Origin of the sequence: Mycobacterium sp. GA-0227b, assembly GCF_001499855.1 — a bacterium.
Classification (GTDB): Bacteria; Actinomycetota; Actinomycetes; order Mycobacteriales; family Mycobacteriaceae; genus Mycobacterium.
This window is the reverse complement of sequence record NZ_LQIK01000030.1, coordinates 115,344-230,686: the sequence shown is the minus strand read 5'-3', so window position 1 is coordinate 230,686 and position 115,343 is coordinate 115,344. Positions and strand designations below refer to the sequence as shown.

Annotated in this window: 94 protein-coding genes and 2 pseudogenes (2 of these 96 cut by a window edge); 49 read left to right on the top strand and 47 right to left on the bottom strand. The window is 67.6% G+C overall.

Annotated elements, in window-relative coordinates; all coding sequences use genetic code 11:
• Together AU185_RS18625 and AU185_RS25695 are read right to left on the bottom strand one after the other, a co-directional pair.
• Nucleotides 1–711, bottom strand: partial view of an ESX-1 system-associated protein gene (locus AU185_RS18625; protein ID WP_502687736.1) — the 5' portion only. The gene continues 192 nt to the left of window position 1, outside the view; 711 of the gene's 903 nt are visible here — the first part of the coding sequence; its start codon is at nt 709–711; the stop codon falls past the left edge of the window.
• Nucleotides 712–923: 212 nt separating this feature from the next.
• Entirely contained in the window at nt 924–1,637 is a 714-nt protein-coding gene (locus tag AU185_RS25695; RefSeq protein ID WP_231740295.1) for a type VII secretion target, read from the bottom strand.
• A 275-nt stretch (nt 1,638–1,912) separates the two neighbouring features.
• Here AU185_RS25695 and AU185_RS18615 point away from each other — a divergent pair, with 275 nt between their 5' ends.
• Together AU185_RS18615 and AU185_RS18610 are read left to right on the top strand one after the other, a co-directional pair.
• On the top strand, nt 1,913–2,578 hold the full coding sequence (locus tag AU185_RS18615) for an O-methyltransferase (protein WP_059099207.1): 666 nt from the start codon (nt 1,913–1,915) through the stop codon (nt 2,576–2,578).
• A 101-nt stretch (nt 2,579–2,679) separates the two neighbouring features.
• Entirely contained in the window at nt 2,680–3,201 is a 522-nt protein-coding gene (locus AU185_RS18610; protein WP_059099208.1) for an MBOE_33420 family protein, read from the top strand.
• A 4-nt stretch (nt 3,202–3,205) separates the two neighbouring features.
• Here the strand turns inward: AU185_RS18610 and ilvD are convergent, their stop codons facing one another.
• Nucleotides 3,206–4,936, bottom strand: coding sequence for a dihydroxy-acid dehydratase (gene ilvD / locus AU185_RS18605; RefSeq protein WP_059156999.1), 1,731 nt, complete (start codon nt 4,934–4,936; stop codon nt 3,206–3,208).
• A gap of 78 nt (nt 4,937–5,014) precedes the next feature.
• Between ilvD and AU185_RS18600 the strand changes: the two genes are divergently transcribed.
• Together AU185_RS18600 and ricR are read left to right on the top strand one after the other, a co-directional pair.
• Nucleotides 5,015–5,626 carry a DUF305 domain-containing protein gene (locus AU185_RS18600; protein ID WP_059100809.1) on the top strand — a complete coding sequence of 204 codons (612 nt, stop codon included), beginning with the start codon at nt 5,015–5,017 and terminating at the stop codon, nt 5,624–5,626.
• A 1-nt stretch (nt 5,627) separates the two neighbouring features.
• Nucleotides 5,628–5,918, top strand: a complete 291-nt coding sequence (gene ricR / locus AU185_RS18595) for a copper-sensing transcriptional repressor RicR (RefSeq protein ID WP_059100810.1) — start codon at nt 5,628–5,630, stop codon at nt 5,916–5,918.
• Here the strand turns inward: ricR and AU185_RS18590 are convergent.
• The gene (locus AU185_RS18590; RefSeq protein ID WP_059100811.1) at nt 5,915–6,208 is read right to left on the bottom strand and encodes an MTH1187 family thiamine-binding protein; all 294 of its coding nucleotides are present in this window, start codon (nt 6,206–6,208) and stop codon (nt 5,915–5,917) included. The two genes, ricR and AU185_RS18590, sit on opposite strands and share 4 nt — an antisense overlap.
• A gap of 164 nt (nt 6,209–6,372) precedes the next feature.
• Between AU185_RS18590 and AU185_RS18585 the strand changes: the two genes are divergently transcribed.
• Nucleotides 6,373–7,335, top strand: a complete 963-nt coding sequence (locus tag AU185_RS18585; RefSeq protein WP_059156998.1) for a L,D-transpeptidase — start codon at nt 6,373–6,375, stop codon at nt 7,333–7,335.
• 52 nt (nt 7,336–7,387) lie between these two features.
• Here the strand turns inward: AU185_RS18585 and AU185_RS18580 are convergent, their stop codons facing one another.
• The gene (locus AU185_RS18580) at nt 7,388–9,430 is read right to left on the bottom strand and encodes a M13 family metallopeptidase (protein WP_156425596.1); all 2,043 of its coding nucleotides are present in this window, start codon (nt 9,428–9,430) and stop codon (nt 7,388–7,390) included.
• On the opposite strand from AU185_RS18580, the gene AU185_RS18575 reads away from it, so the two are divergent.
• Together AU185_RS18575 and AU185_RS18570 are read left to right on the top strand one after the other, a co-directional pair.
• Nucleotides 9,429–10,019: an Rv1363c family protein gene (locus AU185_RS18575; RefSeq protein WP_059098817.1), complete on the top strand. Its 591-nt coding sequence runs from the start codon at nt 9,429–9,431 to the stop codon at nt 10,017–10,019. The genes AU185_RS18580 and AU185_RS18575 overlap by 2 nt on opposite strands.
• Complete coding sequence (locus tag AU185_RS18570; RefSeq protein WP_059098793.1) at nt 10,016–10,705, top strand: hypothetical protein; 690 nt, start codon at nt 10,016–10,018, stop codon at nt 10,703–10,705. The genes AU185_RS18575 and AU185_RS18570 overlap by 4 nt, the downstream gene beginning before the upstream one ends.
• Here the strand turns inward: AU185_RS18570 and AU185_RS18565 are convergent.
• The 3 genes from AU185_RS18565 to AU185_RS18555 are packed head-to-tail and all read right to left on the bottom strand — an operon-like array spanning nt 10,702 to nt 14,551.
• Nucleotides 10,702–11,097 (bottom strand): CoA-binding protein, encoded by a 396-nt coding sequence (locus tag AU185_RS18565; RefSeq protein ID WP_059098792.1) that lies wholly within the window; start codon nt 11,095–11,097, stop codon nt 10,702–10,704. The two genes, AU185_RS18570 and AU185_RS18565, sit on opposite strands and share 4 nt — an antisense overlap.
• Before the next feature lie 26 nt (nt 11,098–11,123).
• Nucleotides 11,124–11,648, bottom strand: a complete 525-nt coding sequence (locus AU185_RS18560) for a hypothetical protein (RefSeq protein WP_059098791.1) — start codon at nt 11,646–11,648, stop codon at nt 11,124–11,126.
• Nucleotides 11,645–14,551, bottom strand: a complete 2,907-nt coding sequence (locus tag AU185_RS18555; protein ID WP_059098790.1) for an MMPL family transporter — start codon at nt 14,549–14,551, stop codon at nt 11,645–11,647. The genes AU185_RS18560 and AU185_RS18555 overlap by 4 nt, the downstream gene beginning before the upstream one ends.
• A gap of 366 nt (nt 14,552–14,917) precedes the next feature.
• Here AU185_RS18555 and AU185_RS18550 point away from each other — a divergent pair, with 366 nt between their 5' ends.
• Nucleotides 14,918–15,490, top strand: coding sequence for a hemophore (locus AU185_RS18550; RefSeq protein ID WP_059098789.1), 573 nt, complete (start codon nt 14,918–14,920; stop codon nt 15,488–15,490).
• A 190-nt stretch (nt 15,491–15,680) separates the two neighbouring features.
• On the top strand, nt 15,681–16,061 hold the full coding sequence (locus AU185_RS18545; protein ID WP_059098788.1) for a heme-binding protein: 381 nt from the start codon (nt 15,681–15,683) through the stop codon (nt 16,059–16,061).
• A gap of 25 nt (nt 16,062–16,086) precedes the next feature.
• Here AU185_RS18545 and AU185_RS18540 read toward each other — a convergent pair whose 3' ends face one another.
• Nucleotides 16,087–16,464 (bottom strand): DUF3054 domain-containing protein, encoded by a 378-nt coding sequence (locus AU185_RS18540; RefSeq protein ID WP_059098787.1) that lies wholly within the window; start codon nt 16,462–16,464, stop codon nt 16,087–16,089.
• Between the two features lie 12 nt (nt 16,465–16,476).
• Complete coding sequence (locus tag AU185_RS18535; protein WP_059098786.1) at nt 16,477–17,532, bottom strand: lysylphosphatidylglycerol synthase transmembrane domain-containing protein; 1,056 nt, start codon at nt 17,530–17,532, stop codon at nt 16,477–16,479.
• Between the two features lie 75 nt (nt 17,533–17,607).
• Here AU185_RS18535 and AU185_RS18530 point away from each other — a divergent pair, with 75 nt between their 5' ends.
• Nucleotides 17,608–18,747: an AI-2E family transporter gene (locus tag AU185_RS18530; protein WP_059098785.1), complete on the top strand. Its 1,140-nt coding sequence runs from the start codon at nt 17,608–17,610 to the stop codon at nt 18,745–18,747.
• Nucleotides 18,748–18,760: 13 nt separating this feature from the next.
• Here the strand turns inward: AU185_RS18530 and AU185_RS18525 are convergent, their stop codons facing one another.
• From AU185_RS18525 to trmB, 3 genes are all read right to left on the bottom strand, one after another.
• Complete coding sequence (locus AU185_RS18525) at nt 18,761–22,129, bottom strand: MMPL family transporter (protein WP_059098784.1); 3,369 nt, start codon at nt 22,127–22,129, stop codon at nt 18,761–18,763.
• A 37-nt stretch (nt 22,130–22,166) separates the two neighbouring features.
• Entirely contained in the window at nt 22,167–22,793 is a 627-nt protein-coding gene (locus AU185_RS18520; RefSeq protein WP_231740271.1) for an NYN domain-containing protein, read from the bottom strand.
• A 74-nt stretch (nt 22,794–22,867) separates the two neighbouring features.
• Nucleotides 22,868–23,674, bottom strand: a complete 807-nt coding sequence (trmB, locus tag AU185_RS18515) for a tRNA (guanosine(46)-N7)-methyltransferase TrmB (RefSeq protein WP_059098782.1) — start codon at nt 23,672–23,674, stop codon at nt 22,868–22,870.
• Nucleotides 23,675–23,821: 147 nt separating this feature from the next.
• Here trmB and AU185_RS18510 point away from each other — a divergent pair, with 147 nt between their 5' ends.
• From AU185_RS18510 to AU185_RS18500, 3 genes are all read left to right on the top strand, one after another.
• The gene (locus tag AU185_RS18510; protein WP_231740268.1) at nt 23,822–24,823 is read left to right on the top strand and encodes a hypothetical protein; all 1,002 of its coding nucleotides are present in this window, start codon (nt 23,822–23,824) and stop codon (nt 24,821–24,823) included.
• On the top strand, nt 24,820–26,283 hold the full coding sequence (locus tag AU185_RS18505) for a hypothetical protein (protein ID WP_059098781.1): 1,464 nt from the start codon (nt 24,820–24,822) through the stop codon (nt 26,281–26,283). The genes AU185_RS18510 and AU185_RS18505 overlap by 4 nt, the downstream gene beginning before the upstream one ends.
• 141 nt (nt 26,284–26,424) lie before the next feature.
• Entirely contained in the window at nt 26,425–28,251 is a 1,827-nt protein-coding gene (locus AU185_RS18500) for a phosphoenolpyruvate carboxykinase (GTP) (RefSeq protein WP_059098780.1), read from the top strand.
• A gap of 204 nt (nt 28,252–28,455) precedes the next feature.
• Here AU185_RS18500 and AU185_RS25850 read toward each other — a convergent pair whose 3' ends face one another.
• From AU185_RS25850 to AU185_RS25840, 3 genes and pseudogenes are all read right to left on the bottom strand, one after another.
• Nucleotides 28,456–28,938, bottom strand: a complete 483-nt coding sequence (locus tag AU185_RS25850; protein ID WP_353647413.1) for a hypothetical protein — start codon at nt 28,936–28,938, stop codon at nt 28,456–28,458.
• Entirely contained in the window at nt 28,935–30,227 is a 1,293-nt protein-coding gene (locus AU185_RS25845) for an ATP-binding protein (RefSeq protein WP_353647414.1), read from the bottom strand. The genes AU185_RS25850 and AU185_RS25845 overlap by 4 nt, the downstream gene beginning before the upstream one ends.
• A gap of 48 nt (nt 30,228–30,275) precedes the next feature.
• Nucleotides 30,276–30,626 (bottom strand): annotated as a pseudogene (locus AU185_RS25840) (adenylate/guanylate cyclase domain-containing protein); the annotation flags it as partial.
• Between the two features lie 114 nt (nt 30,627–30,740).
• On the opposite strand from AU185_RS25840, the pseudogene fadD4 reads away from it, so the two are divergent.
• Together fadD4 and AU185_RS18485 are read left to right on the top strand one after the other, a co-directional pair.
• Nucleotides 30,741–32,290 (top strand): annotated as a pseudogene (fadD4, locus tag AU185_RS18490) (fatty-acid--CoA ligase FadD4).
• Nucleotides 32,287–33,168 (top strand): enoyl-CoA hydratase/isomerase family protein, encoded by an 882-nt coding sequence (locus tag AU185_RS18485; protein WP_059098779.1) that lies wholly within the window; start codon nt 32,287–32,289, stop codon nt 33,166–33,168. Before fadD4 ends, AU185_RS18485 begins: the two are co-directional and overlap by 4 nt.
• A gap of 103 nt (nt 33,169–33,271) precedes the next feature.
• Here the strand turns inward: AU185_RS18485 and AU185_RS18480 are convergent, their stop codons facing one another.
• A complete protein-coding gene (locus AU185_RS18480; RefSeq protein WP_156425595.1) occupies nt 33,272–34,432 on the bottom strand; it encodes an acyl-CoA dehydrogenase family protein in 1,161 nt (386 codons plus the stop codon).
• Nucleotides 34,433–34,564: 132 nt separating this feature from the next.
• Between AU185_RS18480 and AU185_RS18475 the strand changes: the two genes are divergently transcribed.
• Together AU185_RS18475 and AU185_RS18470 are read left to right on the top strand one after the other, a co-directional pair.
• Nucleotides 34,565–35,683, top strand: coding sequence for a CoA transferase (locus AU185_RS18475; protein WP_059098777.1), 1,119 nt, complete (start codon nt 34,565–34,567; stop codon nt 35,681–35,683).
• Nucleotides 35,677–36,981 carry an amidohydrolase family protein gene (locus tag AU185_RS18470; RefSeq protein WP_059098776.1) on the top strand — a complete coding sequence of 435 codons (1,305 nt, stop codon included), beginning with the start codon at nt 35,677–35,679 and terminating at the stop codon, nt 36,979–36,981. The genes AU185_RS18475 and AU185_RS18470 overlap by 7 nt, the downstream gene beginning before the upstream one ends.
• Nucleotide 36,982: 1 nt before the next feature.
• Here the strand turns inward: AU185_RS18470 and AU185_RS18465 are convergent, their stop codons facing one another.
• Nucleotides 36,983–37,885 carry an alpha/beta hydrolase gene (locus tag AU185_RS18465; RefSeq protein ID WP_059098775.1) on the bottom strand — a complete coding sequence of 301 codons (903 nt, stop codon included), beginning with the start codon at nt 37,883–37,885 and terminating at the stop codon, nt 36,983–36,985.
• Between the two features lie 122 nt (nt 37,886–38,007).
• Between AU185_RS18465 and AU185_RS18460 the strand changes: the two genes are divergently transcribed.
• From AU185_RS18460 to AU185_RS18450, 3 genes are all read left to right on the top strand, one after another.
• Nucleotides 38,008–38,199 (top strand): ferredoxin, encoded by a 192-nt coding sequence (locus AU185_RS18460; protein WP_059098774.1) that lies wholly within the window; start codon nt 38,008–38,010, stop codon nt 38,197–38,199.
• An 82-nt stretch (nt 38,200–38,281) separates the two neighbouring features.
• Nucleotides 38,282–38,929, top strand: coding sequence for a helix-turn-helix transcriptional regulator (locus tag AU185_RS18455; RefSeq protein ID WP_059098815.1), 648 nt, complete (start codon nt 38,282–38,284; stop codon nt 38,927–38,929).
• Nucleotides 38,926–39,366, top strand: a complete 441-nt coding sequence (locus AU185_RS18450; RefSeq protein WP_059098773.1) for a hypothetical protein — start codon at nt 38,926–38,928, stop codon at nt 39,364–39,366. Before AU185_RS18455 ends, AU185_RS18450 begins: the two co-directional genes overlap by 4 nt.
• On the opposite strand, the gene AU185_RS18445 is transcribed toward AU185_RS18450, so the two are convergent.
• Nucleotides 39,367–41,547, bottom strand: coding sequence for an acyl-CoA dehydrogenase family protein (locus AU185_RS18445; protein WP_059098772.1), 2,181 nt, complete (start codon nt 41,545–41,547; stop codon nt 39,367–39,369).
• A gap of 162 nt (nt 41,548–41,709) precedes the next feature.
• Between AU185_RS18445 and AU185_RS18440 the strand changes: the two genes are divergently transcribed.
• Together AU185_RS18440 and AU185_RS18435 are read left to right on the top strand one after the other, a co-directional pair.
• Nucleotides 41,710–42,933 carry an alpha/beta hydrolase gene (locus AU185_RS18440; RefSeq protein WP_059098771.1) on the top strand — a complete coding sequence of 408 codons (1,224 nt, stop codon included), beginning with the start codon at nt 41,710–41,712 and terminating at the stop codon, nt 42,931–42,933.
• Nucleotides 42,934–42,959: 26 nt separating this feature from the next.
• A complete protein-coding gene (locus AU185_RS18435) occupies nt 42,960–44,375 on the top strand; it encodes a WS/DGAT/MGAT family O-acyltransferase (protein WP_059098770.1) in 1,416 nt (471 codons plus the stop codon).
• Here the strand turns inward: AU185_RS18435 and AU185_RS18430 are convergent.
• Nucleotides 44,365–45,654 (bottom strand): alpha/beta hydrolase, encoded by a 1,290-nt coding sequence (locus AU185_RS18430; protein ID WP_059098769.1) that lies wholly within the window; start codon nt 45,652–45,654, stop codon nt 44,365–44,367. The two genes, AU185_RS18435 and AU185_RS18430, sit on opposite strands and share 11 nt — an antisense overlap.
• Nucleotides 45,655–45,706: 52 nt before the next feature.
• Nucleotides 45,707–46,516, bottom strand: a complete 810-nt coding sequence (locus AU185_RS18425; RefSeq protein ID WP_059098768.1) for a lysophospholipid acyltransferase family protein — start codon at nt 46,514–46,516, stop codon at nt 45,707–45,709.
• 111 nt (nt 46,517–46,627) lie between these two features.
• Between AU185_RS18425 and AU185_RS18420 the strand changes: the two genes are divergently transcribed.
• The 7 genes from AU185_RS18420 to AU185_RS18390 all read left to right on the top strand — a co-directional run bounded on the left by AU185_RS18420 (nt 46,628) and on the right by AU185_RS18390 (nt 51,798).
• A complete protein-coding gene (locus AU185_RS18420; protein WP_059156996.1) occupies nt 46,628–47,860 on the top strand; it encodes a protein kinase domain-containing protein in 1,233 nt (410 codons plus the stop codon).
• A gap of 118 nt (nt 47,861–47,978) precedes the next feature.
• Nucleotides 47,979–48,761 carry a crotonase/enoyl-CoA hydratase family protein gene (locus AU185_RS18415; protein ID WP_059098766.1) on the top strand — a complete coding sequence of 261 codons (783 nt, stop codon included), beginning with the start codon at nt 47,979–47,981 and terminating at the stop codon, nt 48,759–48,761.
• 39 nt (nt 48,762–48,800) lie between these two features.
• Entirely contained in the window at nt 48,801–49,007 is a 207-nt protein-coding gene (locus tag AU185_RS18410) for a hypothetical protein (protein WP_059098765.1), read from the top strand.
• 11 nt (nt 49,008–49,018) lie between these two features.
• Nucleotides 49,019–49,348, top strand: a complete 330-nt coding sequence (locus AU185_RS18405) for a DUF8129 domain-containing protein (RefSeq protein WP_059098764.1) — start codon at nt 49,019–49,021, stop codon at nt 49,346–49,348.
• 65 nt (nt 49,349–49,413) lie between these two features.
• On the top strand, nt 49,414–50,268 hold the full coding sequence (locus AU185_RS18400) for an arylamine N-acetyltransferase family protein (protein WP_156425579.1): 855 nt from the start codon (nt 49,414–49,416) through the stop codon (nt 50,266–50,268).
• A 68-nt stretch (nt 50,269–50,336) separates the two neighbouring features.
• Entirely contained in the window at nt 50,337–51,254 is a 918-nt protein-coding gene (locus AU185_RS18395) for a helix-turn-helix domain-containing protein (protein ID WP_059098813.1), read from the top strand.
• A 1-nt stretch (nt 51,255) separates the two neighbouring features.
• Nucleotides 51,256–51,798, top strand: a complete 543-nt coding sequence (locus AU185_RS18390) for a dihydrofolate reductase family protein (RefSeq protein WP_059098763.1) — start codon at nt 51,256–51,258, stop codon at nt 51,796–51,798.
• Here AU185_RS18390 and AU185_RS18385 read toward each other — a convergent pair.
• Both AU185_RS18385 and AU185_RS25380 read right to left on the bottom strand, forming a co-directional pair.
• Nucleotides 51,774–52,346, bottom strand: coding sequence for a TetR/AcrR family transcriptional regulator (locus tag AU185_RS18385; protein ID WP_059098812.1), 573 nt, complete (start codon nt 52,344–52,346; stop codon nt 51,774–51,776). The genes AU185_RS18390 and AU185_RS18385 overlap by 25 nt on opposite strands.
• 71 nt (nt 52,347–52,417) lie before the next feature.
• Entirely contained in the window at nt 52,418–52,555 is a 138-nt protein-coding gene (locus AU185_RS25380) for a hypothetical protein (RefSeq protein ID WP_172800164.1), read from the bottom strand.
• A 255-nt stretch (nt 52,556–52,810) separates the two neighbouring features.
• On the opposite strand from AU185_RS25380, the gene AU185_RS18380 reads away from it, so the two are divergent.
• Nucleotides 52,811–54,646 (top strand): acyl-CoA dehydrogenase, encoded by a 1,836-nt coding sequence (locus AU185_RS18380; protein ID WP_059098762.1) that lies wholly within the window; start codon nt 52,811–52,813, stop codon nt 54,644–54,646.
• A 54-nt stretch (nt 54,647–54,700) separates the two neighbouring features.
• On the opposite strand, the gene AU185_RS18375 is transcribed toward AU185_RS18380, so the two are convergent.
• Both AU185_RS18375 and AU185_RS18370 read right to left on the bottom strand, forming a co-directional pair.
• A complete protein-coding gene (locus tag AU185_RS18375) occupies nt 54,701–56,176 on the bottom strand; it encodes an aldehyde dehydrogenase (RefSeq protein WP_059098761.1) in 1,476 nt (491 codons plus the stop codon).
• Between the two features lie 14 nt (nt 56,177–56,190).
• The gene (locus AU185_RS18370) at nt 56,191–56,979 is read right to left on the bottom strand and encodes a class I SAM-dependent methyltransferase (RefSeq protein ID WP_059098760.1); all 789 of its coding nucleotides are present in this window, start codon (nt 56,977–56,979) and stop codon (nt 56,191–56,193) included.
• Between the two features lie 34 nt (nt 56,980–57,013).
• Between AU185_RS18370 and AU185_RS18365 the strand changes: the two genes are divergently transcribed.
• Nucleotides 57,014–58,174: a glycosyltransferase family 4 protein gene (locus tag AU185_RS18365; RefSeq protein WP_059098759.1), complete on the top strand. Its 1,161-nt coding sequence runs from the start codon at nt 57,014–57,016 to the stop codon at nt 58,172–58,174.
• On the opposite strand, the gene AU185_RS18360 is transcribed toward AU185_RS18365, so the two are convergent.
• The 4 genes from AU185_RS18360 to pgfA form a co-directional block, all read right to left on the bottom strand.
• Complete coding sequence (locus AU185_RS18360) at nt 58,158–58,577, bottom strand: type II toxin-antitoxin system VapC family toxin (protein WP_156425578.1); 420 nt, start codon at nt 58,575–58,577, stop codon at nt 58,158–58,160. The two genes, AU185_RS18365 and AU185_RS18360, sit on opposite strands and share 17 nt — an antisense overlap.
• Nucleotides 58,574–58,807 (bottom strand): FitA-like ribbon-helix-helix domain-containing protein, encoded by a 234-nt coding sequence (locus AU185_RS18355; protein WP_059098757.1) that lies wholly within the window; start codon nt 58,805–58,807, stop codon nt 58,574–58,576. The genes AU185_RS18360 and AU185_RS18355 overlap by 4 nt, the downstream gene beginning before the upstream one ends.
• Before the next feature lie 99 nt (nt 58,808–58,906).
• The gene (locus AU185_RS18350; RefSeq protein ID WP_502687735.1) at nt 58,907–60,583 is read right to left on the bottom strand and encodes an MmpA family trehalose lipid delivery protein; all 1,677 of its coding nucleotides are present in this window, start codon (nt 60,581–60,583) and stop codon (nt 58,907–58,909) included.
• 35 nt (nt 60,584–60,618) lie between these two features.
• On the bottom strand, nt 60,619–61,815 hold the full coding sequence (pgfA, locus tag AU185_RS18345; protein WP_059098756.1) for a cell envelope lipid trafficking protein PgfA: 1,197 nt from the start codon (nt 61,813–61,815) through the stop codon (nt 60,619–60,621).
• A 248-nt stretch (nt 61,816–62,063) separates the two neighbouring features.
• On the opposite strand from pgfA, the gene AU185_RS18340 reads away from it, so the two are divergent.
• Entirely contained in the window at nt 62,064–63,176 is a 1,113-nt protein-coding gene (locus tag AU185_RS18340; RefSeq protein ID WP_156425594.1) for an acyltransferase family protein, read from the top strand.
• Here AU185_RS18340 and AU185_RS18335 read toward each other — a convergent pair.
• Entirely contained in the window at nt 63,145–64,614 is a 1,470-nt protein-coding gene (locus tag AU185_RS18335; protein ID WP_059098755.1) for an AMP-binding protein, read from the bottom strand. The two genes, AU185_RS18340 and AU185_RS18335, sit on opposite strands and share 32 nt — an antisense overlap.
• A gap of 1 nt (nt 64,615) precedes the next feature.
• Nucleotides 64,616–65,587 (bottom strand): phosphotriesterase family protein, encoded by a 972-nt coding sequence (locus AU185_RS18330; protein WP_059098754.1) that lies wholly within the window; start codon nt 65,585–65,587, stop codon nt 64,616–64,618.
• 74 nt (nt 65,588–65,661) lie between these two features.
• On the opposite strand from AU185_RS18330, the gene AU185_RS18325 reads away from it, so the two are divergent.
• Nucleotides 65,662–67,257 (top strand): MFS transporter, encoded by a 1,596-nt coding sequence (locus AU185_RS18325; protein WP_059098753.1) that lies wholly within the window; start codon nt 65,662–65,664, stop codon nt 67,255–67,257.
• On the opposite strand, the gene AU185_RS18320 is transcribed toward AU185_RS18325, so the two are convergent.
• Both AU185_RS18320 and AU185_RS24825 read right to left on the bottom strand, forming a co-directional pair.
• Nucleotides 67,250–71,479: a DUF3367 domain-containing protein gene (locus tag AU185_RS18320; protein WP_216636419.1), complete on the bottom strand. Its 4,230-nt coding sequence runs from the start codon at nt 71,477–71,479 to the stop codon at nt 67,250–67,252. The two genes, AU185_RS18325 and AU185_RS18320, sit on opposite strands and share 8 nt — an antisense overlap.
• Before the next feature lie 19 nt (nt 71,480–71,498).
• Complete coding sequence (locus AU185_RS24825; RefSeq protein ID WP_082683956.1) at nt 71,499–71,672, bottom strand: DUF2613 domain-containing protein; 174 nt, start codon at nt 71,670–71,672, stop codon at nt 71,499–71,501.
• Nucleotides 71,673–71,792: 120 nt separating this feature from the next.
• On the opposite strand from AU185_RS24825, the gene AU185_RS18315 reads away from it, so the two are divergent.
• On the top strand, nt 71,793–73,001 hold the full coding sequence (locus AU185_RS18315) for a glycoside hydrolase family 3 N-terminal domain-containing protein (RefSeq protein ID WP_059098751.1): 1,209 nt from the start codon (nt 71,793–71,795) through the stop codon (nt 72,999–73,001).
• Nucleotides 73,002–73,035: 34 nt separating this feature from the next.
• Nucleotides 73,036–73,680, top strand: coding sequence for a TetR/AcrR family transcriptional regulator (locus tag AU185_RS18310; protein ID WP_059098750.1), 645 nt, complete (start codon nt 73,036–73,038; stop codon nt 73,678–73,680).
• Here AU185_RS18310 and AU185_RS18305 read toward each other — a convergent pair.
• The 3 genes from AU185_RS18305 to AU185_RS18295 form a co-directional block, all read right to left on the bottom strand.
• Nucleotides 73,677–74,252, bottom strand: coding sequence for a histidine phosphatase family protein (locus tag AU185_RS18305; RefSeq protein ID WP_059098749.1), 576 nt, complete (start codon nt 74,250–74,252; stop codon nt 73,677–73,679). The two genes, AU185_RS18310 and AU185_RS18305, sit on opposite strands and share 4 nt — an antisense overlap.
• A 103-nt stretch (nt 74,253–74,355) precedes the next feature.
• Complete coding sequence (locus AU185_RS18300; protein WP_172800403.1) at nt 74,356–75,198, bottom strand: MaoC/PaaZ C-terminal domain-containing protein; 843 nt, start codon at nt 75,196–75,198, stop codon at nt 74,356–74,358.
• A 1-nt stretch (nt 75,199) separates the two neighbouring features.
• A complete protein-coding gene (locus tag AU185_RS18295) occupies nt 75,200–76,552 on the bottom strand; it encodes a 3-oxoacyl-ACP reductase (protein WP_059098748.1) in 1,353 nt (450 codons plus the stop codon).
• Between the two features lie 38 nt (nt 76,553–76,590).
• Here AU185_RS18295 and AU185_RS18290 point away from each other — a divergent pair, with 38 nt between their 5' ends.
• The 4 genes from AU185_RS18290 to AU185_RS18275 all read left to right on the top strand — a co-directional run bounded on the left by AU185_RS18290 (nt 76,591) and on the right by AU185_RS18275 (nt 81,152).
• Nucleotides 76,591–77,898 carry an acetyl-CoA C-acetyltransferase gene (locus AU185_RS18290; protein WP_502687733.1) on the top strand — a complete coding sequence of 436 codons (1,308 nt, stop codon included), beginning with the start codon at nt 76,591–76,593 and terminating at the stop codon, nt 77,896–77,898.
• 150 nt (nt 77,899–78,048) lie between these two features.
• Nucleotides 78,049–78,990, top strand: a complete 942-nt coding sequence (locus AU185_RS18285; protein ID WP_059098747.1) for a TIGR03564 family F420-dependent LLM class oxidoreductase — start codon at nt 78,049–78,051, stop codon at nt 78,988–78,990.
• Nucleotides 78,991–79,233: 243 nt separating this feature from the next.
• The gene (locus AU185_RS18280) at nt 79,234–80,511 is read left to right on the top strand and encodes a sensor histidine kinase (RefSeq protein ID WP_231740266.1); all 1,278 of its coding nucleotides are present in this window, start codon (nt 79,234–79,236) and stop codon (nt 80,509–80,511) included.
• Complete coding sequence (locus tag AU185_RS18275; RefSeq protein ID WP_059098745.1) at nt 80,508–81,152, top strand: response regulator; 645 nt, start codon at nt 80,508–80,510, stop codon at nt 81,150–81,152. Before AU185_RS18280 ends, AU185_RS18275 begins: the two co-directional genes overlap by 4 nt.
• A 99-nt stretch (nt 81,153–81,251) precedes the next feature.
• On the opposite strand, the gene AU185_RS18270 is transcribed toward AU185_RS18275, so the two are convergent.
• Nucleotides 81,252–83,087: an acyl-CoA dehydrogenase gene (locus AU185_RS18270; RefSeq protein WP_059098744.1), complete on the bottom strand. Its 1,836-nt coding sequence runs from the start codon at nt 83,085–83,087 to the stop codon at nt 81,252–81,254.
• 239 nt (nt 83,088–83,326) lie between these two features.
• Between AU185_RS18270 and AU185_RS18265 the strand changes: the two genes are divergently transcribed.
• Nucleotides 83,327–84,415: an NAD(P)H-dependent amine dehydrogenase family protein gene (locus tag AU185_RS18265; protein ID WP_059098743.1), complete on the top strand. Its 1,089-nt coding sequence runs from the start codon at nt 83,327–83,329 to the stop codon at nt 84,413–84,415.
• A gap of 74 nt (nt 84,416–84,489) precedes the next feature.
• Here AU185_RS18265 and AU185_RS18260 read toward each other — a convergent pair whose 3' ends face one another.
• Nucleotides 84,490–95,538 carry a type I polyketide synthase gene (locus AU185_RS18260; protein WP_059098742.1) on the bottom strand — a complete coding sequence of 3,683 codons (11,049 nt, stop codon included), beginning with the start codon at nt 95,536–95,538 and terminating at the stop codon, nt 84,490–84,492.
• Nucleotides 95,539–95,774: 236 nt separating this feature from the next.
• Here AU185_RS18260 and AU185_RS18255 point away from each other — a divergent pair, with 236 nt between their 5' ends.
• Genes AU185_RS18255 through pe form a run of 4 tightly spaced genes read left to right on the top strand, consistent with a single transcriptional unit; the run spans nt 95,775 to nt 103,136 of the window.
• Nucleotides 95,775–97,196, top strand: a complete 1,422-nt coding sequence (locus tag AU185_RS18255; RefSeq protein WP_059098741.1) for a condensation domain-containing protein — start codon at nt 95,775–95,777, stop codon at nt 97,194–97,196.
• Nucleotides 97,197–97,222: 26 nt separating this feature from the next.
• The gene (locus AU185_RS18250) at nt 97,223–100,228 is read left to right on the top strand and encodes an MMPL/RND family transporter (RefSeq protein ID WP_059098740.1); all 3,006 of its coding nucleotides are present in this window, start codon (nt 97,223–97,225) and stop codon (nt 100,226–100,228) included.
• Nucleotides 100,225–101,961, top strand: coding sequence for an AMP-binding protein (locus AU185_RS18245; protein WP_059098807.1), 1,737 nt, complete (start codon nt 100,225–100,227; stop codon nt 101,959–101,961). The genes AU185_RS18250 and AU185_RS18245 overlap by 4 nt, the downstream gene beginning before the upstream one ends.
• A 35-nt stretch (nt 101,962–101,996) precedes the next feature.
• Entirely contained in the window at nt 101,997–103,136 is a 1,140-nt protein-coding gene (gene pe / locus AU185_RS18240; RefSeq protein WP_059098739.1) for an acyltransferase PE, read from the top strand.
• A 4-nt stretch (nt 103,137–103,140) separates the two neighbouring features.
• Here the strand turns inward: pe and AU185_RS18235 are convergent, their stop codons facing one another.
• A complete protein-coding gene (locus AU185_RS18235; protein ID WP_059098738.1) occupies nt 103,141–103,815 on the bottom strand; it encodes a GAP family protein in 675 nt (224 codons plus the stop codon).
• Between the two features lie 83 nt (nt 103,816–103,898).
• Between AU185_RS18235 and AU185_RS18230 the strand changes: the two genes are divergently transcribed.
• The gene (locus AU185_RS18230) at nt 103,899–104,387 is read left to right on the top strand and encodes a flavin reductase family protein (RefSeq protein ID WP_059098737.1); all 489 of its coding nucleotides are present in this window, start codon (nt 103,899–103,901) and stop codon (nt 104,385–104,387) included.
• A gap of 3 nt (nt 104,388–104,390) precedes the next feature.
• Here AU185_RS18230 and AU185_RS25205 read toward each other — a convergent pair whose 3' ends face one another.
• The 5 genes from AU185_RS25205 to AU185_RS18210 form a co-directional block, all read right to left on the bottom strand.
• On the bottom strand, nt 104,391–104,564 hold the full coding sequence (locus AU185_RS25205; protein ID WP_156425577.1) for a hypothetical protein: 174 nt from the start codon (nt 104,562–104,564) through the stop codon (nt 104,391–104,393).
• 96 nt (nt 104,565–104,660) lie between these two features.
• Nucleotides 104,661–105,413 (bottom strand): succinate dehydrogenase/fumarate reductase iron-sulfur subunit, encoded by a 753-nt coding sequence (locus AU185_RS18225; protein WP_059098736.1) that lies wholly within the window; start codon nt 105,411–105,413, stop codon nt 104,661–104,663.
• Nucleotides 105,413–107,377, bottom strand: coding sequence for a fumarate reductase/succinate dehydrogenase flavoprotein subunit (locus tag AU185_RS18220; protein WP_059098735.1), 1,965 nt, complete (start codon nt 107,375–107,377; stop codon nt 105,413–105,415). Before AU185_RS18220 ends, AU185_RS18225 begins: the two co-directional genes overlap by 1 nt.
• 33 nt (nt 107,378–107,410) lie before the next feature.
• The gene (gene sdhC, locus AU185_RS18215; RefSeq protein WP_059098734.1) at nt 107,411–108,250 is read right to left on the bottom strand and encodes a succinate dehydrogenase subunit SdhC; all 840 of its coding nucleotides are present in this window, start codon (nt 108,248–108,250) and stop codon (nt 107,411–107,413) included.
• Between the two features lie 48 nt (nt 108,251–108,298).
• On the bottom strand, nt 108,299–108,592 hold the full coding sequence (locus AU185_RS18210) for an Rv0250c family protein (RefSeq protein WP_059098733.1): 294 nt from the start codon (nt 108,590–108,592) through the stop codon (nt 108,299–108,301).
• A 111-nt stretch (nt 108,593–108,703) separates the two neighbouring features.
• Between AU185_RS18210 and AU185_RS18205 the strand changes: the two genes are divergently transcribed.
• From AU185_RS18205 to nirD, 4 genes are all read left to right on the top strand, one after another.
• Nucleotides 108,704–109,462 (top strand): isocitrate lyase/PEP mutase family protein, encoded by a 759-nt coding sequence (locus tag AU185_RS18205; RefSeq protein ID WP_059098732.1) that lies wholly within the window; start codon nt 108,704–108,706, stop codon nt 109,460–109,462.
• A 9-nt stretch (nt 109,463–109,471) separates the two neighbouring features.
• Nucleotides 109,472–109,855 (top strand): hypothetical protein, encoded by a 384-nt coding sequence (locus AU185_RS18200; protein WP_059098731.1) that lies wholly within the window; start codon nt 109,472–109,474, stop codon nt 109,853–109,855.
• A 175-nt stretch (nt 109,856–110,030) separates the two neighbouring features.
• The gene (gene nirB, locus AU185_RS18195; RefSeq protein WP_059098806.1) at nt 110,031–112,592 is read left to right on the top strand and encodes a nitrite reductase large subunit NirB; all 2,562 of its coding nucleotides are present in this window, start codon (nt 110,031–110,033) and stop codon (nt 112,590–112,592) included.
• Nucleotides 112,589–112,936, top strand: a complete 348-nt coding sequence (nirD, locus tag AU185_RS18190; protein WP_059098730.1) for a nitrite reductase small subunit NirD — start codon at nt 112,589–112,591, stop codon at nt 112,934–112,936. The genes nirB and nirD overlap by 4 nt, the downstream gene beginning before the upstream one ends.
• 77 nt (nt 112,937–113,013) lie before the next feature.
• Here nirD and AU185_RS18185 read toward each other — a convergent pair whose 3' ends face one another.
• From AU185_RS18185 to AU185_RS18175, 3 genes are all read right to left on the bottom strand, one after another.
• On the bottom strand, nt 113,014–113,694 hold the full coding sequence (locus tag AU185_RS18185; RefSeq protein ID WP_059098729.1) for a sirohydrochlorin chelatase: 681 nt from the start codon (nt 113,692–113,694) through the stop codon (nt 113,014–113,016).
• Nucleotides 113,691–114,839: a uroporphyrinogen-III synthase gene (locus AU185_RS18180; RefSeq protein WP_059098728.1), complete on the bottom strand. Its 1,149-nt coding sequence runs from the start codon at nt 114,837–114,839 to the stop codon at nt 113,691–113,693. The genes AU185_RS18185 and AU185_RS18180 overlap by 4 nt, the downstream gene beginning before the upstream one ends.
• Nucleotides 114,840–114,953: 114 nt before the next feature.
• A protein-coding gene (locus tag AU185_RS18175; RefSeq protein ID WP_082683955.1) for a GNAT family N-acetyltransferase crosses the window boundary here: on the bottom strand, nt 114,954–115,343 show its 3' portion. Its footprint extends 192 nt past the window's final position; 390 of the gene's 582 nt are visible here — the last part of the coding sequence; the start codon falls outside the window, past its right edge; its stop codon occupies nt 114,954–114,956.

Genomic DNA, 115,343 nt, shown 5'->3' with positions numbered 1-115,343 from the left:
GGCGGATCGGTGCATCACTGGTATGACAGCTTCGACAACTGCTCGCTGCTCGGCCGTCCAGTCGGTTGCTGGGATATCGGGGTCGATCGACTGCCAGGCTTTAGTCTGATCATTGAATCCGTTGAGGATCCGATCCCACTCGTCACAGGTGGTGTCTGCGCGCGCAAAGAGCGGTGCGGCCGCATCAGGATCGGCCAGTTTCGGCACCTCGGACGGGCTCGGGGGTGCATCTATCAGCGGGGCTCGCGCCTTCGCTGATCCGTAGTGGATGGCTGAGCACACGAAAACCACCACATTGGTCGTGGTTATAGACGCAAGAGCGAGGTGATTGTCTTCCTCTGTATACGTCGGAATTGCATCAGTGAAAGCGCGTCCGTATGCGATAAATTGTTCGTAGAGCTCTCGCATGACTCGGTGTGGTGTCTGCTTCGCTAACCGCACAGTTTGATCTGTCGCCAGCTTCAATGCGTCACCGACTTCTTCGTATTGCACTCGCAAGTCGGGCGTCCAATTTCCTTCTGGGATCGTTGCGTCGCGCCTGCTCCAACCGCGTTTTAGGACCGCGCCCAGGGCTCTATTGATAGGCATCCATGCCGCGCACGTAGGGTCCTCAGTGATGATGGTCGCTGGGCCCCTGTCGTCAGCGCTTGCTAGGCCATAAGTCTCGCCCGATGGTGATGTGTCTCCGCTGTCCCCATCATCCGAAGTCACCGAAATCGTCACTGCTGCAGTCAATCCGATAACGGCTAGGAGAGCTACTCCGCCAAGCGCCCACTTCCAGCCGTTGCTCCGCTTCTTCGGAGGTGGACCTTGCGACCATTGCTGTTGCGGCCACGGCGGCTGGTGCGGCGGACCCCACTGTCCCGGATTCCCTTGGGGCGGACCGTAATTACCCGGCGGCGGTCCTCCCGGCGGTGGATAGCTCACAGGGCGATCTCCGGTCCTCCCTCGGCCGAACGCATCTGGTTCGACGCGACTGCGTCATCCGGCGCACGCTCTCCATCATCGCCCGGTGCCGCCAGATCCTGCGGCGGTTCGGAAGTCGTTTCGGGCGTGCGCGCCTCGTCGCCCGCACGGGCAGCCTCCGACAACTGACCAGCCTGCTGCATGGCCTGTTGCATGCCCTGCGTCATTGCTTGCGGAATCGCCCCTGCCATGCCAGCCATTTGCATCGGCGCCTGCACCGCCTGCTGCGCCAACTGCATCGGCTGCTGCGCCGCGCCCTGGACCGGTGAATTTCCTGACGTGGCCCCGCCCGCCGCCGTACCCGTTGCGCGTAGCGCTGCAACCGAAACGCCGCCCGGTGAGCCACCATCGCGGCCCGTACGCGCGGCGTCATCGAGCGATTCGAGGCGCTTGAGAATTTCCTCGGCGAGTTGTGCGTCTACGGCGTCGTATGTGTTCGCGGCGTTGACCACGTTCAGCGCATACTTGGTCAATTCTTCTTTCGTGACCGGCATCTGTGCGAGCACTGGATCCACGACCTCGGTCACCTTCGCGGCGATCGCCGCGGACAAGGCGTCGCTTCCCGTCGGCCTGTACACCGCCGGAGGCTCGGGGAGCTCGGCGGCGATTCCACGCAACCGTCCACCGGCCTCGCGCACCAGGCCCGTATCGACCCGCAGAACCTCAGTCATCGTCACTCCGCACCACGCTCAGCGTCGGGCAAACCCCCTCAGGCGTCACGGAGCAAATGCTACCGGACCAGCTATATCAGCCCCGCCGGCAGTTTGACGTCGCTACCACGCGAAAGCGAGGTCTACCCAACCGCTGATCGCAGCCGCGCCGCGCGTGCCGAGTTACCTTCTGCCCCCGTTAGACGGACTGCCAACCAGTGACCACACCACCCGTACCGGCGCCCGCAGCAAAGAGAGCAGAACGAATCAACGGCCCACTGGACTAGCGTTGCCCTGTGGCCGAACCCGATCCGAAGGCGCTCGACGACCTCTTCAACCGCTTCCTTCGCACCGAAGACGACGCGCTCCGGGAAGCCCGTGAATCCGCCGACGCAGCCGGCATGCCCGCCATCGAGGTGTCTGCTCAACACGGCCGGCTCCTCTACTTGCTGACCACCCTGTCGTCAGCCACCCGCGCCTTGGAAATCGGCACCCTCGCCGGGTACAGCACCATCAACCTCGCCCGCGGCGTGGGGCCCGACGGTCACGTCGTCACCCTCGAATACGAACCCAAGCACGCCGCGATCGCGCGGGAGAACTTCATCCGAGCGGGGGTGCAAGACCGCGTCGAGATCATCGTCGGAGCGGCACTCGACACCCTGCCGACTCTCTCCGAGCGCGGCGACACCTTCGACCTCACTTTCATCGACGCCGACAAGGAAAACAACATCGCGTATGTCGAGTGGGCTATCAAGCTAGGCAAGCCGGGCTCGATCATCGTGGTGGACAACATCGCTCGCTTCGGACGCGTTCTCGATCCGGCCCCCGACGACCGTCAAGCACGGGCCGTTCGCGAAATGCTCGAGATGATGGGCAACCATCCGCAATTGGAAGTCGCCGCGATCCAGACCGTCGGCACCAAGGGCTGGGACGGCTTCGCGCTCGCCCGTATCACCGGGTAGCCCACGGCATTGCCGATTCGGCGAACTCCGCCGCCCAGTTGTGTTATCCAGAGCCCGAAGAGCTCTCCGCCCGCTGGGGGCTCGCGACGAAGGAGGCCCTCGTGGCGTCAAAGTCGTTCTCGATCGCGGTGTTCACGGGCTGCACCGCGCTCCTCCTGTCGCCAGTCGCCGGCGCGGATCGCGTTGAACCACCGCCGCTGTACGGGTACTACGACGTGTTCATCGACTTCTCGAAGCAGACGTTCAACGGTCTGCCGACGCCGATGAATTCGATAACCGTGCCTGTTCCATTCACCACCCATTGCGACGTGAACGGTTGCGTCGTGCGTTGGGACAACAACGACGACCACGCCCGCAATCCGGGCGCTCCCTTGGTTTACGAGTACAGATGGCATATCTCCCGCTGGGAAACCAGCGGGAGATATCCCTACTTCTGCAATCGGAACGATCCCAGCAGCGCCGTGCAGGCCCAACGGTCGGACTATCTCATGCCCAACCCTGACGGCAGCTTCTTCGGCGAGCGGACCTTAGTTACCGAGGGAGCTGGTTGCCCCGGTGAGGGACCAGGCACACATTGGGTGCCGATCAGGCTGACACCCATCGACCCGCCGCCGCCCGGCTGATCGGCTAGCTGCAGACTGCGCCGACCGCCGCCGAGTGCACCAGCTTGGTGTACTTCGCGAGGACACCCGTGGTGTACACCGGAGGCAACGGCTCGAAGCCGACCTTGCGCGCCTCGAATTCCTCCGGATCGACCAGCACATCCAACGTGCCGTTGCCGACGTCGAGGCGGATACGGTCGCCGTCGCGCAGGAATGCGATGGGGCCGCCGTCGACAGCCTCGGGCGCCACGTGTCCGACGCACAGTCCGGTGGTGCCGCCGGAGAATCGGCCGTCCGTCATCAGCAGCACATCCTTGCCGAGCCCGGCGCCCTTGATGGCACCGGTGATCGCCAGCATCTCGCGCATCCCGGGACCGCCTTTGGGTCCCTCGTAGCGGATCACGACGACGTCGCCGGCCTGGATCGTGCCGTCTTCCAACGCGTCCAGCGCGGCGCGCTCACGCTCGAAAACCCTTGCGGTGCCCTCGAACACGTCCGAATCGAAGCCCGCCGACTTCACGACCGCGCCTTCGGGGGCCAGCGAACCGTGCAGAATCGTGATGCCGCCGGTGGGGTGGATCGGATCGGCCAGGGCGCGTAGCACTTTGCCGTCCGGGTCAGGCGGCGCGATGTGCGCGAGATTCTCGGCCATCGTCTGACCGGTGACCGTCAGGCAATCACCATGCAGGAGACCGGCATCCAGTAGGGCCTTCATGACCACTGGCACGCCGCCGATGCGATCGACGTCGAACATGACGTGCTTGCCGAACGGCTTGACGTCGGCCAGGTGCGGAACCTTCTGCCCGACCCGCGTGAAATCGTCGAGGGTCAACTTGACGTTCGCCTCGTGGGCGATGGCGAGCAGATGCAGCACCGCATTGGTCGACCCGCCGAACGCCATCACGACGGCGATCGCGTTTTCGAACGCCTCCTTGGTCATGATGTCGCGCGCGGTGATACCGCGGCGGAGCAGATCCACGACGGCCTGGCCTGACCGGCGGGCGTACCCGTCGCGCCGGCGGTCCGTGGCCGGCGGCGCAGCCGAACCGGGCAACGACATGCCGAGCGCTTCGGCGGCCGAAGCCATCGTGTTCGCGGTGTACATGCCGCCGCAGGCGCCTTCGCCCGGGCAGATCGCCCGCTCGATGGCGTCGACGTCCTCACGGGGCATCAGGCCGCGCGCACACGCGCCGACCGCCTCGAACGCGTCGATGATCGTCACGTCCATCTCGGTGCCGTCGGACAGCTTGGCCTTGCCCGGCAGAATCGACCCGGCGTAGAGGAACACGCTGGCGAGGTCGAGGCGCGCGGCGGCCATCAACATGCCGGGCAGCGACTTGTCGCACCCCGCCAGCAGCACCGAGCCGTCCAGTCGCTCGGCCATCATCACCGTCTCGACGCTGTCGGCGATGACCTCGCGCGACACCAGAGAGAAGTGCATGCCCTCGTGGCCCATCGAGATGCCGTCGGACACCGAGATGGTGCCGAACTCCATCGGGAACCCGCCGGCCGCGTGCACGCCGTCCTTGACCGCCTTCGCGAGGCGGTCGAGCGAGAGGTTGCACGGCGTGATCTCGTTCCACGACGACCCGACACCGATCTGCGGCTTGGCGAAGTCGTCGTCCTCCATGCCTACCGCGCGCAACATCCCGCGGGCGGCGGCCTTCTCCAGGCCGTCGGTGACGTCGCGACTGCGGGGCTTGATGTCGGGCTCCGCCCGACGGCGGGCTTCGGTGTCCGGAGTCTGTGAGGGCATCAAACAAGTATGCCTTCGGCGTTTCACCCGGCCAAACCAATATCTATACCCCGGCGGGGTATGCGGTAGTCTGGGGTCATGACGTCGTTGATCGCTCGCCTCACCGCTGTCCTGACCGCCTTCGCCGCCGCGCTGCTGCTGGCCTCCTGCGGCAGCAACGCATCCAATGGTCACACCGAACACGAGCAACCCGAAGAGCCGGTGATCAGCGGGCAACCGGCCGGCTTCAACTCCGATGACGTCGCCTTCGCGACGAACATGATCCCGCACCACCAGCAGGCCGTCGAGCTCTCGGCATTGGTTCCGGAGCGCTCGACGAATCCCGAGGTGAAAGCCCTCGCCGAGCAGATCTCCGCCGCGCAGGAGCCAGAGATCCAGGCCATGAAGGTGCTGCTCGTGCAGTGGAACGAAAACCCCGACTCCGACACCGGGCACGGCGGACACGGGGGTCACGCCGCGATGCAGGGCATGGTCGACGACGCCACCATGGCCAAACTCAAGTCTCTGTCCGGTCCGGAGTTCGACACCCTGTGGCTCGAGTCGATGATCAGCCACCATCAGGGGGCGATCGAGATGGCTCGAGCCGAGCTGGCGAACGGCGAGAACGTCGACGCGAAGCGCCTGGCGCAGACGATGGTCGACACCCAGCAGGCCGAGATTGACCAGATGAACCGAATGTTGAAGGGCTGAAATGACTGCGGTGCATGGTTATTCAGAGCAGAAGGACAACTACGCCAAGCGGCTGCGTCGAATCGAGGGCCAGGTTCGCGGTATCGCGAAGATGATCGAGGACGACAAGTACTGCATCGACGTGCTCACCCAGATCAGTGCGGTCAACAGCGCGCTGCAATCGGTCGCGCTCGGCCTGCTGGACGAACACCTCGGGCACTGCGTGTCCCAAGCCGTCGCGGAGGGCGGTGAGGAGGCCGACGTGAAGCTGGCCGAGGCGTCGGCGGCCATCGCGCGTCTGGTGCGGTCCTAATGGCCCAACGCGTCGTCGATGCGCCTGACCTTCGCCGTCAGTTGATCGGTGTGGCCGGGGCGGATGTCGGCCTTGAGGACCAGGCTCACCCGGGGCGATGCCGCGGCGACCGCGTCGACGGCCCGCTTCACCACGTCCATCACCTCGTCCCAGTCGCCCTCGAGGTTGGTGAACATCGCATTGGTTTCGTTCGGCAGTCCCGAAGCGCGGACCACCTTCACCGCTTCGGCAACGGCGTCACCGACGCTCTCATCTGCGCCCATCGGGCTCACGCTGAAGGCCACAATCATTCGACCAGCCTGCCACCCGTAACGCTCAGCGCTCGCCGACGATGAACAATGCAGGTCAAGGGTGTGGACTGAGCGCTGCCCAGGTTTCGGGGCGGCCCGCACGGCGGTCGGCGCTCCGCGCGCTATGCCACACTGGTTGGAGTTCTGCGACTGGGAGGTTATGTATGCGCAGGCCAACGCGCACCCGACTGCTCACTGCCATCCTGGCGGCGGGTTTTGTCGGCGGGATGGTGCTCACCAGCCCGTCAGCCCTGGCTCAACCTGGTGTTCCGCCGCCGCCGCCGGCGCCCGTCAACCCGGCCGTAGCGCCTGCGCCGCCATCATCGAACCCGTTCTTCGGACCCCCCGACCCGCTGGCGCAGCAGCATCCGATTCCGGAGGGCACCCCGGCCGGACAGAACCCCACGCCCTATGTCGGGGCGCCGGTGTTCGCACCGCCGTCCTTCAATCCGACCGACGGGTCGATCGTCGGCGCCGCCAAGCCGATCTACATCAACTTCCAGCGGCCGATCGCCAACCGGGCGATGGCCGAGCAAGCCATCCACATCTCGTCGAACCCGCCGGTGCCGGGCCGCTTCTACTGGACCACCGACACCCAGGTGCGGTGGCGCCCGCAGGACTTCTGGCCCGCGGGCACCGTGGTGAACATCGACGCGTCCGGCACCAAGTCGAGCTTCACGGTGCCCGAGCAACTGGTCGCGACCATCGACAACAAGTCGTTGCAGATGGAGATTCACCGCAACGGCGAGCTGGTGGAGACCTTCCCGGTATCGATGGGCAAGAAGGGCCATGACACCCCCAACGGCACGTACTACGTGCTGGAGAAGTTCCCCGACATCGTGATGGACTCGTCCACCTACGGTGTGCCGGTCGACTCGCCCGAGGGCTACAAACTCAAGGTGAAGGACGCGGTCCGCATCGACAACCTCGGCACGTTCGTGCACAGCGCGCCGTGGTCGGTCGGCTCGCAGGGCGAAGAGAACGTCAGCCACGGCTGCATCAACCTGAGCCCGGCCAACGCTAAGTGGTTCTTCGACAACTTCGGCAGCGGTGACGCGGTCGTCATCAAGAACTCGACCGGGACCTACAACAAGCCCGACGGCGCGTCGGACTGGCAGATGTTCTGAGCGGTTTCGGTGCGCTACTGATCGCTGCGCGATTGGTAGCGCACCGAAACCCCTAATTCCAGATGCGTACGCGGCGTTGGGGTTCCAGGTAGAGCGCGTCGTCTGCGGTGACGCCGAACGCCTCGTAGAACGCATCCATGTTGCGGATGACGCCGTTGCACCGGAACTCCGGCGGTGAATGCGGGTCGATCGCCAGTCGCCGAATGGCCTCGGCGTCGCGGGATTTCGCCCGCCACACCTGAGCCCAGCCATAGAAAACCCGTTGTTCGCCCGTCAAACCGTCGATGACGGGCGCCTCCCGGTCACCGAGCGACAGCCGGTAGGCCAACAGCGCGATCGACAGCCCGCCGAGGTCGCCGATGTTCTCGCCGACGGTGAACGCGCCGTTCACGTGATGCCCGTTGCTCAACGCACGCGGCACGTACTCTTCGTACTGCTCGATCAACTTCTTTGTGCGGGCCCCGAACTCGGTGCGGTCCTCGTCGGTCCACCAGTCGACCAAGTTGCCGTCACCGTCGTACTTGGCGCCCTGATCGTCGAAGCCATGCCCGATCTCGTGGCCGATCACCGCGCCGATGCCGCCGTAGTTGGCGGCGTCGTCGGCGTCGGCGTCGAAGAACGGCGGCTGCAGAATCGCTGCGGGAAAGACGATCTCGTTCATACCCGGGTTGTAGTAGGCATTCACGGTCTGCGGCGTCATGAACCACTCGTCGCGGTCGACGGGTCCGCCGAGCTTGGCCATCTCGCGGTCGTACTCGAAGGCGTAGCCGCGCCGGTAGTTGCCGTACAGATCGTCGCGCTCGATCACCAGGTTCGAATAGTCGCGCCACTTCACGGGATAACCGATCTTGGGCGTGAACTTGTCGAGCTTGGCCAGCGCCTTCTCCCGTGTGGCCGGCGTCATCCAGTCCAGCGAGTTGATGCTGACGCGGTAGGCCTCGCGGATGTTGGCGACGAGTTCGTCCATCCGCTGCTTGGCGTGCGGCGGAAAATGCCGCTCGACGTAAAGCTTGCCGACCGCGTCGCCCATCAGGTTCTCCACCACCGACACCGCCCGCTTCCACCGGTCGCGGATCTGCTCGGTGCCTGACAACCGGCGGCCGTAGAACGCGAAGTCCTCGGCGATCAGGTCGTCGGTCAGCAGGAATGCGCGGGCGTGGATCACCCGCCAGCGCAGCCAGCGTTTCCAGTCCTCTAGATCCTCGCCCGACCACGCCGCAGCGAACGCGGTCAGGTAATCAGGTTGGCGGACAACGACTTCGGCGGCAATCTCGGGCGTCGTGCCGAGCGAGGTCACCCAACCGGCCCAGTCGAAGCCGGGCGCTTCGGTGGGCAGGTCGGCGAAGGCGCGCAGATTGTAGGTGAGGTCGGCGTCGCGACGCTTGACGACGTCCCAGTGCGCGGCGGCCAGCTTGGTCTCCAACGCGACGATGCGCGCCGCGGTCTCGTCGTGGTCACCGTCGCCGTAGACCAACCCGAACATCGCCGCGATGTGCCGCGGGTAGGCGGCGAGAATCTCGGCGTGCTGCTCGTCGCGGTAGTAGGACTCGTCGGGCAGGCCCAGACCGGACTGGCTGAAGTGCAGCAGGTACCGAGTGGAGTCCTTGGAGTCGGTGTCGACGTAGACGCCCGTGCCGCCGCCGATGCCGGTGCGCTGCAACGCACCCAGCACCCGGGCCAGCGCCTCGGGGGTGTCGGCTGCGTCGATCGCCGCCAACTCCTCCAGCAGCGGTTGCACACCGCGCGCGGCGACCGTCTGTTCGTCCATGAAGCTGGCGTACAGGTCGCCGATGCGCTGTTCGTCGGTGCCGCCGGAGGACGCCGCCCCGCTGCCTGATGCCGCCGCCGTGGCGGCTCCGGCGATCAAGTCGCGGACATGCTCCTCGGCGCGGTCGTAGAGCGAGCGGAACGCGCCGTCGGTGGCGCGGTCGCCCGGCATCTCGTACTCGGTCAACCAGCGGCCGTTCACATGGCCGAAGAGGTCGTCTTGGGGGCGGGCCTGGGCGTCGACGTGGCTCAGGTCGATGCCTGATCGGATTGCTTCGACAGTCACCCCACCAGGGTGCCAGAGCTTGCCGGGTACCCTCACGCGCATGCCCGACGACGAGCCCACCGCGGCCGAGGACGGTCCCGTCATCACCAGCTACGGCATCGCGTCGGCGGTGCTCGGGGTGATCGCAGTCGTCGCGGTCGCGCTCGCCGCCCTGATCTGGGTCCAGCATCGTGCCGACACCGACGAACTGCGGTATCGCGCCCGCGTCATGCAGGCCGCCGCCGACTGGACCAGCGTGCTGATCAACATGAACAAGGACACCGTGCAGTCCGACCTGGTCAAGTTGCACGAGAACACCGTCGGACAGCTCAACGCCGACTTCGACGCGGCCGTCGAGCCCTACCGCGAGCTCGTGCAGAAACTGCAGACGCAGACCACCGGTCAGATCGACTCGGTGGCCGTCGAGTCGATCCACCATCCGCAGCCGGGGCGCGACGGTGCACGACCGCCGAAACCCCAGCCCGAGGTGACCGAGTTCGCGTCGCGCACCGACACCGTGCTGGTGGTGGCGACGTCGATCAGCGAGAACGCCGGCGAGCAGAAGCCGCAGACGGTGCGCTGGACTTTGCGGCTGGACGTGTCCGACGTGGACGGCAAGCTGATGATCTCGCGGTTGGAGCCGATCCGATGAGGAACGCCTGGCGGGTCGCCGCATTCGACGTCGCCGCTCCGCTGGCCGCGGTAGCGGCGCTGGCGTACATCGGCATCGCGCTGGCCTGGCCGCTGTGGTGGGTTGCGGTGTGCTCGGTGCTGTGCCTGCTGATCGTCGAGGGTGTCGTGGTCAACGCGGTGCTGGCGCGCCGCGACGCGGTGACCGTCGGCACCGACGACGACGGTCCCGGGTTGCGTTTGGGAGTGGCCGCGGTCGCGACGGCGGCGGTGGCGGCCGCGGTGCTCGTCGGCTACCTGCATTGGACGGTGCCGGACCGCACGCTGCGCAAAGACAGCACTGAGGTGGTGGGCATCGCCAGCAGTGTCGCCGAGGCCTCCGCGTCGTTCACCCCGCAGAGCCCCACCGCGTCGATCGACCGGGCGGCGGCGATGATGTCGCCGGAACGCGCCGATGCTTTCAAGAACGAATTCTCGTCGGTGGCAGAGGATTTGACGAGCCGCAACGTCTCCGCGCAGGCGAGCACGGTGTCCGCGGGCGTCGAGGCGATCGGACCGAACGCCGCCAGCGTCGCGGTGGTCCTGCACGCCACGCAGAACTCGCCGGGCAAGCCGACCGACACCGCAGTCCTGGCGTTGCGGGTGGCGTTGTCGAAAAAAGACGGCCGATGGTTGGTCGACGACGTGTCGCCGATCCACTCCCGCTAACCGAGCAGGCGGGCGTGATCGACCTTGATGCAGCGGTCCATCACCACCCGCAGCCCTGCGGCGGCGCCGTCACGGGCGACCTGCTCGTCCCACAGCCCCAGCTGTAGCCACAGCACCTTGGCGCCGACGGCGACGGTGTCGGCGAGGACCGCGGGCAGGTGTTCGCGTCGGCGGAACACGTCCACGAGATCGGGCACGACGGGAAGATCGGCCAACGACGGATAGACCGGTGTGCCGTCGATCTCGCCGACCGTCGGATTCACCAGATACAACTCGTAATCGGTGGCCGCCTTGAGATACGTCCAGATCTCGTGGCTGGCGCGGTCGGGGTTGGGCGATGCGCCGACGATCGCCACCGTGCGGGTTTCCCGCAGTATCTGCTCGAGGTCCATTCCCGGCGTATACCCAGCGACCGGCGTCAGCCGTTGGACCGGTTCGACCGCATCCGGGCGAACCGTTCGGACAGCCGCTTCATGCGCACCATCAACGCCGCCGACGGGCTGGTCTTGCCGCTGAGGAAGGCCGCGAAGTCGGCGGCGGGCACACCGATCCGCGACGCGAATTCCTGCGGCGCAAGTCCGGAGTGCTCCAGTAGTGCGCGGATGTGGCGGGCCACCTCCTGACGCTCGTTGGCCTCCAGGTGTTCGCGGGTTCGGGTGAGCACCTCGGCGAGCGCCTTGGACACGCCGTACGGCCGTGCGGTCTCGAGGACCTCCTCGACCTGGCGGGCGGTCCGACCGAACGGGTCCCGCTTGATCGCCGCGACGATGCGCTGCCAGACGGCGAGATCGTCGGTCTCCAGCGCCGCGCGGATCGCAGCGGTAGGCCAGAACTCGACGGGCCGCTCTCCGGCCGCCGGCTTAGGCGCGGGCGGTGCCGGGCGCTGTTCGGGGGAGACACCCCCGCGGCGGCGGGTATCCCGGATGTCGGGAGTCACCGTCACCTCGCCTCCTCCAGCATCGCGACCGCCACCGAAAGGCAACGCTCTCTGACCTTGGCCCACTCCGCCTCCGCCTCGGGGCCCGACATCCGGGTGTCGTGCTCGTCGGAAGGCGCAGGGTCGGCCAGTCGGCGCACCAGCTGGGTCGCCACCCATTGTTTTCTCGACTGATGACCACAGTAGTACCGGTCCATCGCGGTCAACACTTCTGCCGCGGTGTGCGTCTCCATGCACTCGACGAGATCGGCGAACTCCGCGTAGTCGCGGGTGGTGTTCCGGCACATGATGAGGTAGCTCTTGAGCCGCAACGTCTCCGCGCCGGTCGGGATCTGAAGCCGGTCACCGGTCGGCAGCTGGACGTTGGTGGTCTCCATCGGACTGCGCCGCTCCATCGGCGCGCCCTCGCAGTCCGACGCGGTCGCCAGCGCGTCGAGGGCGACCGACAGTCGGCCCCCCCACATCGTCACCGGATGCACCGGCGGCGCGGCCGTGGCCAGCGCGGTGCCGTTGCGGCCGTGGCGGTGGCCGCCGTTGAGCCGCTCGGCGCTGCGCATCTTCGTGGCCGTGCCAGTCCCGCCGCAGCCGCTGAAAGCCAGCGGATCGGTGACCGTGACAGCCTGCGGCGCAAGGGTTTTCAACTTGGCCGCCGACTTGACGACCATGCGTAGCTCGGAGCCGGTCGGGCCCAGCGACGAGAGGTCGTCGGGGATGATGATCAAGTCGGGGGTGTCCACCTTGGGCAGCGGCTTCTCGAAATCCACCGACGGCAGGATGCGCACCAGCCAGCGCGGCAGCCACCAGTTCCACTCGTCGAACATCGCCATCAGCGCGGGCACCAGTACCAACCGCACCACCGTCGCGTCCACCGCGATCGCCACCGCACACGCCACGCCCAACTGCGCCACCAGCGGCATACCCGCGAACGCGAATCCGATGAACACCGCGATCATGATCAGCGCCGCGCTGGTGATCGTTCTGGCGCTGGTGCTCACGCCGTAGGCCACCGCATCGCGGGTGTTGCGCGTCAGCAGGAACCGTTCCCGGATGCGGGTCAGCAGGAAGATCTCGTAGTCCATGGACAAGCCGAACGTCATCGCCAGCACCAGGGGCGGAATGGTGCTGTCCAGCGACGAGATCCGCTCGAAGCCGAGGTCCTCCAGCCAGCCCCACTGGAACACGACGACCAGGCTGCCGTAGGCGGCCGCCACCGACAACACGGTCATCAGGACGCCCTTGAACGCCAGCACCACCGACCGGATCGCGACGAGCAGCATGAGGAACGCGATCAACGCCACGAAGACGAACACCAGCGGCTGAGTGGCGGACACCCGGTCGTCGAAGTCCTTGATCAGGGCCGTCGGCCCGCCGACGTCGACCTGCACGTCCTCGACGCCGGAAACCTTCGGCAATTCGGCGCGCAGCCAGTCGACGGTTTCGCGCGCGCCCATGTCCTCGGGGTCGACCGACAGCACCGCCGACAGCAATGCGTGCCGGTTGTCCTCGCCGAACGAGGGAGGGCTGACCGACACCACGTTGGGGCCTTGTGCCATGCGCTGGCGAAGCGCGTCAAGCAGCGGTTCCTTACCCGGCGCCGACGCGGCGTCGCCTTCCGGGAACGTCACCAACACACGAACCGGGCCGAGCGCACCGGGACCGAGCGCCTCGGCCGCTGCGTTGACCCCGCCGCGAATCTCGTGGGTCGGCTCGAACTGACGCTGCATGCTGTTGCCGAGCATCATCGAAAACGCCGGCGCGGCCAGCGCCACCAGCAGCGCCGCGGCGGCCAGCGCCGACAACCACGGTCGCCGCATCACCCACCCGGTCCACCGGGTCCAGAACCGCGACTGGGTGCTTTCCGATCGTCTCGACCAGTGCAGATACGACGAGCGTTTGGCCGCCGCCCGCCCGAACGTCGCCAGCACCGCCGGCGTGAGCGTGGTGGAGGTGAGCACCGCCACCGCGACGGCGAGGATGGCACCGGTGGCCATCGACACCAGCACCGGAGTCTGGATCAGGTAGATCCCGGTCACCGAGGCGATCACGGTCACCCCGGACAGCACCACCGCCAGGCCGGACGTCGCCATCGCGGCGTCGGCGGCCTGCTCCGGGTCGCGCCCGGCGCGCAGTTCCTCACGGAACCGCATGAGGATGAACAGGGAGTAGTCGATGGCCAGGGCGATGCCGAACATCGACACGGTCGACGTCACGAACACCGACATCGACGTGACCATCGACAGCAGATAGACGATGCCCATGGTCACCGCGACCGTGCAGACGCCGAGCACCAGTGGTACGGCCGCCGCCGCCAGCGAACCGAACACCGCCAGCAGGACGATCAGGACGATCGGAAGGTTCCACCGCTCCGCCTGGGCGATGTCGTGTTTGGTGGCCTGGGTGGCCGCCGCACCCAGCGCTCCCTGGCCGATGACGTACAGCTTGACCTTGCCGTTCTCGATCTCGCCGGGATCCTCGCCGTCGATGCCGACCTTTTGGCGCAAGCGTTTGGCGACGTCGACCGCCCCGGTGTTGTTGAAGTCCAGCTGCAGCGTGATGACGTAGGGCCGGTCGGGTTGGGGCGGCGGCTGTTGCCGATTGGGCACGATCTTGACGCTGGGCACCTCGGCGGCGAGGCGTTCGAGGTGGGCGACGGCGGCGTTCATGTCCTCGAACGAGGCGTCGGCGCGCGGCGCGGCGACCAGTGCCAGCGGGGAGGCGCCCTGGTCGGGGAAGTACTCCTCGAGTTCGCGCTGCACCCGCAGCGACTGCGAACCTTCGACTTCGAAGCCGCCGCCCGTGAGGTGGCCGGATTGGTTGAGCGCGAGCCAGATCGACGGGGCCAGAAGGAGCAGCCATACGGCGAACACCGCCCAGCGATATCTGCGCAGGCTGCCACTCAAGCGCATCATGAACTGCTGGATTGGAAACCCCCGCTTTCTCCCCGGCGTTTCGTAGCCGAAGCGTACAACAGTGTGCGGTAAGGTGCCGCGTCCTTCAGTGGTCCCCGAGCAATCTGCCAGCAACGCCGCGAGCTGCTCTAATCCAATTCTCGCGAACGGGCCGCAAGCCGTTACCGCGAGGCCTCGACCCCCTGGGTCCCGCGGGGTCCTCGCGCGTCTTGCCCGCGGAATTGGCGGGGGCAGCGGACCGGGTGGCAGGATGTCAGGCGGCCGTTTTCGGCGTCGGGGACTGATTGCCGTCCATCGAGAGTGTTTGCGGATCGTTCGAGATGTCTCGAAATGTCGATGCCGTCCGCAAACCGTAAGGAGTTGTCCATGAAAACGACCACCGGGCTGATACGTCGCGGGCTTTTCGGTGTCCTTGCTGCCTGCGCTGCCGGCGGCGCCGTGGTGGCCGCGCTGGTGACGCCGGCGGCGCCATTGATGCCGTCCGCGACCGCCGCGCAGGACCCGTGTGCGGCCAGCGAGCTGGCCAGGACGATCGGTGAGGTCGCCACGTCGACCGGCGAGTACCTCGAAGAGCACCCACAGACGAACCAGGCCCTGACGACGATCAGCAAGCAGCAGGCCGGGCCGCAGTCGCTGGCCGCGGTGAAGACGTATTTCGATGCCAACCCGAAAGTGGCCAAGGACATGCAGCAGTTGCAGCAGCCGCTGGCGAGCCTGTCCGGTAAGTGCAAACTGCCGTTCACGCTGCCTCAGGTGGTGGGTCTGTTGCAGGCCGCGCAGCAGGGCGGCGGCCTGCCGGCGAGTTTGCCGGCGCAGGCGCCCGCCGCCCAGAGCGCGGGCCTTCCCGCAGCGGGCGCCACGGCGCACATGCCCGCGGCGGCGCCGGTCTCGCAGGGCACCGCAGCGACGCCGGGATCGGCCATCGCCGGTCTGCCCTGAGCCAACCCGGCGCGCAATACTCCGCAACGAGCCTTCTGAGCTGCGGATTCGGAGTTTCTAGGGATTCGTTGACCGCAAGGCGAGAAAGTCCGCCGACATTCTGCTTAGCTTTTCAGCGTTGGTCCTAGTTGGTCTTCGTCAGTAACCGCCCAGGTTACGACCACTCCACTTCCCATGAAGGAGCTCAACCATGGTTCTCTCGGCCCGTACTGCGCGACGTGCGGTAGCTGGCGCGGTCGGCACCGGCGCGATCGCCGGTGCGATGTTCCTCGGTGCCATGCCTTCGGCGACGGCCCAGCCCGCGCCGCCGAACTGCACGGCGGCCGATCTCGCCGGGGTGGCGTCGGGCGTCTCGGCAGCGACCTCGGCGTACCTGTTCAGCCATCCTGATGTGAACTGGTTCTTCACCAGCCTCGAGGGCCTGCCGCGCGACGAGGTTCGGGGCAAGGTGCAGGACTACCTGAACTCCAACCCTCAGGTGAAGGCCGAGTTGACCGGGATCCGCCAGCCTCTGGTTGACATCAAGAACCGCTGCGGCGACACCAACGGCGACGGCCTCGCCGACAGTTAGGTCTGCGTGCCCGCCGCTGGCGGTGTCAGCGGCGGGTCATGACCAGGATCGCGGCGCGCCAGCCGAGTAGCAGCACTGCGGTCGAAATCGAGGCCACCACAACGAAACTCGGTGCGACGCCGGCCGTCGTCAGCTTACGTAGCAGCATCCCCACCACGATGGTGCACACCCACACCGCGATCCCCGTAGGGAGCAGCGCGTAGGGTCGCCGCCACCCACGAGTCAGCGCCCACCCGGCCGCCGCGCCCGCCACGAACGGCCATGCGGTCGCAGCGACGCCGGCCAGGTCGACACCCTCGGCGTGGCTGCGTCGGCCGATGGCCGCGAACACGATCAGGCAGCACACGTCGGTTGCCAGCGCCGCCAGCGCGGGCCGGGTCTGCTCTCGGCTATCGATCGGCATGGGTCGTCACCTTCAACTACATGCGTCGGGGTCGACGTCGGTTTCGGTGCGGAACATGAAGAAGAACACCACCCATCCGATCGCCGCGATGAAGATCCAGCTGATCAACCGGTAGATGAGCATCGCCGAGATCGCCGACGCCAACGTCATTCCGCTCGACACCAGGCCGGGCACCAGCACCGCCTCGACCACCAGCAACCCGCCGGGCATCAGCGGGATCGACCCGACCGCGCGGGCCGCGACGTACGCCACGATCACCCCGAGCAGGGAGGGCCGTCCGCCGGCGGCGTAGCAGGCGAACAGCAGCGTGCCCACACCGGTCACCAGCGTGAACATCGACCACACGAACGCGACGCTGAGCTGGCTTCGGCTCAGCTTCACCGATTCGAGCTGCGCCAGCGTCTCACGCCACCTCGCCAAGCCGTTGTCGGCCGGTTTGGCGCGCAGGTAGTTCACCGACGACAGCACCCGCACGCCCACGCCGTCGAGCAGATCCGGCCGCGACGCCACCGCTTGCGCCAGCACGATGAGCATGATGAAGCCGGCCAGCGTGAAGATCAGCGAGAACGGGTTGTGTTTGGCTCCCAGGAAGAACGCGCTGCCCAACCCGAGCAGCGCGAGGCTGGTCACCTGCAGCGCCCCCGACATCACCAGCTGCCACGAGGCGATCACCGGCGTCGCACCCCAGAGCCGCTGCTGACGGTAGATGAACGTGGCCGACAGCACGGGCCCGCCCGGCAGCGTCGTGCTCAGCGAATTGCCCGCATAGAACGCCGCCTGCGAACGCCACTGCCGCACAGGCACTTCCGCCGAGCGCAGCAACTTGCGCTGAATGTCGCCGAAGAAGTGCATGGACGCCAGGGCGGTGCCGACGGCGGCGAGCACCCACCACCAATCCGCTGTGTAGAGGCTGTGCCACGCCTTGGCGAGCTGATCCCACACCAGCCCGAGTTCGACGGTCAGTACGACGACCACGACGGCGAAGACCGCCCACCGCAGCCACCAGTACCTGCTGCGCGTGGAGCGCACCTGGCTGCGGGCTGCACTCGCAGGCGCGTCGTGGGCCACGGGGTAAGGGTAGTGCGTGGCGCGGCCGATCCCGGAGAACCGGCCCAGGGTGCTGCGGGCCGTTACGCTATCGGGATGCTCGAGGGCACTTCGCTCGATGACGAGGCGGTTTCGCCTCTCGTTCGCAAGGCCGCCGCGTGGTCATGGCGATTGCTGGTGATCCTCGCCGCCATCGTCGCGTTGCTGTGGTTGTTCAAGCGACTCGAGATCATCGTCGTCCCAGTGGCGTTGGCGACGATTCTGGCGGCCCTGCTGATGCCGGCGGTCGACTTCCTAGACCGGCGCGGAGCACCGCGCGGCGGGGCCGTAGCGCTGATGTTGCTCGGCGGCTTCGCCGTCGTCGGAGGGATTCTGGCCTTCGTCGTCAGCCAGTTCATCGAGGGTGCACCGGCGTTGGTGGAGCAGGTGAGCCGCAGCATCGACGGTGTGCGCGACTGGCTGATCGACGGCCCACTGCACCTGAGTCGGGAACAGATCGACAACGCGGGCAACGCCGCGATCGAGGCCTTGCAGAACAACCAGGAACGGGTGACGACCGGCGCGCTGTCGACGGCCGGCACGGTGACCGAGATCGTCACCGGCGCCGTGCTGGTGTTGTTCACGCTGATCTTCCTGCTGCAAGGCGGGCGCAACATCTACGCGTTCGTCACGCGGATCTTCCCGGTGAGCGTGCGCGAGCGCGTTCGCGACGCCGGCCGGGCCGGCTTCCACTCGCTGATCGGTTATGTGCGGGCGACGTTCCTGGTTGCGCTCGTCGACGCCGTCGGGATCGGCACCGGCCTGGCGATCATGGGTGTGCCGTTGGCCTTGCCGTTGGCGTCGCTGGTGTTCTTGGGCGCATTCATTCCGCTCGTCGGTGCGGTGATCGCCGGCGCCCTCGCGGTGGTCGTCGCGCTGATCGCCAAGGGCATCATCTATGCACTGATCACTCTGGCTCTTGTCATCGCGGTCCAGCAGCTGGAAGGACACGTCCTGCAGCCGTTGGTGATGGGTCGTGCGGTGTCGATTCACCCGCTGGCGATCGTTCTGGTGATCGCGGGCGGTGGCGTCTTGGCGGGCATCGTCGGAGCACTTCTGGCGGTACCGGTGCTCGCGTTCCTCAACAGCTCGATTCGCGTGCTCACCGCCCGGGACCCGGCCGCGGAGGAAGCCGCGCAGGAGGCCGAGGACGGGCCGTTGGTCAGAGCCGAGACCGACGACGTCGAGGAGTCATAGCCTCAGTGATTGGCTAGAGCCGGCCCTCGCGGCGCAGCAGGTCCTGTGCGCTCAACCCACCGCTGCGACGCTGACGTTCCTCGTCCTCGCGCGTGTTGAGCTTTTCAGTCGCCGCCTCGGCATCGTCTGATTGCCTACCCGGGGTGGGGATGGCGGTCGTCGCATCGGGGTCTTCCCTGCCTTCCGGCGGGGTGCCCTGCGGGCGGGTCCGTGGTGTCGGAATCGCGGTGGTCGGCTCGTTGTCCGGCGACGGACGCGATTCGGCCCGACGTTGTCTCCTGCCTTCCGGCGGGCTTCCCGCGGGCATCGCCCTGGTGGGCTCCGCCGACGGACGTTGCGGTGCCGGCGGGGCGGGCGGCGTGCCGGTGCCACGTAACTCGCCCAGCCAGGACTCGATCTCGCGTTCCTCGCGCGGAGGCCGTGGCGGCGGGGCGGGCGGTGCCGGCGGCCGAGCGGCCTGACGCGTCGCGGCGGCGGCGTTGGTCACCGCGTTGCGAACGGCGTTCTTGGCCATCGACAACCGCGTGGTCTGCGGTTCGTCAGAAGGCGGTGCGGCAGGTGTGGCAGCGCTGGGGATGCGCGTCGTGCCCGCCACCGAGGGAGCGTTCGCCCGCGGCGGCGCCGCGACGCGGGTCGCGCCGGGTCGCGACGAGCCTTCGACGGCCGGATGCGTCGGATCGTGCGGTGGGCGGGGCCTGTCGTACGGGCGACGCGGCGCGGGCGCACCCGCACCGACCAACGCCTCGGGACTCTCGGCGGAGTCGCGCACCGCGGGCCGCTTCCGCTCGTCGGGCAGTTCGGTCTCGCCCAGCCCCAGCCGCTCCTGGATGCGCTTCATCCACCGCGGTGCCCACCAGCAGTCGTCGCCGAGCAGCTTCATCACGGCCGGGACCAGGAACATCCGGACGATCGTGGCGTCCAGCAGCAGCGCGATCAGCAGGCCGAAGGCCAGGTACTTCATCATCACCAGGTCGGAGAACACGAACGCGCCCGCGACGACCGCCAGCACCAGCGCGGCGCCCGTGATCAACCGGCCGGTGGTCGCGGTGCCGATCCGGATCGCCTCGGCGGTGGACATGCCGCGTTCGCGCGCCTCCACCATGCGTGACACCAGGAAGACCTCGTAGTCGGTCGACAGCCCCCAGATCACCGCGATGATCAACCCGATCATCGGCGCCATCAGCGGCTGCGGCGTGTAGTTCATCAGGCCGGAGCCGTGCCCGTCGACGAACATCCACGTCAGCACGCCCATCGTCGAACCGAGGGTGAGCGCGCTCATCACCGCGGCCTTGATGGGCAGCACCACCGACCCGAACGCCAGGAACATCAGGATGGTCGTGGTGACGATCAGCACGGTCACCATCAGCGGCAGCTTGTCGAACAAGCTGTGAATGCTGTCCTGCTCCAGCGCCGGGGTGCCGCCCACCGAGATCGACAGCCCGCGCGGTGGCGTGATGGACCGGAGTTCCTCGATCTTCTTGGCGGCGTCGTTGCGGTTCTCCAGACCGTTCTGGATGACGCGGACCGACGGGTCCTTCGAGCCGCTCTCCTGATGCGGGCGCGCCTGCCACATCTTGGTGGGGTCGTCGTCGGGTTCGATGAAACCGGGAATCGCCATCGCCTTGTTGCGGATCTCGGCGACCTGCTGGTCGGTGACCGGATCACCATCGTTGTTCTCGATCACGATGGTCAGCGGTTCGGTGCGGAACCCGGGGAACGTCTTGTCGAAGGCCTCCTGAGCCAGGCGGACCGGGTTGTCCGGCGGTAGGTACTTCTCGCTGATGCCGCCGAGCGACAACTGTCCCAACGGGATGATCAGCAGGATCATCGCGATGACGATCGGCGCGGCGAACGCGATCGGGCGTTTCATCACGCGGTTGACCAGCTTGCCCCAGAAGCCCTTCTCGACCTCGGCGCGGGTCTTGGTCTTCTGGGTCTTCTCGGCGAGCCAGTCGAGCCACGCGATCGTGGGCTTACGCACCGCGGGGCTGAACCGGGCCAGCGCCAGCACCGTGATGGTGCCCGCGACGAACACCAAGATTCCCAGGAGCAACCAGAAGATCGCCGAGCCGATCGTGTCCTTCAACGCGAACAAGCCGTAGGTGAGCCACGCGAACGAACCGATGTAGCCGAGCACCAGACCGATCAGCGCGAGCCCCGCGCCGTCGTCCTGCGTGCGACGGATCTGCGCTCGGGCAACGTGGCCGACCGGGATCGCCGCGAACGGGACCAGTACACCGAGGACGACCGACGCGACGGCCAGCGGATTGCGGCGGCCGTTGTGCGAATACGAGGCGATCGTGTCCGGCTGGGCGAAGCGCACCAGCGTCCGCACCCCGAGGGCGTCGACGTTGCGTCCCAGGATGGCGAGCGCAGCCGCCAGCACCGTGACCGACAGCACCGCCGCCAGCATCACCGACGCGATGATCGCGTAGGTGATGGACTTCAGGAAGCCCTGCGGGAACAGCAGCAGCGGCACCGACGATGCCACCAGGATCACCGCGGAGAACATGATCGTGCGGCCCGAAGTCATCACGGTGCGCCGGACCGCGGCCTCGGTGTCGTAGCCCTCCGCGATCTCTTCGCGGAAGCGGCTGACCATGAACAGGCCGTAGTCGACGGCGATACCGAGACCCATCAGGGTCACCACGGGCTGGGCGAAGAAGTGCACCGGCATGAACTCGGCGACCAACCGCATGATGCCCAGTGCGCCGGCGATCGTCAGGCCGCCGATGATGGCCGGGAGGCTGGCCGCGACCACGCCGCCGAACACGAAGAACAGCACGACCGCCACCAGCGGGATGGCGGCCACCTCGGCGCGGCGTTGGTCCTCACCGATGGTGCCGGTGAGTTCACTGGCCAGCGGGTTCAACCCGGCCAGCTGGATGTTGCCGTCGTTGACCTCGCGCAATTGGTCCTCGACGGCCTGGTAGTTCTTGAGGATCTCGTCGTCGCTGTCGCCCTTGAGCGGGATGCTGACGAACGTGCGGGACAGGTCCGCGGTCTTCATCTGCTGGACGGTTTGCGATTCGGCGTCGGGCGCGCGCAGCCAACCGACCCAGCTCACGATCCTGTCGCTGTTGTCCTCGACCAGCTGGTTGAGCTCGTCGACGGTCTGCTTCATCCACGCGGGGTCGTTGACCTTTTTGCCGTCGGGGGGCGTCAGGATGGCGACGATGTGGCTGGTGCGGTCGCGACCGTATGCCTCGTCGGCGACCACCGATGCGTGCACCGATTGGCTGCCTTCGTCGTAGAAGCCGCTCTGGGTGACGTGGCTGCCGAGGCTGATGCCGTAGATACCGCCACTGAGACAGAGCGCGACCATGACGCCGATGACGATGTACCGGTACCGGTACACCGTTCGACCCCACCAGGCGAACACTTGAGCTCCTAACTAAGTCAGCGGCGACCCGCGCAGTTCAGTTGTTGACACGCGAGGTCAGTAGCGAGGACAGCGGCCGGAACGGCTGCAACCATGCCCCCTGCTCGGGCAGCGAATCTAGGCCGATTCGCGGTAGCGGTTCCCGGAAGACACCCTCGATGTCCTCCAGGTCGACGAACTCCAAGGTATCCGACGCTAGCGCCCAACTTGCATGTTCGCGAAATCCGAGCACCTGGACCGGGATGCCGTCGCGAGCGATCTCCTCCAGCGGTTGTTTGAAGGCCTGACCGTCGGCCGAAGCCACCAGCACCCCGGCCAGACCCTCGCTGCGGCGCAGCGCGATGTGGTTCAGCATGTCGGTATCGACATCACTGTCCTCATCGATCTTCGGTTTCGCGAAGACCGCGAAGCCGACGTTACGCAACGCCTCCACCCACGGCCGGACGACGTCGGCGCTGCCGGGCGCGATGTTGGTGAAGACGGTCGCCTCCGGCTCCAGCGTGACGTCCGGGCGCACCGCCGAGAGCTCCGCCGTCCGCGTCAGCAGCCAGCGCCCCAGCGCATCGAACCGCGGCCGGTGTGCGGCGGTCGGCCGGCCGCCGAGGATCGAGCCGAGACCCATGTCGAGGTTGGGAGCGTCCCAGACCAGCAGCACCCGGGCCATCTTGTCGGCCGCCGGTGGTGTGGCCGCTTCGGGTGGTGCCACCTCTTCTATATGTCTGATGTCTTCTGTGAGGCTCATACTCTCTCCCACAGCAGTTCTGCGACGGCGCTGCCGGCGTGCTGCGCCTTGCCCTCGTACTTGGTGACCGGCCGCTCGACGGAGATCGGAAGCGGATCGGTTGGGCTGACGCGACGCAGCCGCGGCTCGGCGTCGCCGACTTCGGCGATGTGCTCGGCGTAGCCGGAGTGGTCCGTCGCGGCGTGCAGCACGCCACCGGGGCGCAGCCTGTCGGCGATCAACGCGACGGTGGCCGGTTGCAACAGCCGGCGCTTGTGGTGGCGAGCCTTGGGCCACGGGTCGGGGAAGAACACCCGCACCCCGGTCAGCGAGTCGGGTCCGAAGATGTGCTGCAGCACGTCGACGCCGTCTCCGCGGACCAGCCGGATATTCGTCACCTGTTCGCGGTCGATGCCGCTCAGCAGCTGGGCCAGCCCGCGCCGGTACACCTCCACCGCGACCACGTCGAGGTGAGGTTCCGCCTGGGCCATCGCCAGCGTCGAGATGCCTGCCCCGCAGCCGATCTCCAGCACGACGGGCGCCGAGCGGCCGAACCACGCCTCGATGTCCAACTGCGGAACAGGTCGGCCGCCGTCGCGGGCATGCATGCCGATCTCCGGCCACAGCCGCTCCCACGTCGCCTGCTGGGCGGCCGACAGCGTGGTGCGCCTGGTGCGGAAGCTGGTGACGCGGGGATAGCGGTGCTCACCGGCGACATCGGCGACGTCGGGCCTGGGAGCCGAAGCGTCGGCGACATCGGGCCTGGGAGCCGAAGCGTCGGCGACATCGGGCCCGGGCAGATGCATCCGTCCATGGTGGCTCATCCCGACTGGAGTACCCGCATCGTGGTACAGATTGATACCCAACAGTTGCCTTCGGCTGGTACAGCGGTCTGTCCCCAAGCTGCGCCGCGGCCGCTCGCGCCGTGACCACCGAGGTGTCACGATCGTCAGATGAGGGCAGGGTGTGATGTGGCGCCTCGTCCACGGATAGAAGAAGGTCGTCAGATTTTCGTCGACACCCTGCTGCAATTCGCTGAAGAGAGCCGCGATCCGCGGCTGCCGCCGATCATCCGGCGCCTCACCGCGCCGACACGGGTTGCGGTGCGCGGTCGCGACGGGGTCGGGTGCGCGACGGTGGCCGCCGCGTTGACCGCCGCGGGCGTCCCGGTTTCATCCGCCGGCGCCGCCGACGTCGATGTCGTGGTGATCGCCGAAGCGCTCAAACCCGAGGACCGGGTGTTGACAAGCCGGGACCGGCCGACGGTCATCGTCCTGAACAAGGCCGACCTCACCGGCTTCGGCGCGGACGGACCGGTGGCGCTGGCACACCGCCGGGCCGCCCATATCCGCGCGCTGACCGGCCTTTCGACGGCGCCGATGATCGCGCTGCTCGCCGACGTGGAACTGACAGGCGACCTCGTCGGCGCGCTGCAGACACTGCTCAGCCACCCCGCCGATCTGACGTCGACCGATGCGTTCGTCGAGGCGCCCCACCCACTGTCGCGCGAGGTGCGCGAACGCCTGCTCGGTGCGCTCGACCGGTTCGGTATCGCGCATGCGGTGCTCGCCCTCGACCGCGGTGCGACTGCGGAGTCGCTGACCGGCCACCTGCGTCGGCTCAGCCAAGTCGACCGGGTCGTCGAGCACATCCACGCTGCGGGCGCACCGCTTCGGTACCGGCGCCTTCGAGCCGCGGTGAGCCAATTGCGGGCAGTGGCAACACAATCCGATGATTCGCGGCTGGCCGAAATGCTGGTGAACGACGACACGATACTCGCGGTGATGACGGCGGCGGTCGACGTCGTCGAGGCTGCGGGCCTGACCGTCGACCGTGGCGACGACCCGGCCGCCCACCTGCGCCGTGCCGTGCGGTGGCGCCGGTACGGCAGCGGCCCGGTCGACGCGCTGCACCGCGCCTGCGCCGCCGACATCAGCCGGGGTTCGCTGCGCCTGCTCGGACGGTCGCGGTGACGTCGGACGCGACGAGCGCCGATGCGCTCGCATCAGCCGACGCGGTGGTCGCCGCCGTCGAACCGGGACTGGCCCCGCCGGAGGTGCGGGTGCGAGACGTCGTGCTCGTGACCGGGCCCTGGCTGGCCGGCACCACCAGCGTCGCTGCGGCGCTGCGGGAACAGATTCCCGAGCACACCTTCGTCGAAGCCGATGAACTGGGCCGGACCGACGCACCCATCGCGGTGGTGTTCGTGGTGTCGGCGGTGTCGCCGTTGACCGAATCCGACTGTGAGCTCATGGATCTGGTCACACCGCATACCGATCTGGTGGTCGGTGTGGTGGCGAAGATCGACACCCACCGCAACTGGCGCGACGTGCTCGCCGCCAACCGGGCCGTGCTGGCTGGATGGTCGCCCCGGCACGCGCACGTGCCGTGGGTGGGTACGGCCGCGGCGCCGGATCTGGGGGAGCCACGTGTCGATGAACTCGTCGGATTGCTGCGGCAACGGCTGGCAGATCCGGAGCTGAAGCGGCGAAACAGGCTGCGGGCGTGGGAAACTCGGCTCGGGACGGCGATCGAGCGGTGTCGTTCCGACGGAGACGGCGCCGACCGGCGGGCGCGGGTGAAGGCTCTGCAGCAGGCGCGCGAGGACATCGCTCGGAGCCGTCGGCAGGCGAAGTCCGAGCACGCGATAGCGCTGCGCAGCCAGCTTCAACAGGCCCGTGTCCAACTGGGCTACTTCGCGCGCAAGCGGTGCACGTCGGTGCGGGCCGAACTCGCCGAGGACGCGGCGCAGTTGAGCCGCCGCCGACTCGGCGGCTTCGAGTCGCACGTACGCGAGCGGGTCGGCGAGGTGGTCGCGGAGGTCGAGGAGGGTATCAGCGCCCAGCTCACCGACGTGGCGGCACAACTCGGCCTGACCGCCCCGCCGACTCCCGCGGCGCCGTCCGCTCCCGAGGTCACAGCGCCGCCGCTGAAGTCGCGACGGTTGGAGACGCAGCTGACGATGATCCTCGGTGCCGGCTTCGGGCTGGGGGTGGCGCTCGCGGTGACGCGGTTGTTCACCGGCCTGGCACCCGGGCTGACCATCGCCGGCCTGGTGGCAGGGGGGCTGGTGGGGCTGGCGTTGACGGTGTGGGTCGTGGGCATCCGCGGACTGCTGCACGACCGGGCCGTGCTGGACCGCTGGGTCACCGACATCGCCTCGATCGTGAAATCCGCACTCGAGGAGCGCGTGGCGACGCGGATGCTGGCCGCCGAGAGTGCGCTGACCTCGGAATCGGCCGCGCGCGACGAACGCGAGGCCGCCGCCGCGGAGGTCCAGGTGGCCGAGATCGACGCCGAACTGCGTGAGCATGCTGTGCAGACCGCCCGTGCCGCCGCCGTGCGGGACAAACGCCTGCCGTCGTTGCACCGGGCGCTCGACGCGGTGCGGGCCGAACTCTATGGAAAACGGCCTTCTGAATCGTTCTTGTGAGTCATCGGACACATCCCCGATTCCCCGTGGGTATCTCACCCGCGATAACCTCGGTATAGGAAACCGCAACGCTGCCTATTCCTGTCTGGGTAGCGCACACGGAGCCTTGGGTCCTGGCAGCAACAGACACAGGAGATTTTCATGACCGCAGCGACCATCCCAGGTCTGGACACCGCACCGACGAAGCACAAGGGTCTGCTCGCTTGGGTTCAAGAGGTCGCCGAACTGACGCAGCCCGACCGCGTGGTGTTCGCCGACGGATCTGACGAGGAGAACGCCCGCCTGTGCGAGCAACTGGTGGCGGCAGGCACCTTCACCCGTCTCAACGACGAGAAGAAGCCGAACTCGTACCTCGCGCTGTCTGACCCCTCGGACGTCGCACGCGTCGAGTCGCGGACCTTCATCTGCACCGAGAAGGAGATCGACGCCGGCCCCACCAACAACTGGATGGCGCCCGCCGAGATGCGCGAGACCATGACCGACCTGTACCGCGGCTGTATGCGCGGCCGCACCATGTACGTGGTGCCGTTCTGCATGGGCCCGCTCGGCGCCGAGGATCCAAAGCTCGGCGTGGAGCTGACCGACTCCGAGTACGTCGTGGTGTCGATGCGGACCATGACCCGGATGGGCAAAGCCGCGCTTGACAAGATGGGCGACGACGGTTTCTTCGTCAAGGCGCTGCACTCGATCGGCGCGCCGCTGGAGCCGGGCCAGAAGGACGTGCCGTGGCCGTGCAACGACACCAAGTACATCAGCCACTTCCCGGAGACCCGCGAGATCTGGAGCTACGGCTCGGGGTATGGCGGCAACGCGCTGCTGGGTAAGAAGTGCTACTCGCTTCGCATCGCCTCGGCCATGGCGCACGACGAGGGCTGGCTCGCCGAGCACATGCTGATCCTCAAGCTGATCTCGCCGGAGAACAAGGCGTACTTCGTCGCCGCGGCGTTCCCGTCGGCGTGCGGTAAGACCAACCTCGCGATGCTGCAGCCCACGATTCCGGGATGGCGCGCCGAGACCATCGGCGACGACATCGCCTGGATGCGGTTCGGCAAGGACGGCCGGTTGTACGCGGTGAACCCGGAGTTCGGCTTCTTCGGCGTCGCGCCGGGCACCAACTGGTCGTCGAACCCGAACGCGATGAAGACCATCGAGGCCGGCAACACCGTGTTCACCAACGTCGCGCTGACCGACGACAACGACGTGTGGTGGGAGGGCCTGGAGGGCGATCCGCAGCACCTCATCGACTGGAAGAAGCGCGACTGGACGCCGGACTCGGAGGAGAAGGCCGCGCATCCGAACTCGCGCTACTGCACCCCGATGTCGCAGTGCCCGACGCTGGCTTCGGAGTGGGACGACCCGCAGGGCGTGCCGATCTCGGCGATCCTGTTCGGCGCTCGCCGCAAGACGACGGTGCCGCTGGTGACGCAGGCCCGCGACTGGCAGCACGGCGTGTTCATCGGCGCCACGATGGGCTCCGAGCAGACCGCCGCCGCCGAGGGCAAGGTCGGCACCGTGCGCCGCGACCCCATGGCGATGCTGCCGTTCCTCGGCTACAACGTCGGCGACTACTTCGCGCACTGGATCGACATCGGCAAGCAGTCCGACGAGTCGAAGATGCCGAAGATCTTCTTCGTCAACTGGTTCCGTCGCGGCGACGACGGCCGCTTCCTGTGGCCGGGCTTCGGTGAGAACAGCCGCGTGATGAAGTGGATCATCGACCGGATCGAGCAGAAGGCCGGTGGCCGCACCACGCCGATCGGCACCGTGCCCACCGCCGAGGATCTCGACCTGTCCGGCTTGGATGTCGATCCGGCCGACGTGGACGCTGCGCTCAAGGTGAACGTCGAGGAGTGGCGCCAGGAGCTTCCGCTGATCGAGGAGTGGTTCGAGTTCGTCGGCGAGAAGCTGCCGACCGGCATCAAGGACGAGTTCGACGCGCTGAAGCACCGGTTGGCCGAGGCCGAGTAACTCACCTCCCTACCGTGAGCGGCCGTGTTTGCACACGACGCGCCGCGGAAATGCAGCACTTCGCGGTCGCTCGCGGTCAGCTGCTTCAGCCGCTGACGGCCAGTTGTGCGCTGGCGTGGTCGATCTGATCGAAGGCGTAGTCAGCCATCTCGGCCCTCGTCATCTGTGTGCCCCGGCTCGCCAGCGACTCGTAGCGCTGGTCTCCTAGCTCAGCGCGCAGATGGGCAATCGCGGTGCCGATTTCGGGGAAGGCTGAGAGCGCGAGGCTGCCCGCGGCGAAGCCGCTGATGGTAGCCGCAGACTCGTGGTGTCCGAGGTCGTCCAGCAACGCGGCGAGCACACCGAAACCGTTGAAAGTAGTAGGACGCTGCCGGAGTCGTAATACTGGCGGATGGTCAGCAAGATGTGGTCGAGCGCCTCGCCAGGCTTCCCGGCTGTGGCCGCGACCCTCGACAACAGCAGCGCGATGATCGACGCCTGCTGCCGGTTGCCGTTTTCGGTGCTGATCGTCAGGCCGCGCAGCAGTGCCTCGTAAGCGCTGGCGGGATCGGTGTCCCGGCGGGCCCAGCCGTATCCCAGGAGTACGGCGGCAAGCATGTCGGAGTTGTGGGCATCTTGCACCGCAGTGAGCATGTCCTCCGACAACGCGACCGCTTCCTCCGTGGCGCCCGAGAAGGCCAACGTCACTGCCAGCACTGTCCTTCACTGGCAGCCCACCGGAACGCGGCGCGCAGATTCGCCAGTTCCAGGGCCAACCACTCGTGGGCTTTTCGCTGTCGGGGAGTGTTCCACTCAGCCTTGGCTTCGGCTGCCTTACGGGCGAAGTGGCGTGCATGCGCGGCGCGCACCGCGTTCGCGTTTCCTGATGACACGAGTTGTTCCTCGGCGAACTGGCGGATGGTCTCCAGCACCGTGAACCGGGTGTGTACCGAAGACCTGTCGGCGACGAGCAGAGATTTCCGTACGAGCGAATCGAGCAGATTCAGGGTCGCCAGTTCGTCGGAGTTGTCGGCCAATACGCAAGCGGCAGTCAGATCGAATCCGCCGGCGAATACCGAACATCTTGCAAGCAAGGACTTTTCACCGTCGCTCAGGAGGTCGAAAGACCACTGAACCGCATGCCGCAGGGTTTGATGGCGTTCCAGCCCGCGTCGCGACCCGACGAGCAACCGAAATCGGTCGTCCAGCCGGTCGCGCAGTTCCGCGGCGGTCATGGACTGCATGCGTGATGCTGCCAACTCGATCGCCAACGGGATCCCGTCAAGACGACGGCAGATATCCGCCACTGCCTCGGAGTGAGCCAGCGAAGGCGCAGCGGACGTGACGGCTGCTGCACGCTCTACGAACAGTGTTGCGGCGCTGGATTCGACGTCGAGTGAGGGCACCAGCCATAACCGTTCATCTGTCAGCCCTAGCCCTTCGCGACTCGTCGCGAGCATCTTCACGGTCGTCGACTGAGCCAGGATGGCTTCGATCACGTCTGCAGCGGCATCCAAGAGGTGTTCGCAATTGTCGAACACCAAGAGCCGAGTTCTGCCTTCTGATGCGGCGGCGACGCTTTCGGTGAGGCTGAGCCCCGGCTGCTGGACTACGCCCAGTGCGGCTGCGACGATCTCGGGGACCGCCGCTGGGTCTCCGACGGGCGAAAGCTCGATCACGAAAACCCCGTCCGGGAAGTCGTCGGCGGACCTATCGGCCAGTTCCAGCGCCAACCGGGTCTTGCCTACGCCGCCGACGCCGGTGAGCGTCACCACCCGATGTGCCTTCAGTGTGGTCACCAGCTCGGCGAGCTCCTTCTCTCGCCCAACGAAACTCGTTGTCGGGCGGCGAAGTTTGCCTGTAGCCGGTTCGACCGTCCTCAAAGCAGGGAAGTCGGTACGTAGGCCGGGCGCCCGAACCTGGAAGATCTCCACCGCCTTGGCGATGTCGCGCAGGCGCCTCGGGCCCAGCGAAATCAGATCGACACCGGTGAGCAATCCGGCCGTCGCTCCGTCGAGCAGAATCTGGCCGCCGTGGCCGGCGCCCATCAGCCGCGCAGTGCGGTTCAACACGGCACCGAAGTAGTCGCTGTCCCGACACTCCGCCTCGCCAGTCGCAACGCCCATGCGGACCGGAATTTCGAGCGATCGTTGGGCGACGACGGCGGCGTCGACCGCGTGCCTGGGCGAGGCAAAGGCTGCGCAGATTCCGTCACCCGTGTGCTTGAACAACCAGCCTTCGTGCGACTTCACCGCCCGTCGCAACGTGTCGTCGTGGACGGTCAGCGCGCGCCGCATCCCCTCGGGGTCGGCCTCCCATCGTCGGGTCGACCCTTCGATGTCGGTGAACAGAAACGTGACGATCCCAGAAGGCGCCGCTTCTTGCCCGCCACTCATTCGGCCACCGCCGCACCCCCATATCCTGCGGGTTCATGCTAAGTCGGCGGAGTCAGCAGCGGACAGATTCGACCACTTGACACCTGTCAACTCGATGCGTCGTAGAGTCGGCCCATGCAGATCCGCGAACACGCCGAGGCCACCCCGACAAGCCAGCCGTCGTCATGCACCCGTCGGGAACCGTGGTGACCTTCGGTGAGCTCGAAGCGCGCGCCAACCGACTGGCTCACCACTTCCGGCAGGCCGGGCTCGTCGAAGGCGACACCGTGGCCATCCTGATGGAGAACAACGAGCACTTCCATGTCGTGATGTGGGCGGCGCGACGCAGCGGTCTCTACTACGTGCCCATCAACACGCACCTGACCGCGGCCGAAGCGGCCTACATCATCGACAACAGCAATGCGAAGGGCATCGTCGGTTCGGCCGCGCTGCGCAAGACGCTGGAAGGCCTCGCCGCTGAGTTGCCACGAGGCCTGCCACCGGTACTGCTCATTGCCGACGGAGCCGATCCGTCGGCGACAGGCGCCCCCAGCGACCTCGAGGGCTGGCAGCGTTACTCGGAAACCGTTGCGGGACATCCCGGTACGCCGATCGCCGATGAGATCGAGGGTGACCTCCTGCAATACTCGTCGGGCACCACCGGCCGTCCCAAGGGCATCAAGCGCGAGCTTCCACACCTGTCGCCCGCGGAGGCGCCGGGCCTGATGACCATGCTCGTCGCCGTGTGGATGCAACCTGATTCGGTATATCTGAGCCCGGCGCCGCTGTATCACACAGCGCCGTCGGTGTGGTCGATGACCGTGCAGGCCGCCGGCTACACGACGGTGGTGATGGAGAAGTTCGACCCGGAAAGCGCGCTGGATGCGATCCAACGCTACGGGGTCACGCACGGCCAGTTCGTTCCCGCGATGTTCACCCGGATGCTGAAACTGCCCGAGTCGGTGCGTAATTCGTACGACGTGTCGAGCCTCAAGCGGGTCATTCACGCCGCTGCGCCGTGCCCCGTCGAGATCAAGAAGCAGATGATCGAGTGGTGGGGGCCGATCATCGACGAGTACTACGCCTCCTCGGAGGCACACGGTTCGACACTGATCAGCGCGGAGGACTGGCTGGCGCACCCTGGTTCGGTCGGCAAGCCGATGACCGGCAACCTGCACATCCTCGACGAGGACGGAAACGAGTTACCGCCCGGCGAGCCCGGCGAGATCTACTTCGAGGGCGGAAACACGTTCGAGTACCTCAACGACCCGGAGAAGACCGCCAAGTCGCGCGACGAGCGCGGCTGGGCAACAGTCGGCGACATCGGTTACGTCGACGAGGACGGCTACCTGTACCTGACCGACCGCAGGCATCACATGATCATCTCCGGCGGCGTCAACATTTATCCGCAGGAAGCCGAGAACATGTTGATCACCCACCCGAAGGTGTTGGACGCCGCCGTATTCGGTGTTCCCGACGACGAGATGGGCCAGCGGGTCAAAGGTGTGGTGCAGACCGTCGACCCGGCCGACGTCACCGAGGAGTTCGCCGACGAGTTGCTCGCGTGGCTGCGGGATCGGTTGGCGCACTACAAATGTCCACGATCGATCTCCTTCGAGATGCAGCTGCCGCGCACCGACACCGGCAAGCTGTACAAGCAGGAGCTGATCAAGAAGTACTCGTGACGCACAAGCTCGCGGGCGGCGTGGCCGTCGCGACCGGAACGCCAACGGACGACGCCACTTTCACACTGTCCGAGAACGACATCGAGGACCGGCGGGTCATCACCGTGTCATCGGTACCCGACGCGCTCGACGAGTTACGACAGCGGTGCGCGCGATGGCCGCACGCGGCGGGCATCTGTGACGACGTGCTGCGCGCCGCCGACCCCACCGCGCCTGCGTTCACCGGTGTCATCACCGAATCGCTGGCGTACTCGACGCTGCAGTCGGGCCCGGAGTTCGCGCGTTGGCTCGCCGAACGCGGACCGGCGCAACTACCCGACATTCCCGACCCCGTCACCGCCGAACGCGTCGGGGACACGCTGCACGTCAGGTTCAACCGGTCCCAGCGGCACAACGCGTTTTCCACCGACGCGCGCGCGGCACTGCTGGAAGCGCTGGAGGTCGCGCGCCTCGACCGTTCGATCACCGAGGTGGTCCTGTCCGGAAACGGGCCGTCGTTCTGCAGCGGCGGCGACCTGGCCGAGTTCGGCAGCTTCGCCGACCCGGCCAGCGCGCATTTCGCCCGGACCCGCCACAGCCCGGCGCTGGTGCTCGACGAACTGACCACACGCCTGGGGGAGCGGTGCCGCGCCGAGGTGCACGGTCAGGTGTTGGGCAGCGGGCTGGAAATGGCCGCCTTCTGTGGGCACGTCCGATCGACTGCCGACGCGGTCTTCGGGCTGCCCGAACTGAGCCTCGGCCTGATTCCCGGCGCCGGCGGCACGGTGAGCGTGACCCGTCGGATCGGCCGGTGGCGCACGGCATATCTGGTGCTGTCCGGCCGGACGATCGACCCGCCCACGGCGCTGAGGTGGGGTTTGATCGACGCAATCGTGTGATTTCGGTGTAGTTAGTTGCGGTCAGCGCAACCAGCGACACCGAAATCACTCAACCCGAACGGCGTAACGTCACGCGGTCTGATATGCCGGCGGGATTCGCAAGCTAGATTCCGCCCCGGGCCACCAACTGCGCGGCGATGACGTTGCGCTGAATCTCGTTGGTGCCTTCACCGACGATCATCAGCGGTGCATCGCGGAAGTAGCGCTCGACGTCGTATTCCGTCGAGTAGCCGTAGCCGCCGTGGATGCGTACCGCGTTGAGCGCGATCTCCATCGCGACCTCGGAGGCGAACAGCTTCGCCATGCCCGCTTCCATGTCGCAGCGCTCCCCGCTGTCGTAGCGTTCGGCGGCATACCGCGTCAGCTGGCGCGCGGCGGTCAACTTGGTCGCCATGTCGGCCAGGTAGTTGCCGATCGACTGGTGCTTCCAGATCGGCTGACCGAAGCTCTCGCGCTCCTGGGCGTAACGCAGCGCGTCCTCCAACGCGGCCGTCGCCACCCCGAGCGCCCGCGAGGCAACCTGAATGCGGCCGGTCTCAAGGCCTTTCATCATCTGCGCGAAACCCTTGCCGGGCTCCCCGCCGAGGATCGCCGAGGCGGGCACGCGGCAGTCCTCGAAAACCAACTCGCATGACTCGACACCCTTGTACCCCAGCTTCGGCAGGTCACGCGACACCGACAGGCCCGTCATACCCTGCTCGACCAACACCACCGAGATGCCCTTGTGCCGCGGGGTGGCGGCCGGATCGGTCTTGCACAGCAGCGCGATCAGCCCCGACCGTCGCGCATTGGAAATCCACGTCTTCGAGCCGTTGATCGCCAGCCCGCCGCCCTCGGAGGGCAGCGCAGTCGTCGACATGTTCTGCAGGTCCGAACCGCCGCCGGGCTCGGTCAGCGCCATCGTGGCGCGGACTTCACCGGTGGCCATCGCCGGCAGGTAGTGCCGCTTCTGGTCCTCTGTGCCGAAGAGCGTGAGCAGTTTGGCGACGACGGTGTGCCCGCCCATCGCACCCGCCAGGCTCATCCAGCCGCGGGACAGTTCCTGGGTCACCTCGACGTAGCACGGCATCGACACCGGCGAACCGCCGTATTCGTCGGGTATCGCCAGGCCGTAGATGCCGATCTGCTTCATCTGCTCGATCCACGCCTCCGGGTATTCGTTGGCGTGTTCGACGTCGCGCACCCGGGGCTTGACCTCGCGGTCGACGAAGGCCCGCACGGTGGCGACCAGAATGGTCTCTTCCTCGTTCACGGACGGCCATATTGACACTTTGTGCGGCCGGATACCAGCCTGAGCAGGCCCGCCAGTTGCTCGACTGGCGGTTCACCGCGTTGCAGTTCTGAGCGCGACCCACCCCGGGTGTGCGCGTTCGCGCAGTCGACCGACAATGGGGATGTGACGTCGACGTCGTTGACTGTCCCGACCGCCGTGCTCGAGCGGGCACGGCAGGCCGCCGCCGCCTACGAGACGTTCACCGGCGTCGAGGTCGACGCCGCCGAAGTGATCGGCGGGCGGGCCGCTCTCCTGGGTCTGTCACCGAACGGGCGGGTCTCGGCGGGCGGTGCGACGCGCCTCATGTCAAGCCGCGACGGGTGGTGTGCGCTCACGCTGTCCCGCCCCGACGATATCGACGCCGTACCCGCGCTGCTTGGTGCCGACGGGGTGGACGACCCATGGCCGGCCGTAGAGCGCTGGGTCGCCGATCGCGACTGCGCCGACGTGACCGAGCGTGCCCGGCTGCTCGGACTGCCGGTCGCCGCGCTCGCCGAGACACCCGCCGAGCTGGCGCGGGTGTATCCATTCGGCGCGGCCACCGCGACGCGCGGCCCGGCCGACCTGTTGGTCGCGGACCTGTCCGCGATGTGGGCGGGCCCATTGTGTGCACAGCTGCTGTCGCATGCGGGCGCGACCGTGGTGAAAGTCGAGAGTGCGGCGCGACCCGATGGCGCCCGCAGCGGACCGCAATCGTTCTTCGACTGGATGAACGCCGGAAAGCTCTCGTACGTCGTCGATTTCGACGAGCCCACCAGCTTGCGGGCGCTGCTCGCCGCCGCCGATGTGGTGATCGAGTCGTCGCGGCCCGCCGCATTGGCCCGCCGAGGCCTTGCGCCGACGGATGTGCTGCCGCGCGACGGCCGGGTGTGGCTTCGGGTCACTGGGCACGGCACCGACGGCGACCGCGCGAACTGGGTCGCATTCGGCGACGACGCGGCCGTATCGGGCGGGCTGGTCTGCGGTGGCACCGACGATCCGATTTTCTGTGGTGATGCGATCGCCGACCCGCTGACCGGCCTGGAGGCGGCATCGGCAGTGGTGCAGTCGTTGCGCAGCGGCGGCGGTGAGTTGATCGAGATGTCGATGGCCGCCGTGGCCGCCACGTATGCGCAGTTGCCGCTAGAGGACCAAACGGGTTGTGGGGCAATGCCGCAAGTGTCTGCGTCGGCGGGGCCGCTCGGCGCGGACAACGATGAAGTCGAACAGCTGATCACGCAGCGACGGTTCGCCCCTTGCTGATTCAGCGGGCAACGCTGCTCGACGGCACCGTCGTCGATATCCGGGTCGCGGAACAGATCACGGCCGTCGAGCAGACCTTGGCGCCGCTTCCCGGCGAGCATGTTCACGACGCCGCCTGGCGCACCGTCATTCCGGGCCTGCACGATCATCACGTGCATTTGCGGTCCGCCGCCGCGGCGTTGACGTCGGTGCGGGTCGGTCCGGCCGAGGTGCGCGACCGGGCTGAGCTCGCCCGTGCGCTGGCCGCCGCGGATGTGGGCGCCGACGGCTGGATCCGAGCGGTGGGTTATCACGAGGCGGCCGCCGGCCGGCTCGACCGCGCGGTGCTCGACGAGCTGTCCCCGCCGGTGCCGGTGCGGGTACAGCATCGCAGCGGCGTGCTGTGGACGTTGAACTCGATGGGTCTGGCGCACGTGGGAATGGCCGACCATCCCGACGGGCGGCTGCGCAGCGCCGACCGGTCGTGGTCGGATGCGTTGCAACGCTACGAAGGCGGGCTGGCCGAGGTAAGTAGTCGGCTCAGTCGTTTCGGCGTCACGGGGGTCACGGACGCCACGCCTGACCTCGACGTCGGGGACATCGTGAAGCTCATGGAGGCGCATCGGCACGGCGAGTTGCGCCAACGCGTGCAATGTCTGGCCCCCGGCAAACGTATCTTGCACGACACCGATCTCGACCTCGACGAACTGATCGAGTGGATCAACGAACGGCACGCCGACGAAGCGCCCGTCGCGGTGCACTGCGTGACCGCTGCGCAACTGGCCCTCACGCTGGCCGCCCTGCAGGTGACCGGAGCGCATCCGAACGACCGCATCGAACACGCCGCCGTGGTCCCCGACGCCACCATCGCGACTCTGGCCGAAAGCGGAGTGACCGTTGTGACGCAGCCGAATTTCGTCGCCGAGCGTGGGGACCAATACCTCGAAGACGTGCCGGCCGCGGAGCATCACGAGCTGTGGCGGGTCGACTCACTGGTCCGCGCCGGGATCCCGGTCGCGCTGTCGACCGACATGCCGTTCGGCGATGACGACCCGTGGGCAGCGATGCGTGCCGCGGTTCGACGCGTGACCGTCGGGGGCGCGGTGTTGAACGCAGGCGAACGCATCACGGCGCGAACGGCATTGGACATGTTTCTCGGGCACGCGCACCGGCCTACCGAGCCCCGCGCCGTCGCGGCGGGCCAGCCAGGGGATCTGGTCGTACTCGCCGCGTCACCCGATGAAGTCCTCGGCGAACTGAATGCCGAACTGGTCGCTGCGACGGTGGTCGCGGGTGAGGTGGTGTTCGAGCGCGGCTGACTCAGGCCGCCGCGGGAGCCAACGCCCGCTGCAGCATCGCGCACTGGCTGTCGAAGAACTGTTGCGACACCGAAGCTTTCGGCAAAATACCGTCGAACCCGTGGAAGGCGCCCTCGACGACCTCGACGTCGCAGGGCACACCGGCGGCCTTGAGACGTTCGGCGTAGGCGAGGTCCTCGTCGTGAAAGAGGTCCAGGTCTCCGACCCCCACCCACGCCGGCGGCAGGCCGGCCAGGTCCTCCCGCCGAGCGGGCACCGCGACAGCGGGGTCGGCGTCGCCGAGATAGGCCGTCCAGCCGAACTTGTTGCTCGACTGGTTCCAGAGGCGATGGCCCGGATTGTCCAATCCGCGGCGGTGCACGGTGCGGTCGTCGAGCATCGGATACACCAGCAGTTGGGCAGCCGGCGCCACCTCGCCGCGATCGCGGGCGAGCAACGCCAGCGAGGCCGCCAATCCGCCGCCCGCGCTGGCGCCGCCGATTGCGATGCGGTCGGGATCGACCGACGGCAGAGCCGCCAACCAGGTCAGCGCCGAATAACAGTCCTCGAGCGGCGTCGGGTAAGCGTGCTCGGGGGCCAGTCGGTAATCGACGGACGCGACGGTGACTCCGAGACGGCGTGCGAAACGGCGGCACAGCTGGTCGTCCTGGCCCGGATGTCCGATGAGGAAGCCTCCGCCGTGGATCCACAGCAGCGCGGGGCCCGTCAGGCTCCCGCCGGTCGGCCGGTACAGCCGAACGCCGACACCCGACGGCAAGGTCAGTTGCTCGACGTCGCGGGGTACCCGCTGCCACATCCGCCGGGTGACCATCCGGACGATCGGCAGCGTTACGGGCGTGATCACCTGCTTGGGGACGAGACGGGCTGCGCGACGCAGATCGGGATGGAAGCGGCTGGACGGCATTCACAAGTATTACCAGGGCCACACCGCGCCGGGTCGGTGATTCGGCGGGCCGTTCCACTACCTGTTATTTGCACAATCTGATATGTAAAAATCTGTCATCGAGCTGAAACCAAGGAGACGTCATGCGGGTTGTGGTGGACCGTGACCGATGCGAGGGCAACGCGATGTGCGTGAAATACGCGCCCGACGTGTTCGAGCTCGACGATGACGACTACGCCGTGGTGACCAGCGATCCGGTGCCGGTCGACCTGGAGGCGCAGGCCGAGAAGGCCGTCGCCGAGTGCCCGCGCGCGGCGCTGTCGCGAGAGGACTAGGAACTTTCGGGCCGGCACCCAAGGACTATCGTATTATTACAAGTCTGAGTTGTATAAACACGTGGACGCGACGGGAGCGATGATGGCGCTACGGCATGACGACGTGCTGGCGGCACTGCGGGACGCGGGTGCGCCCCTGAGCGTCGTCGAAGTGGCGCAGCGGTTGTCGATCCATCCCAACACCGCGCGATTTCATCTCGAAGCGCTGGTCAACCGCGGACGCGTCGAAGCGATCAAACCCAGCCGTACCAAACCGGGCCGCCCGCCTCGGATGTTCCGCGCCGCAACGGGTATGGACCCCGACGGCCCCCGCGACTACCGAATGCTGGCGGCGGTTCTGGCCGACGCGTTCGCGCGCCAGCGAGACCCGCAGGGCCGGGCCGTCGCCGCCGGGCGCGCTTGGGCGAAGAACACAGCCGTCGCGCACGACGCCCACGATGTACCGGAGCCGGACCAGGCTCTGGAACGGCTCACCGGGCTGCTCGCCGATCTCGGGTTCGCGCCCGAAAGGCGCTCCGGTTCTGCCGGTCTCGGCGAAATCGGGCTGCGGAACTGCCCGTTCCTGGAGCTGGCGGACAGCCGCCGAGACGTAATATGCCCGGTGCATCTCGGTCTCATGCAAGGCGCGCTGGAGGCCTGGGACGCGCCGCTCACCGTGGACGCGCTGGTTCCGTTCGCGGAACCCGGGCTGTGTGTCGCTGATCTCGCGCCGAGGAGGCAAGCTTCATGACCGTCGCACACGCGATCGCAACGGCGGCCACCTTCGTCTGGCTGGGCATGGTGGTCGCGATCTCGTTCATCGAAGCGCCGCTGAAGTTCCGGGCGCCCGGGGTTTCCATACAGATCGGGCTGGGCATCGGCCGGTTGGTGTTTCGCGCGCTCAACACAATCGAAATCGCGCTGTCCGTCATCCTGCTGATCGCCATCGTGGTCGACGGGTTCTCGACGACCGCCGTCGTCGCGATCGGCGTCGCCATCGTCGTGTTGGCCGTCCAATTGGTGGCGGTTCGGCCGGCACTGAACCGGCGTTCCGACGCCGTACTGTCCACGCCACCGGCCGCGAACCCGTCGGGCCGGGGCCGGTCACGCGCCCACTACGGCTATGTCGGGCTGGAGACGGTGAAAGTCATCGCGCTGATCGTCGGCGGAGTTGCCCTGCTGGCCTGACTATTTCAGCAGCGGGTCACGCGGCAGGCCCAGAATTCGCTCCGCGATGGTGTTGCGGGTGATCTCCGAAGTGCCGCCCGCGATGGTCATCGCCCGGTTGCCGAGATAGGACTGCGTCAATGTCGGGGTCTGCCCGACGACCGCCGCCGAACCGGCCAATTCCATGGCCAGCTCCGTCATCCGCTGACCGGACTCGGCCAGCAGCAGCTTGGTGACGTTGCCCTCCGGGCCCGGATCCGATCCTGCGATAGCGCGGGTCACCCGGCGCAGGTTCAGCAGCCGCAGCGTGTGTGTTTCGGCGATGACCTCACCGGCTCGCCGCACGAAATACGCCGCGGATTCGGCCGGCGCGTTGTCGAGCAGCTTGACCAGGTCCTCTGCGGTGAAGCCGGTCGCCCCGCCCGAACCGCCGCCGATCGAGATGCGTTCGTTGCCCAACGTCGCGCGGGCCACCAGCCAGCCTTTGTTCACGTCGCCGACCACGTCGGCGTCCGGGACGAAGACGTCATCGAAGAACACCTCGTTGAAGTGCGCGTGACCGGTCAGGCCGCGAAGCGGATTCACCGTGACACCAGGGGCTTTCATGTCGATCGCCATCATCGTCACGCCCGCATGCTTGGGCGCATCGGGATCGGTGCGGACCGTCGCCAGCCCCCACTGGCACAGGTGCGCCAGGCTGGTCCACACCTTCTGGCCGGTCACCCGCCAGCCGCCGTCGACCTTCTTCGCCGATGTCCGCACGGCGGCGGCGTCCGACCCGGCACCCGGCTCGGAGAACAGCTGGCACCACATCACCTGGCCCCGCAGCACCGGTTCCACCCACCGCTCCCGCTGATCGTCGGTTCCTGCCTGTGCGATGGTCAGTGTCACCCAGCCGGTGATCCCCATGTCGGGCCGGTCAACTCCGGCGAACTCTTCCTCGATGACGAGCTGTTCGAGCACGTCGGCCGCGCGGCCCCACGGCTTCGGCCAGTGCGGCACAAGATAGCCCGAGTCGACGAGGAAATCGCGCTGCTGGTCGGCGGGCAGGGACCGCAGCTTGGCGACGGCCTCGCGTGCCTGCTCGCGGAACTGCTCCGCCTCGGGCGGCGACGTGAACGTGGCGCCGTGGGCCGCACCGCTGCGCTGGGCCTCGACGATGTCGAGGAGCGGGTCGCCCGCCTCGGCCAGCAACGCCGCGAGCGTGCGGGCGCGGCGCAGGTAGAGGTGGGCGTCGTGCTCCCAGGTGAAGCCGATTCCGCCGTGTAGCTGAATGTTGTTCTGCGCGTTGAAGAGCTGCGTACGAATCGCGTGCGATGCGGCGACCGCGGCGGCGAACCACGCGCTGTCGAGATCGTCGGCGCGCGCGGCGTCCCACGTCGCGGCGGCGGTCTCCTCCGCGTTGACGAGCATGTTGGCGGCATGATGCTTGACTGCCTGAAAGGTGCCGATGGTTCGGCCGAACTGCTCTCGCACCTTGGCGTACTCGACAGCCATCTCCAGGGTCGCCCAGCTGACCCCGACCGCCTCGGCGGATGCCAGAATCCGAAACACCGTGCGCGCCTTGCGCGCCGCGCCGCGCAGCACGTGATCTTCTGCGACCGGTACTGCGCGCAACGCCACCGATCCGACGCTGCGCGAGGTGTCCATCGCCTCCAGTGCCGTCACCGTCACACCGTCGGCTGATTCTTTCCGGCTGGTATCGACCACCACGACGTCGTCACCGGCGACCACAACCAGCACCTTCGCGTCCGGCGCACCCAACACCGCGGGGCATTCACCGGAGACGGTCAGATCCGGTCCGACGGCCACGCTGCCCGCCACCGCGAGCGCTCCGACGACGCTGCCATCCGCGAGTCCCGGAAGGTGCTGCGCCCGAACGGAATCCGGCGCACAGCGGTCGATCACCACGGCGGCGGCGACGCTGGGCAGAAACGGGCCCGGGCAGAGCTCGTGCCCCTGGGCCTCCAATACGACCGCCAGCTCCGCGAGGCCGACTCCGGACCCGCCGTGCTCCTCGGCGATGGCCAGCCCAAGCCATCCCAGGTGGGCCGCGGCCGACCAGATCTCCGGCGGATGTGCGGACCCGTCGTCGAGGGTGGCGCGGGCGGCCGCCCGGCTCTTGACCCGGTTGAGCTGGCCGAACACGGAATCGGCCAGGTCGATGTGTTCTTCGGTGATGGCTAGCGCTGACTTACTCACGGTGGAAGTCCTCATCTGCTTGACGGTCGTCGACCAAAGCTAGCCCGAACGCGCAGGTCACGGTATAGGTGATGGCCGTCACAATTTCGATGCGAAATGTCACGCGTAGACACTTCCCGAATGTTGTCGTTTCGGCACCGGGCGCGGGGGTACAGTCGCGCAATGGCCGAACGACCGGAGCCCCGCTACCCAGGACCGACTTTCTGGACGCGTGCGCGGTGGTTGCTCAACGCTGGTCCGTCGGACTACATGATGGCGATGAGTGTCGCTTCGGCGTCGTTGCCCGTCATCGGTAAACACCTTGAGCCGCTTGGCGCCGCGACCGCGATGGGGGTGTGGGGTTACCGCCACCTGCCCGACTTCCTGAACGCGACCGCGAAGTCCTGGTTGAATCCGGGCAGCGCCGAACTCAAGCGGTCCGAGCGCAACAGCACCAACGCCATCGCCGAGGCCGCGCTGCGCGGTGTAATCAACGCCAAGGATCTCGCAATCGACTGGCCCGCACCGCAATCGGTGCCGCCGCTGTGGAACATTCGCGAACACCGCCGCAGCGTGTACCGCACCTCCGTGCAGTACGGTCCGCGGCCGTCACAACTGCTCGATGTGTGGCGGCCCGAGGAACTGCCGTCTGAGCCAGCACCTGTGCTGCTCTTCGTGCCCGGTGGTGCCTGGGTCCACGGCAGCCGACTGCTGCAGGGTTACGCCCTGATGAGCCACCTCGCCCAGCAGGGCTGGGTGTGCCTGTCCATCGACTACCGCGTCGCGCCGCATCACCCGTGGCCGGCGCACATCACCGACGTCAAGACCGCGATCGCGTGGGCACGGGCCAACGTCGACAAGTTCGGCGGCGACCGTCATTTCGTCGCGGTCGCGGGCACCTCGGCGGGCGGGCACCTGGCCGCGCTCGCCGGCCTCACGCCCAACGATCCCGAACTGCAGGCCGAACTGCCGGAGGGCTCCGACACGTCCGTCGACGCGGTCGTTCCCATCTACGGCCGCTACGACTGGGAGGATCGCTCCACCGTCGAGCGGGTGCGGTTCGTCGACTTCCTCGAGCGCGTAGTGGTCAAGCGCAAACTCGCCGACCACCCCGACGTCTTCCGCAAGGCGTCGCCGATCGCCCGAGTCCACCGCAACGCCCCGCCCTTCCTGGTCGTGCACGGCAGCGGCGATAGCGTCATCCCGGTCGCCCAGGCCCGCGCGTTCGTCGAACGGATGCGCGCAGTATCCCGGTCGGTGGTCAGCTACCTCGAGCTGCCGGGCGCGGGTCATGCGTTCGACATGACTGACGGGGCCAGGACCGGCTCGGTGGCGACGGCAATCGGCCTGTTCCTCAACCAGATTCACCGAAACCGGTCGCTGATCGGCGCCAAAGAGGTTATATAGGCACCTCCGGACAGGGGGGTGGCGAAGTGAAGAGGCTCAGCGGCTGGGACGCCGTGCTGCTGTACAGCGAGACGCCGTCCGTACACATGCACACGCTCAAGCTGGCGGTCATCGACCTGTCCGAACTGGGCGGCCGGCAGTTCGGCATCGACGAGTTCCGTCATGTCATCCACGGGCGGCTCTACAAGCTCGACCCGTTCCGCTATGAACTGGTCGACATCCCGTTCAAGTTTCACCACCCGATGTGGCGGGAGAACTGCGAGGTCGACCTCGAGTACCACGTGCGTCCATACCGCGTGGACAGTCCCGGCGGCCGCCGGCAACTCGACGAGGCGGTCGGCCGGATCGCCAGCACACCGCTGGACCGCAGCAGGCCGTTGTGGGAGATGTATTTCATCGAGGGCCTCGCCAACGGCCGGATCGCGGTGCTGGGCAAGATCCACCACGCCCTCGCCGACGGGGTGGCGTCGGCGAATCTGCTGGCCCGCGGCATGGACCTACAGACCGGCCCGCAGGCCGAGCGCGACTCGTACGCCACCGATCCGCCACCGGGACGCGCGGAGCTGGTGCGAACCGCGTTCGCCGACCACATGCGGCAGATCGGCCGGTTGCCCGGCGTCATGCGCTACACGGCGCAGGGCATTCAGCGGGTGCGCAGGAGCGCCAAGAAGTTCTCGCCCGAGCTCACCCGGCCGTTCACGCCCCCGCCGTCGTTCATGAACCACAGGGTCGACGCCCAGCGCAAGTTCGCCACAACCACGCTGGCGCTCGCCGACGTCAAGGAGACGGCGAAGCAGCTGGGCGTCACGATCAACGACATGGTGCTCGCGATCTCCGCCGGCGCGCTTCGCGGACTGTCGCTGAAGTACGACGGACACGCCGATCATCCGCTGTTGGCCTCTGTGCCGGTGAGTTTCGACTTCTCAGCGGATCGCATCTCCGGCAACTGCTTCACCGGCGTCATGATGGTGGTGCCGATCCAGCTCGCTGACCCGCTGGAGCGGGTGCGTGCCGTCCACGAGGCCGCGAGCGACGCCAAGGACACCCACCACCTGATGGGGCCGGAGCTGGTGAGCCGGTGGTCGGCGTACTTTCCGCCCGCGCCGGCCGAGCGGCTGTTCCACTGGCTGGCCGAAAAGGATGGCCAGAACAAGGTGTTGAACCTGCCGATCTCGAATGTGCCCGGTCCGCGTGAGCCCGGCCGCGTCGGCGGCGCGCTGGTCACCGAGATCTACTCCGTCGGTCCACTGACCACCGGCAGCGGGTTGAACATCACGGTGTGGAGCTACGTCGACCAGCTCAACATCTCCGTGCTGTCCGACGGCGCCACGCTGGCTGACCCGCACGAGCTGACCGACGCGATGGTCGAGGCGTTCATCGAGATCCGCCGCGCTGCAGGGCTTTCCGACGAGCTGACGGTGATCGAGTCGGCTATGGCTTGAGCGGCGCTGCAGTAGCCGCGGCGTCGACGGGCTCGCCGGCTCGCGTGTACCTGGCGTGCACCCACGACAGGAACTTCTCGACCGCCTGCGCGGTGTAGTGCGCCCGCGGCGATCCGTAGTAGAAGTCGAACGCGTGCTGTGCGTGCGGGATCTCGGCGTAGGCGACCGTCGACGTCGACACGTTCTGCAGCGCCTCGGCGAACTCGCGGCCCTCCTGCACGGGGATGATCGAGTCGTCCTGGCCGTGCAGCACGAAAAACGGTGGTGCATCAGGACGTAACCGCATGATCGACGAGGCGTCGACGAAGATCTGCTTGTGCTCGGTGATGCGCTTCTTGACCACGAACTTCTGCAGGAACCCGATGAACTCCTTGCGGCCGGAGCCTTTCGCCGATACCCAGTCGTAGCGGCCGTAGAGCGGCACGGCGGCGACGACGGAGGTGTCGGCGTCCTCGAATCCGGGCTGCCACTGTGGATCATCGTGCGTCAGCGCGGCGAGCGAGGACAGGTGCCCGCCTGCCGAGCCGCCGGTGATCGCGACGAAGTCGGGGTCACCGCCGTAGTCGGCGATGTTCTCCTTGATCCACGCGAGCGCCCGCTTGACGTCGACGATGTGGGCGGGCCAGGTGTGCCGCGGGCTGACCCGGTAGTCGATCGAGACACACACCCACCCGCGTTCGGCCATGTGGGCCAGCAACGGATAGGCCTGGGGCCGCCGCATGCCGATGGCCCATGCGCCGCCGGGCACCTGCAGCAGCACCGGGGCCTTGCCGTCGCGGGGCAGGTCGTGGCGGCGCCAGATATCGGCGCGGTTGACGCGGCGGTGTGGGCCGTACTGGATGGTGTTGGCCTTCTCGACGTACCGGCGCCTGATCAGGTCGTGGGGCCAGACGCCGATCTGCGCCCGCCGTCGCCGAGCCGGCTGCGACTTGTTCGCGACGCGCTCGTAGTCCTCGCCCAATGCCTCGCGCAGCGGCTTTTCGAAGTATGGCTGCGACTTGACGTTGCGGTAGTGGATCAGCCCCAACAGCGCCCACGCGATTGCGGTCAGTACCAACGCTATTCGGCCCCGAGCGCCGCGGAAGTCACCGCGCAGGCCGCGGCGCACTGCGTCGAGCATCGAGACCGCCATGTACACCGGCGACATCTCGGTGGTGGCCCAGCCGAAGGCGAACACCGGCAGCGTGATGTAACCCTCGCGGCCGAGCGGTTGAACTCCGTTGGCAGCGTTGGCGAGTTCGGCCGCTGCACGAAGCAGCGGATAGCGGCGTTTAGGCATCGAGGTCCGTCATAGCCCGGGCGACGGCCGGCAAAACATCGGCGACCACCCGCTAGCCCAGCACCGGCAGGCGGCGTTCGGTGGCCAGTTCGTCGAGCGCGCGCTGCATCACGCGGCGCACATGAGCGTCGACCTCGTCGACGTCGGGGTCCTCGCCGAACTCGGCCACGATGTCGATCGGCGGAAGCACCTGCATGACGATCTTCGACGGCAGCGGGATATTGGGCGGAACGACCAGCGACAGCCCGAACGGGAAGCCGAAGGAGATCGGCACGATCTTCGCGCGGGCCAGGCGCGCGATCGGGCCGAGCCGCTTGGCCAGCCAGGTTCCGCGCGAGAGGAAGATCTGCGTCTCCTGCCCGCCGATGCCGACGGTCGGCACGATCGGCACACCGGCGTTCAGCGCGGCCTTCACATAACCGGTGCGCCCGCCGAAGTCGATCACGTTCTCGGAGAATGTCGGGCGGTACACGTCGTAGTCGCCGCCGGGGAACACCACGACCAGTCCGCCCGAGCGCAGCGCCTCGTCGGCGTTGCGGTGATTGGCGCTGATGTAGCCGATCTTGCGGAAGAACTCGCCCGTCGGGCCGACCATCAGCATGTCGTGGCTGAGCGTGTAGAGCGGGCGGTCGTAGCCGTGGTGCGCGTAGAAGTCCGCGGCCAGGATCGGCACATCCATCGGCAGCATGCCGCCGGAGTGGTTGGACACCACGAGCGCCCCGCCCGCCGGCAGGTTCTCCAGGCCGCGCACCTCAGAACGGAAGTAGCGCTTGAGGAATGGCCGCGTGACGCCCATGAAGCGTTCGGTCAGCTTCGGATCCCACTTGGTGAGCTGCGACGGCTCTGTGTCGGTGGCGGCCATCGGATCTCCTCCGGATCGAAAACTGAAACGTGTTCTAGTTTAGCCGACTGCCGCTGTGCAAGCCAAACGGCGCTGGTTTGCCTCTGCGCGGCTACGGCTACCTTATTCGGCATGGACGGCCGCGACCTCCTTGCGGACCGCTACGAACTGCGAGGCGTGCTCGGTCGCGGCGGGATGGCCGAGGTCCACGACGGGTGGGATACCCGGTTGCAGCGCCCGGTGGCGATCAAGCTGCTGTACCAGGCGTTCAACGCCGACGCCCACATGCGTCGCCGGTTCGAGGACGAGGCCCGCGCCGCCGCGGCGCTGAACCACCCCAACATCGTCGCGGTGCACGACTGTGGTGAGCACGACGGCACCCCGTTCATCGTGATGGAGCGCCTGCCCGGACGGACGCTGCACGACGACATCGCGCTGGGTCCGATGCCGCCGGAACGGGTCCGAGCGATGCTGGACGACGTGCTCGGCGCGCTCGGCTGCGCGCATGCCGCGGGCATCGTGCATCGCGACATCAAGCCCGGCAACGTACTGATCGCCCCGAACAGCGGCGCGATGAAGGTCGCCGACTTCGGTATCGCCAAGACAGCGGGCGCCGCCCTCACGGCGACCGGTCAACTCGTCGGAACGATGGCCTACATGAGCCCGGAGCGGGTCGCAGGTGCGCCGGCGTCGGCGGCCGACGACCTGTACGCGGTCGGCGTGATGGGCTACGAGGCGCTCACCGGGCAGCGGCCGTTCCCTCAGGAGAACCCGGCCGCGCTGCTGCATGCCATCCTCGACACGCCGCCTCCGCCGATCAGCGCGATACGCCCGGACCTCGACCCGGCGCTGGCCGCGACGATCGACCGGGCCATGGCCCGCGACGTGAGCCAGCGGTTCGGCAGCGCGGAGCACATGCGCGCCGCGCTGACGGGTTCTCCCTCCGCGCTGCTTCTGGGACCGGCGCCGGCGTCCGCCTCGCGACCGGCGACCAAGGTGCTCGCCCAACCAATCGCGCCGTCCGCCAACTACTACGTCGCTCCGGCGCCGCGTCGGCGCCCGCTGAGCCGCGAACGCAAGCTCTTGTTGGCGGCCGCCGGGTTCGTGGCCTTCGTCGTCGCCGGCTTGGCGCTCGCGCTGGACCCGTCATCGAGCACCCAACCGCCACAACCGATCAGCACCAGCACGCCGGTGCAACCCCCGCCTCCACCGCCCACGTCGATGCCGCCTCCACCGCCGACGTCCGCGTCACCGGTGTTCGAGAAACCCAAGGAAGACAAGAAAGGCGAGCAGGGGCGGGGCAACGGCAACAGGGGCAACGAAGGCGGCGGCAACGGCAAGGGCAACGGCAAGAAGGACGACTGACGGGTTCACGCCGCCCGGGCTACCGGCCCGGTTGTGAATCTGGCGACGGAATCCCGCCGAAAAGCGTCGCCAGATTCACACCGGAGCGCGCCCGCTTGAGTTTTCCCGGGCCGTTACGATCAGCCGCGTGAGTGACAACACCGAACCAGCCGTCCTGGTCGAACAGCGCGACCGCATCCTGATCATCACCATCAACCGGCCGCAGGCCCGCAACGCGGTGAACGCCGACGTCAGCCGTGGCCTCGCCGACGCCATGGACCGCCTCGACGGTGAGGCGGGCCTGTCCGTGGGCATCCTGACCGGCGCCGGCGGCTCGTTCAGCGCGGGCATGGACCTCAAGGCGTTCGCGCGCGGCGAGAACGTCGCCATCGAGGGTCGCGGCCTGGGCTTCACCGAGCGGCCGCCCGCCAAGCCGCTGATCGCAACCGTCGAGGGCTACTGCCTGGCCGGTGGCTGCGAGTTGGCGCTGGCCACCGACCTGATCGTGGCGTCGAAGGAGTCGGCGTTCGGCATTCCCGAGGTCAAGCGTGGCCTGGTGGCCGGCGGCGGCGGTCTGCTGCGACTGCCGCAGCGGATCCCTTATGGCCTCGCGATGGAACTCGCGCTGACCGGTGAGAGCCTGTCCGCCCAGCGCGCCCACGACCTCGGAATGGTCAACGTGCTCGCCGAGCCCGGTCAGGCGCTCGAGGCGGCGATCGCCTTCGCGGAGAAGATCACCGCGAACGGACCGCTGGCGGTGGCGGCGACCAAGCGGATCATCGTCGAATCCCGCGACTGGAACTCCCAGGAGATGTGGAAGAAGCAGGTCGAGATCTTCGCGCCTGTCTTCATGTCGAACGATGCCAAGGAAGGCGCCATCGCGTTCGCCGAGAAGCGGGCGCCGAAGTGGACGGGCACCTGACGGGTTTCTCCGGCCGCCGCCCGGGGCAACCGGGTAGACGTGGAAACGTTGACCCGGGCGCGGCACGCGCAGAAGCGCATCTTCAGAGCACAGCGGCGACTGTGGTTGTTGCAGGCCGCGCTGTGGCCGACAGTGGCCCTCGCCGGTATCGGCGCCGTTGCGGCGCTGGTCATGCGGTACCGCGGACGCGCCGACGGACCGGCGAGCGCCGTTCCATCGCCAACCGACGGCCTTCCCCACCTCTAAGGAGACAGCGCATGGCGCACGACCTGCCGATTGCCGACTACGACCAGCTGCCGATCACCGAGCTGCGGCACCGCATCCGGGGGCTCGACGAACCGGCGCTGCGCGCGGTGTTCGAGCACGAGACCGAGCACGGCAACCGGATTCCGGTGCTCGAGGTGCTGCACGCGCGGCTCAACGAGTTGACCCACGGCGCGGAGCCGTCTCCGGGGGATCCGGCCAACGCACCCGGGGTCAGCGCCACGCCGGGCGGTTCGCCGGTGCAGGAGTCGACGGCCGCGGAGGCCAACACCCCGCTGCGGCACGGCGTCGCGAATCAGACGCCGGCGCGCGGCAAGCCCTGAGGTCTTCACCGTCGGCCTTGCCCGGTGTTGACCTGAACCGCCGTTGAGGTCGCAGGATTGTCTGCATGACATCTTCGCCGGCGGGCCTGGACGTGGGCCTCGACATCGCGGCCTACCTCGGCCGCATCGGATACACCGGATCGACGCAGCCGACGCTGGATACGCTGCGCGGCCTGATCGCCGCGCACAACCGGTCGATTCCCTTCGAGAACCTCGACCCCCTGCTCGGCATTCCGGTCGCCGACCTCAGCGTGGGTCCGCTCGCCGACAAACTCGTGGCCCGCCGACGCGGCGGGTACTGCTACGAGCAGAACGGGCTCATGGGATACGTGCTGGCCGAGCTTGGCTACGGCGTGCAACGGCTTGCGGGCCGGGTGGTGTGGATGAATCAGTCCGACGCACTGCCGGCGCAGACCCACGAGGCGCTCTCGGTACGTGTTCCCGGAGACGACGAACCGTGGTTGGTCGACGTCGGCTTCGGCGGGCAGACCCTTTCATCGCCGATCCGGCTGGAAGCCGGACCCGTGCAGACCACCCGCCATGAGCCCTACCGGTTGCGTAACCACGTCGACGGTTACCTGCTGGAAGCCGAGATCCGTGGCGCGCGGCAGCCGCTGTACACGTTCGACACCCGACCGCAGCCTCAGATCGATCTCGAAGTCGGAAGCTGGTACGTGTCAACGCATCCCGAGTCGGGCTTCGTCACCGGCCTGTCGGCAGCGCTGATCACCGACGACGCCCGGTGGAACCTGCGGGGACGCAACCTGGCAATCCACAGCGGCGGGAGCACCGAACGAGTTCGGTTCGACACCGCCGCCGACGTCCTCACCACGCTCACCGACCGTTTCGGAATCGATCTGCACGACCTCGGCGAGCACCGCGACGTCGAGGCACGCATCCACGAAGTCCTCGACCGCTAGAACGCAGCGGGAAACGGAGCAAAAATTGTCATGTCTTTCCGCGCGCGGCGCGACCATACTCGGTGAGCGTGGGCCAGCCATCACACCGTGACCGCTTGCGCGAACTGCTCGACGCGGTCGTCGACGCCGACAACAGCGGGGTGGGGGAGATGGCCCGCAGCAGCCACGCCTCGGAATTCCACTTCTCACGGGAGGTTCGCCGGCTGACCGGCGAATCGCCCGCCGCGATGCGGCGCCGGATCATGCTCGAGCGCGCTGCCTGGCGCCTGCAGCGCGGTGAGCGAGTGGCCGCCGTCGCGGCCGACGAAGGATGGTCGTCGGCCGAGGTGTTCTCACGAGCCTTCCGGCGCACCTTCGGCGTGCCGCCGTCCAAGGCGGCCGACGTGGCGTTCCGGGTCAGCGCGCCCAACGGCCTGCACTTCCATCCACCGCATTCGCTGTGGCTGGACAACGCCGGTGACACGAAGGAGCCCGACATCTCCCAACTGATGGTCGCGCACGACATCGCCGACACCGCCTACCTCATCGACCAGGCCACCAATCTGACGGAACACCAGTGGACAGAAGAGATCTCGCCGCGTCAGGTGATCCTGGACTGGGACGGTTCCGAACCCAGCGTCGGCGCTGTGCTCGGCGCCATCGTTTGGACGAAGCAGGTTTGGCTGGCCACGATCGCGGGCCACGATTTTCCGGACCGGGCGGTGACCCGGCCCGAATCTACTTCGCCCGAGCAATTGGCCGGGCACCACGCCGACATCGGGAAGCGCTGGAGTGCAATGGTTTCCGAGTATGCGGCCGACGGTCGGATGGGCGACACCGTCATCGATGCGTTGTGTGATCCGCCCGAATCGTTTCAGCTGTGCGGCATCGTCGCGCATGTCCTCGAATACGCAGCCCTCAGACGCGGGCTGGCCCGCTCCATGCTGGGCCGCCACGGCATCGATACCCACCGCGGTGACCCGTTGGAATGGATGCGGGGCAACTGATTTGGCGACCGTCTACTACACCGCGTCCAGTATGGACGGCTACATCGTCGACGACCGCGACAGCCTGGACTGGCTGACCTCCCGTGACATCGATTCGAGCGGGCCATTCAACTACGACGAGTTCATCGCCACGATCGGCGCCGTGGTGATGGGCTCGACAACCTACGAATGGATCGTGCGCAACCATCCGGGCGACTGGATGTACGAGCAGCCCTCCTGGGTACTGACACAACGACCGCACATCGTCGAGGGCGGGCACCCGGTACGGACCTTCGCCGGCGACGTCGCCGAACTACACCCCGAATTGGTCGACGCCGCAGCGGGTAAGGATGTCTGGGTCGTCGGGGGAGGTGAAACAGCCGGGCAGTTCGTGTCGGCGGGCCTGATCGACGAGATGATCGTCAGCTACGCACCCTGTTCGCTCGGCGCGGGCTCACCGGTGCTGCCGGTGCGTTCGGAATGGGTTCTGGTCGAGGCGGCGGTCAACAGGGAGTTCGTCTGCGCCCGGTGGAAGACGGCCTACCCCCGGTCGGGAACACCATAGCGACGGATGAATTCCCTTGACCTGATGAGGAATTCGATTTGCTCTGCGACGTCGCGCAGCGGGTCCACCGTGCGGGTGGATCGGCACAGCACCACCGCCCCCTCCAGCGCGGCGATGCACGTGATCGCGAGTGAGGACGCCTGCGCCTGGTCGAAACCGTCGGCGACGAACGCGCGCGTCAGCGCATCGCGCCAGTGGCCGAAAATGCTTCCGGCGACGGTCGTCAGCCGGGGTTCGTCGTCGGCGGACCCGATCGCCGCCGCCACCACCGGACAGCCCGCGGCGAAATCGCTTTCCACGAGCAGTTCTTTCCAGAACACCACGAACTTGCGGACCAGATACATGCCGCCCTTGGCCGCGGCTTCGTCGATGACCTCGGTGATCTCCTCACCGGCGTATTGAAGGGCCTCGGTCAGGATCTGGTTGCGGCCCGCCGGAAAGTGGTAGTAGACCGACCCGCGCGGTGCGCCGCTGCGGGCCAGCACCTCGTCGATGGTGACCCCGGCAGCACCGCGTTCCCGCAGCACCTCGGCCGCGGTGATCAACATCTTGGTGCGCGTCGAAACCCGGTTGTTGGTTTTGGTCGTGGCGGATGTCAGAACAACCTCCAGGGAAGTGGTCAGGCTGCGGGTGTGCGACGCATCAGCGCCGAACGCCAACCGTGGGCGCGTGGGCTGAACCGGAGGATCGGCCGACGGCGGTCATGCGCGTGATGCGTGAAGCGGTAACCGGCGAAGTTGACCTCAATGACCCACATCGGGCGCCTCCCTGTCTATGACAATCAGCATAAAAGCAGGAACACACCGAGGCAATGGATGTATTCCGCATCACATGTGCGCGGTGGGTACGCAGGTAGCCGACCGGCGGCCGGACGCCATCTGCACGTCGAACCGGCCGATTATGGACTAGGCCATAATCCCGTCGTGCCCCGGATTCTCCGCGCGAAGTGCAGGTCAGGGCATGACCGGACGGCTACGCTCGGGCTCGACGCGGAGAGGGAAAGGCGCTCGTCATGAGCCACTACAGAAGCAACGTGCGCGATCTGGAGTTCAATCTCTTCGAGGTGCTGGACCTCGACAAGGCGCTGGCGACCGGCGAGTTCGGCGACCTCGACGGCGAGTCGGTGCGGCAGATGCTCGACGAGGCGGCCCGCCTGGCCGAGGGTCCGGTCGCCGAGTCCTTCGCCGAATGTGACCGGCATCCGCCGACGTTCGACCCGGCCACCCACGAGGTGACCCTGCCCGAAGCGTTCAAGAAGTCGTTTCAGGCCTGGCATCAGGGCGAGTGGTTCCGTGTCGGCATGGCCGAGGAGATCGGCGGAGTACCGGCCCCGGCAGTCGTGGAGTGGGCGATCAACGAGTTGCCGTTGGGCGCCCAACCGGCGGTGTTCATGTACCACGCCGGATCGACGATGGCCGACATCCTCAACGACATCGGCAACGAGGATCAGCGCCACTGGGCCGCGTTGATGGTCGAGCGCAACTGGGCCGCGACGATGGTGCTCACCGAGCCCGACGCCGGATCCGACGTCGGCGCCGCCCGCACCAAGGCCGCCCAACAGCCCGACGGCACATGGCATCTCGACGGGGTGAAGCGGTTCATCACCAACGGCGACACCGACGACCTGTTCGAGAACATCTTCCATCTGGTGTTGGCCCGGCCCGAAGGCGCGGGGCCGGGCACCAAGGGGCTGAGCTTGTTCTTGGTGCCGAAGTACCACTTCGACCCCGAGAGCGGTGAAATCGGCGAACGCAACGGAGTCTTCGTCACCGGTCTCGAGCACAAGATGGGGCTGAAGGTGTCGGCGACCTGCGAGCTGACCTTCGGCCAACACGGCGTGCCCGCGGTGGGGTGGCTGGTCAACGACACCCACAACGGTATCGCCCAGATGTTCAAAGTGATCGAGTACGCCCGAATGATGGTGGGCACCAAGGCGATCGCCACGCTGTCGACCGGCTACCTCAACGCGCTGGATTACGCAAAGACCCGGGTGCAGGGCGCCGACATGACCCAGATGACGGACAAGAACGCGCCCCGGGTGACGATCATGCACCACCCCGATGTGCGCCGTGCACTGCTGACGCAGAAGTCCTATGCCGAGGGGCTACGTGCCCTCTACCTCTACACAGCAGCCCATCAGGACAGCGTCGTCGCGCAGATCGTCTCCGGTGCCGACGGCGAGATGGCCGACCGGGTCAACGATCTGCTGCTGCCGATCGTCAAAGGCGTTGGCTCCGAGCGCGCGTACCAGTGTCTGACCGAATCGCTGCAGACGCTGGGCGGTTCGGGGTTCCTTCAGGACTATCCGATCGAGCAGTACATCCGCGACGCCAAGATCGACTCGCTCTACGAGGGCACCACCGCAATCCAGGCGCAGGACTTCTTCTTTCGTAAGATCGCCCGCGACCAAGGCGCGGCGCTCACGCACGTGGCCGATCAGATCCAGCGGTTCATCGCCAGCGAAACCGCGCGTCCCGAACTCGCGGATGGTCGCGCCCTGCTGGCCACCGCACTGCAGGACGTGCAGACCATGACGGCAACGCTGACCGGATACCTGATCTCCGCGCAGGAGAACCCGCGCGAGTTGTACCGCGTCGGCCTGGAGTCGGTGCCGTTCCTGCTCGCGGTCGGCGACCTGTTCATCGGCTGGCTGCTGTTGCGCCAGGCCGAGATCGCGCTGGCGGCCATGGACGGCGATGTCTCCGACAGCGACCGCGCGTTCTACACCGGCAAGGTCGCCGCCGCGAATTTCTTCGCCGAGAACATGTTGCCGCCGTTGCGCGCCCGGCGCGGCATCGTCGAGAAGGTCGGCCTCGAGGTGATGGACCTACCCGAAGGGGCCTTCTGACCAACTTCGGCGAGCTGGGCCCACGACGAAGTCAGAGGAACGCGCTAAGAGGCCTCAGTCCTCGGGGGTGTAGCCGAACGGCAGCAGCACGCTCTTGTGCTCGACATAGGCCTCGATGCCCTCGGGCCCGTTCTCGCGGCCGATACCGGAGTTCTTGTAGCCGCCGAACGGCGCGCCCGGATCGAACGCGTACATGTTGACCGCGTACGTGCCGGTGCGGATCTTCGAGGCGACCTCGAGGGCCTTCTTGTTGTCGGTGGTCCACACGCTGCCGGCCAGCCCGTAGACCGAGTCGTTGGCGATGCGGATCGCGTCTTCTTCGGTCTCGTAGGGAATCACCGCGAGTACCGGACCGAAGATCTCCTCCTGGGCGATCGTCATCGCGTTGTCGACGTCGGCGAACACCGTCGGCTGCACGAACCAGCCGCTGTCCAGCCCGTCGGGACGCCCGCCGCCGGTGACCAGCCGTGCGCCCTCGTCGACGCCCTTCTTGATGTAGCTCTCGACGCGTTCGCGCTGCTTCTCGCTGATCAGCGGGCCGATCGCGGCGTTCGGGTCGTCGGGCAGTCCGACCGGCATCGCCGAGATGAAGTTGGCGATCTTCTCGACCACCTCGTCGTAACGCGACCGCGGCGCGAGGATGCGGGTCTGCGCGACGCAGGCCTGGCCGCTGTTCATCACGCCGGAGAAGCCGAGCATCGGCAGCGTGGAGTCGAGGTCGGCGTCTTCGAGGATGATGGCCGCCGACTTGCCGCCCAGCTCCAGTGTGCAGGGCTTGAGCCGATCGGCGGCGATCTTGGCGACCTCCTTGCCGACCGCCGAGCTGCCGGTGAACGTGTACTTGTCGATTTCGGGGTTGGCGGTCAACGCGCGGCCGGTCTCGGCGGCGCCGGGCACGATCGACAGCACGCCCTCGGGCAGGCCGGCCTCGGCGAACATCTCGGCCATCGCGAACACCGACAGCGGCGTCTCGGCGGCGGGCTTGAGCACGACGGTGCAGCCGGCGAGCAGCGCGGGCCCGAGCTTGTTGGCCGCCAGGAAGAACGGCACGTTCCAGGCGGTGATGGCCCCGACGACACCGATCGGCTCCCGCACGACCAGCGTCTGGCCGTAGATGCCGTCGCGGATCTCTTTCCAGGCGAACTTGTCCGCGGCGCCCGCGTAGTACTGGAATGCCGACATCGCGGCGCCGTACTGCATCATGTCGACGATCGTCTGCGGCTGGCCGGTCTCGGCGGCCAGCAGGAACTTCAGCTCGTCGCCGCGCTCCTCCATCAGCTTGGTGGCGGCGCCGATCACGGCCGCGCGCTCCTGCGGCGACATCTGCGGCCACGGGCCCTCGTCGAACGCCTTGCGGGCGGCTGTGCAAGCGGCGTCGACGTCGGCCTCCTCGGCCAGCGGCACCTTGCCGACGAGCTCGCCGGTCGCCGGCGAATGCACCTCGATGACCTCAGGCGACGACGGCTCGACCCACTTACCGCCGATGAACAGCTTGTCCCACTCGGTCCGAAACGCGGTGCTCTGTGTCATGCCCGTCACACTACCTACGAACCGGCGAAAGTAGAACCTGTTCCAGTCGGCGGCCTCAAGACCAGCACCAGATTGCTCACCAGGAACTCTCTGAGCACCGGGACGTTCGTCAGCGACCACGCCCATCGCGGGTGGTAGCGGGGGAAAGCGGCGACCAGGGATCCGGTGCTCGCCGCCCACTGCAGCCCGTCGCGCGCATGCACAGCGAACAGTGACGAGCCGTAGTTGTTCTTCGCCGGATGGCCATGCTTGCGGGCGTATCTGCGCGCCGCGCGGGCGCCGCCGAGGTAGTGCCACAGGCCGGTCTCGTGGCCGCCGAACGGGCCCAGCCACACCGTGTACGACAGCACCACCAGCCCGCCGGGCCTGGTCACCCGAAGCATCTCGCGCCCCATCCGCCATGGCTGTGGCACGTGCTCGGCGACATTCGACGACAGGCAGATGTCGACGCTGGCGTCGGCGAACGGCAACGCCATCCCGGATGCCCGCACGTACGTGGCGGCCGTCGTCGTCGCGGGACCACCGTGCATCTCCGCCGGATCGGGTTCCACGCCGATATACCGAAGCCCCCTGCCGCTGAACGATTCCGAGTAGTAGCCCGGTCCGCCGCCGACGTCGAGCACGGTCCGGCCGGCCGGTGATGAGCCGTTCACGCCATGCCACAAGTCGGCGACCATCGTGGCGGTGTCCTCGGCGAGCGCGCCGTAGAACCGGGCCGGGTCACGCTGCTCGAAGCGGAATTCGCTCAGCAGGCGCAGCGACCGCGACAGCGTCGCGCGGCGAGCGAACAGGTCGGTGACCACAGCGCGACCCTACGCAGCCATTAGGCTGGGGCGGATGTCTGACCGCCCCCTCCGATCGGTGTTGCTGCTGTGCTGGCGCGACACCGGCCACCCGCAGGGCGGCGGCAGCGAGGCCTACCTGCAGCGCATCGGCGCCCAGTTGGTCGCTTCGGGTGTGGAGGTCACCCTGCGCACCGCCCGCTATCCGGGGGCACCGCGCCGCGAGGTCGTCGACGGGGTACGGGTCAGCCGTGGCGGCGGGCGCTACACCGTCTACATCTGGGCGGGGTTGGCGATGGTGTTGGCCCGCATCGGGCTCGGGCCGTTGCGGCGCGTGCGGCCCGACGTGGTGATCGACACGCAGAACGGCATCCCGTTCATGGCCCGGCTCGCCTACGGGCGTCGAGCCGCTGTGCTCGTGCACCACTGCCACCGCGAGCAGTGGCCGGTCGCAGGCGCGGTCATCGGCCGGATCGGCTGGTTTGTCGAGTCGAAGCTGTCGCCGCGGGCGCACCGGCGCAATCAGTATGTGACCGTGTCGCTGCCGTCGGCGCGAGACCTGGCGGCGTTGGGCGTGCGGCCCGGTCAGATCGCGGTGGTGCGCAACGGGCTCGACGAGGCGCCGGCGTCGACGTTGACCGTGGCGCGCGCGTCGACACCGCGGGTCGCGGTGTTGTCGCGGTTGGTGCCGCACAAGCAGATTGAGGACGCGCTCGAAGCCGTCGCGGCGCTGCGGCGCCGCATTCCGGATCTGACGCTCGACGTCGTCGGCGGCGGTTGGTGGGAGCAGCGGCTCGTCGAGCACGCCGCGCTGCTCGGCATCTCCGACGCGGTGACGTTCCACGGGCACGTCGATGACGAGACGAAACATCGTGTGCTGCAGCAGTCCTGGGTGCATGTGTTGCCGTCGCGGAAAGAGGGTTGGGCGCTGGCGGTCATCGAGGCGGGGCAGCACTCGGTGCCCACGGTCGGCTACCGGGCCTCCGGCGGCCTGACCGATTCGATCGTCGACGGGGTGACCGGTCTGTTGGTCGACGACTTCGACGAATTGGTCGACGGCCTGGGTGAGCTGCTGTCGGATCGGGTGCTGCGCGAGCAACTCGGAGCCAAGGCACATGTGCGCTGCGGTGAGTTCTCCTGGCAGCAGAGCGCGACGGCCATGCGCGCCGTGCTGGAGTCGGTGCACCGCGGGCAGTACCTCAGCGGCGTCGTCTAGGCAGAGGCGGCGTGTCGATCTCGCACCTCAGGCGCGGCGCACCGCCGATACGACGGTCCAGGGTGACGACGGTCGCGTCCAGCGTCTCGGCTAGTGCGACATATGCCGCGTCGTAGCTGGACAGATTCTCCCGGAGTTCCCAGATTCGATCGGCAAGCAAGTCGTAGGGCCAATACTCGATCGCCAGGTCGAGAAGGTCGGTATGCGCTTGTGCGGCTTGGTCGGGCGTGATCGTTCCGGCGAGTTCTTGTCGTCGCATGACGTTGGCACACTCGAACGGCAGAAGTGTCGGGGCGTAGAGATCTCCCTCGCTGATCTTGGCGGTCGCCCATCGACCGTCGTCGCCGGAGTCCAGTAGAGCGGCCAGGATCGTGGAGGCATCGCAGACGACGCGCAATCTCAACGCTTATCCGCATCTTTGTCGGCGAGGATCGTCGCCGCGTCGAGTCGGCTTCCGGTTGTCGCAACGCGCGCTCGTGCCCGGGCGAGAGTGTCCTGCACTGTCGGTTTGGCGGCGGTTTCGACAAGCATTCCGCGCAGGTATTCCTGAAGCGACTTTCCGGCCCTGGCCGCCCGGACAGCCAACTCGTCGCGCACGTCGTCGGGGATGTCACGGATGGTGATGGCAACCATCCCTGCAGTTTAGCTGTATTGCTGCTAATCTGCAGGCAGATCGCTTGGAGCTCATTTTCCGTAGTACGGCCCGCGGTGCAAGCGATATCGCCTGCGACTTCAACGGCCCCGACGGCCTCGAACTGCCGTGACGACTGCGGCGCCCCCACCGACCAGAAGAATCGCCAGCCACGCCAGGTGCGCGGCCAGCACGACGCCGCGCCCGTCCGCCCCCGGCGACGAGCCACCGATCCGGTACAGCGTGAGCTCATCATCGGTATACGCCACGGGCAACGGCAAATGCTCTGCGGCGCCGCTGGATTCGACGACGACCCACCCGACGCCGGCATCGGCCAACGCGTCGCGGTCGGCGCTTTCGACGAGGATCTCCTGCACCTCGCGCGCGCGTTGCCCCTCCCCGTAGACGATCCGGTCGCCGATCTGGAGGTCGCCGGTGCTCAGCACCTCGGCGCGAACCCACCGCGGCAACGGGTCGAGTACGGGCGCGTCACCCGCCCAGTCGAATCGGCGCATGCTGTCCACCCCCAGCACGGCCACTGGGCGCGGGTCGGCGTTGATCATCTCGGCGACCGTCGCCCACCCCGGCGGATACTGCACCGACGCAACCTTGCCGCCCGCGCCCCACGCCAGATCCGGCAGTGTCGCGATGAGCGCCGCGCAACAGACCATTGCCGTCGCCGCCGCGGGCAGCCAGCGTCGCGTCGTGAGCACCGCGGCCGCTCCGGCCAGCGCGTACCCGGGCACCGCCAACGCCACCCATTTCTGCCCGTCCCGTATCACTCCGAGGCCGGGCAGCGCGCGGATCGCCGCCTCGACGAGGGCGAGTCCGGGCCCGGTGGCCATCAGCGCAGGCACCACCAGGGCGACGGCGGCCAGCACCAGCAGCGGTACCGCGGCCCGCCGGCGCAGCACCACCGGCAGACCCAACGTCACGACACCGAGCAACACCGCGGTGCCTACGACGGCGAAAAGCGGTGTGCGCGAAGCGGGTACCGCTTCTGCGTTCCAGATACCGCCCAGCCCGGCCAGGCTGATCAGAGTCCCGAGCCCGGGTTCGGCCCGCGCCGCGAACGCAGCGACCCCGTCGGCCTGCGACGACTCCAACGACCGCGCCACCATCGCCGCGACCAGCCAGGGCAGCGCCGCGACGACCGCCACGCCCATCCCGAAAATCGCGCACCGCCACCGCGGCCACCCGTCGCCGGGCGCGAAAGCGCAGACCAGCGCGACGGTCGCCGCCAGCATCAGCCCGGTCGGAGTCAGCCCGGCCAGCGCGATCCAGAACACCAGACCTGCCGCCACCGACCACGACGGCCGAGTCCGTATCGCCAGCATCGCGGCGGCCACCCACGGCAGGCATCCGTAGCCGACGAGAAGGCTCCAGTGGCCTTGCAGAAGGCGTTCGGCGACATAGGGGTTCCACACGGCGATCGTCGTCGCCACGCACTGACCGGCCACCCCGGATTCGGGTACCACCGCTGCGGCCAGCCGGGCCGCGCCCCAGCCCGCCAACCACAACCCGGCGATCAGCAGCGATTTGACCACCACTCCGCCGTCGACGACCGACGACGCGACCGCCACGAAAAAGTCCTGCGGCAGCGCACGCGGTGCCGCCTCGGACAACCCCAGTGCGGCGTCGGACACGTACGAACGCGGCGTCGACACCGCGTCACGCAACAGCAGGTACCCCGGTGCGAGCAGGGGCGCCGTCACGGCGAGGACGAGCACCAGCGCATAGGCCGGAGGGAGGGCGGGCGGCACGAAGCGAGCCACCAGCGACTGCGCCCGCAACGGCGCGGTCAGACGCGTGATCAGACCGGTCTGTCCGGGGGCAGGTCGGGCGGTCTGGACGTCGGAATCTTCTCGGTCTTGGCTTCCGCGCCGGGCACCTTGATGCCCTGGGTGTCGAAGAACCCGTGGTCGGCCTCGTCAAGCCCCGGATCGATCAGCGCTGACTCCGCGCGCAGGCTGAACGAGCCGAGCAGCGCGCCGCCGACCAGTAGCACCAGGCCCATCGCGGTGAACGTGATCGGCAGGATGCGGCCCCACAGCGCGACCCGGTCGCGCTCGTCGCTGGCGCTGGCGACCTGGGATTCGACGGTCTCCTCGTTGTACGAGACCTTGTAGTCGACGAACGTCACCTCGGGCTTGAGCGGCTCGCGGGCGTAGTAGTGGTAGCCGTGCTCGTCCTTCTTGACGATGGTCCCGGACACCGGATCGACCCAGAAGGTGCGTTGCGCGGCGTAGTACCGCGACATCGTGATCGGCTCGTCGGGCTCACCGGGCACTCCCCACATCGCCGCGCGCGCGGTTACCTCGCTGTCGGCGTCGTCTTCGTAGAGCGAGGCGTACTTCACCGGCTCGACCAGCTTGCCGTCCGCGTCGTAGCCGACGTTCTGGCTGAACCGGTAGGTGGTCATGCCGTTGACGTCTTCCTCGCCGTCGTAATTGGCGTCGAACGCCTTCTGCGCGATCGGGTCGAACACGGAATAGGTCTTCTTCTCCGTGTCGAACGGGAACCGGTAGGCCAGCCCCTCGTGCGGCAGCGCGATGTTCGTCGGCGGCTTGTCGTCGTCGATGGCGCGCGGCTTCTGCACCGCGCCGCCCGGATTGCTCTCGCTGGACACCGCTTCGGCGGTGCTGCGGTCGACGGTCACGGTGTCGACCATCGCCAGCAGCAGGCCGGTGTCCTGTTGTTTGTCGGTTCGGCGCAGTGAGCTGCCGACCTGAAGGGTCACCACGTCGGCGTTCGACGGGGACTCCACCGAGATCTGCTCCTGCATCGCCATCGGCACGTCGCGGTCGATGACGAACTTGGCCGAGTTGAGCGATGCCGGGTCGAACGCGGTCCCGGTGCCCTCGCTGATCAGCGTGGCATCGAGGTCCAGCGGAATCTTGGCGATCTTGCTGTGGGTGTAGGTGGACAGCAACAGCGCGGCGATCAGCAGGGCGGCACCCAGCCCCAAGATCCCGCACGCCGCAATACGCAGCGCCACTGCGCGGTTCAAACCGTGCCTCCCATATCCCGCTCCTCGCGTCCGCGGCTTCGTCGTCCCGTGGTACGCCCGCAAAAACCCGTTTGACCCTAACAGCACAATTTAAGGTCGTCGTTTAGTCCGAGCGCATCCACCCGCGGCCCCCGGACTACCCGTATTCAGCGTGTTTCGATCCTCCCGGCACACTGATTGCCGTGGGCAGCATCGGAAACGTGGCGGAAGTCGGCGGCACTCGCGGCTTCCTGCCTGCCGTCGAAGGCATGCGGGCCTGCGCGGCGGTCGGGGTCGTCGTTACCCACGTGGCCTTTCAGACCGGCCACACCGGCGGGATCACCGGCCGGCTGTTCGGCCGCTTCGACCTCGCGGTCGCGGTGTTCTTCGCGCTGTCGGGCTTCCTGCTGTGGCGTGGGCATGCCGCGGCCGCGCGGGGGTTGCGGCCGACCCCGTCGACCGGCCACTACCTGCGCTCGCGGATCGTCCGCATCATGCCCGGCTACCTGGTCGCGGTGGTGGTGATCCTGTCGCTGCTGCCCGATGCGAAAGCCGACCTGACCGTGTGGCTGGCCAACCTCACCCTGACCCAGATCTACGTGCCGCTCACCTTGACCGCGGGGCTGACGCAGATGTGGAGCCTGTCGGTCGAGGTGGCGTTCTACCTCGCGCTACCGCTGCTCGCGCTGCTGGTGCGACGGGTCCCGGTGCGTGCGCGGATACCCGTTATCGCGGTCGCGGCGGTCGCCAGCCTGGGGTGGGCGGTGCTGCCCATCGCCACCTCCGCCGGTGTCAACCACCTGAACTGGCCGCCAGCCTTTTTCTCCTGGTTCGCCGCGGGCATGCTGCTTGCCGAGTTGACGGTGGAACCGGTCGGATGGCCGCACCGGTTGGCCCGGCGGCGGGTGCTGATGGCGGTCATCGCGGCGGCCGCCTTCCTGGTCGCGGCGTCCCCGATCGCGGGTCCCGAGGGACTCACCCCGGGCACGGTCAGCCAGTTCGTCGTCAAGATCGCGATGGGCGCGGTGGTCGCCGCCGCGCTGGTGGCCCCGCTGGTGCTCGACCGCCCCGACACCTCGCACCGACTACTCGGCAACACGACGATGGTGACGTTGGGCCGGTGGTCCTACGGGCTGTTCATCTGGCACCTCGCCGCGCTGGCGATGGTGTTCCCGGTGATCGGCGAGTTCGCGTTCAGCGGGCACATGCCGGTGGTGCTGGTGCTGACGGTGGTGTTCGGCTTCGCGATCGCCGCGGTCAGTTACGCGCTGGTGGAGTCGCCGTGCCGGACGGCATTGCGGCGATGGGAGTTTCGTCACGAACGCCCGATACCGCCGCTGGACTCGGCGGTCAGCGGCGTGCCTGAGCCCGTCGCGAGATGACCTCGTCGCGCACCGCGGAGCGTCGCGCCTTGCCCGCGTCGTCGCGCAACGGCGCATCGGTGAACTCGACCGTGCGCGGCACCTTGTGGCGCTCGAGGCGCTCCGAGAGGAATGCGATGACGGTCGCCTCGTCGAGATCACCGTCGGCCTGCACGAGCGCGTGCGGGACCTGGCCGAGATCCGAATCCGGCACGCCGACGACCAGACACGACAGCACCGCCGGGTGTTCGGCCAGCGCCGACTCGATCTCGGCGGGGTAGACATTGCGGCCGCCGACGGTGAACATGTCGACGCGACGGTCGTTGAGGTACAGGAAGCCGTCCTCGTCGAAATAGCCCAGATCGCCCAGTGAGTCCCAGCCGTCGCGGGACTTCGCGGTCGCGCCGACGTAGCGGTAGGTCGGCGCGCTGCCCGGCGACGGGCGCATGTAGATCTCGCCTGCGACTCGCGGCGGGCACTCGTTGCCGTCGTCGTCGAGCACCTTCATCTCCCCGGCGACAACGACGCCGACCGAACCCGGGTGCGTCAGCCACTGGTCCCCGGAGATGAACGTCAACGCCTGTAACTCGGTGCCGCCGTACAGTTCCCACACTGTGTCCGGACCCAGGATGTCGATCCACGCCTGCTTGACGGCCGGCGGGCAGACCGCGGCCACATGCCAGAACCGCCGGATGGAGGACAGGTCGTAGGCGTCGGGGTCGGCCCGGTAGACCGGCAGCAACCGCTGCATGATCGTCGGCACCGTCGTCAGGAATGTCACCCGGTGTTCGGTCACCAGACGCAGGAACTCGTGCGGTTCGAACCGCGGCATCAGCACCAGATGATGGCCCTGCACCAGGCCGATCGCGAACGTGGTGAACCCGGTGTTGTGGCTCAGCGGCACCGACAGCAGGTTGACGTCACCCTCCTGTGCGCCGAGCGGGTACCCGGCGGCCGGCGGAAACCGGCCGTCGCCACCGGATTCGATCAGCTTCGGCTTGCCGGTGCTCCCGCCGGAGGCCATCGCCTTGAAGATGGGCGACACCGCCTCCGGCAGCGGTGCGTCCGACAGCCCCGGATCGGGTGCGTAACCGGTTGGCACGCTTGGTGTTCGACCGGTCGGGTCGTCGCGGCCGACCACCAGGGCCCGCGGCTTGAGCTCGAGCAACCCGGCGAGTTCGGCGTCGGGCAGCCGCGGTGAGAGCGGCTGCGGAACGGCGCCGAGCTTCCACGTCGCGAGCACCGCCTGGACGAATTCGATCGAGTTCGCCAGCACCACGGTGACGTAATCACCCTGTCGCACACCGAGTTCGGCGTAGGCGCGGGCCAGCCTGTTGGTCGACTCGTCGAGTTCACCGCGTGTGACCGTGACACCCTCGCACGTCGCCGCCGGTGCGTCGGGGGCGGCGGCCGCCAGCCGCGACACCTGCGTCCCGATCGGCGGGATCGGTCCGGTCATCTCAGTAGCCGCCCCGTGTCTCGAAGATTCGGCGCGGGTTGTCGACGAGCATCGTCGTCAGCTGCTCGTCGGTGACGCCACGATCCTTGAGCGCGGGAATGACGTCGTTGTGGATGTGCAGATAGTGCCAGTTCGGCATGGTCGCCGGCACAAGCGCTTCCGGTAACCAGTCGATGAAACACGATGCGTCGTGGGACAACACCATCTTGTCGGCGTGCCCGCGCTCGCACATCTTTGCGACGGTGTCGACCCGGTCTTCGAAGCCGAGGAACACGTCCACGCCGAACCGGTCCATGCCGATGTAGGAGCCGTTGCCGATGAGCTCTTCCAGATAGTCGAGATCGGTGGTGTCACCCGAATGCCCGATCACCACGCGCGAGAGGTCGATGCCTTCCTCGATGAAGATGCGCTGCTGATCCAGGCCCCGCTTCGTCGCGGCGTGGGTGTGCGTCGAGATCGGCACGCCGGTCTCCCTGTGGGCCTGCGCGACCGCCCGCAGCACCCGCTCGACACCCGGAGTCACACCCGGTTCATCGGTCGCGCACTTGAGGATTGCCGCCTTGATTCCGGTGCCGGCGATGCCGGTGGTGATGTCGCGGACGAACATGTCGACCATCGGTTCACCGAGCGGGGTGTCCGGACCGCTGAAGTGAAAGAACATCGGCACGTCGTTGTAGGTGTACACGCCGGTCGCCACGATGATGTTGATGTCGGTCTGCGCGGCGATGCGTTCGATGCGCGGGATGTAGCGGCCCATTCCGATCACCGTGAGGTCGACAATGCTGTCGACGCCGCGCGACTTCAGCTCGTTGAGGCGGACGACGGCGTCGGCCTCGCGTTTGCCCTCGTCGCCCCAGACTTCGGGATAGTTGGCCGAGATGTCGGGGGACTGGATGAAGACGTGCTCGTGCATGAGCGTGACGCCCAGCTCCCCGGTGTCGATCGCCCCGCCGGCGGTGTTCAGTTGCGGCACGCGGCCGATGCTACGAGATAGCGATCGGTCAATCGGGTACTTGAGAACTGTTCATACAGAAAGGCCACAACCGCATGGCGGCATCGTCCTCTGTCCGCGCCGCGCCGTCGGCGTGGGCGCCGCTGTCCTCACCGATCTACCGTGCGCTGTGGATCGCGCAGTTCGTGTCGAACCTCGGTACCTGGATGCAGACGGTCGGCGCGCAGTGGATGCTGGTCGCCGATCCCGGCGCGGCGGTGCTGGTGCCGCTGGTGCAGACGGCGACGGCGTTGCCGGTGATGCTGCTGGCCCTACCCTCCGGTGTGCTGGCCGACCTCGTCGACCGGCGGCGGCTGCTGATCGCCACCCAGGCGGCGATGGCGGCCGGCGTCTCGCTGCTGGCGGCGTTGACGGGCGTCGGCCTGGCGACCCCGGCGGTGTTGCTGATCCTGCTGTTCCTGATCGGCTGCGGTCAGGCGCTGACCGCGCCGGCGTGGCAGGCGATCCAGCCCGAACTCGTTCCCCGCGAACAGATCCCGGCCGCTGCGGCATTGACGAGCTTGGCCATGAACGGCGCCCGGGCGATCGGGCCGGCGATCGCGGGCGCGCTGGTGTCGCTGTCGGGGCCCACGCTGGTTTTCGCGCTGAACGCGGTCTCGTTCGTCGGCATCGTCGCGGCGCTGGTGGTCTGGCGCCGCCCGGCCGCGGAACGGCTGCTGCCGACCGAGAGGCCGTTGTCGGCGCTGAGCGCGGGCGGGCGGTTCATCCGGAGCTCGCCGGTGGTGCGGCGCATTCTGTTGCGCGCGCTGTTGTTCATCGCGCCGGCCAGCGCACTGTGGGGATTGCTCGCCGTCATCGCCAGTCGGCAACTGAACCTGTCGTCGGCGGGATACGGCGTGCTGTTGGGTGCGCTGGGGGTCGGAGCGGTGTGCGGCGCGACGTTGTTGTCGCGGCTGCAGACGGCGTTCGGGCGCAACGCGCTTCTCACCGGCGGCGCCGTCGGTTTCGCGATCGCCACCGTGGTGCTGGCTCTGGTGCCGGTGTTGGCGGTGGTCGTCGTCGCGATGCTGCTCGGGGGGTTGTGTTGGCTGCTCACCTTGTCGACTCTGAATGCGTCGATGCAGCTGAGCCTTCCGGCCTGGGTGCGGGCACGCGGGCTGTCGGTCTACCAGTTGGTGTTCATGGGCGGGCAGGCGATCGGCTCGCTGGTGTGGGGCCTGGTGGCCGGCGCCACGAGCAGTGTGACGGCGCTGCTGATCAGTGCGGGGCTGCTGGCCGCCTGCGCGGTGTCGCTGCTGTGGTGGCCGCTGCACCGGGGCACCGGCAATCTGGACGTGGAACCGTCAGCGCACTGGCCGGAGCCGGCGCTGGTGTTCGAACCCGCGCCGCCCGACGGACCGGTCGTGGTGCTGAAGACCTATCGCGTCGCGACGGAGGACGAGGCGGCGTTCGTCGCGGCGATGGCCAGGGTGAAGCGCTCGCGGCAGCGCACCGGTGCCGTGCAGTGGCGGCTGTTCCGCAGCGGTGAGTCGGCCAACACGTTCGTCGAGGCGTTCGTCGTGCGGTCGTGGGACGAGCATCTGCACCAGCACATGACCCGTCAGACCCGGCAGGACCTGCTCGTCGAGCAGGCGGTCGACAAGTTCGTCATCGGCCAGCCCACGCTCGAGCACCTGATCGCCGTCAACTGACCGGCCTGCGTGTGCTCATCGGCACGGTGGAGGCGGCGACGGCGGCGACCGACACCAGCGCCAGCAGCTGCACCCCCCACGAATGCCCGACGTAGCCGTCGACCGATCGCCACGGGTTCTGGCTCAGTACCGCGCCGGCCAGAATCAGGCCAACGGCCGATAGGCCGACAGTAGTTGCCTCGCAGAGCTTTTCGCGGTCGCGAAGTAGGCGGCGAACGCCCAGCGCGCAACCGACCACCACAACACCGGCCAACCCGGAGATCGCCGCGCCGACAGCGAGCGTGGCGGCGGCCACCGCGATCGCGTGCGGACGCCACACCGGCACGGGGTCAAGGGGCGGTTGGCGCCTGCGCGCCGGAAGGAACGCCAGCAGGGCGAGCACCGGCAGCAGCGCCAACCCGCCGATCAGGCCGACGCGGTAGGACCCGTTGGACGGGAAGGTCAGCGTGACCGGACCCGACGTTCCCGGCGGCAGCACCCAACCCTGCTGCCAGCCGTTCACCGTGATCGGCGTCAATGCGCGCCCGCCGCCGTCGTGTGCGACCCACCCGGGGTTGATGCTCTCGGGCACGACCAGCACCCGCGACGCCGGAGACGGCGCGACGCTCACCTCACGGTGGTCTGGGCTCCATACGCCGGTCTGCGCGGGTGTGGTTGGCGCCGGGCGTATTTCGCGGGCCAGGGGTCCGGACAACTGCGCGCCGTCGACGATGAACGCGGTACCGGGGCTGACCACCAGCTCCTGCTGGCCCGCGGGCAGCAGGATCGGTTCGCTCCGGCACGGTTGCGCGGCGACGGGAGCACCGTCGAGCAGGGCGCCGACGGTCGTGGTGAGCGAGGTCTGGATGAACTGGCCGGCGATACCGATGACCGGTCCACGCCCGCAGGGGAGCTCGATTGTGCGGTCCCGGTTGCGCGCCGCGTCGGCAGCGGCGATGGGTGCGCCCCGCGTGTCCAGCGCCGTCACCTCGGCCAGCCCCGGCGGTTTGAGTTGGTCGAAGCCGAGCGCCGTGCGGTCGATGACGTCGTCCCACTCGAGGATGGACACCGTGACGGTGTCGGTGACCCGCGGCTTGAGCTTCAGGGTCTGCGCGCCCGCGTCCCCGGCCACCCGACGGATCTGCGGACCGTCACCGAGGTCGACGGCCAGCAGAGTCGGATGTGCCGGCAGCTCAACCGAACTCGGGGTCACCCGCAGTCCGGCGACCTCGCTGCGTCGCGGCAACTTGAGCGTCAGCGTCGGTGGCGTCCGGTGCTGCACGACGCGTTGTGGCGCGGTCCACGCGGTGCCCGGATCGCCGTCGGCCGCGGCGTAGGCCGAGCCCAGAATGTCGATCGGATCGGCGTCGCCCAGCGCGCGGGCGGCGCCCGCCGCCGCGACCAGGTCCGCCAGCTTGGGCCCCTGGCGGGCCCGCACCCACACCGTCGGCGTCACCGCGATCGACGACGGCACACTCAGCGTCCGGCTGAGGTTCACCGGCTCCTCGGGCGACAGCGCCATCGCGGCCGCGCACCTGGTACCCGTTGGGCTTTGCGCGCAGCCCGTTCGGCCGAGCAACTCCGAACCCAGATCCCATTGCGCCACAGCCGAACCCGGCGGAGGCCCGGGAACCGCGACGGTGTGGCGCAGGCTGACGGGATGGGCGAAGCCGTTCGCGTCGTACTGGGTGACGGCGATGTCGGTGAGCCCGAATTGCACACCCGGCGATCCGTCGTCGGTGGCGACCGCGGTGATCCGCACCCACGGTGACTCCCCGTAGGGCAGCGCCGTGGTCAACGGTTTACCGGCCTCGTCGAAACGCAGGGTGCTGGTGCCGTTGACGGTCGAGATCTCGATGCGGCGGATCTGCGCGCCGACCGCGGTGGCGCTGGGCGTGACGGTGATCGTCGCGTTGGTCACCGGATGATCGAAGTCGACCTGCAGCCACTGCCCGATCGCCGACTGCAACGCGTTGGACACCCAACTCGTCGACGGGTCGGCGTCGATCGCCGCGGCCGGGCCCGCCGCGGGCGTCACGTTGGGCAGCGCGGTCGAATCGGCCGCCGAACTCGACACCGAGACCCGGCCGCCGTTCCACTGCCCGTAGACGAGATCGGTGCCGGGAGAGGGATAGTCGATGACCCGGTTGTGGGTATGCCGGGCATCGTCGGGAGCGCGGATCGCCGAGGAGTGGTGGTCGACGCGGCCGTAGTCGGTCTCGCGCGCGACCGGGGTGTCGGTGACGGTGACGAGCGGGGCGGGCACGCCCGCGCGTTCGGCGTCGGCCGTCAACAGCATGGGGCCCAGCGGCGGCTGACCGAGGAGTCGTCGGCGTTCGTCGAGTCGGAGCAGGGCCTCGGGCGCACCGTCCACGCGCGCCATGCGCTCGGTGTCGACAAGGTACGGCGTCACCGGCGTTTCGGCGTGCACCCGGTAGATCTCGACGGCGGGGTAGCGGGGGCGCAGGCCGCTGTCGGTGACGAATCCGGCCAGGGTGCCGCCCCCGACCGGATCGCCGAACTCGGCGACCTTCTCCAGGCCGGGCGAGCCGTCGACGGCCCGGTGCACCAGCAGCGGCCGCGCCGACCGCGACGCCTCCGGGTCGAGGTCGTTGCGCACGACCACATACGAAATACCCTGGCGGGCAAGGGTGTCGGCCAGCCCGGCGGATGGCCGTCCCGCCGCGAACAGACGCTGCACGGAGTCCAGCGCTCGGATGGTCTGCGGCGGGGTCAGCGGGATCGAGTCGCGCACGCCCCACGGGCTGTCGCCGAGCACCTGCAGCGGTTCGTCGTGGCTGTTGCCCCACACCTGCGTGGCGAACGGCGCGCCGGGCGCAACGAGGACGCGGCCCTCGGTGTTGTGTTCGTCGAGCCAGTCGGCGGTGTCGTGCCAGTACTGCGGGATGGCGTCGAAAGCGCCTGGCGGAGTGAGGCGTCCGGACCACGCAAGCGAGGTTCCGGCGGCCAGCGCGACCAGCACGACGATTCCGACGGCGACCCGCTTGTCGCGTTCGGGGTGAGCCAGCGCGCTCGTCCACTCCGAGCGCGGCGCGCTGCCCGGCAGCGGGATCCGGCCGAGCAGGTGCGCCAACCCCAGGGCCAGCGGCAGGCGCAGCAGCGGTTCGAGCTTGTGCAGATTGCGCAGCGGTGTTCCCGACGCGTCGAGGAATGCCTGAACCTCGAGCGCCACCGGCGATCCCAGTCCACCGGAGTAACCGAGCGCCAGCAGCGTGACACCGGTCAGCAGGATGGTGATCAGCCGACCGCGGGCCGGCATCGTGCGCATGGCGAGTCCGGCCAGGCCGGCGGCGGCGACCAGGGTGGTGGCGAGCACGGCGACCGAACCGGTCACCAGCGACGCGCCGGCGGTCGCGTTCGGTGCGACGAACGGTGTCCAGGCGTCGGTGCCGCGCAGCATCTCGGTCAGCGACATCCAGCGAGTGGTGACACCGGAGGATTCGATGAAGTCGAGGAACGGCGGGCTGATCCGGCCCAGCAGCACCAGCGCGATCACCCACCACAGCACCGCCAGCGCGATACCCACCGCCCACCAGGCGGTGAATCGCCACCACAGTCTGGTGGGGCGGTGACATGCCAACCAGATGGCCGCGCACAGGCAGCCGGTGAGGGTGGCCACCGCGTTGACCGCGCCCATCAAGGCGATCGCCACCGCCGACCTCGCGGCCAGCACCCGGATCCTTGCATCGCCCTGTCTGTTTCCTACCCCTCCGGGCCCACCCCGCAGGGCGAGGACCATCGGCAGCAGCACCCACGGCGCGAGCATCATCGGCAGCGTCTCCGAGGAGATCGCGCCGAGCGTGGTCAGCACCCGCGGTGACAGCGCATAGGCGACCGCAGCGATCACCCGTGACGTCGGACTGCCGATGTTCAACGCTTCGGCCACCCGCAGCACGCCCCAGAACCCGACGACCAGCAGCAGCGCCCACCACAGCCGCTGAGTCACCCATCCGGGCAGCCCGGCGACGTCACCGATCAGAAAGAACGCGCCATGCGGGAACAGATAGCCGTACGCCTGGTTCTGGGCCTGCCCGAACGGCAGTTCGCTGTTCCAGAGGTTGAACGCGCGCGTGAGAAACCGCAGCGGATTCGCGGTCAGGTCGAGCTTGGTGTCGGGCGAAATCTGGCCGGGTGACTGGGCGAATGTCAGGACCAGCGCCGCGGCAGCGGCCACCCACAGCCAACGCCGCGAGAGCGGGACGGTCTCAGCGGCGGAGGGCAGGAGCGACGCGACCCGGGATTTAGCTTCGGTCGCCGTACTCGACCCTGTTGAGCACCGAGGACGCCGGATCGCCCGCTTGCAGAGGAGGCCTGTTGTCCTGCTGCACCATCAGCGTCACGCCGAATACGGCTGCCGCGCCCAGCAGCAGGCCGACCACGATGCTGGCGGCAGCGGGCACGAGGAACCGATCCATGGGGGCAAAAGTAGCACGCGGCCGATGTCCGCAGATGAACGTGCGTTCCGGCGGTCGAGCCACCCGGCTCGCCGACCAGGAGATAGAACTGAGCGTCCAGTGCCGTTAGTGTCGAGGCCCATGGCCTTGACATCGAGGAAGACATCGAGGACCAGGACGCTCTGCGCACTGGTGGCACTGACCGGGCTCGTGCTGGCCTGTTCGCCGACCGAGCAACCCGAAGCCCCGTCCGCCGTCTCCGAGGCTCCGCTGACGAAGGCGGCCACGGCCGTGCCGAACGCTCCGGCGCCGGACGCGCCGGCGGCACCGGCGTGCGGAGCCGGCGAGCAGCTGCTCTCGGCCCTGTCGACCCGCGACAAGCTCGCGCAATTGCTGATGGTCGGGGTCACCGGCGCGGCCGACGCCCGCGCGGTCGTCGACACCCATCATGTGGGCGGCATCATGATCGGCAGCTGGACGGACCTGTCGATGCTGTCCGACGGATCGTTGGCCGACATCGCGGGTGCGGCGAACCCGCTGCCGCTGGCGGTCAGCGTCGACGAGGAGGGCGGCCGGGTGTCGCGGCTGGCCCCGCTGATCGGTGCCCAGCCCTCCCCGCGGGTGCTGGCGCAGACCAACACCCCCGAGCAGGTGTACGACATCGCGTTGCGGCGCGGCCAGCAGATGCGCGGGATGGGCATCACCATCGACTTCGCCCCGGTCGTCGACGTCACCGACTCAGCCAACGCCGACGGTGTCATCGGAGACCGGTCCTTTGGTTCGGACCCGACCGTCGTCACCGACTTCGCCGGAGCCTACGCTCGCGGGCTGCGCGACGCGGGGGTCCTCCCGGTGCTCAAGCACTTCCCGGGCCACGGCTCCGGGTCGGGCGACTCGCACACCGGCAGCGTCTCCACGCCGGATCTCGCCGAACTGCAGACGACCGACCTGGTGCCGTATCGGACGCTGACCACGCAGGCCCCCGTCGGCGTGATGGTCGGCCACATGCAGGTGCCCGGTCTGACCGGAAGCGATCCGGCGAGCCTGAGCCCGGCCGCGTACGCGCTGCTGCGGTCCGGCAATTACGGCGGCCCGCCGTTCAACGGTCCGGTGTTCACCGACGACCTGTCGTCCATGCAGGCAATCTCCGACCGGTTCGGGGTGGCCGAGGCCGCCCTGCGCGCCCTGCAGGCCGGCGCCGACAACGCGTTGTGGGTGACGACCGGTGAGGTGCCCGCAGTGCTCGACCGGCTCGAGAAGGCGGTGGCGGCCGGTGAGCTGTCGATGTCCAGCGTCGACGCGTCGGTGCTGCGGCTGGCGGCGATGAAGGGGCCCAACCCGCGCTGTTGACACCTGGCGTCCACCGATTGCTTACCCTTGTGTAATGGCCGGAGGGACCAAGCGGTTGCCGCGCGCCGTGCGCGAGCAGCAGATGCTTGACGCCGCGGTGCAGATCTTCTCGGTCAACGGCTATCACGAGACGTCCATGGACGCGATCGCCGCCGAAGCGCAGATCTCCAAGCCGATGCTGTATCTGTACTACGGCTCCAAGGAGGAGTTGTTCGCCGCGTGCCTGGACCGTGAGCTGGCCCGGTTCGTCGACGACGTGCGCAGCCGGATCGACTTCAAGCAGAGCCCGAAAGACCTTCTGCGCACCGCGGTTCTGGCGTTCCTGAACTACATCGACGCCAACCGGGCCTCGTGGATGGTGCTCTACAGTCAGGCCACCAGCTCTCAGGCGTTCGCCCACACCGTGCGTGAGGGCCGCGAACGCATCATCGATCTCGTGAGCAGGCTGCTGCGGTCGGGTACCCGAAACCCCGAGCCCGACACGGATTTCGACATGATGGCCGTCGCGCTCGTCGGAGCGGGCGAGGCGGTGGCCAGCCGCGTCAGTACCGGCGACGCCGGTGTCGACGAGGCCGCCGAACTGATGATCAACCTGTTCTGGCGTGGCCTGAAGGGCACACCGGCCGACCACGCCGTGGCCGACCACCCCGTCGAGACTGCGGGGAGATCGCCGAACTAGGCCGAACCGCGGTTAGTGGTCTCGACGGTCCACCCCGGTGGCACGTGGTACGTCCAGCCTTCCTGCCAGTCGAACGGCGCGTCGACCGATTCGGCGAGACGTCGCCCTTTCAGCAGGTAGTCAAGTGCCCACTTGTTGGCCGAGTGAGCGATGACCAGCACGGTCCGATCGTCGTATTGTGCGGCCAAACTCCTTATGAATGAGCGCATCTGGTCGACGACCTGTTGATAGCTCTGCCCGCCCGGATAGGGCTCGGTGATGTGCTGACGGCGGGTGGTGGTGAGCCGTGCAACTGGCATGCCATTGAGCATCCCGTAGTTGCATTCGCGTAGCCGGGAATCGGTGCGGATGGGCACATGTCTGCCGGCGAAGGCAATCGCGGCAGTCTCGACGGCGCGGGCAAGATCGGAGACGAAGACAGCGGCGAGTTGGCGGTCGCGATGGCGCCCGCCGAGCTCACGCGCAAGCTCGCGGCCTAGGGGCGACAGCTCGCCGGGCAGCCATCCAGTGGCAATGCCCGCTTCGTTGTCCACGGTCAAGGAATGCGTTTCGAAGATCAGCTCGATTGCCATGCCCCGTCTCCTGCAGGCGTTCGCGAAGGTGGCTTCGAGACTGCGGCGAGATCGCCGAACCAGGCTTGATCGCGATCTGTGCGCAGTCTCGAACCAGTTGTCGCTAGAGCGACCGCACCGTGCCGAACAGGTGCGGCTCGCGCTTCTTCATGTCGCGCAACGTCAGATCCCAGCCATCGGAGACGCGGTCGACATACAGTCCAGCGCTCGCAGGCAGCACCACCGGCTTGGCGAACTTCACCAAGTACTTCACCGCACCCGGCAGTTGGCCCTCGATGTTGGCGAGAACCGCTGCTGCGCTGAACATCCCGTGGGCGATCACCGTCGGAAAGCCGAACAGCTTGGCCGCGACGGGATTGGTGTGGATCGGGTTGTGGTCGCCGCCCACCGAGGCGTAGTGCCGGATCTGGCCGGGCGTGATGCGCAGCAGCGCGTTCGGGGGGCCCAGCTTCGGTGGCTTCTGCGGTGGGGGCTTGGGTTCGTCGGACAAGCTCGTGCGCTGCTGGTGCAGGAACGTCGTCACCTGGTGCCACGCCCGCTCGTTGCCGACGTTGACGTCGGTCACGAGGTCGACCAGCAGGCCGCGCCGGTGCTCGCGCAGGTTCTCCGCGTGCACCTTCACCGACACGGTGTCGGTGTCCGCGATCGGCCGATACTGCGTGATGTGGTTCTCGATGTGCACCGAACCCATTGCCGCGAACGGAAAGTCGAAGCCGGTGACCAACGACATCAGCGTCGGAAAGGTCAGCGCGAACGGATAGGTCAGCGGCACGGTGTCGCCGAACTGCAGACCCGTCACGTCCGCGTACGCCGCCACGTTGTCGGGGTCGATGCTCAGGTCGTCGACGGTCAGTGTGCGGTCGGGCAGCGTCTCCCCGCGCGGCACGAAGGGCAGCGCGCCCGCCGCAGCGCGCACCAGGTTCATCAGCCCGGACGGTTGGGTCACGTCACGCCCCCAGCCACGCCTGGCCACACACCCGCACCGTGTTGCCGGACACGGCGTTGGACGCGGGACTCGCGAAGTAGGCGATGGTCTCGGCGACGTCGACCGGTTGGCCGCCCTGATACAGCGAGTTCAACCGTCGCCCGACTTCGCGGGTGGCCAGCGGGATGGCCTCGGTCATCTTGGTCTCGATGAACCCGGGCGCCACCGCGTTGACCGTGACGCCCTTGTCGGCGTAGGCCTCCGCCAAGCTGTCGGTCAACCCGATCATGCCCGCCTTGGTGGTCGCGTAGTTGGTCTGCCCGCGGTTACCCGCGATTCCCGCCATCGACGACAGCCCGACGATCCGGCCGCCCTCACCGATCGAGCCGTTGCCGACCAGCCCTTCGGCTAGGGCAAGCGGCGCAAGAAGATTCACCGCGACGACGGAGTCCCAACGCGCCTCATCCATGTTCGCGAGCAGCTTGTCGCGGGTGATGCCGGCGTTGTTGACCAGGATGTCGGCGCGTCCGCCGTGGTTTTCCTTCAGGCGTTCGGTGATGCGCTCGACCGCGTCGGGCGCCGTCACATCCAGCGCGATCGCGGTGCCGCCGACCTTGGTGGCCGTCACGCCGAGCGCGTCCTTGGCGCCCTCGACATCGAGACACACCACCTTCGCACCGTCGCGCGAGAACACCTCGGCGATCGTCGCGCCGATCCCGCGGGCGGCGCCGGTGACGATCGCGACCTTGCCGTCCAGCGGCCGGTCCCAGTCGGCCGGCGGCGCCGAGTCGTCCGCACCGATCCGGAACACCTGCCCGTCCACGTAGGCCGACTTACCCGAGAGCAGGAAACGCATCGTCGACTCCAGCCCCGTCGCGGCGGGCTTGGCATCGGAGGACAGGTACACCAGGTTCACCGTCGCGCCGCGGCGCAACTCCTTGCCCAGCGACCGGGTGAAGCCCTCGAGCGCGCGCTGCGCGATGCGCTCGTGTTCACTGCCCGCCTGCTCCGGGGTGGTGCCGACGACGACGACGCGGCCGGACGGCCCGATATTGCGCAGCAGCGGGGTGAAGAACTTGTACAAGCCCTTGAGCCCGGCCGGTTCGGTGATGCCGGTCGCGTCGTACACCAGCCCGCCGAACGAGTCCGCCCAGCGGCCGCCGAGGTTGTTCGAGACGACGTCGTAATCCTCGGCCAGCGCGGTGCGCAGCGGCTCGACGACACGGCCCTCACCGCCGATCAGCAACGTGCCCGCCAGCGGCGGATCGCCGGGCTTGTAGCGGCGCAGCGTCTCGGGCTGCGGAATGCCGAGTTGCTTGGCGACGAACGATCCCGGCGTCGAATGGACGATTTGTGAGTACAGATCGGAAGCCATGGGGACGAACTTACTCCTGAGTAAGAAGGGTGGGTACTATGGGGTTCATGGCTAGTGATACCCGCCGACGCGTCGCCATCCTCGGCGGCAACAGAATTCCGTTCGCCCGCTCCGACGGCGCCTACGCCAGCGCGTCGAACCAGGACATGTTCACCGCCGCCCTGGGCGGCCTCATCGACCGCTTCAACCTGTCCGGCGAGACCCTCGGCGCCGTGATCGGCGGCGCGGTGCTCAAGCACAGCCGCGACTTCAACCTGATCCGCGAGTGTGTGCTCGGCAGCGCGCTGTCGTCGTACACGCCGGCTTTCGACATCCAGCAGGCGTGCGGCACCGGTCTGCAGGCGACCATCTCCGCCGCCGACGGCATCGCCGCCGGACGCTACGAGGTGGCGGCGGCGGGCGGCGTCGACACGGCCTCCGATGCGCCGATCGCACTCGGCGACGACCTTCGTCGCACGCTGCTGGGGCTGCGCCGGTCGAAGTCGAACCTCGACCGGCTGAAGCTGGTCGGCAAACTGCCGGCCTCGTTGGGCATCCAGATCCCCGTCAACAGCGAGCCGCGCACCGGGATGTCGATGGGCGAACACGCTGCCGTCACCGCCAAGGAGATGGGAATCAAGCGCACCGACCAGGACGAATTGGCGGCCGCCAGCCACCGGAACATGTCCGCCGCCTACGACCGCGGGTTCTTCGACGACCTGGTCACGCCGTTCCTCGGCGTGTACCGCGACAACAACCTGCGGGCGGACTCGTCGGCCGAGAAGCTCGCCAAGCTCAAGCCGGTGTTCGGGGTCCGCAACGGTGACGCGACGATGACCGCCGGCAACTCCACTCCGCTGACCGACGGCGCCTCGGTGTCGCTGCTGGCCACCGAGGAGTGGGCGTCCGCGCACGGTGTCGAACCGCTCGCATACTTCGTCGACGCGGAAACCGCCGCGGTGGACTACGTCAACGGCAAGGACGGACTGCTGATGGCGCCGACGTATGCGGTGCCGCGCCTCCTCGCTCGCAACGGGTTGAGCCTGCAGGATTTCGACTTCTATGAGGTCCACGAGGCGTTCGCGTCGGTGGTGCTCGCACACCTGCAGGCGTGGGAGTCCGAGGAGTACTGCAAGGAGCGGCTCGGCCTCGACGCTGCGCTTGGCTCGATCGACCGGTCGAAGCTCAACGTCAACGGATCGTCGCTGGCCGCGGGCCATCCGTTCGCCGCGACCGGTGGGCGCATCGTCGCGCAGTTGGCCAAGCAGCTGGCCGAGAAGAAGAAGCAGACCGGTCAACCGGTCCGCGGGCTGATCTCGATCTGCGCGGCCGGCGGGCAGGGCGTCGCGGCGATCCTCGAGGCGTAGAAAGCCCCGAGAAAGCCTCGAAAAAAAGTTGTGTCGACGGTTGTAACGCCGGTTTGGGCCATGTCGATAGACAGATAGCTCCGTACTGCCGTCTGACCCCCCGACCCGACGGCAGTACGGGGCTCTTAACTTTTGGCGGCGGATGCTTCGATGGTGGGCATGCAGATCAGCATGTCCCTCGTGGGACTCCTCACCGACGCCGAAGGGCGGTCGCCGCTCGACGCCACTCTCGGCAAGCTCGCCGCGTTGCGTGACGAAGGGTTCCGCCGGGTCTGGATGGCCCAGCTGCCCTACGACCCCGACCTGTTGACCATCCTGGCCGTCGCGTTCCGCGAGATCGACACCATCGAGGTGGCCTCGGGCGTGGTGCCGATCCAGGTTCAACATCCGACCCAGCTCGCCCAGCGCGCGCTGACCCTCAACACGATCGCCGGCGGGCGGTTCAGCCTGGGCATCGGCCTGAGCCATCGCATGGTGACCGAAGGCGTGTGGGGCATCTCGTACGACAAGCCCGTGCGCCAGATGCGCGAATACCTCGACGCGCTGCTGCCGCTGCTGGCCGGTGAGCCCGCCGACACCGCGGGCGAATTCTGGACCACACACGGTTCGCTCAAGGTGCCGGGCGCCCCGGCGCCGGATGTGTACCTCGCTGCCCTGGGACCGCAGATGCTGCGTCTCGCCGGCCGCCGCAGCGCCGGCACCATGACGTGGATGACCGGACCCAAGACACTGGCCGATCACGTCGTCCCGGCGCTGCGCACCGCGGCCGCGGAAGCCGGCCGGTCGGAGACGTCGGTGCGGGTGGTGGCGTCGCTGCCGGTGAGCGTCACCGACGACGTCGCAGGCGCCCGGGCCCGAGCCGCCGAGGAGTTCGCGATCTACGGGCAGTTGCCGTCGTACCGCGCGATGCTGGACCGCGAAGGCTATGCCGGACCGGAGGACGCCGCCATCATCGGCGACGAGGAAACCGTGGCGCAGCGGCTCGACGAACTGGCCGCATCCGGTGTCGACGAGTTCGTCGCGAGCCTGTTCGACGCCGATGCCGAGACGCGTGCCCGCACCCGTGCGCTGCTGCGATCGAAGGACAATTGATCGCCCGCAATTGCCCCTGGTGTGATCTAGATCCCGGGCGTACGATCGATCGCACGACGGGTTCGGGAGTGGCTATTCCGAAGAGTCGGCAAGGGTTGAAAGCCGACCGCGCGAGACTGACGTGACGCACCTATTTGCCCTCCCGAACCCGCCTTTTTTGCCGTTCGGTACGGCTGGCCACACCGACGATTGGCCGGACAGCACGATGGCTCGCGCTGAGCGTCGCAGGCGACGATAGGTGCCGTGACCACAACAACCGTCATCTCCTCCCGGTCGGATTGGGCGCGAACGCTTCTGCTGCCGCTGCAGCCCGAGTCCTGGCGCCGCTACCTCTACTTCGTGCTCGTCAGCGTGCTGGCGGTCGCCGGGGTGGCGTTCCTGTTCGTCGCGAGTTTGGCGTCCGGATTGCTGCTTGCGACGTTGATCGGCATTCCGCTTCTGGCACTGGTGGTGATGAGCGGGCGGGCGTGGAACCGGCTGTACCGGGCGCTGGCCCGACTGACCGGTGTCGAGATCGATGCGCCGCCACCGTTCGAGCGGCCGGGCGGACGGCTGCAAACAATCACGGCAGCACTCACCGATGGCGTCGGTTGGCGCAGTCTTGGCTTCGTCACGCTGCACTCCGTCGTCATGACCCCCGTCGGCTATTTCGTGATCGTGGGCATCGCGGTGTGCGCGATCTCCGTCGCCTCCCCGCTCGTGTACGTCGCGGTGGGCCACCCCTTCATGACGATCGGCGAACCGGTGGACTCGCTGCCCGCATACCTGTTGCTGTCGATCGGCGGCCTCGCCGGTCTGTACGCACTGGGCTGGGTGATGATCGGCGTCGGTCGCGTCGACGTGATGCTGGCGCGTACCCTGCTCGGCGCGACTGAGCGCGACCGGCGGGTGGGCCAGTTGGAGCGGGCCCGCGCCGACGTGGTCGACGAGTCGGCCGCCACGCTGCAGCGGGTGGAACGCGACCTGCACGACGGCACCCAGGCGCGGCTCATCACCGTCGCGATGGCGCTTGCCCGCGCCGAGGAGAACTTCGCGTCCTCGGATGTGGGCCGCGCCCGCGAACTGGTCTCCGACGCGTTGGCCAACACCAAGGACACGTTGACCGAACTGCGCGATCTGGTGCGCGGGATCCGCCCGCCCGCACTGGATCTGGGCCTCGAAGCGGCGGTGCAGACCCTTGCGGCGCGCAACCCGCTGCCCGTCGACGTCACGGTCGATCTGCCGGTGCGCCCGTCGATAGGCGTGGAAACCATGGCGTACTTCTGCGTTGCCGAGTTGCTGGCCAACGTCTCCAAGCACTCCGGCGCCGACCACGCCACGGTGACGATTCGTAGTGATCCGCGTGAACTACGAATCACCGTGCAGGACAACGGCTCCGGTGGTGTGCAGGTCGGCACGGGATCCGGGCTGACGGGCCTGCGGGAACGGCTGGCGATGCTCGACGGCGACCTGGTTGTCGACAGTCCGGACGGCGGCCCGACCGTCGTCACCGTGGTGGTGCCGCCAGGAGCCCAGAAATGACGCGCGTGGTCATCGCCGAGGACAACGCGATCCTGCGTGACGGCCTGGCGCAGCTACTCCGCGAGCGTGGGTATGACGTGGCGGCCAGGGTCGGCACCGCGGATGAGTTGCTCGGTGTCGTCGACGATCTCACGCCCGACGCCGCGATCATTGACGTCCGCATGCCGCCGTCATTCACCGATGAGGGTCTCGTCGCGGCCGTGTCCCTACGGCGGACACACCCCGGCGTCGGCGTGCTGGTGTTCTCACAGTGGGTGGAAACCCGCTACGCGAATGAGCTTCTCGCGGCCAGCCCCGACGGTGTGGGCTATCTGCTCAAGGACCGGGTGACCGACATCGGCGAGTTCGATGCCGCACTGCGACGGGTGGCGTCGGGCGGTACCGCCCTCGACCCCGAGGTGGTGCGCCAGTTGATCGGCGGCCGGCGCGCGACGGCAGTCGACCGGTTGACTCCCCGCGAGCGCGAGGTGCTGGGGCTGATGGCCGAAGGTCATTCCAACAGCGGGCTCGCGCACCATCTCTCGATCACCGAACGTGCCGTCGAGAAGCATGTGTCGGCGATCTTCACCAAGCTCGACCTGGCGCCGTCGCAAGCGCATCACCGCCGCGTGTTGGCGGTGGTCACCTATCTCAACTCCTGACGCCGCGTCGTCGTGCCGGCCCTCGGAAGGCCGCCAACACAACCAAAACCGCCCCCGGGAAGAGTCCGGGGGCGGTCTTGTCGGAGGCGACGAGTGGCTTTAGAAAGCCGCTTCGTCGAGCTCCATCACCTCGTTGTCGAGGTTCTCGATGATCTGGCGCGTGCTGGTGAGCAGCGGCAGGAAGTTCTTCGCGAAGAACGACGCCACCGCAACCTTGCCCTCGTAGAAGGCGCGCTCGTCACCGCTGGCTCCTGCATCGAGCTTGTCGATCGCCACCGCGGCGTGCTGGGCCAGCAGCCAACCGATGACCAGGTCGCCGACGCTCATCAGGAAGCGCACCGAGCCCAGGCCGACCTTGTACAGCTCGGCCGGGTTCTCCTGCGCGGCCATCAGGTAGCCGGTGAGCGTGGCGGCCATGCCCTGGACGTCCTCCAGCGCGGTGGCCAGCAGCGCGCGCTCGGCCTTCAGCCGGCCGTTGCCCGACTCGTTCTTGACGAACTGCTCGATCTGGCCGGCCACGTACGCCAGCGCCTGGCCCTTGTCCCGCACGATCTTGCGGAAGAAGAAGTCCTGCGCCTGGATGGCGGTGGTGCCCTCGTAGAGCGAGTCGATCTTGGCGTCGCGGATGTACTGCTCGATCGGATAGTCCTGCAGGAAGCCCGAACCACCGAAGGTCTGCAGGCTCTCGGTCAGCTTGGCGTAGGCCTGCTCGGAGCCGACGCCCTTGACGACCGGCAGCATCAGGTCGTTGACCTTGACCGCCAGCTCGGCGTCGACGTCGTGCAGCGCCTTGGCGACCGCGGTGTCCTGGAACGTCGCGGTGAACAGGTACAGCGCACGCAGACCCTCGGCGTAGGCCTTCTGGGTCATCAGCGACCGGCGGACGTCCGGGTGGTGCGTGATGGTCACCCGCGGCGCGGTCTTGTCGGTCATCTGCGTCATGTCCGCGCCCTGCACACGCTCCTTGGCGTACTCGAGCGCGTTGAGGTAACCGGTGGACAGCGTGGCAATCGCCTTGGTGCCCACCATCATCCGGGCCTGCTCGATGACCTCGAACATCTGCGCGATGCCCTCGTGCACCTCGCCGACGAGCCAGCCCTTGGCGGGAACGCCGTGCTGGCCGAAGGTCAGCTCACAGGTAGCGGAGACCTTGAGGCCCATCTTGTGCTCGACGTTGGTGACGAACACGCCGTTGCGCTCACCGGGCTCGCCGGTCTCCGGATCGAACAGGAACTTCGGTACGAAGAACAGCGACAGACCCTTGGTGCCCGGTCCTGCGCCCTCGGGGCGAGCCAGCACCAAGTGGAAGATGTTTTCGAACAGGTCATCGGAGTCGGCCGAGGTGATGAAGCGCTTCACGCCATCGATGTGCCAGGAGCCGTCGTCCTGCTGGACTGCCTTGGTGCGGCCCGCGCCGACGTCGGAGCCCGCGTCGGGTTCGGTGAGGACCATCGTGGCGCCCCACCCGCGGTCGGAGGCCAGCACGGCCCACTTCTTCTGCTCTTCGGTGCCGAGGTTGTACATGATCTGCGCCATGCCCGGGCCCATCGCGTACATGTACGCGGCCGGGTTGGCGCCGAGAATGTGCTCGATGAGGGCCCACTGCAGGGCGCGAGGCATCGGCATGCCGCCGAGTTTCTCGTCGAGGCCGATCTTGTCCCAGCCGCCGTCAAACAGGGCGCGCATCGACTTCTTGAACGGCTCGGGCAGCGTCACCGAGTGGGCGTTCGGATCGAACACCGGCGGATTGCGGTCGCCTTCGGCGAACGACTCGGCGATCGGGCCCTCAGCCAACCGGGCGACCTCGCCGAGCATCTCGCGGGCGGTGTCGATGTCCAGGTCGGCGAAGCCACCCTCGCCGAGCGCCTTGTCAACGCCGAAGACTTCGAACAGGTTGAAGACCTGGTCACGAACGTTGCTCTTATAGTGGCTCACGGTTCCTCCTCGGTGAGATAGCCACTCAACGGTTGGGTACTTCTGGCTAAGTTACCCACCAGTAACTGCCCCGAACTATACCCATCAGTAACTTCAACTCAAGCCACCGCGGAACAATTTCCGCAGCCTAACTAACCGCCCGGTTGGTCGGGCCGCCAAAACCCCAGTTGACAGGGGCTTGGCTGACCGCTTCGACCCGCTGTGAGAATCATCACCCGGCCTGCCGATAGGGTGTTGCGATGCTTAGCGTCGCGGTCTGGGGGACAGGAAACATGGGCGCCTGCGCCATCCGTTCGACGGTGGCGTTTCCCGGTCTGCAGCTCGCCGGCGTCATCACGTCCTCACCGGACAAGGCCGGCCGCGATGCCGCGACGTTCGCCGGGCTCGACGCGCCGACCGGCGTCAGCGCCACCACTGACGACAGGGGTATCGGCGCCGTCCTCGCGCAATGCGATGCCATCGCCTACATGGCGTCCGGCGACATCCGCCCCGACGAGGCCGTTGCCGACATCGAACGGTGCCTACGCGCGGGCAGTCACGTGGTGACGCCATCGCTGTACTCGCTCTACGATCCGCGTTCGGCGCCTCCGGACTGGGTCGACCGGCTGACCCGGGCAGCGGAGGAGGGTAACTCCGCGCTGCTGGTCAGCGGCGTCGACCCCGGTTGGGGCAACGACGCGCTCGCGGTCCTCGCCGCCGGGTTGTGCACGAGGATCAAGACCATCCGCTGCCAGGAGATCTTCGACTACTCCACCTACAACCAACCGTTCGCCGTCAAGGTGTCGTGCGGATTTGGCGGGTCCATGGACGAGACCCCGATGATGCTGCTGCCCACCATCCCCACGATGGTGTGGGGCGGCAACATCCGACTTGTCGGGCGAGGTCTCGGCATGGAGATCGACGAGATCACCGAGGAGGTCGAGCGGCGACCGCTGGAGGAGTCCGTCGAGACGGTGATGGGGACCTTCGAGAAGGGCACGCAGGGCGCGTTCTGGCTCAAGGTCATCGGAAAGTCGGGTGGGCGTGAACGCATCGTCATCGACCACATCACCCGTATCCACGCGTCATGTGCGCCCGACTGGCCGTATCCCGACGAGGGCGTCGGCGATCACCGCGTGATCATCGACGGAGATCCGCAGCTGACGATCACGACGCGCGCCGACGTGCCGGGCGGCACCCGTGCCGACGGCGGCAACACCACCGCGGCCAATCGATTGCTCGGTGCGCTCGACTGGCTGTCGAATCAGAAGCCCGGCATCTACGACGGGCTCGACGTGCCGCTGCAGACGGCGCTGCCGCCCGAGGTGCAAGCTCAGCGCTGGGCCTAACTCGTGCTTCGCCGAAACTGCTCACAGATCGCGATTTTCGCCAGATCGGCGATCTGCCCGCAGTCTCGGCGAGATCAGTCGCCCTCTGAAACCACCTGCTTCTCTGTTGATTCCGCCTCCTCCTGCGCGGGCGACTCCGCATCCGGCAATTGACCGACGAGATACTCGGCCAGCCCGCCGATGGTCGGATAGTCGAATACCGCGGTCGCATTGATCGTGAACGCGCCGCCGAACTGACTGTGCAACCGGTTTCGGAGTTCGATCGCCATCAGCGAATCCGTTCCCAGGTCCAGGAACCGACTGGTGGCGGCGGGCGGTTGTGCCAATCGCAGGAAGTTCTGCACCTCGCGCTGCAGGAATTCGGTGACGAAGCTCGCGCGCTGCGGTACCGGAATCTCCTGCAACTGCCGAAGCAGCTCGCTGTCACCGGTCACCTCACCTTCGGGGCGAGGCAACACCAGCTCGAGAATCGGTGGCCGGGAAGCGCCCAACAACTTCGCAGCCCGCTGCCAGTTGGCTTTGACGACGGTGGCCTGCCCGGTGCCGTTCGCGACGACCTCGGCGAGCGCGCTCAGTGCGGCGGCGGGCTCCAGTGGCACCAGTCCCGTTGCGCTGAGATTGTTGTGCGCGGCTTCGGAAGTGGCCATGCCGCCCTTGGCCCATGGCCCGAAGTTGATTCCCGTGACCGGCATCCCCTGTGCCTTTCTCTGCGCGACGAGGCCGTCGAGCAGCGCGTTGGCGGTCGCGTAGTTGGCCTGGCCGGGCGAACCGAACACGCTGGAGACCGAGGAGGACACGATGAAGAAGTCCAGATCGTCATCTTTCGTCAGCCGGTCCAAATGGCAGGCGCCGAACGCCTTGGGCGCCAACGTCGTCCGGAAGCGCTCCAGGGTCTGCTCCGACAGCAGCGCATCGTCGAGCACACCGGCCAGATGCACCACTCCGGCAAGGGGCGGCAACTCGGTGCGGATCCGCTTCAGCAGATTCGCGACCTCGGAATCGTCGCCGACGTCGGCCGCGAACGTGTGGATGCGGCAGCGGTACAGCTCGGTGATCTCCTCGATCGCCCGTTGCGCGTCCGCATCCGGCGAGCGCCTGCTGGTCAACACGATGTCCCCGGCGCCGAGTTGGGCCAGATACGACGCCGTGTGCATTCCGATCGCTCCGAGTCCGCCGGTGATCAGATAACTGCGATCGGGCCGTGGCTGCAGCGGACTCGGTATCTGCAGCACGATTTTCCCGATGTGCCGGGCTTGCTGCATGCGGCGGAACGCGGCCCGCGCCTCGGTCAGCGGATAAATCTCGGCGGGCAGTGGTGTCCACTCGCCACTGGCCAGCCCGTCCGACACCTCGGTCAGCAAGCCTCGAATTCGCTCGGGCTCTTGGAAAGTCACCGTGTCCAGCGCAACGATCTCGTAAGCGATATCGGGGCGTGCCGCGGCCATCTGCTCATGCGTCCAGATGTCGCGCTTGGCGATCTCGGCGAACCGGCCGTTGTGGGCGGTGGCCCGAACGGTCGCTTCGATGAACCCCGCGTTGGTGAGGCTGTTGAGCACCACGTCGACGCCGGCGCCGTCGGTGTCCGCGAGGATCTGATCGGCGAAATCCGTAGTACGCGAGTCGTAGACGTATTGCACACCCATCGTGCGCAGCGTCGCGCGCTTGTAGGTGCTGGCGGTCGCGAACACGACGGCGCCGTGCTGCTGTGCCATCTGGATGGCGGCCAGTCCGACGCCGCCGCTGGCCGCATGCACGAGCACCCGGTCCCCGGGCCGCAACTGCGCCCAGTCGAAGGCGAGCCGGGCCGTGAGTGCGGCCGCGGGAATGGTCGCGGCCGCGGTCGCGCTCAGGCCGTCGGGTACGGGCGCCACCAACTGCGCCGGCACGTTGAACCGGCTGGCGAACGCGCCCTGCATGAAACCGTAGACCCGCTGGCCGACCTCGAGCTGGATCCCATCCCGTCGCTCCGCTCGCCCCGAACCGACGCCGGTACCCAATTGTGTGACGACACCGGCGAAGTCACCGCCGATCGGCCCCGGGTCGCCGGGGTAGAGGCCCAGTACGTTGAGCACGTCCCGGAAGTTGAGGCCCGCTGCTTCCACCCGCACCTGCACATAACCCTCGTCTGGCGGTGGCACGTCCGCCTCGGTGAGCCGCAGGTTGTCGATCGCGCCGCGTTCGGTGGGCGCCAGGGCGTAATCGGTCGAGCGTGGGACCGTGAGATGACCGCTGCGCGCCCATGGCAACAACCGCGACGCCAGCAGCTTGCCTTGCCGCAGCGCGATTTCCGGTTCATCGATGGGTGCGGCCAGCAGGTCGGCCAGTGCGCGCACGGCCTCCGGCGATCCGTCACTGTCGACCAGTTTGCAGCGCAGCGCCGGTTCCTCGGCGATCGCCGTGCGCCCGAATCCCCACAGCGCCGCCTGCGCCGGATCGACCGGCTCACCGGACTCGGTGGCGACGGCCCGCTCGGTGACAATCCACAGTCCACCAGGCAATTTCACCGCCCCACCCTGCACGGCGTGCACAAGGCTGAGCAGCTGGGCGATCTCGGTTTCGATCCGTTTGGCCCCGCTTTCCGGACCGGAGCTACGCCAGACGACACCTGAGAACGGCATCCCGCGCTGCTGAGCGTGGTCCAACAGCTGACCCAACGGCTCAGGATTGGTGGTCCGGTCGAACGGGATGCCGCCCGGTACGTTGGCCGCCAGCTCGTCGAATCCGGCGATAAGCCAGGTGCCGTCCGGCCTTCCAGCATTCTCGGTTGATGCCGACGGCGGCACCTCGTGCCAGCCGAGGGTGTACAGCAGCCGGGTGGCGTCGCCGCCGAGCCCACGCAACAACGCCTCCCGGGGCGCGCGCTTGACCGTGAACTCGCGAATCCCGCCCAGCTGCCGGCCGTCTCGGTCGACGAAATCGAGATCGAAGACCTGGGTCTCGCTGTCGAGCCCGCTGTTGTGCCACCGCGCGCGGCAATAGAACCGCCGAGGCATCTTCTCCCGCAACATCACCTGCCCATACCGCAACGGTAGGAACAGATCGTTGACTCCCTGTTCGGCGGCCAGAAGCGCCGGGAACGCTGGGAATGCGACGCCGGTGCACAGGTCCATCAGGACCGGATGCATGGGCTCGGCGCCGAGGTGTTCGGCGAGTTCTTCGCCGACGGCGATATCGCCGATCGCCTCACCCTCACCGAGCCACACCGACTTCAGCGAACCGGACCAGTTGGGTCCCCATGCGAGTTCCATGTCGGCGAAGGTGTCGAACAGATCCTGCGGGCGCATGCGCTCCATCCGCTCGATGGCCGCGTCGACCGGATCCGCGTGCTCGGGCTCCGGCTCGTCGGCGACGTCGGGGACACCGGCGAGGACAGTGCCGTCGGCGTTGAGCGACCAGTCGGCATCACGATCACCGTATGGGCGGCTGTGCACCTGGAAGCGCCGCTCACTGCCGTCCGACCCCGGATGCAGTGTCAGCTGCACTTCGCGCGAACTCTTCTCCGGCAGGATGATCGGCTCGTAGAAGAAGACGTCCGTCACGCGGGCAGGTGAACCGACCGCGGCCAGGGCCATCGCCGCGTACGTCGCCCCGGGAACGACGACGGTGCCGTAGATGACGTGGTCGGACAGCCACGGCTGCGACTTGACCGACAGCCTGCTGGTGTAGACGGTGTCACCCGAGGCGAGGTCCTTCGCGTAACCGAGGATTCCGGATACCGCGGGGCCGGCACCTCCCTCTGTGACGATCCCTCCCGTCCTGGGCCAGAACCGGCGGCGCTGGAACGGATAGGTGGGCATTTCCAGTCTGCGACGTGGCTCGCGATGCAGCGCCGCGAAATTCGGCCGGAGGCCGCCGACGTAGGACGCGGCCAGCGCATCAGCGATCTGGCGCCGGTCATCGACACCCTTCCGCAGGGACACGATCGCCCGCGGGGAAGCCAGATGCTCCGGCCAGACCTGCACCGCGGCGCCGGTCAGCACCGGTTGCGGTCCTATCTCCATCAACACGGAGCAGCCCAGCGCCGCCACGGTGCGCACGCTTTCGGCGAACTGCACCGGCTGGCGGGAATGCCGCCGCCAGTACGCGGCGTCGAGTGAGGTGTGCGTCGTGAGTACGGCGCCGGTGCGGTTGCAGATCAGCGGTATCGTCGGGGCAGCGAACTGCAATTGCGCTGCGTACGACTCGAATTCGTCGAGCACCGGATCCAGCAGTTCCGAGTGGAAAGCGTGGCTGGTCTCCAAGCTGGTGCAGCGGATGCCGTCGTCGCTGAAACGGGCGACGATCTGTTCCACATCCTCGCCGGGTCCCGAGACCACCGTGTTGGGACCGTTGTAGGCGGCGACCGACACCCGCGGGAATTCTCCGGTGGCCTCTTCGACGTGCTTGGCGTCGGCGAACACCGCCGCCATTCGCCCACCTTCAGGAAGACTTCCGAACAACCTGCCGCGCTCGGCGATCAGCCGGGCGCCGTCCTCGAGGTTGAAGACCCCGGCCACACAGGCCGCCGCGTACTGGCCCACACTGTGCCCCAGCACCACATCGGGTTCGATCCCCCACGACTGCCACAGTCGGGCCAGTCCCATCTCGACGGCGAAGAGCGCCGGCTGCGCGAACGACGTGTGCCGGAGGGTTTCTCCGGTCTCCCGGTCGGTGGCGAACAGCACTTCCAGTAACGGACGCGGCAACATCCCGTCGACCGCTTCCGCGCAGCGCTTCACGGTCTCGGCGAAAACCGGCTCGGTGAAGAACAATTCGCGCGCCATTCCCGGGTACTGGCTGCCCTGACCCGTGAACAGCCACGCGGTCGTCGGTGCGCCGATGCACTCACCGCGCACCACGCCCGGCCGCAGCCGGTTCTCGGCCAACTCGGCCAACAGTTCGCGCGCACCTTGCACCGAATCGACGACCAGAGCTCCCCGATGCTCGAAATGCGAACGACCGACTCCGGCCGTGTAGCAGACATCGGCGATGTCCACCTTCGGATTCGCGTCCAGCCAGTCGCCGAATCGCTGTGCCGATGCGACCAGTGCCTCTGGTGACCGCGCCGACAGCGTCAGCACATTGAGCGGATGTTTTCCGGCATCCGGTTCCGCCGCAGTGTCGCCGGGCGCGTATTCGTCCGCGGTCGCCGACGGCGGTGCCTCTTCGATGAGCACATGGGCGTTCGTCCCGGTGAACCCAAACGAACTCACACCGGCGCGCCGCGGCTTGCCGTTGGCTTGCCACGGCTTCGCCTGGTCCACGACCCGCACGGGCAGCGAGTCCCACGGGATGTGCGGCGACGGGTTCTCGAAATGCAGGCTTCGCGGCAGCATCTCATGCTGCAGCGACATCACGACCTTGATCAAGCCCGCCGCCCCCGAGGCCGATTCGAGGTGGCCGATGTTGGTCTTCACCGACCCCATGAGCAACGGCCGGTCCGGATCGCGGGAAGCTCCGTAAGCGGCCGCGGCGGCCTGGACCTCGATCGGATCACCCAGCGGGGTGCCGGTCCCGTGTGCCTCGAGGTAGTCGACATCCCCGCCGGTCAGCCCGGCCCGGGTCAGCGCCGCGCCGATAAGCCGTTGCTGTGCACCACCATTGGGCACCGTCAGACCACTCGAGGCGCCGTCTTGATTGACCGCGCTGCTGGGTATCACCGCGCAGATCCGATCGTTGTCGCTGACCGCGTCGCTCAGCCGCTTGAGCACCAGAATGCCGCAACCTTCACTGCGCACGTAGCCGTCGGCGGAGGCGTCGAAGGTCTTGCATCGGCCGACGGGGGACAGCATCCGCGCGCGCGAGGCGGCGATCACCGTCACCGGACTCAGCAGGACGTTCACACCGCCGGCCAAGGCCATGTCGCAATCACCGGAGCGCAGTGCCAGGCAGGCCTGATGGACGGCCACCAACGCCGAACTGCATGCGGTGTCGACCGCCACGGCGGGCCCTTCGAGTCCGAGCGCGAAGGCCACCCGACCGGCGATGGCGTTGAGCGCATTGCCGGTGATGAAGTAGGGCTCGATCTTGTCGACCGACTCGGAGGACAACAGGTGCGCGTACTCGTTGGCGGCGACGCCGGCGAAGATGCCGGTCCGGCTGCCGCGCAACGCGGATGGCGCGTACCCAGCCCGTTCCAAACCCTCCCAGACGGTCTCGAGCATCAGCCGCTGCTGCGGCTCGATCCAGACGGCCTCGCGCGGGGAGATGCCGAAGAACTCGGGATCGAATCCGTCGATGCTGTCGAGGAATCCGCCGAAGCGCGTGTAGGTCTTACCCGCGGTCGCTGGATCCGGGTCGTAGAACTCGTCGATGTCGAAGCGGTCCTCGGGGACCTCCCGGATGGCGTCGACACCGTCGAACAGCAGCTCCCAGAAGGCCTCCGGGTTCGGTGCGCCGGGGAAGCGGCACGACACCGCGACGATCGCGACCGGTTCGTCCGGGCGCGATGTGACCGCCGGCGTCACTCGAGGCTCGGGACTGGCCAGCGAGCCGAGCCCGAGGACGTCGCCGAGCAGATAGTCGGCCACGTCGGACAGACGGGGGTGGTCCATCACCAGGGTGACGGGAATCTCCGTGCCCACGCCTTGTTCGATCCGGCGGCGCAGCTCGACCGCCATCAGCGAGTCCATGCCGAGGTCGAAGAACCCGGCGTCTTCTCGGATCTCCGCGGTGTCAACACGCGTCACCTCCGCGACCGCGTCGCGCAGGTAACCGGTCAGAAGTCTCTTGCGCTGCTGCACAGGAGCGTTCGTGAGCTGCTCGACCAGCCGGGTCTTTCCGGACGCCGTCACCGCCGGCGTCGCGAGGTCGGCCGGCACCTCGCGCTCCAACTCCGCCAGGAACGCCCGCCTGCCGGCCTGCTGATAGAGCGGCAGGAAGCGCGACCAGTCGATCCGGGCGACAACCCCTTGTACGGCACCGTGGTCCGAGGAAGCCGCCACGACATCGACCAGGCCCGCCAGGGCGTCGGCGGGGGACAACGTCCGCACCCCGCGCTGATCCAGTCGCGCACGGGAATCGGCGTCGGCCATGCCGGCCGCCCACGGACCGAAATTGATGCTGATTCCGGGGATGTGCCGTTCGCGCAGGTGCCAGGCCAGCCCGTCGAGGAAGGCGTTGGCCGCGCCGTACGCGGTCTGGCCGAATCCGCCCCACACCGAGGCAATCGACGAGGTGCTGAGAAAGAAGTCCAGTTGCAGATCAGCGGCCGCCTCGCTCAAATGCCAGGCGCCCCAAACCTTCCCGGCGAAAACCCGATCGAGTTCGGCGTTGTCCAGGGTGGTCAGCGGGGTGGTGCCGACCTCACCCGCGGCATGGACGATGCCGGCCAGCGGCGGCAATTCGGCCTGCACAGTGGCCAGCAGCCGTGCCACATCGTGGGCATCCGCAACGTCCGCGGCGACCACCTGTATTTCGCAGCCGTGCTGTTCTCCGAGGGCATCGATGCGCTGTTGCACCGCATCGCCAGGTAGACGTCGACTGGTCAGCACCAGATGCCGGGCGCCGCGGGCGGCCAGGTGACCGGCGATCTCGAGTCCTACCGCCCCGAGCCCGCCGGTGACCAAATATGTTGCGTCACCCCGCAATCGCATCGGCGATCCGCTCGGCTGCCGGGTCCGCCGCACTAGCCGGGGAACGTAGACGACGCGGTTGCGCAGCGCGATCTGATCTTCCCTGTCGGAGTCGCGCGGCATCGTGACTCGGTCGACGAGGCCGCACCATTCGCCGGCCGTGCCGTCAGCCAGATCCGCCAGTCCGCCCCACACCTGGGGAAGCTCCAGCGCTGTGGCGCGGCCGAATCCCCACAGGCAGCTCTGATCCGGCGACACCGAATCCGTGTCGGTCACTCGTTGCGCGCCGCGGGTGACCAGCCAGATGGGGCTGCGTAGCTCGGCGGTCATCGCGGCACGGAAGAGCCGCCGCGTTCCGCCGAGGGTCCGGTGCTGCATCCGCAACAGCGACCGCATCGTCGGTGCGGTCCGCGAGTTCGGGTCCCCGTCGAGGGCTGCGACATGCACGATGCGAAGCACCGGATTGTCTTCTGCCGCAGCGCGCAACGCGCCTGCGAGCATTTCCTCGTCCTTGTCGGAGGCTGGCAGCCCGACGATCCGGTACCGGTGGCCGCGGGCAGTCAGCACGTCGACCAGAGGCTTGACTGTGTGGGTGTCGTCGGCGACCAGGATCCACTCGGAACCTTCGTCGGCCCCCGCGCCGGAGACGGCGGCGGTGCATTCCTCCCAGCGGAACTCGTAGCGGTCGTCTGCGACGGATTGGGTGGTCCGTTGTTGGTTGTGTCGGGTGGCGAGCTTGGTCAGCACGGCCAGGGTCTGCTGGTCGTCGTTGGCCCCGTCGAGGAGGGTCGCGAGTTCCTCGATCCGGCCGTCCTCCAGGAGACGGACGGTTTCGGTACGCGGTCGGCCATCGTGTTGTTGTTCGGCGGGTCGCTGGTGGTTGTCGCGGAACCAGTACTGGCGATGTTCGAACGGGTAGGCGGGTAGGTCGAGCTTTCGCGCGTGCGCCTGTCGGAAGGCGTCGAATTCGGGTTGGTGGCCCAGAACATAGGCGTCGGCGACGGCTTCGGTGATCTGCCGGTGGTCGGCGGTGTTTCGACGCAGGGAAGCGATCGCCCGGGGCGCGGTTGCCGGGTCGGGCCAGGCCCGCAGGGCGGCGGCGGTGAGCACCGGTTGCGGGCCGATCTCGAGCAACACCTTGCAATTCAGATCGGCAAGGGTGCGCACGCTCTTGGCGAACTCCACCGGCTGGCGCGCGTGCCGACGCCAGTAGGCGCCATCGAGTTTCACGCTCCTGCCGAGTGCGTCGCCGGTGCGGTTGTCGATCAAGATCCGCTGTGGCGGAGCGTAATCGAACCGTTGCGCGTACGACTCGAAGTCGTCGAGGATGGGGTCCAACAACGCCGAGTGGAACGCGTGGCTGGTGTCCAGCCAGTCGCACCGGACACCGTCGGCCACCAACGCGGTTACGGCCTTCTCCAGATCGACTGCGGGACCGGATAGTACGGTGTTGGCACCGTTGTAGGCGGCGACCGACAGCGTGGTGAACCGATCGGTCAGGCCCTCGACGCGCTCGGCGGGGGCGAACACCGCGACCATTCGACCGCCCGCGGGCAGGCTGCCGAAGAGGCGGCCGCGTTCGGCCATCAGCACAGCGCCGTCCTCGAGACTGAAGACGCCCGCGACGCAGGCCGCGGAGTATTGGCCGACGCTGTGACCCAGCACCACGTCGGGCTCGAAACCCCAGGACTGCCAGAGGCGGGCCAGGCCCATCTCGACCGCGAACAGTGCGGGCTGCGCGTAGGAGGTCTGCCGCAGCGTCTCTGTGCCGTCGCTACCATCCGGCTGGCCGACGTCGAAAATTACGTCCAGCAAGGGCTTTTCGAGAATATCGGCGACGGCCGCCGCGCATCGCTGCAGCGTCTGGGCGAACACCGGCTCGGTGTCGAACAACTCTCGCGCCATGCCCGGGTATTGGCTGCCCTGACCCGTGAACAGCCACGCCGTCTTCGGAGTGTCGTGGGATTCTCCGCGCACCAACCCCGGTGCCGGGCGGTCGTCGGCGAGCGCGCCGAGTAGCTCGACGGCGGATTCCCTTGAATTGACCACCAGCGCGGCCCGGTGCTCCAGGTGGGCCCGTGCCGTCCCGGCGGTGAAGCACACGTCCGCCAGGCTGACCTCCGGATGCGCGGTCAACCATGTGCGATACCGGTCGGCTATCTGCGCCAGCGCGGAGGGCGTCTTGGCCGAGAGCGGAAGAAGGCCGAACCGCGGGGTCGCCCCGACCGGCTCCGGTGCCGGCGCGGCCACCTCGGGCGCTTCCTCGAGGATGACGTGCGCGTTTGTCCCGGCGAATCCGAACGAGCTGATTCCTGCGATGCGGGGGCGGCCGTTGCGCTCCCACGCGGTGGCCTCCTTGACCACCTGCACCGCGAGCCGGTCCCAGGGAATGTGGGGCGACGGGTTCTGAAAGTTCAGGTGCTGCGGCAGCAACTCGTGCTCGAGCGACAGGATGACCTTGATTACACCGGCGACGCCCGCGGCCGCTTCCAGATGCCCGATGTTCGTCTTCACCGAGCCCACCAACAGCGGCTGCCCGGGTCCGCGCCCGGCGCCGAGCACCTCGCCTGCGGCCTGTACCTCGATCGGATCGCCCAGCGACGTGCCGGTGCCGTGGGCTTCCAGATATCCGACATCGCTGGGCTCGACGCCGGCACGCTTCAGCGCTTCGGCGATAACTAGTTGCTGTGCAACGCCGTTCGGTACTGTCAGGCCGCCCGACGCGCCGTCCTGGTTGATCGCGCTGCCGCGGATCACGGCCCTGATCCGGTCGTCGTCGCGGACCGCGTCCTCGAGCCGCTTGATGACCAGGACACCGCAACCTTCGCCGCGCACATAGCCGTCCGCGGCCGCGTCGAAGGTCTTGCACCGGCCATCGGGCGCGAGCATGTGCGCGTTGGAAAACGTGATCATGGTCGCCGGTGTGAGCAGGACGTTCGCGCCACCGGCCAGCGCAAGGTCGCATTCACCCAACCGCAGCGCTTGGCACGCCTGATGGATCGCCACCAGCGACGAGCTGCACGCCGTGTCGACCGCGACCGCGGGCCCCTGCAGCCCCAACCGGTAGCTGATCCGTCCCGCCGCCGCGGCATTGGACGTCCCGATGGCCATGTAGGCCTCGATCTCCGGATAGGTCAGCTCGTCGGATGCCATTCCGAGGTAGTCGTGAGTGGCCAGACCCACGAACACGCCGGTGCTGGTGTTGGCCAGCGCCGTCGGAGCGATGCCCGCATGCTCCACCGCGCGCCACGTCGTCTCCAGCAGGAGCCGATGCTGCGGGTCCATCGAGTTGACCTCGCGCGTCGACATCCCGAAAAACGGCGCGTCGAACCCCGTCACGTCATCGACGAACCCCGCGCGACGGGTCACCACCTTGCCGGGTGCGCCGGGTTCCGGGTCGAAGAACTCGTCGGCGTCCCAGCGGTCCCTGGGCACTTCCGATACCGCGTCGCGGCCCTCACGCAGCACATTCCAGAACTCGTCGGCGTCCGCAGCGCCCGGAAAACGCGCAGCGTAGCCGACGATTGCAAAACGGGGCGCCGGCTCGATCTGCTTTTCGGCGGGTCCCATGCCGTCCTCCCTGCATCGACGGTCACATTTACACTCTGCGCGACACTTGTAGCGCCGAAGAGCGAGCGACTCCGAGGAACACTATTGCACGTGCAACTATCTCGTGCGGGGTCTCACTCCCGGGGTACCGTCGGCGCCGGGCGACTACGGTCGGGCCGCGGGTGGGTTGACCCCGCCATGAGTGATGCCGGCCTTGAAGGCCGGCATTAGCTGGGAGTCCAGGAGAGGACCAAGCATTGCGCATAGGCAAGATCACGGTGGGCGCACTCGATGAATGGTCGCTGACTCCCGGCTCGGTCACCTCCTGGCATCCGACGGCCGAGGCGGCCGAGGCGGCCCGGCGAGCCCCCGTCAGTCCGGTGCCGATCAGCTACATGCAGCGCCAGCATTTGCGGAACTATTGCGAGTTGACGGCCGCGGGCCGAAATTTCTCCCGGCAGATCATCGCCAGCTGCGAGGTTGCTGGCCAGTGTGACATCGCGGCAATGGACCATGCCGTGAATGCCTACCTGCGCCGGCACGACACGTTCCGCAGCTGGTTCGAGCACAGCGGCGATGGAGAGTTCATTCGGCACGCCATCGACGATCCGGCCGACATCGAATTCGCGCCGATCGCTCACGGCGGCATGACGATCGAAGAGATACGCGCTCATGTCGTCGGCATACCGAATCCGTTGGAGTGGGGCTGCTTCACGTTCGGAATCATCCAAGGCGAAGACCAGTTCACTTTCTTCGCGGCCATGGATCACGTCCACGGCGACGCGACATTGATCGGCACCACAATGCTGGAAGCGAACGGAATGTATTCGGCGTTGAGTGGCGGCGGCGCGGCCCTCGCGCTTCCCGAAGCCGGTAGCTTCGACGACTTCTGTGTCCGCGAGCGAGAACGGACGTCGGAATTGACCGTGGATTCGCCCGACGTGCGGGCATGGATCGAATTCGCCGAAAGCAACGAAGGCGGCTTTCCGGAATTCCCGCTTCCGCTGGGCAACCCGCTCGACTCCACCAGCAGCGACATGACTTCGGAAGTCCTGATGGACCCCGCACAGACCGAGCGCTTCGAAGCGGCCTGCGCGGCGGTCGGCGCCCGCTTCGTCGGCGGCTTGTTCGCCTGCCTCGCCCAGGTCGAACACGAACTGACCGGTGCGCTCACCTATTACGGGCTCACGCCCCGGGATTCGCGTTCGGCCACGGACAATTTCATGACGCAGGGTTGGTTCACCGGCCTGATTCCGATCACGGTGCCGATCGGCGCGGCCTCATTCGCCGATGCCGCGTGGGCGGCGCAGAATTCGTTCGACTCGAATCTGAACATGGCAAAGGTGCCGTATTACCGCGTACTGGAATTGGCACCCTGGTTGAGTTGGCCTCGGCCGAATTTCCCCGTGTCGAATTTCTTCCATGCCGGTGCCGCTCCGCTCAACGCTGTGCTCGCCGCCGCCGATCTCGGCCTTGCCGACAACATCGGGATCTACCCCGACGGCCGATTCTCCTACCAGCTCACCATTTACATATTCCGATACGGCGAGGGCACGGTGATGGCGATCATGCATCCCGACAATGCGGTCGCCAGGAAATCCGTTACCCGCTACATGAACACGATGAAGTCCGTGTGCGCGCTGGTCGCCGACAGCGGGCAGTGGGGGCGCGTCGCATAGCGTGACGCGACGATGATGAGGGCGATATGCGACGGCTAGCCGATCTCGTGGTGCGGTGGCCCCTGGTGGTCATCGGGGTCTGGGTCGCGATGGCGATCGCCCTACCCCTGGCGGTTCCGTCCCTCGGCGAAATGGCCGAGAAGCACCCGCTCGACATCCTGCCCAGCGATGCGCCGTCGAGCGTCACGGCCCAGAAAATGGCCGAGGCGTTCGGCGAATCGGGCAACGACGACCTCTTGGTGATCGCGTTGGTCAACGAGAACGGTCTGACCCCCGCAGACGAGGCCACGTACCGAAAGCTCGTGGACGCGCTGCGGGACAACGTCACCGATGTGGTGTCGGTGCAGGACTTCGTCAGCACGCCCCAACTTCGGCCGTTCCTCACCAGCGAGGACAAGACGACCTGGGTGCTCCCGGTCAACCTCGAGGGGGAATTGGGCACACCGCGGGCGTTCGACTCATTCAACCGGGTGGCCGACCTCGTCAAGCTCAACGTTGCCGGCAGTTCGGTCGACGTCCATCTGACCGGCCCCGCGGCGACCGTCGCGGACCTCACCGTCGCCGGCGAACAGGATCGCCTTCCGATCGAGATCGCGATCGCGGTCTTGGTTCTCGGCGTGCTGTTGCTGGTGTACCGCAGCGCGGTCACGATGCTGCTGCCGTTGGTGACCATCGGATCGTCGCTGGTGATCGCGCAGGCCGTGGTGGCCGGGTACTCCCACCTGACCGGTTCCGGCGTCTCCAACCAGTCCATCGTGTTCCTGAGTGCGATCATGGCCGGCGCCGGAACGGACTACGCGGTCTTTCTCATCAGCCGCTATCACGACTATCTGCGGTTGGGTGAGGACTTCGATCAGGCGGTCAAGACGGCGATGATCTCCATTGGGAAGGTGATCACCGCATCCGCCGTCACGGTGGGGCTCACATTCCTTCTGCTGAGCTTCGCGCAGATGGGTGTGTTCAAAACTGTCGGGGTGTCCGCGGCGATCGGGATCGGCATCGCCTTCCTCGCCGGGTTGACACTGCTCCCGGCGATACTCGTGCTCGCCGGACCGCGTGGTTGGGTCAAGCCGCGGCGGGAGCTGACCGCCCGGTTCTGGAGGCGTTCAGGTATCCGCATCGTGCGCCGGCCCGTGGCGCATCTGGTCGGCAGTGTGCTCGTGTTGGCGCTGCTGGCCGGTCTGGCAGTGTTCGCGCGCTACAACTATGACGATCGCAAGGTTGTCTCGGCGTCGGCGCCGAGTTCGATCGGATACGCCGCGCTGGAACGCCATTTCCCGATCAGCCAGTCCATTCCCGAGTACATCCTCGTCCAGTCGCCGCATGACCTGCGCAACCCGCGGGCCCTTGCCGACCTGGAGCAGATGGCCTCGCGGGTGGCGCAATTGCCGAACGTCGGCTTGGTCAGTGGCATCACCCGACCCCTCGGCGAAGTGCCACGGGAGTTCCGGGCCACCTATCAGGCCGGCATCGTCGGCGACCGGCTGGCCGACGGCTCCGAGCAGATCGGTCAACGCGCCGGCGACCTCAACCGCCTCACCGCCGGAGCCGACACGCTGGCCGACACACTGGCCGACGTACGTGGTCAGATCAACACGATCGCGCCCAGCATCCAGGACCTGGTCGACACGTTCTCCTCGGTGCGGACCGAGTACGGCGGCGATGCGCTGGTGCGTGACGTCGAAGTTGCGGCCAAGCTCGTCGCCAGCGTCAACGCGCTCGGCAACTCCATGGGCGTGAACTTCCGCGCGGTCAAGGACATCTTCGCCTGGATCGGCCCGGTCCTCACAGCGCTTCAGGGCAACGCGGTCTGCGACGCCAACCCCTCCTGCGTCGACACTCGCCGGCAGTTTCAGCGGCTCGTTGCCGCGCGCGACGAAGGAGGCCTCGACGAGATCAACGATCTCGCGCACCAGCTTCAGGGCGTCGAGGACAGGCAGACCCTCAACGAGGCGGTGACCAAGCTCAACGCCGCCATGGCGAATGTCGCCAAGGCGGTCGACGCCATGGGATTGGACCAACCCGGTGGTCCACAGCAAGGCTTGACCGAGCTGCAGCAGGGCGCGAACCGCCTGGCCGCCGGGAGCCGGGAGGTGGCAGGCGGGGTGGATGAACTCGTCAAACAGGTCAAGGTGATCGCCGCCGGACTGAACGAGGCGTCGACCTTTCTGCTGACGATGAGGAGCAACGCTGCTGACCCGTCGCAGGCCGGTTTCAACATTCCCGCCCAGGTCCTGAATTTGCCGGACTTCCAGAAAGCCGCCACGGCCTACATCTCGCCGGACGGTCGCTCGGTGCGGTACCTGGTCCAAACTGAGCTCAACCCGTTCAGCCCGGAGGCGATGGATCAGGTCAACGAGATCCAGGACGTCGCGCGGGGCGCGCAGCCGAACACCGCGTTGGCCGACGCGACGATATCGATGGGCGGATACCCCGCCGCACTGCGGGACACGCGTGACTACTACCAGCAGGACATCCGATTCATCATCGCCGCGACGCTCATCGTGGTGCTGTTGACCTTGATGGTGCTGCTGCGCACGGTCGTCGCGCCGCTTTACCTCGTCGGGTCCGTGGTGATCTCGTACTTCGCGGCCGTCGGTCTCGGTGTCCTGACGTTCCAGCTGATCCTCGGGCAGGAATTGCATTGGAGCGTGCCACCATTGGCGTTCGTGGTGTTGGTTGCCGTGGGCGCCGACTACAACATGCTTTTCGTGTCGCGACTTCGGGACGAGTCGCCGCACAGCGTGCGTTACGGCGTTATCCGAACCCTGGGCTCGACGGGCGGCGTGATCACCGCCGCGGGCCTGATCTTCGCCGCGTCGATGGCGGGCCTGTTGTTCTCGAGTATCGGCATCGTGGTCCAAGGCGGTTTCGTGATCGGGGTCGGGATCCTTCTCGATACGTTCGTCGTCCGCACCATCACGGTGCCTGCCATCGCTGCGCTGATCGGCCGGGCGAACTGGTGGCCGTCACGGATCGGTCCGCGCCGGCCGATGTCGCGGGCGCCAGCCGAGCGGACAGGAGTGGAATGACAACGCCTGAGTCATCGATTCTGTCGATGCTGCATGGACGCGCCAGCCTGCGTCCCGACGAGGTCGCGTTCACCTTCACCGCCTACGACCACGACCCAGCCGGCATCTCGGAGAGACTGACGTGGTCGCAGCTGGCACGGCGAACGATGAATGTGGCACGCGAGATTCGGTCATACGGGTCGACCGGTGACAGGGCGACGATCCTGGCCCCACAGGGTCTGGAGTACATCCTGGCATTCCTGGGAGCCATGCAGGCCGGGCTCGTGGCGGTTCCGCTGCCGTTGCCCCATCGCGGTTCCAGCCATGAGCGGGTGAGTGCGGTCCTTGCCGATACGGAGCCCTCGGTTGTCCTCACGACATCGGCGGCCGCGGACGACGTCGGCGATTTCGTCGGTCAGTCACGAGTGGACACGGCGCCGAAGCTCGTCGAGGTCGACTCGCTGAATCTGGACGCCGAATGTGCCGGCCTGGAGCCCGCTGATCTGCCGAAAACCGCGTATCTGCAATACAGCTCGGGGTCCACCCGGCTGCCGACCGGAGCGGTGCTCTCGCACCGCAACCTCACAGCGAATTTCGATCAGCTGATGCGAAGCTTTTTCGCGGAGTCCCCGTTTCCGCCGGACACCACGCTCGTGTCGTGGTTGCCGTTCTACCACGACATGGGCTTGGTGCTGGGAGTCTGCGCACCCATTCTGACCGGCCGTCCCGCCGCGCTGATGAGCCCCGTGTCCTTCTTGGAGCGACCGGCCCGGTGGATGCGCGCGCTGGCAGAGAACCCGCGCGCGTGGTCGTCGGCACCCAACTTCGCGTTCGACCTCGCCGCCCGCAAAACCACAGACGAAGATCTGAACGGGCTCGACCTCGGTGGCGTGGTGGGCATCATCAGCGGTGCCGAACGCGTGGAGCCGGCCACGTTGCGTCGCTTCGTCGATCGGTTCGCGCACTTCAATTTCCGAGACCACATGATGCGCCCGTCATACGGCCTGGCGGAGGCCACGGTCTTCGTCGCGTCGGGCACCTGGAGCGAATCGTCGCCGGCTGCTCACTTCGATGCCGAGGAACTGGGCGCGGGCCGGGTTCGGCCCTGCGCAGCCGGCAAAGGCACTGCGCTCGTGAAATACAAAGTGCCGCAGTCTCCTTTGCTGCGGATCGTCGACAGCGAGACGCATCGCGAGTGTCCGCCGGAGTCGATCGGGGAGATCTGGGTGCACGGCGAGAACGTCGCCGACGGTTATTGGCGTAAGCCGCCAGAGATGCAGAGCTGCTTCGGCGCCACACTTGTCGACCCATCACCCGGCACACCGGAAGGGCCGTGGTTGCGCACCGGCGACCTCGGTTTCGTCCATGGTGGCGAACTGTTCATCGTCGGCCGTATCAAGGATCTGCTGATCATCCGGGGGCGCAACCACTATCCGGAAGACATCGAGGCGACGGTGCAAGAGCTCACCCGCGGTCGGGTCGCGGCGATAGCGGTGCCGGTGGACAGTAGCGAAAAGCTGGTCGTCATCATCGAACTCAAGAAGCCGACTGACTTTGACGACGACGCGGCGCGCCGGTTCAGCGCGGTGAAAAGCGATGTCACGGCCGCGATAGCGAATGCGCACGGACTGAGTGTCGAAGATCTCGTGCTGGTAGCGCCCGGGTCGATACCGACGACGACGAGCGGAAAGATCCGGCGCGCGGCGTGTGTCGAGCGGTATCGGCGAGACCATTTCATTCGGTTGGACGCCTGAGTCCCAGGCCGATACGGAGTAAGGTTGCGAAACGCATGAAACGACTTCTCGCACTCTGCACCTCACTGACAACCATCGGCGTCGCAGGGTGTTTCGGATTAGGCGTCGCGGGAGCCGAAGAGTCACCGGTCGTGCCGCCAAGCCCACCCAGCCCCACCGACGGACCGCCCCCGCTGGGTACACCCGGTCGGGCGTACGCGTTGGGCGGGGCCCACGTCCTGGGCATCCCCTATGACGAATACATCATGCGTACGGGCGCGGACTGGTTTCCGGGACTGGACCGGCAGATCGTCGACTATCCCGCCGGGCAGGTTCAGGGCCACACCCTGGAGCGGCTGTTTCCGGGCATCGGCAAGCTGGACGACTCATTCCCGGGATTGGGCGTCGACGGTCCCAGCGTCGGCGAGTCGGTCGACGTCGGAGCGCCGAATCTGATCAATGCGATCCGCGAGGGCGGGCCCGGCACCGCCATCGGTCTGTCCGAGGGTGCGATGGTGCTCAACGAGGTACAGGCACGACTGGCGTACGACCCGGCCGCCCCACCTCCGGACGAGTTGAGCTTCGCGATGTACGGCGATCCGGTAGCACGGCACGCTTTCGGTGAGAGCTTCCTGACGCAGATGTTTCCGGTCGGCAGCGTGGTGCCCTCGCTCGACTACCGGATTCCGCCGCCGGTCGAGAGCCAATACGACACCTACCAGTTCGTCTCTGCCTACGACAGCATCGCCGACTGGCCCGACCGGCCGGACAATTGGATATCGGTCGCCAATGCGATCGTGGGCCTCGCGACCGGTCACACCGCGGTCGCGTTCACCGAGCCGAGCATGGTGCCACCGCAGAACATTCGCACGACCGTCAACTCCCGGGGCGCGAAGACGACGACGTTCATGATTCCCGAGGAGCACCTTCCGCTGGTGATGCCGTTCAAGTATCTCGGAGTGGACAAGGAGACGCTGATCAAGCTCGACGCGGTGCTCAAGCCGTACGTGGATGCGGGTTACTCCCGGCACGACAACCCGTTGACCGCGCCGATCACAGTCGATCCGGTGAACGGCTATGACCCGGCGGAGGTCACCGCCCCGGCCACCCAGGCCGCCTTCGGCGGCGGCGCCGACCCGGTGTCGCAGCTGCTGTCCGGGCTTCAGTACGTGCTGAACAACCAACCCAAGCCCTGAGCCGCTACAGTCCGGCCAGCCCCGCCCCGAGCAGCACGCTGCCGACCCCGGCCAAGAGCACGCACACCCCGCGACGGCCTTGCGACCGCAGCCACTCATACAGTGCGGACAGTGTGGCGCGGGTGCGGTCCGGGGCCACCAGATAGCACAGCAGCGGGATCTCCACGAGCGCGAACGCCACCACGTTGAACAGCATCAGGGCGCCGAACTGGGTGGCGGCCGCGGCGCCCGAGGCGACGATGAGCGCCAGCGCGGCGAGATAGTCGACGGACGGCAACGCGATGCCGAGGCCCGCGACGCCGGCGGTCCACAGCGAACGTCCGCTGGCCAATTGCCGGGTGCGGGTCGCAAGCGGTCCCACGATCCGGTTCGCGCGGCCGGGCGCGCCGTCGTCCCGGCCACCGCCAAGCACACCGCTGGCCACCAATACGGCGTTGACCAGCAAGAGCGCGCCGACCACGATCTGTACCCGGGGCAGCGTGAAATGCGCAGACCCAAGAGCCGGCCGCAGCACGAACAGCCCGATCACGCCCACCGAAAGCCCCATCACGAAACCGCCTGTGAGGAAGGTGAGTAGCTGCAGAACCGGCTGTGGCCGGTTGATCATCAGCACCGTCATGCCGATCCGGAACGGCTCCAGGCTGACCGCAACGGCCATCATCAGGAGCGTGATCCACATGTCGAGGTCAGGCTACCGCTCAGCGGGATCGGCGTACCCGGACATGGCCGCCGCGCACGGCCACGTGTGAAGATGGACAGGATATGAGCGCGACCGATCTCAGCCCGGCGACACTGCGCGAGGCGTTCGGGCACTTCCCGTCCGGCGTCATCGCGATCGCGGCGGAGGTGGACGGCACCCGCGTCGGCCTGGCGGCGAGCACCTTCGTGCCGGTCTCGCTGGACCCGCCGTTGGTGTCATTCTGCGTGCAGAACACCTCGGAGACGTGGCCCAAGCTCAAGGACCTGCCCAGCCTGGGGATCAGTGTGCTCGGCGAAGCGCATGACGAGGCCGCGCGCACGCTCGCCGCCAAGACCGGCGACCGGTTCGCCGGCCTGCAGACGGTGTCGCGCGAGTCGGGGGCGGTGTTCGTCGACGGGACCGCGGTGTGGCTGGAGAGCGCGATCGAGCAGCTGATCCCCGCCGGCGACCACACGATCGTGATCCTGCGGGTCTGCGACATCACCGTGCACGCCGATGTAGCCCCGATCGTGTTTCACCGCAGCACGTTTCGTCGCCTCGGCGGCGGGTGATCGTCAGGGGCGAGCGCTGAGCTCCTCGCGGTAGCCGGCCACGCGGCGCTCCAGCTCGTCGGCGTCGGCGGCGCGGCCCTCCTTGCGCGCCAACTCGGCGCGGGCGGAAAGCTCGCGGATCGCAGTGCGAATGTCGTTGATGCTGTGTGGTCTCTGATCCGGCTTGTGAGCAGTCACAGTGCCGCCTTTCGTCGTTGATTGGCCGCTGACTGCAGACTACCCACGACGAACCGGCTCATACCGTCGTCGGCTCGAGCTTCGTGTTCGGCGCTGCTACCGGCGCCGGAAAAGCTTGTCGCCGAGCCATACCACCGGGTCGTACTTGCGGTCGGCGGCGCGCTCTTTCATCGGGATCAGCGCATTGTCGGTGATCTTGATGTGTTCGGGGCAGACCTCGGTGCAGCACTTGGTGATGTTGCAGTAGCCCAGCCCGTGTACCTCCTGGGCGTCCTCGGCGCGTCGCTCGTGCACGTCGAGGGGATGCATGTCCAGCTCGGCCTGGCGCATCAGGTACCGCGGACCGGCGAACGCCTCCTTGTTCTCCTCGTGGTCACGCACCACGTGGCAGACGTTCTGGCACAGGAAGCACTCGATGCACTTACGGAACTCCTGCGACCGGTTCACATCCTCCTGCGCCATCCGGTACTCGCCCGGTTGGAGATCCTTCGGTGGGGTGAAAGCCGGTATCTCGCGGGCTTTCTCGTAGTTGAACGACACGTCGGTGACGAGGTCGCGGATGACCGGGAACGTGCGGATCGGCGTGACGGTGACGACCTCGTCGGGGTCGAACGTCGACATCCGCGTCATGCACATCAGCCGCGGCCGGCCATTGACCTCCGCTGAACACGATCCGCACTTGCCCGCCTTGCAGTTCCACCGCACCGCAAGGTCCGGCGTCTGCGTCTGCTGCAGGCGGTGGATGATGTCGAGCACCACCTCACCCTCGTTGACCTCGACGGAGTAGTCGTGCAGCCCGCCGCCCGCGAGGTCGCCCCGCCACACCCGCATGGTCGCTTGATAGGCCATCAGTTGCTCCGTTCTGGATGCTGGGCCAGTTCCTGGTCGGTGAAGTACTTCTCCAGCTCGGAGAGCTCGAACAGGTCGAGCAGGTCCTGCCGGACCGGAATCTGGTCTTGTCTGGTGACGCTGACGTCGGGCACCAACTCGGTGTCATCGCTTTCGACGCGGCAGACCAGCAGGGTCTTGCGCCAATCCGACTCCATCGACGGGTGGTCGTCGCGGGTATGGCCGCCGCGGCTCTCCGTGCGCTGCAGCGCCGCCTTGGCGATGCATTCGCTGACCAGCATCATGTTGCGCAGGTCGATGGCCAGGTGCCAGCCGGGGTTGAACGGCCGGTCCCCGTCGATGCGCACCCGCTTGTACCGCTCGCGCAGCTCGGCCAGCCTGTCGAGCGCCTCGCTGATCTCGTCGGCCTTGCGGATGATCCCGACCAGGCTGTTCATCGTGTCCTGCAGATCGAGTTGCAGGGTGTAGGGGTTCTCCGGGGTATCTCCGTTCGTCGCGCTCTCGAACGGCAGCAGCGCCCGCTTGATCGCGTCTTGCACCGCCCGCTCGGACACCGCAGGCCGATCGGTCAGCGCCCGCGCGTAGTCGGCGGCGCCGAGCCCCGCGCGGCGGCCGAACACCAGCAGGTCCGACAGGGAGTTACCGCCGAGTCGGTTGGAGCCGTGCATGCCACCCGCACACTCACCGGCCGCGAACAGTCCCGGCGTGGTCGCCGCGGCCGTGTCAGGATCGACCTCGATACCGCCCATCACGTAGTGGCAGGTCGGACCGACTTCCATCGGTTCCTTGGTGATGTCGACCTCGGCCAACTCCATGAACTGGTGGTACATCGACGGCAGGCGTCGCTTGATCTCCTCGGCGGGCAGCCGCGACGCGATGTCGAGGAACACTCCGCCGTGCGGCGAGTTGCGGCCGGCCTTCACTTCGGAGTTGATCGCGCGGGCCACCTCGTCACGCGGCAGCAGGTCCGGCGTCCGGCGCGCGGAGTCGTTGTCCTTCAGCCACTGATCGGCCTCATCGACGCTCTCGGCGTACTGGCCTTTGAACACGGGCGGGATGTAGTCGAACATGAACCGGGTGCCCTCGGAGTTCTTCAGCACACCGCCGTCGCCGCGCACGCCCTCGGTGACGAGAATGCCCTTGACGCTGGGCGGCCAGACCATGCCGGTCGGGTGGAACTGGACGAACTCCATGTTGATCAGCGTCGCGCCGGCGCGCAGGGCCAACGCGTGCCCGTCGCCGGTGTACTCCCAGGAGTTCGACGTCACCTTGTAGGACTTGCCGATTCCGCCGGTGGCCAGCACCACCGCGGGTGCCTCGAACAAGACGAAGTTGCCGGTCTCGCGCCAGTACCCGAAGGCGCCGGCCACTCTTTTTTCACCGCCGGTCTCGTCCAAGATCAGGTCGGTGACCGTGCATTCGTGAAAGACCCGGATCCGCGCCTCGTAGTCGCCGAACTCGGCCTTGTCTTCCTGCTGCAGCGAGACGATCTTCTGTTGCAACGTGCGGATGATCTCCAGGCCGGTGCGGTCACCGACGTGCGCCAGCCGCGCGTAGGTGTGGCCGCCGAAGTTGCGCTGGCTGATGCGGCCATCCTTGGTGCGGTCGAACAGCGCGCCGTAGGTCTCGAGCTCCCAGACCCGGTCGGGTGCCTCCTTGGCGTGCAACTCGGCCATCCGCCAGTTGTTGAGGAACTTTCCGCCGCGCATGGTGTCGCGAAAGTGGACCTGCCAGTTGTCCTTCGGGTTGGCATTGCCCATCGCGGCCGCGCAGCCGCCTTCGGCCATCACGGTGTGCGCCTTACCGAAGAGCGACTTCGTGATGACCGCAACCTTCTGACCGCGCTCGCGTGCCTCGATGACCGCACGCAAACCCGCGCCGCCGGCACCGATGACGAGTACGTCGTATGAGTGCCGTTCCACCTGAGGTGAGCCGGTTGCGCTGAGAGCCTCGGATTCCGCCATTAAATAAACCTCACTACCAATTGAATAAAGCTGTCAGCCAATGAATCTCAGGTCAGGGATGGCACCGCTGGCCACCAACATGATGTAGAAGTCGGTGAGCATCAGCGTGCCAAGCGTGATCCAGGCGTAGGCCTTGTGCCTGGTGTTGAGCCTGCTGACCTGTGACCACAACCAGTACCGGATCGGGTGTTTGGAGAAGTGTTTGAGGCGCCCGCCGACGACGTGACGGCAGGAGTGGCACGACACCGTATACGTCCACAACAGGATCACGTTGACGACGAGAATGACGTTGCCCAAACCGAATCCGAAGCCCGACGGCGAATGGAACGCCACGATCGCGTCGTAGGTGTTGATCAGCGAGATCAGCACGGCGATGTAAAAGAAGTAGCGGTGTGTGTTCTGGATGATCAGCGGCAACCGCGTCTCACCGGTGTAGGTCGCATGGGGTTCGGCCACCGCGCACGCGGTGGGCGCCTGCCACACCGACCGGTAGTAGGCCCCGCGGTAGTAGTAGCAGGTGAGGCGGAACAGCAGCAGGAACGGCAGGGACACCGCCGCGTAGGGCAGCCACCACACATCGGGCAGGAACTGACCGAAGTGGCTGGCCTCAGGGATGCAGCCGGACTGCTCGGCCTCGGACCACTTCACGACACACGGCGAGTAGAACGGCGTCAGGTAGTGGTACTCGGCAACGTAGTACCACTTCTGCATGAACGCCCGCACCGTCGCGTAGATCAGGAAAGCGGCGAAGCCGAGATTGACGATCAGCGGCGACTGCCACCACCGGTCGGTGCGCAGGGTGCGCTGCGGAATCTCTGCACGGCTCGCTGAGAAGACGCCGGTCGCTTTGCGGTCGGCGGTGGGTGCGCTCACTGTTGCCTTTCGATGTCGAGTTGTCCCGGATCCTGACGGACCTCCGCGTCAGCGGACGCCGCCGAGTCCCTCGTCATCGACACCGCGCCAGAAATCGGTGTCGTACTGGGTGTCCGGGATCGGGATGCGGTCGCCGGCGTGGTGGTGCACCACGCCGCGGGCCAGCTCCAGCTCTTCGGCGTCAATGTCGAGACGGTCGATGTCGTTGAGGATGCGTTCGGCATCATTGACGATGCGACGCGTCGCCGGGGAATCCCCGTACCTCGACGCCAGCGATGTCACGCACCGCCGCAGGCTTCCGATTAGCTCATGCAGCTCGGCAAGTTCGGTAGTGCTGGACAATTGACCTCCTTGGGCTGAAGGGTGTCAGGCATCACAGTACGACACCCGATGCTAGCTACATCATGCAGTCCACCGTGAGACAGATCACGTCAAACCGAAGGAGACGGCTCGATGCCCGACCAGGTACTCAAAGAGCGTGCCGAGGCCCTGCTGGCGTTGCACCAGCCCGGAAACCCGGTCATTCTGCCGACCGTCTGGGACGCCTGGTCGGCGCGGCTCGCGGTAGGCGAGGGGTTTGCTGCGCTGACCGTCGGCAGTCACCCGATGGCGGACTCGGTCGGTAAACCCGACCAGGAGGGCATGGCGTTCGACGACGTGGTCACGCGCGTCAAGCAGATCACTGCGGCGGTCGATGTGCCGGTCTCGGTCGATCTGGAATCCGGCTACGCCCAGTCCCCGGGGCGCCTGATCGACGGACTGCTGGAGGCGGGCGCTGTCGGGCTGAACATCGAGGACACCGTGCACAGCGAGAACGGCAGGTTGCGGTCGTCCACCGAGCACGCGGAGTTGGTCGGCGCGTTGCGGGAGGCGGCCGACGGCACCGGCGTGCACGTGGTGATCAATGCGCGCACGGACCTGTTCCTGCGCAAGGACGGTGATGACGCCGACCGTGTCGACCGCGCGGTGGCCAGGCTGACCGAGGCGGCTGCCGCCGGCGCCGACGTGCTCTACCCGGTGGGCCGGCATGATCCGGACACCTTGCGCCGCTTGACATCCGAGTTGCCGCTACCGGTGAACGCGATCGGTGTGCCCGATCAGGACGACCCGGCGTTGTTCGGGCCGTTGGGGGTGGCACGCGTCAGCTTCGGACCGTTCCTGCAGGCCGCGTTGTCGACGCGGGCCAAGGAGTTGTTGCAGCGGTGGGCTTAGGGGGCGGCGGTGGCTGACGACGATCGGAACTGGGAGGACCAGCAGCCGCTGGTCATCGCCGCCGGTGTGGCGGCGGTGGTGCTGGTGGCGATCCTGATCTATGCGGTGATCCGTACCGCGGACGCCGCCCGCGTACCGGAAACAATTCCGCCGCCCGCACCTTCGTCGACTCCGTCGGTGTACACCACCTCGCCGACGACGACCACCAGCTACACCACCCCGAGCGTGCAGACCACGGAAGTCAGGGCGCCGGAGCCGCCCCCGACGACCACCACCACCAGCCCGACCACGGCGACCACGACGACCGATCCGTATGAGACCACGACGACGGATCCGTATGAGACGACGACGTCGGATTGGTATGAGACGACGACGGAGACGACCGGCGACTGAGGCGACAAAGCCGGTATCCCGGTCGGTTTCACCGGCCTGCTTTCGCTGTGAGCGAAGCCACACCGCAGAGCTCAAAACCGGGCTCACATCGCGCGTCGAACCCTGTGAGCACACCGTGATCGGCGCTTCACACGAGGCGACATTGCGGCAATATCGGCTGCTTAACGTCGGCGGCATGCGGTCAAGAAGAAACGTGGTGGTTGTCGGCCACGGCATGGTCGGTCACCGGTTCGTCGAGGCGCTTCGCTCCCGGGACGCCGACGGCGACTGGCGTGTCACCGTTCTTGCCGAAGAGGCCGACGCCGCCTACGACCGCGTCGGGCTCACCGGTTACACCGACCATTGGGACCGCAACCTGCTGGCGCTACCGGGCAATGACTACCGGGGCGACGATCTGGTCGATCTGCGGTTGGCCACGCGGGTGACCGGAATCGACCGGACCGCGAAGGAGGTGCTCACCGCCGACGGCCGGCGCGTGCCGTATGACGCACTGGTGTTGGCGACCGGATCATATGCCTTCGTTCCGCCGGTCCCGGGCCGTGACCTGCCCGTGTGCCACGTCTACCGGACCCTCGATGATCTGGACGCCATCCGGGCCGGTGCGAACGCCGCGCGCGGTTCCAAAACGCCGGTCGGCGTGGTGATCGGCGGCGGCCTGCTCGGCCTGGAGGCGGCAAATGCGTTGCGCACCTTCGGCTTGAAGACCCACGTCGTCGAGATGGCACCGCATCTGATGGCGGCGCAGCTCGACGAGGCGGGCGGTGCGCTGCTGAGCCGGATGATCAAGGGCCTCGGCATCGAGGTGCACACCGGCGTCGGCACCGAGAGCATCGTGCCGGTGCAGCGCAATGAGCCGCTGCGCAAATCTGACCGAGACGATTCGGTCCGGTTGTCGCTCAACGACGGCAGCCATATCGACACCGGCGTGGTCGTGTTCGCCGCCGGGGTGCGCCCGCGCGACGAACTGGCCCGTCAAGCCGGCCTGGATGTCGCGCAGCGCGGCGGCGTGCTCACCGACCTTTCCTGTGTCACAAGCGATCCCGACGTCTACGCCATCGGCGAAGTGGCCGCGATCGAGGGCCGCTGCTACGGGCTGGTCGGCCCCGGGTACACCAGCGCGGAGGTGGTGGCCGACCGGCTGCTCGGCGGTGCCGCCGAGTTCGGTGAAGCCGACATGTCGACCAAGCTCAAGCTGCTCGGCGTCGATGTGGCCAGCTTCGGCGATGCCCAAGGCCGCACGCCGAACTGCCTGGAGGTCGTGGTCAACGACCCGGTCAAGCAGACCTACGCCAAGCTGGTGCTCTCCGATGACGCCAAGATCCTGTTGGGCGGCATCCTGGTCGGTGACGCGTCGGCCTACGGTGTGCTGCGTCCGATGGTCGCCAGCGAGCTGCCCGGCGATCCGCTGTCCTTGATCGCGCCGGTCTCCGACGGTAGCGCGCCGGGCCTGGGAGTCGGTGCGCTACCGGATATCGCGCAGATCTGCTCGTGCAACAACGTCACCAAGGGAGACCTGACCGGCGCCATCGCCGGCGGCTGCTGCGACGTGCCGAGCCTGAAGAAGTGCACGCTGGCCGGCACGTCGTGCGGCTCGTGCGTGCCGCTGCTCAAGCAGCTGCTCGAGGCCGAGGGTGTCGAACAGTCCAAGGCGCTGTGCGAGCACTTCAGCCAGTCGCGGGCCGAGTTGTTCGAGATCATCAGCGCAACCGAGATCCGCACCTTCTCCGGGCTGATCGAACGGTTCGGCACCGGAAAAGGTTGCGACATCTGCAAACCCGTCGTCGCGTCGATCCTCGCGTCGACCAGTTCGGAGCACATCCTCGACGGTGAGCAGGCCTCGCTGCAGGACTCCAACGACCACTTCCTGGCCAACATCCAGAAGAACGGCAGCTACTCGGTGGTGCCGCGGTCGCCCGGCGGGGAGATCACCCCGGAGCAGCTGATCCTGATCGGCGAGATCGCCAGGGACTTCAACCTTTACACCAAGATCACCGGCGGCCAGCGCATCGACATGTTCGGCGCGCGGGTCGATCAACTGCCGGAGATCTGGCGTCGGCTGGTCGACGGTGGCATGGAATCCGGCCACGCCTACGGCAAGGCGCTGCGCACGGTGAAGAGCTGTGTGGGCAGCACCTGGTGCCGCTACGGTCAACAGGATTCGGTCGACATGGCGGTCAGGATCGAGAATCGCTACCGCGGGCTGCGCGCCCCGCACAAGATCAAGATGGCCGTCTCCGGCTGCGCCCGCGAATGCGCGGAGGCGCAGAGCAAGGACGTCGGCGTCATCGCCACCGAACAGGGGTGGAATCTCTACGTCTGCGGCAACGGCGGAATGACGCCCCGGCACGCACAGCTGCTGGCCGGCGACCTCGACGACGAGACGCTGATCCGCTACATCGACCGGTTCCTGATGTTCTACATCCGAACCGCCGACCGGTTGCAGCGCACGGCGCCGTGGCTGGAAGCGATGGACTTCCCGGGTAAGTCAGGCATGGAGCATCTGCGCGATGTGGTCTGCAACGACTCGCTCGGCCTGGCCACCGAATTCGAAGACGCCATGGAGCGCCACGTCGCCGGCTATGCCTGCGAATGGAAGGGCGTGCTGGAGGACCCGCAGAAACTGTCGCGGTTCGTGTCGTTCGTGAACGCCCCGGATGTCGACGATCCCACTGTCGAGTTCACCGAGAGTTCGGGGCGCAAGGTCCCGCTCGCGATGCCGAAGGTGCCGCAAAGATGACCGTGCTCAACGATACCCAGGTATGGACGTCGGCCTGTCGCTATGACTTCCTGATCCCCAACCGCGGCGTCGGCGTGCTACTCGCTGACGGTGGTCAGGCGGCGCTGTTCCGCCTCGACGACGGATCACTGCACGCGATCGGCAACATCGACCCGTTCTCCGGGGCGGCGGTGATGTCGCGCGGCATCGTGGGTGACCGCGGCGGACGTCCGACCGTGCAGTCGCCGATCAAGAAGCAGGCGTTCGCGCTTGACGACGGTGTGTGCCTCGACGACCCCGAGGTTTCGCTACCGGTCTACCCGACGCGGCTCACTGCCGACGGTCACGTCGAAGTCGGCGGCTAGCCTTCCTCGCGAGCAGTCGCAAAGTGCCCCATTTTCAGCCATTCGGGGCAATTTCCGTCTGCTCGCCAAAAGACCTCTTAGGCCGCCAACGGCAGCCGGGCGCGGCGGAACCGGTTGGCGATCAACCGGACCATCGCGGGGTGGCCACCCAACGGATCGGCCACCGCGTCGGCCCCACTAGCGCGCAGCCGGTCCTGGAACAGACCCTCGGCCAGAAGATATGAGGCGACCACGACCCGCCGCGCGCCGTTGCGGCGCAAACTCGCCACCGCGTCGGCCACCCGCGGCTCGCCGGTGGCGGCATACGCCAGCTCGACCCGGTCGCCGATCACCGCCGACAGCAGCGCCGACATGCGTCGCAGATCTGACAACGCACCCGTATCGGAGGTGCCCGCCGCCGCCAGCACCACGGAATCGCCCGGCCGCCAACCGGATTCGATCAGCCGATCGGTCAGCACGCGGGTAAGCTGCGGGCTGGGACCGAGCGCGTCGGCGATTGTCACGCCGGGGTGTCCGCTGGCCGCGACGTGCGCGGGAATGTCGGTGTTGACGTGATATCCGCGGGACAGGAACGCCGGCACCAGGATCGTGCGATCGGGCAGGCTTTGCAACACCTCGCTCGGTGTCGGGCCCAGCACGTCGACGAACGCGACATGGACGCGGGCGCCCAGCGCGGTCGACACCCGATCTGCGAGGTTCCCGATCAGCGACACCCCGCTCTGTTTGCGGGTGCCGTGCGCCACCAGCAGAAAACTCATGGTGCGACCGCCAGACTGTCCTCGACGGCCAGTCGGTAACCCCGCTTGACGACCGTCGACACGATATTCTTGTCGCCCAACGCCGTTCGCAGCCGCAGCACTGCGGTTTCCACCGCGTGGGTGTCGGTTCCGTTGCCGGGCAGCGCCCGGAGCAGGTCGGCGCGCGACACCACGGCGCCGGGCCGGTGGGCCAGCGCGCGGATCGTCGCCATCCCGGCCGGCGACACCGGCTTGACGACGCCGTCGACCAGCACGCAGGTGCCGCGGATCTCGAGCAGATGCCCGGCCACGCGAACCGTCCTCGCGCACAACAGCGGAAGCTCGTCGGTGATGTGACGGACCAACGCGCCCAACCGCATTCGGTCAGGCGCCGACGTCGGCACCCCGAGTCGGGCCAGCGGCCGGGCGGTCACGGGCCCGACGCACATCGCGTGCACGTCACCGCGAAACGCCGCGAGCACCCGGCTCTCCAGGCCCATTTCCTTGGCCCGCAGCAGAACCGACGCGACCGCGGGCGCCGAGGTGAAGCTGACCGCGTCGAACTTCTCCTCGGCGATGCCGGCCACCAGTTGGTCGAAGTCTCCGTTGTGCGGCGCGGGATACCACCGGTACACCAGGATCGGCACGACCTCGGCGCCGGCGGCACGCAACTCGTCGAGAAACTCGGGGAACGGGTCCCACTCATCGGTCGCGCCGTGCATCTGGACCGCGACGCGCTGACCGGCGATCCCGCCCGCGACGAGGTAATGCACCAACTCGCGCGACGACTCCGAGTCTGGGGACCACTCCTCGGGCAGGCCGGCCGCGCGCAGGGCACCCGTCGCCTTTGGCCCACGGGAGAGGATGCGCGCCTTGGCAAGCGCGTCGATCAGGTCGTTGGCGACGCCCCAGCCGTCTGCGGCGGCGATCCAGCCGCGGAAGCCGATGCCGGTGGTGGCAATCACGATGTCCGGTGGTGCGTCGATCAGAACTCGAGTGTGCGCGCGCAACACGTCGTCGTCGGGCAGCGGCACCATCTGGATCGCCGGCGCGCTGGTCACCGTCGCACCGCGGCGGCGCAGCAGCGCACTCAACTCGTCGGCACGCCGGGCGGAGGTCACCGCCACCCGGAAGCCGGTGAGCGGCGCCCAGTCGGGCTCGGTCATGCGACATGTGTATGCACTGCATGTTTCCGAGCGATTAATTGACCGTTGCGGAGTCGTGTCGGCAGTCCGGGCGGCCCACAAATCCCAGGTCAAGCGGGCGTTATGACCTGAATCTCACCAGACGTCGCCGTCGCGCCAGTCGCAGGTGATCTCGGCGCTGGTGTCCAGCGCCATGCCGTCCGGCAGGCTCACCGGCAACACGAACAACGCATGGTCGTCGTCGGGAGTGCGGGTCAGTCCGGCCGGTGCGAGCACCGAGGTCGGTCCCTGCCACGGCAGCCAGCCGCGGGCGGTGTAGATGTGCCTGCCCGCCTCCGAGGCGCTCAGCGCGCCGAGCTGATACGCCCCGCGCAGCACCTGCTCCACGGCATCCATCACGGCTCGCGCCAAGCCCTGCCCGCGCCAGTCCTCGCGCACCGCGACCGCCTCCACGTAGCCGCAGCGCAGCGCCGTCCTGCGATACAGCAACCGCCGCTGCACCACCGCCGCGTGGGCGATCAGCGC

What these genes read in the sequence shown, in the direction of transcription:
- AU185_RS18235 (WP_059098738.1), bottom strand. Translation starts at nt 103,815, where the DNA reads ATGTGGATCACGCTCCTGATGATGGCCGTTGCGGTCAGCCTGGAGCCG.
- nirB (WP_059098806.1), top strand. Translation starts at nt 110,031, where the DNA reads ATGCGGTCAAGAAGAAACGTGGTGGTTGTCGGCCACGGCATGGTCGGT.
- AU185_RS24825 (WP_082683956.1), bottom strand. Translation starts at nt 71,672, where the DNA reads ATGGATCGGTTCCTCGTGCCCGCTGCCGCCAGCATCGTGGTCGGCCTG.
- AU185_RS18205 (WP_059098732.1), top strand. Translation starts at nt 108,704, where the DNA reads ATGCCCGACCAGGTACTCAAAGAGCGTGCCGAGGCCCTGCTGGCGTTG.
- AU185_RS25380 (WP_172800164.1), bottom strand. Translation starts at nt 52,555, where the DNA reads ATGTGGGTCATTGAGGTCAACTTCGCCGGTTACCGCTTCACGCATCAC.
- AU185_RS18230 (WP_059098737.1), top strand. Translation starts at nt 103,899, where the DNA reads ATGAGCGCGACCGATCTCAGCCCGGCGACACTGCGCGAGGCGTTCGGG.
- AU185_RS18400 (WP_156425579.1), top strand. Translation starts at nt 49,414, where the DNA reads ATGACATCTTCGCCGGCGGGCCTGGACGTGGGCCTCGACATCGCGGCC.
- AU185_RS18290 (WP_502687733.1), top strand. Translation starts at nt 76,591, where the DNA reads ATGGGGTTCATGGCTAGTGATACCCGCCGACGCGTCGCCATCCTCGGC.
- AU185_RS18570 (WP_059098793.1), top strand. Translation starts at nt 10,016, where the DNA reads ATGAGGAACGCCTGGCGGGTCGCCGCATTCGACGTCGCCGCTCCGCTG.
- AU185_RS18550 (WP_059098789.1), top strand. Translation starts at nt 14,918, where the DNA reads ATGAAAACGACCACCGGGCTGATACGTCGCGGGCTTTTCGGTGTCCTT.
- AU185_RS18500 (WP_059098780.1), top strand. Translation starts at nt 26,425, where the DNA reads ATGACCGCAGCGACCATCCCAGGTCTGGACACCGCACCGACGAAGCAC.
- AU185_RS18285 (WP_059098747.1), top strand. Translation starts at nt 78,049, where the DNA reads ATGGTGGGCATGCAGATCAGCATGTCCCTCGTGGGACTCCTCACCGAC.
- trmB (WP_059098782.1), bottom strand. Translation starts at nt 23,674, where the DNA reads ATGAGCCACCATGGACGGATGCATCTGCCCGGGCCCGATGTCGCCGAC.
- AU185_RS18450 (WP_059098773.1), top strand. Translation starts at nt 38,926, where the DNA reads ATGACCGTCGCACACGCGATCGCAACGGCGGCCACCTTCGTCTGGCTG.
- AU185_RS18275 (WP_059098745.1), top strand. Translation starts at nt 80,508, where the DNA reads ATGACGCGCGTGGTCATCGCCGAGGACAACGCGATCCTGCGTGACGGC.
- AU185_RS18375 (WP_059098761.1), bottom strand. Translation starts at nt 56,176, where the DNA reads ATGACACAGAGCACCGCGTTTCGGACCGAGTGGGACAAGCTGTTCATC.
- AU185_RS18355 (WP_059098757.1), bottom strand. Translation starts at nt 58,807, where the DNA reads ATGGTTGCCATCACCATCCGTGACATCCCCGACGACGTGCGCGACGAG.
- AU185_RS18430 (WP_059098769.1), bottom strand. Translation starts at nt 45,654, where the DNA reads ATGCCTAAACGCCGCTATCCGCTGCTTCGTGCAGCGGCCGAACTCGCC.
- AU185_RS18590 (WP_059100811.1), bottom strand. Translation starts at nt 6,208, where the DNA reads ATGATTGTGGCCTTCAGCGTGAGCCCGATGGGCGCAGATGAGAGCGTC.
- AU185_RS25695 (WP_231740295.1), bottom strand. Translation starts at nt 1,637, where the DNA reads ATGACTGAGGTTCTGCGGGTCGATACGGGCCTGGTGCGCGAGGCCGGT.
- AU185_RS18460 (WP_059098774.1), top strand. Translation starts at nt 38,008, where the DNA reads ATGCGGGTTGTGGTGGACCGTGACCGATGCGAGGGCAACGCGATGTGC.
- AU185_RS18520 (WP_231740271.1), bottom strand. Translation starts at nt 22,793, where the DNA reads ATGGCCCGGGTGCTGCTGGTCTGGGACGCTCCCAACCTCGACATGGGT.
- AU185_RS18310 (WP_059098750.1), top strand. Translation starts at nt 73,036, where the DNA reads ATGGCCGGAGGGACCAAGCGGTTGCCGCGCGCCGTGCGCGAGCAGCAG.
- AU185_RS18305 (WP_059098749.1), bottom strand. Translation starts at nt 74,252, where the DNA reads ATGGCAATCGAGCTGATCTTCGAAACGCATTCCTTGACCGTGGACAAC.
- AU185_RS18600 (WP_059100809.1), top strand. Translation starts at nt 5,015, where the DNA reads ATGACGTCGTTGATCGCTCGCCTCACCGCTGTCCTGACCGCCTTCGCC.
- AU185_RS18575 (WP_059098817.1), top strand. Translation starts at nt 9,429, where the DNA reads ATGCCCGACGACGAGCCCACCGCGGCCGAGGACGGTCCCGTCATCACC.
- AU185_RS18425 (WP_059098768.1), bottom strand. Translation starts at nt 46,516, where the DNA reads ATGGCCGCCACCGACACAGAGCCGTCGCAGCTCACCAAGTGGGATCCG.
- AU185_RS18250 (WP_059098740.1), top strand. Translation starts at nt 97,223, where the DNA reads ATGCGACGGCTAGCCGATCTCGTGGTGCGGTGGCCCCTGGTGGTCATC.
- AU185_RS18265 (WP_059098743.1), top strand. Translation starts at nt 83,327, where the DNA reads ATGCTTAGCGTCGCGGTCTGGGGGACAGGAAACATGGGCGCCTGCGCC.
- AU185_RS18530 (WP_059098785.1), top strand. Translation starts at nt 17,608, where the DNA reads ATGCTCGAGGGCACTTCGCTCGATGACGAGGCGGTTTCGCCTCTCGTT.
- AU185_RS18325 (WP_059098753.1), top strand. Translation starts at nt 65,662, where the DNA reads ATGGCGGCATCGTCCTCTGTCCGCGCCGCGCCGTCGGCGTGGGCGCCG.
- AU185_RS18540 (WP_059098787.1), bottom strand. Translation starts at nt 16,464, where the DNA reads ATGCCGATCGATAGCCGAGAGCAGACCCGGCCCGCGCTGGCGGCGCTG.
- AU185_RS18315 (WP_059098751.1), top strand. Translation starts at nt 71,793, where the DNA reads ATGGCCTTGACATCGAGGAAGACATCGAGGACCAGGACGCTCTGCGCA.
- pe (WP_059098739.1), top strand. Translation starts at nt 101,997, where the DNA reads ATGAAACGACTTCTCGCACTCTGCACCTCACTGACAACCATCGGCGTC.
- AU185_RS18245 (WP_059098807.1), top strand. Translation starts at nt 100,225, where the DNA reads ATGACAACGCCTGAGTCATCGATTCTGTCGATGCTGCATGGACGCGCC.
- AU185_RS18585 (WP_059156998.1), top strand. Translation starts at nt 6,373, where the DNA reads ATGCGCAGGCCAACGCGCACCCGACTGCTCACTGCCATCCTGGCGGCG.
- AU185_RS18465 (WP_059098775.1), bottom strand. Translation starts at nt 37,885, where the DNA reads ATGCCGTCCAGCCGCTTCCATCCCGATCTGCGTCGCGCAGCCCGTCTC.
- AU185_RS18225 (WP_059098736.1), bottom strand. Translation starts at nt 105,413, where the DNA reads ATGGCCTATCAAGCGACCATGCGGGTGTGGCGGGGCGACCTCGCGGGC.
- nirD (WP_059098730.1), top strand. Translation starts at nt 112,589, where the DNA reads ATGACCGTGCTCAACGATACCCAGGTATGGACGTCGGCCTGTCGCTAT.
- AU185_RS18335 (WP_059098755.1), bottom strand. Translation starts at nt 64,614, where the DNA reads ATGACCGGACCGATCCCGCCGATCGGGACGCAGGTGTCGCGGCTGGCG.
- AU185_RS18545 (WP_059098788.1), top strand. Translation starts at nt 15,681, where the DNA reads ATGGTTCTCTCGGCCCGTACTGCGCGACGTGCGGTAGCTGGCGCGGTC.
- AU185_RS18385 (WP_059098812.1), bottom strand. Translation starts at nt 52,346, where the DNA reads ATGTTGATCACCGCGGCCGAGGTGCTGCGGGAACGCGGTGCTGCCGGG.
- AU185_RS18185 (WP_059098729.1), bottom strand. Translation starts at nt 113,694, where the DNA reads ATGAGTTTTCTGCTGGTGGCGCACGGCACCCGCAAACAGAGCGGGGTG.
- AU185_RS18260 (WP_059098742.1), bottom strand. Translation starts at nt 95,538, where the DNA reads ATGGGACCCGCCGAAAAGCAGATCGAGCCGGCGCCCCGTTTTGCAATC.
- ricR (WP_059100810.1), top strand. Translation starts at nt 5,628, where the DNA reads ATGACTGCGGTGCATGGTTATTCAGAGCAGAAGGACAACTACGCCAAG.
- AU185_RS18440 (WP_059098771.1), top strand. Translation starts at nt 41,710, where the DNA reads ATGGCCGAACGACCGGAGCCCCGCTACCCAGGACCGACTTTCTGGACG.
- AU185_RS18420 (WP_059156996.1), top strand. Translation starts at nt 46,628, where the DNA reads ATGGACGGCCGCGACCTCCTTGCGGACCGCTACGAACTGCGAGGCGTG.
- AU185_RS18340 (WP_156425594.1), top strand. Translation starts at nt 62,064, where the DNA reads ATGCGGGCCTGCGCGGCGGTCGGGGTCGTCGTTACCCACGTGGCCTTT.
- AU185_RS18580 (WP_156425596.1), bottom strand. Translation starts at nt 9,430, where the DNA reads ATGCGCGTGAGGGTACCCGGCAAGCTCTGGCACCCTGGTGGGGTGACT.
- ilvD (WP_059156999.1), bottom strand. Translation starts at nt 4,936, where the DNA reads ATGCCCTCACAGACTCCGGACACCGAAGCCCGCCGTCGGGCGGAGCCC.
- AU185_RS18405 (WP_059098764.1), top strand. Translation starts at nt 49,019, where the DNA reads ATGGCGCACGACCTGCCGATTGCCGACTACGACCAGCTGCCGATCACC.
- AU185_RS18555 (WP_059098790.1), bottom strand. Translation starts at nt 14,551, where the DNA reads ATGATGCGCTTGAGTGGCAGCCTGCGCAGATATCGCTGGGCGGTGTTC.
- AU185_RS18565 (WP_059098792.1), bottom strand. Translation starts at nt 11,097, where the DNA reads ATGGACCTCGAGCAGATACTGCGGGAAACCCGCACGGTGGCGATCGTC.
- AU185_RS18220 (WP_059098735.1), bottom strand. Translation starts at nt 107,377, where the DNA reads ATGGCGGAATCCGAGGCTCTCAGCGCAACCGGCTCACCTCAGGTGGAA.
- AU185_RS18295 (WP_059098748.1), bottom strand. Translation starts at nt 76,552, where the DNA reads ATGGCTTCCGATCTGTACTCACAAATCGTCCATTCGACGCCGGGATCG.
- AU185_RS18180 (WP_059098728.1), bottom strand. Translation starts at nt 114,839, where the DNA reads ATGACCGAGCCCGACTGGGCGCCGCTCACCGGCTTCCGGGTGGCGGTG.
- AU185_RS18455 (WP_059098815.1), top strand. Translation starts at nt 38,282, where the DNA reads ATGGCGCTACGGCATGACGACGTGCTGGCGGCACTGCGGGACGCGGGT.
- AU185_RS18380 (WP_059098762.1), top strand. Translation starts at nt 52,811, where the DNA reads ATGAGCCACTACAGAAGCAACGTGCGCGATCTGGAGTTCAATCTCTTC.
- AU185_RS18365 (WP_059098759.1), top strand. Translation starts at nt 57,014, where the DNA reads ATGTCTGACCGCCCCCTCCGATCGGTGTTGCTGCTGTGCTGGCGCGAC.